We start from the raw sequence: 111,787 nt of genomic DNA, 5'->3' as shown, positions 1-111,787 counted from the left end.
TCGGTCTATGCGCTTAGCGCGTATGACAGCTCAGACTTCGACGGCTGGGACAGCGTGGAGGGCGCTACCATCTTCAACGGGCCGCCACGTGGCGCTGCTTTGACGAAGGGCCGAGGGCTGATAACTTTGGCAACTGGCTTTAATGAAGGTGAAGGTTACACTGGCGTTCAAACGAACTGGGGCCAAGCCGTAAGCACCATTGCTGGCGGCGGCTCAGATGCACAGGTTTTGCCGATGAGTACCCCAGACGCACGTGTGGGACAAATCTCAGCCTCTGGTGACGTTACCGTCTTCTCCTTCCCCAAGGACATATTCGAAGGCGAGTCGGGGCAGCGTTATGGATCAGCCCCGGGCGTTGTCGCACTTGAACTGCCGATTGAAGACGGTCTGTTTGGGCCAAATATTTCGGTCGCCTCAGAAGATGGTTTCTTCCGAGGTTATGGCGATGTCGGTGGAGATGCCGTGAACGTCGATATGGATGAAGAGTTGGCTTACCAATTGACCCGCGCCTTTATCGAGAACATCGACGTCTACCACTCCAAAGGCATCTTTATGGCCAACGCGTGGCTGGGTGAAACCGATCCCGAAAGATCTGGCATGTGTGGGCCAAGTCCAGTCCGCTATCACCCTGGTGCGGTTCGCGCGTGGGAAGAAGCCGGGTTCACGATCCCAGACTGCGCAAAACCCTAAATACGTGACACCACTTAAGGGTTCGGGCGGATACGACGCCCGAACCCGATTTTGTTCCTTTTACCGGAAAGACAGATCATGTCGGATAACGCCCCAACGCCCCCAAAAGCGAGCGCATTTCTTTATCCGCTGTCTGTTGTCATTGTCCTTCTTGGGTTAATGAACGCAGTCCCGAGCATTCCTGGTCTTGATGCCAGCATTCGATCTGTTACCGGTTTGGATTGGTTAACTATCCGTTTGTTCCCAACCGAATGGTTCTATCCGATTTTCTTTAGCTTGATGATGATTTGCGTTGCTCTGCGTCACTCGATTGGGCGCGCGTGGTATGATCAAGGCCCGCTCTGGCGCAACATTGGGCGCGCATTGGATTGGGCGCTGGTCATCGCAGCGCTGACAATCTCGCTTACGTACCTTGTCGAAATTGAATCCATTTGCCTTGTCGATCAAATAACAGGTGAAAGACAGCGATTGATCGGTCAAGCGCTTGAGATCGAGAGGGAGCTTGCCACCCTCTATGGGCTTCCGGAACCCAAGACTGTTGATGATCCGAAATGTATTGGGAATACCGGCGGCTGGCTTGTTTTAATCATTGGCGTCGCAGTGGCGATCTTCCTTGCTTACAACGTGAAAGTTTGGGGGTTTCCGCTGGTCGCCGTCGCGATGCTTGTGAGTCTCTATACGCTTGCGACGATATTGGTTTGGTACTTTCACGGCCCTGATGACATCAACAAATACCTCGTGACTATTCTTGGTGGCGAGCCGCGATCGCTCGCGGATGGCCGCGCTACAATGCACGACATTTTGGTCAATAACGCCTCTGGCATACTTGGTCGTTTCCTGGACATCATGCTCAACACGGTGTTTCCGTATCTCGTGCTAGGCTGCCTGTTTGGTGCCTCGGCGGGCGGGCACTCGATGATCAAACTCGCCTTCCGATGGACCCGTAAATTGCGGGCAGGTCCGGCCCATGCGGCCATCGTATCCTCAGCCCTTTTCGGTACGATTTCCGGCGGCCCGATTGTGAACGTCTTGTCGACGGGCGTTTTGACCATCCCGATGATGATAAAACGTGGCTTTTCGAAGGTCTTCGCTGGCGGTGTCGAGGCTGCGGCCTCCTCTGGTGGGTCGATCATGCCGCCTGTGATGGGTGTGGCTGCCTTCATTCTGGCGTCGCTCACGGTGGTACCTTACAGCGAAGTCATTGTGGCGGCGATCTTGCCAGCGTTTGCGTTTTTCTTGTGCTTGTTTTTGTCAGCAGTCTTTCAGGCCCGCAAACAGAACATTCAGGCCATCGGTGACCTCACTGACGACATGTTGCTTGATCGTCAGGACTTCTTGAACCTGCTCATGATCTTTGGTCCGATCCTTTTGATCCTTGCCCTACTTGTTACATCAAAGGAAACGGTCGGCTGTGGATTTGCTGGGGGGCTATTCGGCGCTGAAAGGGTCTTTGTCGATGGCCAATGTGAGGTTGTCAGCCTCAGTTGGTACCAGCAGTTGGTCTGGAACTCTGCGGGCGATGCAGGCAGCGCCGGCTGGTGGGCCGTAATACTGCTTTTAGGTCTCCTTTTTGTCGACCCAAAGGTACGCCAGAAACCACGTAAGATTTTGGACGCTCTCTCTGACGCCGGCCGTTTGATTTCTACGCTCTACCTCATGTTTCTTGCAGTATCGGTCATTGATTTCTGTCTCCAGTTCACTGGCCTGCCGACCTACATTTCGCTCGATGTTCTGGGCTGGCTACGATCAATGGAATTGGGACAAGGCGGATCAGTTTGGTTCCAATTGATTGCCCTACTAGTAACGATGCTCATCGCAATCCTGTTGGGGATGGGGATGCCAGCCGTTCCAGCCTATATCAACGTGGCGCTTCTCATGGGTCCAGTGTTGGCGGGACTCGGGATTTCCACGTTCACGGCGCATATGTTTATCTTCTATTTCGCCGTCGCGAGCGCGATAACGCCGCCCGTTGCTGTTGCCGCCTTCGCCGCGGCGTCGATTACAAAGGCTGAACCCATGGCGACCGGGTTTTCGGCTGTAAAATCAGGCGTCGTGATGTTCGCCATCCCCTTCGTCTTCGCCCTTCACCCAGAAATACTGCTTATCGAGGCAGCCTTTATTGACCCTACGGGAACGCAAGGCAGCGAGGTCCAGTATCTGCAGGGCTATGACGGAAAGGTCTATTTTCTGCCGCTCATGTACCTGCTGCTGAAAGTCGTGCTCGCCTTGTTCCTTTTGGCCAGTGCGTTGGCACGCTTTGATACTGAAAAACTGAAACGGGGGAACATCGTTCTCCGCCTTGTCCTCGCTGGCGCGTTGATTTCAACGGCCCAATGGATCAGCCTGGTGGCTCTGATCGTGGCAATCGGTTTGCTCGCGGTCACCTACCTAAAGAAGCCAAACCCGACTCATGCTGACGAACGTGATCTGCTTAATGAAGCCGGTTAAGTGGGAAACTGGACACCGCAAATGGTGATCGGCGAAATTCGTTGGAGTACATCAGAGTGATGGGCGTTGGCGAATGGGAGAGTTTGAAATGGCTGGGCTCTACGACCGGCGCATCTCTACGAGCTGATGCATTTGCGGGCCTGACAGGCGCGGCCATTGTTCTGCCTCAGGCTGTTGCGTTTGCGGCCATCGCGGGATTTCCTCCGGTCTACGGGCTCTATACGGCGATGATCCCGCCGATCATTGCAGCGGTCTTCGGATCTTCACTGGTGATGGTGTCCGGCCCGACGACCGCAATTTCGGCCGTTGTGTTTGGGGCGCTGGCTGGGCCGTATTCGCCCGGTTCACCGGAATTTATCCGCGCTGCGATTGCTCTTGCTTTGATGGTTGGTGTCATCCAGTTGGCTTTCGCCCTCGCACGTGTGGGCCGGCTCGCTGGCTTTGTTTCGCATTCCGTGATGATTGGCTTTACGGCGTCGGCGGCGCTGCTGATTGCAGTCAGCCAGTTCGGGCCAGCGTTGGGTCTTCCCGCCTCTGAGGGACATGGGATCATAAGCCGGGCGGGAACGCTGGTCACACAGATTTCGCAAACCAATCCGATTGCTTTGTTGTCATCCTTTGTCACGCTGGCAGTCGCGGTTTTGTTTCGTGCGTATTTGCCCCGTTGGCCCGGCTTTCTGATCGCCATCTTGTTGGGCACGCTGGTTGTGTTGCCGTTTGGCGAACAGGCATCCGATCTTGCCTTCGTCGGGGCGCTTCCATCGGCTTATCCTATCTTTGCACTTCCGTCGTTCGAGGGCGTCGGCCTGATCGACCTGACCGAAAGCGCCTTTGCGATTGCCTTGATCGGGCTGCTAGAGGCCATTGCGATCGGTCGGAGCTTGGCCCACCGCACCCGCACAGATTTCTCAGCGAACCAAGAGGTTGTGGGGCAGGGGCTGTCCAATGTCGTGGGCAGTGTCTTTCAGTGTTATCCGGCGTCAGGGTCATTTACCCGTAGCGGCGTCAACCAAGAGGCGGGGGCGACGAGCCCATTTGCCGCGATCTTTGCTGCGGTGTTTTTGGTCGTCATGGCGATGGTGTTCAGCCCCTACCTTGGCATGGTGCCCATTGCCTCGGTCGCGGGGCTCATCCTCTATGTGGCTTATCGGCTGATCAATTTCAAAGAGCTAAGGCACTTACTAGAGGCCAGCACACGAGAGACCGTCATCGCAGCACTTACTTTTCTTGTGGGCGTTTTCATAAACCTCGAAATGGCGATCTATATTGGCACGCTTTCATCCTTGGCGGTGTTCCTTGGCAAAAGTGCGAACCCTGTGCTCGCTATCGGCGCACCCGACGTAAATGAAGGGCGACGCACGCTGCGCAATGCGGAGATGTTCAACTTACCTGAATGCCCCGCAACGCTGATCTTGCGGTTGGACGGGCCGCTTTTCTTTGGCTCCGTCGACTCGATCAACGCGAATCTTCGAAAACTTCAACGAGAGCGACCTGAGCAGATCAATTTGATCCTAATCCTTCACGGAGTCGGCGATGTCGACCTGCCGGGCGTCGAGCTGCTGGAGCACGAAGAAGAAAGACGAAAAGCTTTAGGCGGTGGATTGTTTGTGGTCGTGCATTATCCGCCCTTGGCCAAGCAACTTGTGAAATTGGGGTTGCTGCAGATCCTACCAAAGAACCGCATGTTCGACAGCAAGGGCTCCGCAATCGCCGCGGCCGTGGCGTCGACCAGAAGTGAAACCTGCCAGGGCTGCGCAGCTCGCGTATTTATTGAGTGCGAAACCAGGCCGAGGGGGGCAACGCAAGAACGTGTTGCACCAAAAGAAACTTCGATTGGAGAATGACGCGTCAAGGTTAAAGGGGACGACCGCGATCACCACAGGTTGGCCCATGAAGTCTTGCAATAAAATGACCAAGGAACTGTCTTTACATTACCATCACACGAACGGACACGAACATTCACGGATCAAGTGCTTTCCTACGAGTAAGGGACTATAGCGTCAAATGCCTTACCGTCGATTTCGAGCACTGCAAAAGGCGGCTCAGCCGACAGTATTTATCCGCGAACATCAATGACCTCCCGTACGCCAGCGCGCCGCACGGTCAAACCGTCCAGATGAACCAATCGCTCTCAAGCCAGAACGCTAGCGATCGCCAGACCTCTGACGATCAGGCAGGACTGCAAACGGGCCTGCTTTTGTCCTACCTAATTATTTGATAATCTCTGCGTCGTTGACCAACCTCAATTTTCGGGAAGCGCACTGCAGCATTTGGTCTCGCGTCCAACTACGGCAATGGGTCGAAATTTCTAGAGCGGTTTCGTGACCTGCCCGATAGCGGAGCTTGCTGAACGGCGCAGCATCGGGGCGTTTGGGCTCATAGGAAACGTTCGCCGCGGTGCAACGAAGGTTAGGCTTACATCTAAAGTCGGCGCATCCAGACGGCTTAGTGTTGTTTACACTTCGCCGCGTGACAGTGCTGCGATGCCGGTACGGGCCATTTCGACAAGACCGATTGGGCGCATCAGGTCGGCGAAGGCGTCGATTTTCTCGGATGTGCCTGTGATCTCGAAGGTGAAGCTTTCCAGCGTGCTGTCGACAACGTTGGCGCGGAACACATCGGCAAGACGCAGCATTTCCATGCGATCGTCGCCTTTGCCTGCAACCTTGAATAGCGCCAATTCACGCTCAACCGCGCGGCCCTCAACGGTGAGGTCGTGGACTTCGTGGACTGTAACAATGCGACCAAGCTGGGCGCAGATCTGGTTGATGGTTTGCGGCGTGCCGATAGTGACAACCGTAATGCGCGACTGATGGCCTGTGTGGTCCACTTCAGCGACGGTCAGGCTTTCGATGTTGTAGCCGCGCCCTGCAAACAATCCGATGACACGCGCCAGAACACCTGGCTCGTTTTCAACCAGAACTGCCAGCGTGTGGCGCTCTTCAACGTCACTGAAGTTCGGGCGGAGGTTGTAGGCGGAGTGGCTTGTGGAGCCTTGTTTAATTTTGAGTGGGGACATGATGTGTCTGCCTTTTCTCTAACGATTAATGTGTCTGGCCTGCGATGAGGCGTTGAATTCTGTCGCTTTGCAGCGCGTCACTTAAAATTGTCGTCCATGTTGTGTTGTCACCGCGCCAATCGTCGGGGTGGTCGTCACTTTCGTAAGGGACATGCTCGGTGCTGCGCAGCGGGTCTGCGCTGTCGGTTCTGTCTTGTGCAACCACGTTCAACATTTCAGCACGCGGGCAATGCTTACGCAGTGCTTTCAAAAGCATATCCAGTTCACTTTGACGCGCGATGTAATCTAGGTCTCTGTCGACGAGGCTATCGGATAGATTGCGTTGGGAATTGCTCCAAACAGCCAGAGTAGGGCGCTTACCGATGCGTTTAAGGTTTGCCCCCATATGCGCAAACCTTTGTGACAAATCAGGAAAACGTTCTCTGGCGTTCGCATCGTGAAGATACCAAATGCCACGGTGTTCCCAGTGGTATCGTTTGCCGTCTAGATGACGCAGCACATTGGCATTGCGAGGGTAATAGATTTGCCGCCGAACAAGTGCCGCAGCGCCGACAGGGGGCGCAACGAGGAAATCGAGAGGGGTGCGACGTTTCGTAGAGACCTCCCCCATTATGTCGTCAAGCGCGTCCTTATTCAGTTCGATCTGGTGCGCGCCCTGGCAGCTCATCCCAAGAGAGACAATGGCGAAGTTCTTGTAAATAAGAGCCATGTTAACGGTTCCTAACGGTCTGCCGGACAGGTGATGGCGGCGTAATATGTGTTTACGATACCGTCTTTCGTTATTGATGTAACTGTGCAGCCTGTAACACGTTCCGCCGCAAGGCCCGCGTCGGCAATAAGCTCGGAAGGGGGCGTGCGGCCCGTTTCAAAGTTCTGAATCGTGACGCCGCGCGATGTTTCATTCACAGTAAACGCATTACCATTCACAACAACCGGCACACCGGGCATGACGTGGGTCATCGCACCGCCCGAACAGGCGGACAGTGCAAACGCTGCCGGTATGAAAGCTGCCTTTAACATTGCGTCAGACCAACACCGAACCCTTGGCGTCGATCACGCCTTGGGTGTCTGCATCGCCCAGCAGCATATCGTTGTGCGCTTTGCCTGATGGGATCATCGGGAAGCAGTTTTCGTGCTTTTCAACGAGGCAATCAAACAGAACAGGGCCATCGTGGTTGAGCATTTCCATAATCGCATCGTCCAGATCCGCAGGGTCAGAGCAAAGAATGCCCTTAGCACCGAAGGCTTCCGCCAGCTTTACAAAGTCAGGCAGGCTTTCTGACCAGCTCGAGCTGTAGCGCTCGCCGTGCAGCAATTCCTGCCACTGGCGCACCATGCCAAGACGTTCGTTGTTCAGGATGAACTGTTTGACGGGCAGGCGGTATTGAACGGCTGTTCCCATCTCCTGCATGTTCATCAGCCAGCTGGCTTCGCCCGCGATGTTGATAACCAGCGCTTCAGCATGCGCCATTTGCACACCGATGGACGCAGGGTGGCCGTAGCCCATTGTTCCCAGACCGCCGGATGTCATCCAGTGGTTCGGGTCTTCAAAGTTCAGGTACTGCGCAGCCCACATTTGGTGCTGACCAACTTCAGTGGTGATGTAGCGGTCCTTGCGGTCTTTTGTCAGTTCCTCAAGGCGGGCCAGCGCGTGCTGTGGTTTGATCGTCTTTTTGTCTTGGGTGTAGGCCAAGCAGTTGATCTTCTTCCACGTCGTGATCTCATCCCACCATTTGCCAACTTTATCGGCGTTGGTTTTGCGGCCGCGGGACTTCCAGACCTTCAGCAAGTCTTCAAGAACGTGCGCTACGTCACCGATGATCGCGATATCGGTGCGGATGACCTTGTTGATAGAGGAAGGGTCAATGTCGATATGGGCTTTGATGGAATTCGGGCTAAACTTATCTAGAACGCCAGTGATGCGGTCATCAAAGCGCGCGCCGATGTTGATCATCAGATCACAGTCGTGCATCGCCATGTTCGCTTCATATAGCCCGTGCATGCCAAGCATGCCGATCCATTTTTCACCCGACGCAGGGTAGGCGCCAAGCCCCATCAGCGTGGATGTAATCGGGAAACCCGTGGCCTCAACCAGCTCACGTAACAACTGGCTGGCCGCTGGGCCAGAGTTGATGACGCCGCCACCTGTATAGAACAACGGCTTCTCAGCTTTCTCAATGGCGGCAACCAGATCGGTGATGCCTTCGATGTCACCTTTAACCTGTGGCTGGTAGTGCGAACGCGAAGGCTGTGCCTTAACGTAGGTACCCGATGCGAACTGAACATCCTTTGGGATATCCACCAGAACAGGGCCGGGGCGACCGGACATGGCAACGTGGAAAGCCTCATGGATAACGCCAGCCAGCGCGTCTGTTTCTTTGACGAGCCAGTTGTGTTTGGTGCAAGGGCGGGTGATGCCAACGGTGTCGGCTTCCTGAAAGGCGTCAGAGCCGATCATGAATGTCGGAACCTGACCGGTCAGAACGATGATCGGAATGGAATCCAGCAGCGCGTCCGTCAAACCAGTCACCGCATTCGTCGCACCAGGACCGGATGTTACCAATGCAACACCGGGCTTGCCTGTTGAGCGCGCATAGCCTTCGGCGGCGTGCACCGCGCCTTGCTCGTGGCGCACCAGAATGTGTTTGATTGAATTCTGCTGAAAGATCTCATCATAGATCGGGAGGACAGCGCCACCGGGATAGCCAAAGACTGTGTCCACACCCTGATCTATCAGAGCTTGAACTACCATTTTTGCACCGGTCATCGTCTTAGCTGACATTGTCTTTGTTTCCTTGTTTCAGCGTTGTCGTCGTTATTTCTGTATCGCATAAAAAAGCCCCCGAAAATTCGGAGGCGCATGGGAACCAATATGGTCAACCGTTACCGGCCCATGCGCGTCTCATCCACCACTAGAAGAATGCTAAGCATTCGAAGTCTCCTTTTGCGTTTGGGTGTTTATGCCTTTGCTTTCATAAGGGGTCAACAGTCGGAATCGCAAAAATGTCGTTTGAGGGTGTTTTTTCGCAACTTTATTAAAGGGGCCATTTGGGTGAGCTGTATCTGTCCTCAGCGGGTCGTTCCGAATCGAAGTTTTGATGGGCGGGCGGTACGGCTAAAAGCAGGTATTTTCAGGGGCGAAGTGTCTGTAGTTGCTGGGTTTGGGGTGAATTGGTAAGAAAATTTTACAATTTTTAAAAAATAGACTGTGGAAAGCCTTTCCCAACTGAAGTTGAGTTGCTAACGTCTGCCCACTTAAACGATCCGTCGACCTTTCGAATGGAGGTTGGCGATAAATTCCATGGGAGGAAATACTATATGGATCGTCGTTCATTTCTAAAGAACTCTGCACTTGGCGGCACGGCCGCAGCTGCGACCACGCTAGCCGCACCGGCCTATGCGCAAGGCAACCGCACGCTCACTATGGTTACGTCCGTTCCTGACGGCTTTGCGGTCTTTGATGACGCTGCTGAAAAGATGATCGAACTGGTCAACAAAATGGGCGACGGATCTTTGACGATCGAAAAGAAATCAGCGGGCCAGCTCGTTGGCGCGTTCGAAGTGTTTGATGCTGTGTCTTCCGGTCAGGCTGACATGTACCACTCTGCAGACTACTACTTCGGTGGTCAGCACCCAGGTTACTACTTCTTCACAGCTGTTCCATTCGGTGCAACTGGTGGCGAAATGGCCAGCTGGTACTACCACGGTGGCGGTCGCGAACTGCACGACGAGCTTGGCGAAATCTTTGGCTTGAAATCTTTCCTTGCTGGTAACACAGGTCACCAGCCAGGTGGTTGGTTCAACAAAGAAATCAACTCCGCAGCTGACCTTCAGGGTCTGAAGTTCCGTATGCCAGGCCTTGGTGGTCTTGCGCTGGGCCGCACAGGTGCGTCCGTTCAGAACCTTCCAGGTGGCGAAGTCTATCAGGCGCTTGCGTCCGGTGCGATTGACGGTGCTGAGTGGATTGGTCCATTCGCTGATGAACGCCTCGGCTTCCAAGAAATCTGTGAGTTCTACTACACAGGTGGTATGCACGAGCCAGGTTCCGCACTTTGCTGTGCAACAAACCTTGACGTGTTCAACGAGCTGTCTGGCACACACCAGTCCATCATCGAAACAGCGGCAGCGGCGACACACCAGTGGTCCTTGTCCCAGTCCAACTACAACAACGGTGCAGCGCTTGAGCGTCTTAAAGCACAGGGTGTTAAGGTCTTGGAATTCTCTGACGAGATCTGGGATGCGTTCGGCGAAGCGGCTTCTGGTGCGCTTGACGAGTTCATGGACGACGAGCTGTTTGCGCGTATCCGTGCAAGCCAAGAAAAAGCGGTCAATGAAGTGTACTCTTGGACATCCGTGTCTGACGATGTGTTCACATCACAGCGTGGCCGTGTACGCGGCTAATTCGGCTTGATTGGGTTCGACCTGATCTAATTTGCATGGCCCCGTCGTTTTCGGCGGGGCCATGTGCAAACGGCCCTTTGTTTGGGCACAACATCACAACAAATGAATTTTGGGGGAAACCATGGAAGAAGACGCTGCAGAAGCAGGGAAATTCTGGTCATCCTATGAGAACGGGTTCACGGTTTGGTTTGAGCGGCTGCAGGGAAATGTTCCTGAGGATGCCGATCCCATTCTCCCCGCTGAGACATTTATCGGTGCGATTTGGAATAGCCTTCTCTGGGTATTCGCCAACATCATCGAAGCATTTTACAACATCGCCTATGCCGTCAGCCATCCAAACGTCTGGCTTGACTGGCTAAGCTGGGGCAACACGACCGAGGACAAAGTGTCCTTGATGAAGTTCATCTATTATGGGGGCTCGACCGAGCTCTTCTTTGCTTTCTTTACGATCTTCCTCGTCGTCACGGCGGTTGCGTTTTTCTACCGCCCCTTCATGTGGGGCTGTGTGATAGGGATGGAGTGGGTCGCCAATACGGTCGGGCGCACGTTTGCATGGGCAGGGCTGATGATGGTGCTGGTCCAGATCATCATCATCTTTATGCAGCGCGTTTTTGCCGTGTCTGAACTGTCTTTGGGGTTCGGCATGTCGATGACCCATGACGTCAGCTGGTGGGCTGAATCGCTGAAGTTTTACAACGCTTTGATCGTTTGTATGTGCGTGACCTACACGTTCGTGCAGGGCGGTCATGTGCGGGTCGATCTGGTGTATTCCGCAGTGGGCCACCGCACTAAGCGCATTATCGACATGATCGGTTCGATCATTTTCATGGTCCCTGCGGCCGTGCTGATTTGGATGTATGGCTGGTACTTCATGTGGCGCCATCTGGTCGTCCCCAATCCGTCTGCGTCCGACAGTCTGGATCGACTGGTCAACAAGGCGCGTGCGCTGCGTTGGAACGTAGAAACCATTGGGTTCAGCCCGAACGGGTTCAACGCCTATTTCTTGTTCAAGGTGCTGCTGGTGACGTTTACCGCATTGGTGATGTTGCAGGCCGTCGCGTTCTTCTACCGCTCCTATCTGGAACTGGTTGAGGGCGAGGAAAGCATTGGCAAACATATCGACAAAGACAGCCTCGGCGAAGGCGAAGAAGCATACGAGGGAACACACTGATGTTTTTTGGATTAGACGGCGTAGAAGTCGGCCTCATCATTGTATTCCTGTGTTTATTCGCAGGTATCTTGTCCGGCTTTCCGGTGGCGTTTGCCATTGGTGGGGCAGGGATCATTTCCTTCGGGATCATCGCGGCGCTGGATAGCGGCGGCTACCTGATCCACCAAGCGATCGACACCAGCTCGGCAGAATTTGCAGCGCTTGTGGCAGAAGGCATCAAGCAGGACACGATATCGGTCTTCCGATACCCTGACTTACCGCGCATCAGCGAGGCCGTGTTCAAAGGCGGTTGGGAAACCGCGATGGACCGCAACGTGTCTTTCGTTGTGAACCGCATGAACGAACGCGTTTTGGCGGGGCAATCCATTGAAACGCTGCTTGCTGTGGCGATGTTCGTGTTGATGGGCATCACGCTGGAACGCTCCAAAATTGCCGACGACCTTCTGACCACGATGAGCCGCATTTTTGGCGGTTTGCCAGGTGGTCTGGCTGTGTCCGTTGTTGTTGTGGGCGCGTTTCTCGCGGCCTCTACGGGCATCGTTGGCGCGACGGTTGTGACGATGGGCCTGTTGTCCTTGCCGACAATGTTGCGGGCTGGATACTCTAAAGAACTCGCAACGGGTGTGATCGCTGCGTCCGGTACGCTGGGACAGATTATCCCACCGTCGATCGTGATTGTTCTACTCGGCACTTTGGCGGGGGATCTTTATTCCGCGGCGCAAGAAGACCGCGCTGTTTTGGCGGGTTGTACGGATGCGTTGACCTACCTTGGTTCACCGGCGGTTCTATCCGTTGGGACATTGTTCCAAGCGGCGCTGTTACCTGGTGTCCTTTTGGCGATGCTCTATGCGGGCTACGCATTCTGCTACGCACTGCTGAACCCAAGCAAAGCACCTGCCGTAGAAATGGGCGCGTCCAACGGCGAGCCGATCACACGGGGTGAGGGCCTTACGTGGTTCCTTGCGATACCAGGTGGTTTGATCATCTTGCTGGTGTTCTTGATGAACCTTGGCGTTGTGGGCAGCCAGTCTGTGATCGTAGACAGCTTCTCGGATGCGACGAAATCTGCCAGCCTGCGGACCAATGTGTCACCAGAATGCGCAGCGTCCATGCAAGAACTGCACGGTGAAGAAGCATGGAACATCGCGGTGGCGGAACAAGCTGCCATCGAAGCGACCGGTGGTGCCGAACAAGCCCGCGCGCTTAGCGATGAAGAACGCGCCGCGCTTTTGGTCGAAAAAGTTGCGGATGCTCCTGTGATTGGCATGGGCATGGCGATCTTGGCCTTGGTGCTTGGACTGATCCTGACAACCGCGCGCGGTGTATCTCCGAGCGCTAATCCGGCGCCATTGTTGATCGGCGCCGTTGGGGTTTTGTTAATCCTGCTTGCCGATATCTTGATGATTAGCCCGCTCACCTCTCCGGGGGTGGCAGTCTTGATCATCATATTGCCGCTGTTGTTGGTTCTGTGGACCATGAAGCCTGCCTTCGCGCGTCTGGCCAAGAATGATCTGTTACGCGTTGTGTTCCCGCCATTGGTGTTGATCGTTGCTGTTCTTGGCTCGATCCTTGGCGGGATTACCAACCCGACACCGGCTGCGGCGCTTGGGGCAGGTGGTGCGATCATGCTTGCGGCCTATCGCAAGCTGGCGGATCAGGAAAAGTCGGGCAAGATAATCTTGCTGGCTACCGGCGCTGTGATGTTGATGCTGATCGTTGGCGTGAACTTTGACATGCGCATCGGACAAGAAGATGTGGCGTTTGAAAACTACATCGCCTTTATCTTTGCGTTCTCGATGTTCCTGTTCTCGATGTTTGGCCTGTTCTACGCCTGTGCCGTTCTGTGGCTTGGTGGCGTTCTAACGCCTGTCGTGCGCGAAACGGCCAAGGTAACGAGTATGGTGTTCACCATCCTCATCGGTTCGCAATTGCTGAACCTCGTGGTGATTTCCTTCGGGGGTGAGCATTACATCCAGCAGTTCCTGCGCAGCTTTGACGAAGAATGGACCGTGTTCCTGATCGTTATGCTGGTGCTGTTCATTCTGGGTTTCGTTCTCGACTTCCTTGAGATCATTTACATCGTGATCCCGATTGTTGGCCCCGTTATTTACGGCGGTACGTTCGATCCAAAGTGGGTCACGATCATGGTCGCAGTGAACTTGCAGACGTCCTTCCTGACGCCACCATTCGGGTTTGCGCTGTTCTATCTGCGTGGTGTCGCGCCGCCAGAAGTCACGACAGGGCATATCTACCGCGGCGTGCTGCCGTTTGTGGTGATCCAAGTTGTTGGGCTTCTCATTTTGGCGCTGTTCCCAGCGATCGTAACGATTGTGCCGAACCTGTTGAAATAACAGGCAAGCGATCACAGATTATTAAAGAGGGCGGCCCAATCGGGTCGCCCTTTTACGTTTCCGGATCCCTGTAAGGGTCGCCCATAACGGGCTAAAGGCTGATTAGCTTTCGCCGCCCGGTAAGGTTATCCGCGCCACTTGCTCTGCGATTGGCGGAACGGCAAGCGGGCCAGTGTCCGCGGAATAGTCATCCGGATCGGTCAACGTCTGCCAGTTGCCGTCGCGATAAATCTCAACGCCTTTGAAATTCGCCTTGTAGCCCATCTTGTCAGATCCAGGGACCCAGTAGCCCAAGTAAACATAAGGCAGCTCAAGTTCGCGGGCGATTTGGATGTGATCGAGGATTAGGTATGTGCCGACTGAGGACTTCATCAACTCGGGGTCAAAGAAGGAGTAGACCATCGACAACCCGTCATCCAAGACATCCGTCAGGCTGACAGCGCGCAACCCCTCGTATGGGTCGTTCACAATCGTCGCTTCCGCATGGGCCGAACGGTATTCGATCAGGCGGGTGCGGATCGGTGTTTCTTCAACCATCGCAGCAAATTCAAACAGGTCCATATCAGCCATGCCACCTGTTGCGTGGCGGCTATCAAGGTAGTCGCGAAACAGGGCATACTGCGCCTCAGTCGCCCAAGGCGAGGACGCACTGCGGGTTAGGTCCGTGTTTCGTTTCAACACGCGTTTTTGACTTTTGGACGGGGCGAAATCAGCCACCTTGATGCGGGCCGAAAGACAGGCAGCGCAATCTGCACAAGACGGGCGGTACAGCACGTTTTGCGAGCGACGAAAGCCTTGCTTGGAAAGTGAATTATTCAACTGTTCAGCTGCGTCGCCTTGCAGCGCTGTGAACAGCTTACGCTCCATCCGGTCTGCCAAATAGGGGCAGGGCTGGGGGGCTGTCACATAAAACTGTGGCGCAATGGGCAAACTATGACGCATCGGAACTCTGACGGTTTGTGTTGACGGTAGCGTAACAAACACGCGCCCCTCGCCACAACCCGCGATTTATGGGTGATTTAAACGTCATTGGTGGCGTTCAAAGTGGCCGGCCGCTGGTTGGGATAAGCGGCCGGCCTAAGGTTGGCGCAGACAGGGATGGGCCTGCGCCAAGGGGGACGTTTAGCTGTCTGCGTCTAGTCGCGCAGCGCGGTCATCCATGAAGTCGTCAAACTCTGATTGGTCCTTGGCCGTCCGCAGGCGCGTCAGGAAGCCTTCAAAGTTCTGCTGTTCGGTTTCCAAGCGATTGATCATATCGCTGCGATAGGCATCAAAGCTCGCGTTGCCGCTGCTTTTCTGTGCCGTTGTTGGCATGAGGGATTTCACAGCCTCGTCCAGATCGCGCGGGGCAGGGGACGGGCGGCCCGTCGGGGCAAACCCACCGCGCCACGCCAGCATCATCGCAATCACAATACCAGCAGGCCAAAAGACGTTCAGCGCAACGATTGTGACGGGAATGGCGAAGGCCGCGAATGTCAGCGTGGCAATGATTTGCACCGCAATGTGCATTTCCGGCTGCGCGGTGTCGGTATGTGTATCGTTCGTGAAATGGGTGTGGGCCGTCATCGTCATGGTTCTGTGTCCCCTATTATTTGATTGGTGAAAGCGCCCCGACTGAAACGGGACGCTTTGGTGTTACTTGGATGGTTTTGTGTCCGGCTCGTCTGCGGCGTCATCCGTGCTGCGTTCTGCACGGTCGTCCATGAACTGGTCGAACTCGGCCTTATCCTTTGCATCGCGCAGACGCTTGAGGAACTCCTCAAAGTTGGACTGCTCTTCTTCAAGGCGGCTCAGGGTGTCGGCCTTATACGCATCAAAGGCTGCGTTACCTGAGGAAGACATCGCCGAGCGCATCATTGAATGGCGGGCGTGGTGACGTTGACGCTTGTGGGCGCAATTTCCTGAAAACATGCGTTTGCTCCATATCATATAGGCGAGAAGGGCGAGACCGACAGGCCACACGAAGATGAACCCGAGGACCATCGCGGCGATCCATGCACCTTTGCCGCGCTCATCGAGCCACGCCTCGCTGCGTTTAAACCAGTTCCCCTCGCGGACAGGCCGCGCATAAGGGGCGTTGTAGTCAATGTTGGTGGACGAGGTGGTCATTTCGGGTGCTCCATTGGTTGGTTATGTTTGATGTGAATGCCTTTCACATTACCAAGATGGGGCGGAGCGGCGTACTTCGCAAGACTAAATGTAAATGTTTTTTACATTAACATGGTAGTGTATTGATTTTGAACTATACTTTTCCTCTTACTCGGCGCAGTTCCCATCAAGAATGGTAGAGGGGCCCTGCGCAATAAGGGCATCCGCAACGTCCTCGCTGAGTAGACCAGCGATTACGCCATTCTCAACCGCAAGGGCAAAATACTGTGCAAGGTGGGCACGATCTTGGTGCCCTCTGACGGGGGACTTGGCGAGTGCAGCAAGGGTAATGAAGTCAGACATCTGAGCGTTTTCGACGGTAACACCGAACAGCTGCTCTGAAGCGTTTTCCACACCATAACAACGTCGTCCAAAGTAGCGCGACTGTAACCACATTGTTAGGATCTCGTCTTGGGTGAATTCATCAGCAAGTTTCAGCGCGAGGCAAAGCTCAATTGCCCTAGACGCGACTGTTCGCTGTGTGGGGACGGAGAATTGTTTCGCCACTTGGAGGGTGATGGTCGAGGTACCAAAGAAGCTTGAGTAGTAGTTTCGATCCTCAGCCATCACGACGGACTGAAGCAATTCTTCTGGGTAGCTTTGTGAAAAGTCAAAAACGGGCGCGTCACGCAGTGATGTAACCTCAGGGCAGTCGACGTCTTGTGCGAATACTCCAATTGGAAATGCAAGCAGTGCAAGATTTAGAAATAGGCGGATCATGATGTGAACTCTGCGCTGTTGGCCCCTGACAGTGCTATTAGCGTCGTGGGTGCAATTGGAAAAATATGACGCGGTGTGCCGCCGGCTGCGAAGACTTCGTCGAATTCAGACAGCCGCGCATCCCAGAATGCGCGGATCGGGTTCAGGTGTCCGATGGGGGAGACCCCGCCAATAGCGAACCCCGTTTGTTTGCGGATCAGGGCAGCGTCGGCCTTGCCCAAAGGTTCGCCCGCGACGTCGCTGGCTTTGGCGGCGTCGACTTTGTTACCGCCCGCTGTGATGAACAAAATGGCCTCACCCGAGGTTTCGCCAAGAAAGATGATCGACTTGGCGATTTGGTCCAGATGACAGCCTGCTGCATCCGCCGCTTGCTGCGCGGTACGGGTTTCGCTGGGCATTTCCAGTGGTGTGATGTCGTGGCCTGCATCAGACAGCGCACGGGTGACTCGTTTCAAACTTTTACTCATGTTTTCAAGATGCCAAAGCGGGTTGCGATTGACCAGAACGAACCAGAGGCCCAATGTCAGGACATGACATTTTCTTCCCGTATCACCCGCTCGCCCACACCGTTTGATGCCGCCCTTGGCGCGGATGCGGCTAGTGCGTTTGGAGATTTCGATGCATCGGTACGTGAATTGGTGGCAGGGGCGGCGGGGTGCAGCCCCTATTTGAGCGGATTACTAACGCGCGACGGCGACTGGCTGCGCAATGCGTTTGACGACCCTGACGCCGCGCTTGAGGCGGAACTGGCAGAGATTGGTGGTCTGGCATTGCCTGAGTTGCAGTCCGGCCTACGCCAAGCCAAGCGGCGTATAGCCTTGTTAACGGGGCTAGCTGACTTGGGTGGTGTTTGGTCGCTAGAACAGGTTACGCGCGCATTGGCCCGTTTGGCGGACGGTGCCGTTGATGTGGCCCTTAAACGTCTTGTGGGGGCTGAAATCGCCCGTGGAAAAGTCCCAGGGCAGGTTGAGGCGGATGCCGAAACGGCGGCGGGCATGTGCAGTATTGCAATGGGCAAGGGTGGTGCGTTTGAGCTGAACTATTCCAGCGATATCGACCTAATCTGCCTGTTTGATGAAACCCGCTTTGACCCTGACGATTTCCATGATGCCCGCGCCGCGTTCGTGCGGGTAACGCGTAAGATGGCGGCATTGCTGAGCGATCTGACGGGCGATGGGTATGTGTTCCGCACCGACCTGCGCCTACGCCCTGACCCATCGGTGACCCCTGTCTGCCTAAGTATGGAGGCAGCAGAACGCTATTACGAAAGCGTCGGACGCACGTGGGAACGCGCGGCCTATATCAAAGCGCGGGCTTCGGCAGGGGATATCGAAGCGGGTGAGGGGTTCTTGAGAACGCTCACACCCTTCGTGTGGCGCAAACATTTGGACTTTGTCGCCATTCAAGACGCCCACGACATGCGCCTGCGCATCCGCGAGCACAAAGGGCTTGGCGGGCCGATTTCGCTGCCAGGGCATAACATGAAGCTGGGGCGCGGGGGCATTCGCGAGATCGAGTTCTTCACGCAGACACGTCAGTTGATCGCGGGTGGTCGTGATCCCGAATTGCGCTGTCGTGGCACGGTTGATGGTTTGGCGGCGCTGGCGAATGCGGGCTGGGTGCCGCAAGACGATGCAAATGTGCTGACGGATCATTATCGTTACCACCGTGAGGTCGAGCACCGTTTACAGATGCTCAATGATGCCCAGACCCACGACCTGCCAAACACTGACGAAGGGTTCGCGCGGTTGGCAGCGTTTGTGGGTATTGAAGACAAAGCCTTGCGCGTTGAGCTGAACGATCGCCTTGAGGCAGTGCATGCGCTGACAGAAGGGTTCTTTGCCCCGTCTGAGGCCGCGCCTGTTTCCGATTTCGGGGAAAGCATTACGCAGCGTTGGTTGACCTATCCCGCGTTAAGGTCTGATCGGGCCGTTGAGATTTTTGATCGCTTAAAACCTCGTCTATTGGATGCCTTGCAGGAGGCCGCCAAACCAGATGAAGCGTTGTTGGCGTTTGATGGGTTTTTGTCGGGGCTTCCGGCTGGCGTGCAGGTGTTTTCCCTGTTCGAAGCCAACCCACAATTGACGCAGATGATGGTCGACATTGCCGCCACCGCTCCCGCATTGGCGCAATACCTTGGACGCAACGCAGCCGTGTTTGATGCAGTGATTGGCGGGGATTTCTTCTCTGATTGGCCGCAGGTGGACGGGTTGTTGGACGCGTTGAACGCTGTCCTGAGTCAAGCGAATGACTATGAAACACAGCTGGATGCTGCGCGGCGCTGGCAAAAAGAATGGCACTTTCGCATTGGGGTGCATCACTTGCGTGGGCTTGTGGATGCCGAAACAGCAGGGCGCCAATACGCCGACCTTGCACAAACAGTTCTGAGTGCGTTGTTCCCCGTTGTCGTTGATCATTTTGCCACCAAACACGGCCAACCGCCTGGACGGGGTGCGGTTGTGGTTGGCATGGGCAGCCTTGGGGCGGGGCGCCTACACGCAGCGTCTGATCTGGATCTAATTGTTATCTATGACGGACAAGACGTGGACAGCTCTGACGGGAAACAACCGCTGGCAACACGGCCCTATTATGCACGTCTGACGCAGGCTTTGGTGACGGCGATGACGGTTCCCATGGCAGAGGGGCGATTGTACGAGGTGGACATGCGCCTGCGCCCGTCTGGCGGGCAGGGGCCTGTTGCAACGTCATTTTCGGGCTTTGAGAGCTACCAAATGAATGAGGCTTGGACGTGGGAACATCTTGCGCTGTCCCGTGCGCGGGTCGTGGCGGGTGGCGTTGATTTGGCCGCAGATGTAGAAGCCGTTCGCGCACGGGTTCTGGCGGCCAAAGCTAGCGGTGAAACGGTTGCAGGTGACGTTGGAGACATGCGCCGCCGGATCGCGGATGCAAAGGCACCTGATGGTGCGTGGGACGCCAAGATTGGCGCGGGGCGATTGCAAGATGTTGAACTTGCAGGGCAAATGGTTGCGTTACAGGCTGGCAAAACGGCGCGATCTACGACTGATCAGGTCGCCAGCGGTGGCCTAGATGCCGCAGACAGCACAGCGTTGTTGGATGCGGCGGGATTGTGTTGGTCAGTGCAAGCAGCTGCGCAATTGCTGCTCGGTTCTGGGCTCAACGCGGAAAAACTGGGCGAGGGTGGCAAACGGTTTGTTTTGCGCGAAACGGGTGCTGACAGCCTTGATGCCTTGGCTACGCAGCTAAATGATGTATCTGGCAAAGCGGCGGCTGTGATCGCGAAGTTGGTAGGAGATAACAATGGCAAAGGGTGATGATTTGGACCCTAAAGGGTTGATCGAAGAGTCCTACAAAATCGAAGGTATCAGCGCGCCCGAGTGCCGATCGATCTTCCTTGATTGGGCTCTAAGCTACCAAGGCGTGAGCGTTGTTGGCATTTCTGCCTTGCTGGCGCGACACGGGACGGGGACCGACGACCATCCGATGACGATAACGCTGCGCGAAGGGCTTACAGCGTCCCAAACACCCACGCGCCGCGGCGGGCGACGTGGGAGATTGGCGAAGTGAATTCGAATGAACGGGTAGGTAAGTCACTAGCAGCGGTTTTCGCTGTGATTGCCTTTGCCGGATTAATTGTTGCACTTTCATCCATGTCGACGCCGAGTGATCCTGGCGGCGTAAGCAGAGCAATTGCTGGCTTATTCATTATTGCGGGGCTGGCAACGATGATTGCGGCAACGTTCATTGCGGTTTGGTTCAGCACCAAAAGTTTCACTAAAGCAGGGTGGGTGAGTGCAGTTCTGATCGGATGCTGCGCCTTGGCGATAATGATCGTGCCAGCCGTCAAGCAAAGGCAGGCCCAAAAGATCGACGCGAGTTATTCACGCGACTATTCATTGTTTACTGCGCTGGTTGAACAAGCGCACTCTGAATTACGGGCCGCTGCTGATACCGAGACCGCTGCTGCGTTGGTTCCGCAAGAGCATGCAGCGCGTATTCGTGCGACTGACTTTGAACAAATCTACCCTTCTGCCGAGGACGGTTATTTTCTCGAACAGCATGCGATTTTCATGTTTGTGATGTTCAAACACGAAACACCAGCATATGCCGAAATCTTCGGTCACAGTTATGTCCACGCCTATTGCACGCGTTTTTACGAAAATTTCGGCGACTTGGTATTTGACGGTGCAAAGCAGGAACGCGCGGCGTCCCTATGTCCCAACCGGTTCTAGCGACGTTTAGCGTTCAAGCGCCGCAGCTTCGGATGCAAGGGCGGTAATGCCGGCCCAATCTTGCGCGTCCACGAGACCCTTTGGTGCAACCCATGAACCACCCACGCAAAGCGTGTTGGACAGGCCAAGGTACTGCGGCGCGTTGGCAAGGCTTACGCCACCCGTTGGACACCATTTCACCGCCAGCAACGGGCCACCGATGCCCTTCAACGCCGCAGCGCCACCGTTTGCTTCGGCTGGGAAGAACTTTTGCACCGTGTAGCCACGCTCAAGCAGGGCCATGGATTCTGAAGACGTCGCTGCACCTGGGAGGAGGGGTAGATCGTTGGCTTCGCACGCGTCGAGCAAGCGGTCCGTAGCGCCAGGTGAAACACCAAACGTCGCGCCAGCCGCCTTAGCGTTTTCTACGTCCTTGGACGTGAGCAATGTGCCCGCACCAACAACGCCGCCTTCGATCTTCGCCATTTCACGGATCACGTCGAGTGCTGCAGGTGTGCGCAATGTCACTTCGAGGGCAGGGAGGCCGCCGGCAACGAGCGCTGTCGCCAGATCGCCCGCAACAGAGGCATCGTCAACGACGAGAACGGGCACAACTGGGGCCAGTGCACAGACTTTTGCTGCGAGTTCAGAAGCGTGTACAGGTGTCATTTTCGTATCCTTTGGAAGTGTCAGCGGGGCCGAAGCCCTATTTATTAAGTGAATAGCTAGAGTGGTATACTAGACGACCACTCCGGCGCCATCTGTAGACGGTCCAACCTGATTACGGAAGACCTCAAACAATTCGCGGCCAACACCGTTGCCGTTGCCGGACAGATCCGCGACCGCTGGTTCGCGCCCAGATAGATCCGTAAGGCACTCAAGCGTGCCTTTGTCGGCATCCAAACGCACGATGTCACCGTCGCGTAGAAGCGAGATCGGACCACCGTCAGCGGCTTCTGGTGCAACGTGGATCGCAGCGGGAACCTTGCCAGATGCGCCAGACATGCGTCCGTCTGTTACCAAGGCCACCTTCAAACCGCGGTCTTGCAAGACAGACAGGGTCGGGGTCAGCGAGTGAAGTTCTGGCATGCCGTTGGACTTTGGCCCCTGAAAGCGCACGACGACGATTGTGTCTTCGGTTAACTCGCCCGCTTGGAAGGCCTTTTTGCAGTCATGCTGCTCGTGGAAGATGCGCACAGGGGCTTCGATCACGTGGCGGTCTTCGGCGACGGCAGAAATCTTGATCACGCCGCGTCCGATGTTGCCGCTAAGCTGAACCAAGCCACCTTGCGGTGCGAACGGGTCCGACGCAGGGCGCAGGATCTTGTCGTTGTGGGTTTCTTTTGGGCCGTCGCGGTAGCCAAAGCCTGTGTCATTCATCACGGGCTCTTTGGCGTAGTGAGACATGCCCGGGCCGGCAACGGTTTTAACGTCTTCGTGTAGAAGGCCGTTTTCTAACAGGTTGCCGATCATGAACTGTAAACCGCCCGCCGCGTGGAAGTGGTTCACGTCGGCCAGACCGTTTGGATAGACCTTGGCCATCAGCGGGGTAACGGCAGAAATGTCAGAGAAATCTTCAAGATCGAGGATCACGCCAGCAGCACGCGCCATTGCTGGGAGGTGCAAGACGAGGTTGGTAGAGCCACCCGTTGCCATCAGCCCGACAAGGCCGTTCACAAACGCCTTTTCATCAAGAATATCGGAAACGGGCGTGTATTCATTGCCAAGTGCTGTGATTTGCAACGCGCGCTTTGTGGCCTGAATTGTCAGTTCTTCGCGCAGGTCAGTGTGGGGGTTCACAAAGGACGCACCGGGCAGGTGAAGCCCCATGAATTCCATCAGCATCTGGTTGGTGTTCGCCGTGCCGTAGAATGTGCAGGTGCCCGGACCGTGATAAGACGCCATTTCAGCCTTCATCAATTCGGCGCGGTCAATGTTGCCCTTGGCGAATTCTTGGCGAACTTTTGCTTTCTCATCATTGGGCAGGCCGGACGTCATCGGACCAGCCGGCACAAACATGCCTGGAATGTAGCCGAAGGTCGCGGCGGCCATGATTAGGCCGGGAACGATCTTGTCGCAAACGCCAAGATAAAGAGCTGAGTCAAATACGTTGTGGGACAGGCCGATGCCCGCGGAGAGGGCGATCACATCACGCGAAAACAGAGACAGCTCCATACCCGTTTGGCCTTGGGTCACGCCGTCACACATGGACGGAACGCCGCCCGCGACCTGAGCCGTACCACCGGCTGCACGCGCCGCTGCGCGGATTTTCTCGGGATAGTTTTCAAAGGGCTGATGGGCGGACAGCATGTCGTTGTAGGCGGTGATGATGCCAATGTTCGGGGCTTTCTCAGCAACAAGCGCGGCTTTGTCATCACCCATCGGGGCGTAAGCATGGGCTTGGTTGCCGCAGGTCAGGTGCGCACGACGCGGGCCTTCGGCTGCGGCTGCCGCCATACGATCCAGATAGGTCCGACGCGGACCTTCAGAACGGGCGATAATGCGATCAGTTACGCGTGCGATGGTGGAATTAAGAGCCATGATGTCCTGCCAGATTCAGATTTCGACCTCCGTCTAACACAAATGGTTAGCGCTAACAATGCGCGTTCTGTCACGCCCCCAACACGCAACTTCCCAGCAATGACCTTTTGTTAACCACATTTCTGCCCCAACTCTTACGACATAACTAACGTGTCTCGTGGGGGGCAAACAACTGGGCAAAGCCCCGGAGGATACAATGAAACTACTACTGAAAACCGTTGCATTTGGCGCAGTCGCCGCCGCCCTTACAGCCTGTTCCAATGTGGATACAGTAACACGAAATGCCCCGCTTGAAGCACCGCGTATCGCGGCAGTTGAGCAAACGCAAATTGTACGGGACTATTCCCTCGAGGCGATCCGTTTCGCCGCGCCTTCTGACATGCGTGTGTCTGAAGCGAACTCATATTACCCGATCGCAGACGTTGTCTGGCGTGGTGACCCACTGGGCAACCGCCTTGAGCAGATTTCCGCGATCTTCCAAACATCCATTCAAGCCGCAGGCGAGAACCTAACAGGTGCGACTCCCGTGATCGTTGACGTGGAACTGGCCCGTTTTCATTCCCTGACAGAACGCACGCGCTATTCTGTTGGTGGTGTTCACTCGATCAAGTTTGACCTGACCGTTCGCGACGCCGCAACCGGCGAGATACTTGAAGCAACACGCCGTATCGATGGCGACCTTGCAGCGCTTGGTGGTTACGCCGCGCTTGCTGCTGACAACGAAGGTCAGGGCCAAAAGGTTCGCATCACTGCGCACCTGACCCAACTGTTCACACGAGAGCTCACAGGTCTGACCAACGTTGTGACAATTGAGCAAGCAGGTAGCTGATCCGCTTTCCAACCTAAGATGAACCGTTTAAGGGGGCTGTTATGACACAGCTCCCTTATTCAATTGTTCGCCTGCTTCCAAAAGCAAAACCGCAAGTTATTCGCCACGGGTTCCCGTGGGTCTTCGCCAATGAGTTGGTGATGGACCGCCGCACGAAAGGGGCCACACCAGGCAGCCTTGTGGTGCTGGAAGACGCGGACCGCCGCCCGCTTGGGCTTGGCACGATCAACCCGCTTTCAAAAATCGCCGTTCGCATGCTGGATTTCGATACCGATGCGGTGATTGATCAAGCATGGTTCAAAGCCAAGTTAGAACGCGCCTTGCAGCACCGTGATGCGTGCTACGATGAACCGTTCTATCGATTGGTTCACGCCGAAGCAGACGGACTGCCTGGCATTATCATCGACCGCTTTGGCGATGTGGCCGTGATCCAGCCCAATGCGGCCTACGCTGAGGCGATGATCGAGATGATTGTTGCGGCTTTGGTTGAAGTGACGGGCGTTTCAACCGTGATCAAGAACGGCACAGGCCGTGCACGCAGCCTTGAAGGGTTGGACGAAGAAATGGTGGTTGTGCATGGCACGGCCCCAGATGGCCCCGTTCCGGTGCAAATGAATGGTGCGACCTATATGGCGGATGTCATGGGCGGCCAGAAAACGGGCCTGTTCCTAGATCAACGCCCAAACCATGCCTTTGCGGCCGGATTGGCCAAGGGTGGCAAGGTACTGGATGTGTTCAGCCATGTCGGTGGTTTTTCACTGGCGGCGTTGGCGAATGGTGCGGCGTCTGCAGTGGCGGTTGACGGATCGGCACCTGCGTTGGAATTGGCAAAGGCAGGGGCAGAGGCTTCTGGCGTTGCGGATAAGTTTGAAACGCGTCACGGCGATGCATTTGACGTGCTTGAAGCCCTCGGCGCTGAGGGTGAAACCTTTGATGTGGTCGTTTGTGATCCGCCAGCCTTTGCACCGTCCAAGCAGACAGCGGAAAAAGGTCTTCGCGCTTATGAACGTGTTGCACGGCTGGCAGCGCCTTTGGTGAAAGAGGGCGGCTATTTGGTGCTGTGTTCTTGTTCGCACGCCGCCGATCTAAAACGTTTCCGCGACGCGTCCGCGCGTGGCATCGGCCGTGGCGGTCGCCGTAGCCAGTTGGTTTATACGGGCCAAGCTGGACCTGATCATCCGCTGCTGCCGCAACTGGCGGAAAGCGGATACCTAAAGGCGCTTGTCTTTAGACTATGAGAGTCCTGATCGACGCCTGCGTACTTTACCCGACCGTTATGCGGGAGGTTGTGCTGGGCGTCGCGGGGCAGGGGTTATTTGAGCCACGCTGGTCACCACGCATCTTGGAAGAATGGGCGCGGGCTGCGCGCAAGATCGGCCCTGAGGGGGAAACGATCGCACGCGGTGAGATCGCGAGCATTCAGGCGCGGTTTCCACGTGCCGAAGTGAAGATTCCGCAAGGGGTTGAAGCACGCCTCTGGCTGCCGGACCCGAATGATATTCATGTGCTTGCAGCCGCCGTTGGCTGTTCTGCGGATGCGATCATGACGGTGAACGCCAAGGATTTTCCGCGAAACGAATTGGCCGATGAAGGGCTGGAACGTGTTGATCCTGATGGTTTTTTGATTGGTTTGGCCATGAACGCCCCTGACGCAGTTCAATCTGTCGGTGAAGCTGTTCTGGCCGAAGCGCGGCGTTTGTCTGGTGAACCTTGGGAGATGCGCAAACTCATGCGCAAGGCCCGCCTACCACGGTTGGGAAAGCTGCTCGGGTCGTGATTTGAGTATTTAAGAGCCAAAGAAAATAGGGATTACGCGCCCCATTTGTCTTCGTTGGCTTCAATCGCAGCGATGCGCTCGGGCGTTTTGGGGTGGCTGAGGAGCCATGCTGGTTGGGACGCCCCACGCGCACCGGTGAGGTGCTCGAGTTTCGTGAACAGGTCTTTTTGCGGTTGAACGCCGATACCAGCCTTAATGAGGAGGGCAGAGGCGTAGGCGTCGGCCTCGTATTCATCCGAGCGGGATAGGCGCGCCATGAGCATGGACATCGCGGCATTCGCGATCATCGGGCCGAGGCCGGGTAAAAAGCGTGACAGCACCATTGCAAGTGCCGTGCGCAGGGCGTTTTGGCCGGAAAAGTCGATCATGCGGCGGCGCGAATGGCCCAAAGCCACATGGCCTAGTTCGTGCGCGATAACGGAGGCCATTTCATCGGCTGTGACTTCACCGTCTTTGTATTTGTTGAAGAAACCACGGGTAATGAAGATACGTCCGTCGGGGGCAGCGAGGCCGTTTACCGGTTCGATTTCGTAGATGTAGACTTTGATGCGTGGAAGCTCGACCACGTCAGCCATTTGCGCCGTGAGGTGGCGCAGTTTGGTGTCCGCAAGCTCGGTCGATTTCTCGTCCAGCTCCCGCGTCGTGCGCCACGCGGACAGACGGTACATGACGATGCCGTAACCAAGGGCGAGCAGGATGGGGAGAAACTTGAGCATGGATTAGATATGGGGCCAATGACGCTACGCGGCAAGGCGTTAGGCGACGCGTTTCTTTTTGCTTGCGCGAAACAACCAATACCCAAGTGCAATAACCGCAACGAGGGCCGTCACAAAACCAGATGCATTCCCAAGTAAACTGGCGATGCTAGTTATATTGTCGGCGAACGTGTAGCCAAGGCCGACGTAGATGGCGACCCAAACGACCTCGCCCCAAAAGGCCCAGAACGCAAAGCGTGGCCAATTGAACCTTGTGACGCCGCAGGTGTAGTTCATCCATGGCCCGAGCGGGGCGACAAGCCATGTTGAAAAGAACACCGAGCTGCTGCCGCGGCGATCAAGAAAATCCTGCGCCTTGGTCATCAAGGATTTACGCTTGGGCGTTTTGTGAAACCAATCATGGGCGCGTTGGCCAAACCCGCGCGCAATCCAATACCCAGAATTGTCACCGGCAACAGCGCCGCCAAAGGCAGCCCCCGCAACGACGGTCAGGCTAAGGTCGCCAGTTGCGGCGAACCCGCCTGAGGCCAACATCAACAGGGACGTCGGGATCGGAATTGCCAGACAGCTGAGGAACGTCGCGCAGAGCACGATCGTCGTGCCGTAGTTGGCGACAAGGGCCAGAAGGTATTCGCTCATTCTGTTTCGTCCTGCTCGTGGCCATCTGCGCCATGTGCGGCGCGGTCTGCCTGATGTTCGGCTGCAGCGGCGTCCACGCGGGTTTGTAAATCGGCCAGTGACACACCGTTTTGTTGCGCGATTGTATCAAGCGAAATGCGCCGCGGTGGGGCGTCCGGGTCAAGGAACAGGGCTTCAATCAAAAATTCGCGCGGCAATTTATAGGACTGGGCGACGTAACGCGGGGTCATCCAACCGGCGAGGGGCTGTTCTTGGTGGGCGGGGTCCATCCAATAGATCGCGGACGTGATTGTTTTACCGCCAAAGTAGACGAGGGCGCTAAGGGCGACGGCGAAGGCGATTACTGCCAATCGGTGTGTTTGCCAAAGGTGTTTAATCATGTGAGCAGCTTCATCCCGCGTGTAATGCCATCAAGCGTCATCGGAACCATACGGCCCGCGCCAAAGATTTGGTCGATCATCTGAATAGACTGTGTGTACTGCCAATAACGTTCATCCAGCGGGTTTAGCCAGAGGTGATTGGGCCATTGGTCGCGTGCACGTTCCAGCCACGTTTGGCCGGCTTCTTGATTGTAGTGTTCATTCGCGCCACCGACATAGGCGATTTCGTAGGGCGACATCGAGGCATCGCCGACAAATATACATTTATAATCAGACCCGTAGGTGCGCAGGATGTCCCATGTTGGGGTCTGCGCGTCCCAGCGACGGCGGTTGTCGCGCCAGACACCTTCATAGAGGCAATTGTGGAAATAGAAGTGCTCGAAATGTTTGAATTCGGACTTCGCAGCGCTGAAGAGTTCTTCGACCAGTTTGATATGCGGATCCATTGAACCGCCGATATCAAGGAACAGTAGAACCTTTACCGCATTGCGCCGTTCAGGGCGGGTTTTGACATCTAAGTAGCCGTGTTCGGCCGTGGCGCGGATTGTTCCGTTGAGATCGAGTTCTTCGGCGGAGCCATCACGCGCCCAGTTGCGCAGGCGTTTCAGGGCGATCTTGATGTTGCGGGTGCCGATTTCGACAGAGTCATCGAGATTGCGAAATTCGCGTTTGTCCCAAACTTTGACGGCGCGTTGGTGGCGGGATTCGTTCTGGCCGATGCGCACGCCTTCGGGGTTATACCCATATGCGCCAAAGGGGGAGGTGCCAGCGGTGCCGACCCATTTGCTGCCCCCTTGGTGACGGCCCTTTTGTTCCTCAAGCCGTTTCTTGAGGGTCTCCATCAGCTTATCAAAGCCGCCAAGCGCTTCGATCTCGGCCTTTTCTTCGGCGCTGAGGTGCTTTTCGGCCATTTTTTCAAGCCAGTCTTGCGGGATGTCGACGGCTTCCATCACGGCCTCAGCCGGAATCGCCTCAAGCCCCTCGAATGAGGCGGCGAAGGCGCGATCAAACTTGTCGATGTTGCGCTCGTCCTTAACCATGCAGGTACGGGCGAGGAAATAGAACGCTTCAATGTCGTAGGTCACAAGACCCGCGCGCATGCCTTCAAGGAACGTTAGATATTCGCGCAGGGAAACCGGCACGCCACCTCTTCGAAGTTGATCGAAGAAGGGCAGAAACATCAGGCGTACATGCGTGTGATGATGACCATGACAAACATGCCGATCACGCCAAAGATCATGGCGAAGACTGCTGCGTATTGCGCCATGTCAGCGGTGTTGCCACCACGGGATTTCGCACGATACGCCCCCAGCAATGCCCCTAAAACCAGACCGCCGAGTGGAAATATCATGTGTTAGATCCCTTTGAGTGGATTGAGCGATGCGATTTCCCGCAAGCGCGCGCGAACATTGGCATCCGCCCCAAATCCGTAGCGCGCCCAACCCAAAGAGTCCATGCGTACGGCACTGGCCTCAGAAGTTCGTCCCGTCATTTCCAACGCTTCGGCTTTGAACATCATCAAGGTCGCCAGAAGGGCTGCGTTTTCATGGGCGGCGGCGATTGGCATCGCGCTGTCCACAAGGTTCAGAACAGCAGCGCCATCACCCGCTGACAGCGCAAAGGCGGCCAGTTGAACGGATACATGTGCCGCGTGCAAGCGGGTTTCAGATGAACGATTGTAGATGCGCAGGGCTTCGTTGAACGAGGCAAGCGCGATATCGCTGTCATGGCCGACATTCAGGCGGCCAAAGGCGTAATGGGCAAATCCGTCGCGTGGACCGTTCCAGTTCATCGCACCAGCAAGGCTAACAGCCTGAAGCGCGGCACTGCGGCGGCGGTTGGCAGAGGACCCAGCAGTCAATGCGGTTTCGATGTTCTCGATCCAGTTGCGCGTTGTGTCGTTGCGTGGCCGTGCAGTCTGGCTGTCGCCAACTGGGTTAAGTCGGGACAAGATCGGATCAAGACGGGCAGCGACTTCGCCGCGAGACATGCCGTTGCGCAGGGCAGGGTCGTAGTAGGCGCGCAAGATGAGCATGTCGAACGATGTCAGCACTGCATGTATGTTGTCGTCGTTGAAAACAGAATCCGACAAGCGGTACAGGTCATTGAGCGGGCCGAGGGCCTGCGCCAGTTCTTCGTGCAAACAGTCGCGGATTTCTTGTGGTGCAACATCGGACGGCACGAAAACAGCAGCGCGGTCGCGGCGTTCAAGTGTGGTCCAATCGACCGTTGGTGTGCGGCGAACGGTTTTGAACTCTTCCCATGACGACACACGCGGCACCACGAAACAGGCGGCACGTGGCACGGCAGCGTTCAAAACGGAACGTGGGATGGCTTCGACGGTGATAGATGCGTTGGCCGCGCCGGTCATGAAGATATCGATGTCAGCTTCATTGCGAAGACGGCCAAGCAATGCGCGTAGATCTGGCGTTAAGCTTGGGGGAACATCACCAGTGACGCGCACAGAAATAGGGGCTTCAAAACGTGTAAGGCGGGCAACGGCGCGGCCACTTTCCATACGGAACGCAAGGTCCATGAAGTCCTTGCCGATTTCGCGGTTCGAACGTGTTGGCGTGTTCACACGGCTACCCGCGAAGGAGCGCATCGGCGGCAAGCTGTCTTGCAGGCCCATTGTTCGGGTCGGCAGGGTCGGGGATTGGGGCACAGGGGTACAGGCAGTCATAAACATGACCGACAAAGCCAAAAGGCGACGGAACATACGGTTCATGTGGTTCCCCACATTCTCGCACGGCCAGACGGGCCATAAGGATCGATACCAGAAGGATCAACGCAATCTGCGCTGGCCTTAATAAAGGTCAGTTCTTCGGTCCACATCTTTGCAACCCGGACATCTTCGGTCCGTGACTTGCGATGCTTTGAGACCGGCATTTTTGCCTTGGTCAACTCTGCTCTCCTTTTAACTCAGTCCTGAACCTGCCTGCGGACTGAGGCCCGAGTGCGTGCGAAATTGGGCAATTCCGCGACGTCACGCCGGACTTCTTATTTAAAGGCGAAAAAGAGGGAATTTAGCGTAAAAATCTTCGCGACACGTGCAAAAGCCAGCTCGGTGTGATTCAAAAGACTCAATAGGTTAGTGCCCATGGTGTTGGCCGCTACTAGATGTAGGGAAGTGCGAAATGTGGACGTGGTATTTGCTGTTGGCGCTGGTTCTTGGGGTGTGTTTTTGGATGTGGTCCAAACGTCAGCGGCGCCAGAAACTGTTGGCATCAAGATTGTCCGAGCAGGATTGGGCAGCAGTCGTTGACTGGGTTCCGATGGTTAAGAAGCTGCCACCTGAGTTGCAAGAGCGGTTGCAGGGCAAGATGAACCTGTTTCTAAGCCAAGTGCGGATTTACGGAAAGAACGGCGTGGTCGTCAATCGCGAGGTCGAATTGTCGCTGTCCGCGCAGGCCTGTTTGCTGATCGTAAATTCGGATGCGTGGTACAAAACCCTTCATACCGTTTTGCTATATCCAGGTGCTTTTCAATCGAAGCAGCAAAGGCAAGACGGCTACCTTGTTACGGAAAGAAAAGAAGTGCGCCTTGGCGAAAGTTGGCGACATGGGCCGGTCGTGTTGTCATGGCCCCATGCGGAAAAGGGAGGCGTGAACGACGAGGACGGACATAACCTTATTCTGCACGAATTCGCCCATCAACTGGACGCGCTGTCGGGGGAAACGAATGCCGTGCCGATTTTGGCGAAAGGGCAACGCCACCAAGACTGGGAGGCAGCGATCCTGCGTGGGTATGAGGCCCATGTTGCGAATGTGAACGGAAATCGAAAGACGGTCTTGGATGCATATGCGGCCACCAACTACGTCGAGTTCTTGGCCGTATCGATCGAGGTCTTCTTTGAAAAACCGGAACAGTTCCACGAAGAATACCCTGAGGTCTACGAACAGATTTCGATCTTGTTGAACCTCGACCCGCTGGGCTGGGAATAGGCGTTTATCGCCCGCCGCGTGCCATGAATGCCAAGCGTTCAAACAAATGCACATCTTGTTCGTTTTTCAGCAAGGCGCCGTGAAGCTTGGGCAGGGCGGACGCACCGTCGCGTTGCAGATCTTCCGCTGTTAGGTCTTCTGCCAAGAGTAGCTTGAGCCAATCCAACACCTCAGATGTGCTTGGCTTTTTCTTCAACCCTTGCTGATCACGGACTTCGTAGAATTGCGTTAGCGCGGCGGTCAGCAGGGCATCCTTGATCCCAGGGTGGTGGACTTCAACGATTTTGCGCATCGTTTCGATGTCGGGAAACCGGATGTAGTGAAAGAAACAACGGCGCAGGAACGCGTCTGGCAATTCTTTTTCGTTGTTGGATGTGATGATCATGATCGGGCGCTGTTTCGCCTTCACGGTTTGGCCCGTTTCGTAGACGTGAAACTCCATCCGATCGAGTTCTTGCAAAAGGTCATTGGGGAATTCGATGTCCGCTTTGTCGATCTCATCGATCAACAACACGACACGGCCCTCAGCCTCAAACGCCTGCCAAAGCTTGCCGCGTTTGATGTAGTTGACAACATCGTTGACCTTTTCATCGCCAAGCTGGCTGTCGCGCAGGCGGCTTACAGCGTCATATTCATACAGGCCCTGTTGGGCCTTAGTCGTGGACTTGATGTGCCATTCAATCATCGGCAGCCCCAGCGCCGCACTCACCTGTCGCGCGAGTTCGGTTTTGCCTGTGCCAGGTTCACCTTTTACCAGTAAAGGGCGCTCAAGCGTGACGGCGGCATTTACGGCAACTGTCAGATCGTCTGTCGCAACGTATGTTTCGGTTCCAGTAAAACGCATAAGTGGCCTGCTCGTCATGAATTTCTAAGATGTTAACGGTATCACTCCACTGTGCGGCTTCAACCCATGAATAGTTGATCAACAAGGGGGTGACAGCATGCCCGCGAGAGAGTAAAGGAAGCGGAAAGAGGGGGTATTATTAGTGTCAAAAGAGCAGAATTCATCAGCGTCGCCAACCTCTAAGGGAGCGAAAATGAAGTCCGAAACATTTTTGCCGGACGATTATGTTCCGGCCGATTCCGAACCATTTATGAATGACAAGCAGGTGGAATATTTCCGCCGTAAGTTGATGAGCTGGCGTGGCGAGATCCTTGAAGACAGCCGCGACACGATCGAAGCGATGAAAGACGGCACACGTAACATCCCTGATGTTGCTGACCGCGCGTCTGAAGAAACTGATCGTTCACTGGAACTGCGCACGCGTGACCGTGAGCGCAAGCTGGTCGCCAAAATCGATGGGGCCCTGCGCCGCATTGATGAGGGTGAATTTGGATACTGCAGCGTAACGGGCGACCCAATCAGCCTGAAACGCCTTGATGCACGTCCCATCGCAACCATGAGCCTTGAAGCGCAAGAGCGTCACGAACGTCGTGAGAAAATTCACCGCAACGACTGATCGGGGTAAAACCTTGCTAGACAGTACAAAGATTTTCAGCGGCGGCTCCAACAAGGGCCGCCGCGTTTGCGTTGTGGGGGGCGGTATTGGCGGGCTGACCGCGGCATTGGCTTTCGCGCGCAGTGGGGCGCAAGTGGATATCTATGAGCAGGCCCCAAAGATATCCGAGGTCGGCGCGGGTATTCAAATTACGCCGAACGGCAATCGCGCGCTTGCGGCTTTGGGCATCAATGCAGCTGTCATTCAGGCCAGCATCACCGCAGAGGCCGTTGAACCGATGGATGCCCTCTCGGGGCGACGTGTGACGCAGTTTGATCTGTCTGAATACGTTGACTACAGCTACCGGTTTTTCCACCGTGCCGAGCTGATTGATCTGTTGCTGGACTGTTGTCAGACTGCTGGCGCAAAACTTCATGTGAACAGACGCGTCGATACGGCTGATCTTGATGCTGATTTGGTCATCGGGGCAGAGGGTATTCACTCTGGCACACGTTCCGTATTGAACGGCGCACAGGATCCGTTTTTTACGGGGCAGGTGGCGTGGCGTGCGCTTATCCCAGCGCCTGATGCGGACTCCGTCGCGCGGATATGGATGGCGCCACGTCGCCATATGGTGACCTATCCTGTGTATCACCCCGAACGCGGCAAGCTGTTGAACATCGTCGCGGTTCAGGAGCGGCAACAATGGGCACCTGAGGGCTGGGCGCACCCTGACGAACCCGGGAACCTACGTCATGTGTTTCGGGATGCGGCCCCAGCGGTGAAAGAGATCTTAACGCAGGTCGAAGAGGTGAACCTTTGGGGGCTGTTCCGGCATCCCGTCGCAGAGGTTTGGTCGAAGGGGAATATCTGTATCCTTGGCGACGCCGCACACCCCACGCTGCCCTTCCTTGCGCAGGGCGCGAATTTGGGGATTGAGGATGCTTTTGTTCTGGCGCGGTGCTGTGCTGAAACGGATGATATTCAAGCCGCTTTGGCGCGGTACCAAAGGTTGCGCCTTCCGCGCGTCCGCGAAGCGATCAAAGCCGCAAATGAAAATGCCACCAAATATCACTTGCGCGGAATTGCACGAACTGTGGCGCATAGTGGTCTGAAAGTTATAGGAAAAATTGCGCCTAAGTTTTTTCTGAGCCAGATGGATTGGCTCTACAATTACGATGTGACCGGACAGCTCGACTAAGCGTCGAGTTCAATCCAGACAGGCACGTGATCTGACGGCTTTTCACGGCCACGAACCTCGGACTCAATCCAGCAGTCTTTCAACATGTCAGCACATTGATTTGACAGTAAAAAATGGTCGATGCGGATGCCATCGTTGCGGTCCCACGCACCCGCTTGGTAGTCCCAGAATGAATAGTGACCTGCACCTTGATGGCAGGCGCGAAACGCTTCTGTCAGGCCTAGGTTTAACAGGCGACGGAATGCGGCGCGGCTGTCTGGGCGGAAAAGGGCATCGTCGGTCCACGCTTCGGGGCGTTTGGCGTCTTCTGGCTGGGGAATTATGTTGTAATCTCCAGCCATTAGGAAGGGTTCTTCAAGTTCCATCAACGCCTCGGCGCGGGTCTTAAGGCGTTCCATCCAACGCAGTTTGTAATCGTATTTTGGACCCGGAGCAGGGTTGCCATTGGGCAAGTACAGCCCGCAGACGCGCACGGGTTTTTCGCCAATCACAGTGGCCTCGATATAGCGGGCTTCGATATCATCGACACCTTCGCGACCAGCCCCCTCAGCCCCCGGTAAGCCACGCGTGATATCTTCAAGCGGAAGCTTAGACAGGATCGCGACGCCGTTGAAGCCTTTTTGCCCGTGTGTCTCGACGGTGTAGCCTAGGTTTTCAAAGTGCTCGCGTGGGAAGCCTTCGTCGACGGATTTGATTTCTTGCAGCAGCGCGACATCGGGTTTTGAGGCTTCTAGCCAGTCTGTCAAAGCGCCGATGCGGGCCTTGACGCCGTTGATGTTGAATGTCGCGATTTTCATGTGCAATGCTCCTTGCCCACCGTTTTGACGCAGGGCTGGGGGAGGCACAAGCATTGGATGCAAAAAGGGCCAGCGCAGTTGCGCCAGCCCTCAATCGATCAGTTGTCTTTCGATGTTACTGGACAAGATCCAAAACTGTTTCAGCTGTCGCGTTGCCGTTCGCATCGTAAAGAACAGCAATTACGTCAGTAGAAGGTGTCGCGCCAACGTTTATAAATACGTCAGGGTTTGCACCCGCGTGAACGGCGGTTTCGCCGAGCAACGCGCCAACTTCACCTGCTTCATATGCGAAGATTTGTACTTCGCCAGCAGTTGCTGAGCGCACGAGGCCAACTTCAACGTGGGAAGAGGCGTCCTGCGTCTCAGTCAGGCCGAATGCGTTGTATTCAATTGCGGATGCTGCACCAGCTGCGGAAAGGGCGGCGATCAGTGCTAGGGATGTAACAGTGCGTTTCATAATAAACTCCAATTTGTTGCGGCTGCGTTCTTGCTGCCGATGAAGTTGATATAGGGGGGGTGATTACTAAACTGAACCGTTTAGTATGTGCGATATTGCGCACATCCCTGGGCCGAAACGCACAGAAGAATTTCGACGGAAGTGGAACGAAAGTTATTCATTAGATTAATGGGTTACGGCGTTGGCATGCCAGTAGCGCCACGCCCAATAGAACAGGCGCGGCGTTGCTGTGTTGGTCTGGTGTTTTGGAGAGTCAGGGTGGCCGATTACATCGAAAAACTAACGCCACAACCGCATGAGCTGCTAGCGTTCGGATTATCGATGACAAAACGCGCGCCGATCAGTTCTTCGGTGAAGTCGATCGTCGCGTCCGTCAGGAAGGGAAGCGAAACGGAATCGATGATCACCTTTTCACCGGACCCTTCCAGAACCAAGTCGTCGTCTTTGGCCTCGTCCAGATCGATTTCGTATTGAAAACCGGAACAGCCGCCACCGTCAACAGCAATACGCAGGGCTTTGCCGCTGGCGTTCGCGCCAATTTCGGCCAAACGCTCAAATGCGCGGGGGGTCACTTTAGGGGGTAGGGTCAACATGATTGCGGCCTTTAGGTTGGGCGTTGGTTTTAATATAGGGAGGGTAGGTAAAGGCGACAAGGCAGTGTCGCCGTGAATTGATTGGGGCAGAAATGACAGCAGCGTATGCGTGCAGTCCTACGGAAACCCGTGGGCGGTTGTATCCTGAAGAAGAAAGCGAATTTCGCTCTCCGTTTCAGCGGGATCGTGACCGGATCATTCATGCAAGCGCGTTTCGACGCCTCAAGCATAAAACCCAAGTGTTCGTTGAACATGAAGGCGACTACTTTCGCACCCGTTTGACCCATTCTATTGAGGTCGCCCAAGTTGCGCGTACGATTTCGGGTGTTTTAGGCCTGAACGCCGAGCTGACAGAGGCAGTCGCTTTGGCCCATGACCTTGGACACACGCCGTTTGGACACACGGGTGAGGATGCCTTGTCTGAATTGATGAAGCCCTATGGCGGGTTCGATCATAACGCCCAGGCGATCCGGATCGTAACCTCGCTTGAGCGTCATTACGCGGATTGGGACGGGCTGAACCTGACGTGGGAGACTTTGGAAGGGATCGCAAAGCACAACGGACCCGTTGATGCGCCGGTGCCTTATGCGCTTGAAGAATACAACGAACGTCATGATCTGGAACTCAGCACCCATGCGAGCGCTGAGGCGCAGGCGGCGGCGTTGTCAGATGATATTGCCTACAACCACCATGACATTCACGACGGGCTTCGTGCGAAATTGTTCGGCACCGATGATTTACTGCAGCTTCCCATCGTCGGGGACTGCTTTCGGGATGTGGACGCGAAGTACCCAAACCTAGATTCCGATCGCCGCCGCCACGAAGCATTGCGGCGCTTCTTTGGCGTGTTGGTCGAGGATGTGATTGCCGTGAGCCGTGCAAACCTTGAGGCGTTTGGTCCCAAGACCTGCGCTGACATTCGCGGAGCAGGGCGCATGATGGTGCAGTTTTCACCTGCACTTTGGGCGGACCTCAAGGTGGTGCGTAAATTCTTGTTCTCCCAGATGTATCGCGCCCCCAGCGTCGTAAAGATGCGCACCGAAGTAACCCAAGTGGTCGAGGACTTGTTCCCGCTGTTTATGGCGAACCCAAGCCATTTGCCGTCTGAATGGCGCAAAGACGTTGCCGACGCGAACGGCGAAACCGCCTTGGCGCGGATTGTATCAGATTACATTTCGGGCATGACGGACCGCTTTGCGCTGGAGACCCACGCAAGGTTGGTTCGGTAGGATGCTTTCGCAGCGAACGACGGCTTCGAGCCCAGATTACCGTTTTTCTGCATCGCAGCCAAAGTCTGCTTTCGGAAAAATCACTCAAAGTTACAACCCAGATCTACCTATGTCACTGCTGTCAAATTTCTCCAGCAATGATTTGAGCATAGATACTCGGATCCGTAATACCTTCAGAGCCGATGACAACGATGCGTGAATTGGCGTCCAGATGTAAATTCCGCCTTAAAGTAAGTTGATTGGCAGCCGCAACAACAGCAGATAGCCCTGCGACGCCGCTTTCACCTGCCTCTACAGATGCATCACCACCGACGCCATTGGCCAACAGTCGAACCATAGGCCCGACGATGCTATCGGGGATGGTGACGAAGTCGTGGGCGGCATCCGTAAGGACTGACCAAGCTAATTCGGAAGGCTCACCGCAAGATAGGCCCGCCATGATGGTTTCCTTGGAAATCTCCACATTTGTCGCCTTGTTAGCCTTTGCGCTTGCGAACAAACAAGGCGCGAGTTCGGGTTCGACAATCACGACGCGGGGCGCGTCGAGCCCCCATTTTTGATGGAAAACGGCCGTGACAGCGGCGGCCAACCCGCCAACGCCGCCTTGTAGAAAGACGTGGGTCGGAGGTGTGGCGTAGCTTTGCACAATCTCGCGCGCCATTACCCCATAGCCCGACATCACATCCAACGGGGGCTGCGTGTAGCCAGGCCAAGACGTGTCCGAAACAATCAACCATCCGTGCTTTTCCGCATCTGCACGGGTTTGGGCGACCGTCGCATCATAGTCACCGTCAACACTGATCACTTCGGCACCTAATTTTCTCATGGCATCGGCGCGGTGCTCACTGACTTCGGCGTGAATGTAGATCCGACAATGTGTGTGAAACTGTGCGGCGCCCCAGGCGACCGAGCGCCCATGGTTGCCATCGGTGGCGGAAATTACGGTTATCGCCTTCGTCTGCTCGGCATAAAGACCGTGGCGTATATCGGCCGGATCCGCCTGCTTGCCTATGGATTTGGACAACTCACGCTGAACCGTTCGCAAAACGGCGTAAGCCCCGCCAAGTGCCTTGAAGCTGCCAAGTCCAAAACGTGGACCTTCGTGTTTGTAGCGAAGATCACCGATGTCCAGCCTTCCGGCCAGCCCGGGAAGATCAAGCAAAGGCGTTTCGGCATAACCGTCCCAGTTCGAAATCTCCTTTTCCGCGTTATCGAAATCTGCGCGGTTTAGGGTTTGTGTCACGGAGCCATCGAATAATGGCGTGCTTGCGTGGTGATTGAGGGTGGCGGTTTTGAATGGCGTGAACATTAGATCTCTTTCTATCGGTTTATGAAAGTTTAGTTCACTGAACCGCAGTTATGTGCTCTAATTTACCGGAAAATATGTAGCATTCTTACAAAACAGGCGGGCATTGTAAGTGAAAAGTTCAAAAACTCTTGATCCGTTCGATTTGGCGATTCTTCGCATTCTACAAAAGGACAACACCGTGCCACAACGGGTGATCGGGGAGCGGGTCAATCTATCGGCGCCATCGGTGCAACGCCGGATCAAGCGGCTCGAGGCGTCGGGTATCATCGCGGCCCAAACGGCCACTGTAGACCCCGCAGGTTTCGGACCTGCCTTAACCATTGTCGTCCAAGTCGAATTGAACGTTGAGACGGGAGGGGCAATTGATGTGGTCAAGCAAAGCTTCATCGACGCCCCCGAAATCCAGCAATGCTATTATGTCACTGGTGAAGCCGATTTTGTGCTGATCATTCTCGTGCAAGATATGTCGGAATATGAAGCCCTGACGCAGCGACTTTTCTTTTCAAATGAGACGATCAAGAAGTTCAAAACCTTCGTCACAATGGACCGCACCAAAGTGAGTTTGGAAATCGACATCTGATCAAGACAAGGTCCGACCCTCATCCGGTTTCGTCGGCCCATCCATCCGAACTTGAAATCCGCTGAGCGGGTTATTGCGAATTTTACAAACCTGTTGCACCTCGCGCTGCAAAAGGCTCAATCTGGCCGTCGGTTTCGGGCCGTCGGGCAATCTTACGCTCAAAATTTGTGCGAGTCTTTCGATGGGTTGTCTCATGTGACGAGCTCTACTTAGTGTCCCAGTTATTGGATGAGCCGTCATGATCAGCGGTGATTCCATTTGGCTAACTATTTGAAATTCAAATAGTAAATCTCAATTTTCATAAATTGAGATGCGATAGGTTTCTGGCTGGGTGCTCCTGGCCAGACCAAGAAAGATGGGCTGCTTTTAAGCCAATGGCGCAGAGCAGATCTCATCAAATGAAAAAGGGTTTTGGGACAAGCCTGAGCCCGGAAAAATACCGAAAGGAGACTACCATGTCACAAGCAAGTGCTTTGGAACAAGAGATGCTCGCACTCGTGAATGCCGAACGTGCTAAGGTTGGCGTCGACCCGCTGACTTTTGATGATAATCTAAATTCAGCAGCAGAAAATCATAGCAGCTGGATGCTCGAAAATGACATCTTCAATCATACAGGTGTAGATGGGACTCAACCTGAAGACCGGGCCGTGAACGCAGGTTATGTTTTAGAAGGGAGGTCCGCTGTTGGTGAAAACATTGGTTGGCAGTCCACACGCGGCGAACCAGGCCTTTCGGATGACATCGTGCAGGTACATGAAGGCCTGATGAATAGCCCCTCCCACCGAGCTGCGATCCTGAACCCACTGTTTACAGAGATCGGAATTGGGGTCGAAGATGGTGATTTCTTCATCGATGGCGAGGAGTGGGCTTCAGTCATGGTGACCCAGAACTTTGGGACGACCGAGGCGGAAGATAGCACACCTCCGGAACCTGAATTGGAGGTAACGCCTGTTGCGTCTGACGAAATCGCAACTGTGGAAGAAACCGAAACGCCAGAAGAAGTGAACCCCGAGGACGGCGAAGAAACCGTTGCAGCAACAGAAACCAGTGACGAAGAACCGCCTCAAGACACGACAGGCGATGACGTTACTCAGCAAACGGTGGATGTTGCGGATACTCTCATCTTTACAGGCAATGATGAGGGGACGTTTGACTGGCGCGACTGGGTGAACTTAGATTTCCTTGATGATCTATCCACCGGAAGTGGCAACAATAACGGTAACGGAAACACCGGCGACGGTATCAACGGCCAAGGAAACGGCTTCGGTAACAGTGGTACGGGCGTGAATGGGTCCGGCAATAGCAACGGAAATTCTGATTGGTGGAACGACCAGTTTGAATTGTCTCAAGCCGTACTAGAGCAAAGTATGACCAGCACCACAGACAATGCTAACAACGATTGGTCTTGGGATGGCGTGGACTTTGCTAACTTGGGTGACATGCCAGAGCTCGCATTGTCATTTGATGACTGTTTCATGATGTAAGCTATGGTCGCTTAAAGCGTTCGGCGGAAAGACTGTCCGTCGAACGCTACGCTGCCTCTCGTTGCAGTCCTAAATTGGTTCTGTGTCCAGATTGCGCTTGCAGGACAGATAAGGACACCGGATTTAGAAATGCCAGCTGCGGATGGACATGAAAGCTACTTGCAACAAATCAAACTGGCCACCGACAGACTGTTTGCAGCTCGACGGCAACTTCTGTTTTTTTGGCAAAGCAGCCATTGGAACGGTTGTAATGAATGGCAGAAAAGTCCGCAAAGCAGACCGTGGTGCGATGCGCTGTGTCGGTGGTGTGCGGGCATCAATTGGAACGCTCGTTGACGTAGGATACGGAGGTGCTAAACGGACAGTTCGCATAAGGATAGAACCATGAACCTGTTTGCCGATATACGCGCGCTTGTAATCGACTGTTTGACTGACCTGACCGCAGAGGGCGTTTTGCCTGCTGGGTTGGCGTTTGACAATGTGGCCGTTGAACCTCCACGAGATGCAACACACGGCGACATGGCGACAAACGCGGCAATGGTTTTGGCCAAGCCTGCGGGTGCCAAGCCACGCGATATCGCGGATGCATTGGCGGCAAAGCTGGCAAATGATGACCGGATCGTAAGTGCAGACGTCGCAGGGCCGGGGTTCTTGAACCTGCGCTTGGCCGGTGATGTTTGGGCGGGCGTTGTGCGGTCTGCCCTGACGGACGCCGATTTCGGCAAGTCCGCATTGGGCGCAAATAAAAAGATTAACGTTGAGTACGTCAGCGCGAACCCGACTGGACCGCTGCATGTTGGCCACACCCGTGGCGCAGTTTTTGGCGACGCTTTGGCGTCCCTGTTGGATTACGCGGGCTATGACGTGACGCGGGAATACTACATCAACGACGGCGGTGCGCAGGTCGATGTTTTGGCGCGTTCGGTCTACTTGCGCTATCTTGAGGCCCACGGCCAAGAGGTCACGTTTGAGGATGGAACCTATCCGGGCGATTACCTGATTGCAGCGGGCGAGGCGCTTAAGGCGAAGGTGGGCGATGCCTACGTCGGCAAGGGCGAAGATGTCTGGCTGGCGGACGTGCGGGAATTCGGCACCGAGGCCATGATGGACATGATCCGCGATGATCTGGCGTCGATTGGCGTGAAGATGGACGTCTTCTATTCCGAAAAATCGCTTTATGGTACCGGCCGGATTGAAGCGGCAATTGATGATTTGAAGGGCAAGGGCCTGATCTATCGCGGCACGCTTGAGCCACCAAAAGGCAAGCTGCCAGAAGACTGGGAGGCGCGGGAACAGACGTTGTTCAAGTCTACTGAGTTTGGCGATGACGTTGATCGCCCGATCCAGAAGTCTGACGGCGCATGGACCTATTTCGCACCAGACATCGCCTATCATTTTGATAAAGTTTCCAGAGGCTTCGATGAGCTAATTGATGTATTTGGCGCAGACCATGGCGGCTACGTGAAACGGATGAAGGCGGCTGTTGCGGCTCTGTCCGGCAATTCTGTTCCGCTAGATATCAAGCTCACGCAACTCGTGAAGCTGTTCAAGAATGGTGAGCCATTCAAGATGTCCAAACGGGCGGGCACATTCATCATGTTGCGCGATCTGGTTGAGCAGGTCGGCTCTGACGTGACGCGGTTCCATATGCTGACCCGTAAGAACGACGCGCCTTTGGACTTTGATTTCGACAAGGTCACAGAACAGTCCAAGGACAACCCTGTGTTCTACGTCCAATACGCGTCTGCACGGATCCACTCGGTTATCCGTAAAGCGGGTGAGGCGGGGATTGATGTCTCTGACTTGGCGAATGCTGACCTGTCGCTTGCGTCCCATGAGGCTGAACTCGCGATGGCGGCCAAGCTGGCGGAATGGCCTCGTTTGGTTGAGATCGCAGCGAAAGGCCATGAGCCGCACCGCATTGCATTCTACCTCTATGATCTCGCGTCCGAACTGCACGGTCTGTGGAATCGGGGCAATGACGATACGTCTTTGCGCTTCCTTCAGCCGGACAACGTCCCAGCGACACAGGCGAAAATCGCCCTAATCAAGTCCGTAAGCGTTGTAATTTCTCACGGTTTGGGTATCTTGGGCGTAACTCCAGCGGAAGAGATGCGCTAAAGCGCACGTGTCTGGGGCCAAGAGGCGTTAAAACAGTGGCGGGGCTAACTCCGTCCAGTGAGGCAGACACATGGCAGATTTTGCGGCAGGCCCTAATGGGGGCAATGCAGGGATTCCCGCAGGTAAATACGTAAACGTAGCGGCGGCGGCCATTTCGGTAGCGCTGATCGGTGGCGTTGGCATCTGGGGTTACAAGCTTTTGATGCGCGACGTCACGGGTGTACCGGTTGTTCGCGCACTGAGCGGTGAAATGCGTGTCGCCCCTGAAAACCCCGGTGGTGAGATCGCCAATCATGTTGGACTGTCCGTCAATTCCGTTCCCGCCATTGGCGGCGCGGCTGAGCCAGAAGACCGTCTGGTCCTCGCGCCAAGCAATGTGTCCTTACAGGCAGAAGATATGGAAGTGACGCCAACGGCCGAAGCGGTTGAAGTTGTCGCTACTGAAGAAGCGCCGCAGGACCGTTTGGGTCAGGCGATCGAGGCGTCTTTGCCAATTGATGAAACACTTGAAGAAGAAACAGTGGCCGCGACTGAACAGGTGGCTGCCCTTGCAACGCCAGTTGACCCATCAACCCCGCTGACGGCGGCAGATGTGCTTGCGCTGGCGGACCAGATTGCAGCGGGTGCAGCCCCGATGACGGACCTTGCGGAGGGCGAAACTGCGCCTATCGAAGTCGCCGTAAACGGTGTGACTGTGAACCCAGATTTGATCCCTGATGCGGTGCCAGGCGTGCGCCGCTCACCACGCCCCGCGCATCGCCCCGCGAACCGTCCTGCGGTTGCAGCCGTGGTTCCTGCTGCGGCAACGACGACAAATGTCGCCACGCCTGTGACGGGTGAAGTGACGACAGCGGCCATTCCAGTTGGCACGAAGTTGGTGCAGCTTGGTGCGTTTGACAGCGCTGATATTGCAGCAACCGAATGGGTGCGCATGACAGCACGTTTCCCTGATTTCTTTGCAGGAAAAGAACAGGTTATCCAGCAGGCGAACTCTGGTGGGCGGACGTTCTTTAGACTTCGCGCGACTGGCTTTAGCGATTTGAGCGACGCACGTCGTTTCTGTGCCGCCATGTCTGCCGAAGGTGCGGCCTGTATTCCGGTAGTGGTGCGTTAAATGAAATACGGTGCTGCGATCTTTGGGCCGGAAGGCCCTGAGATTACAGATTGGGAACGCGCCTATTTTCGCGAGTATGCGCCGTTCGGGTTTATCCTGTTCGCACGCAATGTCGAAAACCCAGATCAGCTAAAGCGGTTGACGAATGACCTGCGTGAAGCTGCGGGTCATGACGCGGTTATTACGGTGGACCAAGAGGGCGGGCGTGTGCAGCGTTTGCGCTCCCCGCATTGGCGCCAATGGTTGCCACCGCTTGAACAGATGGAAATCGCCTCCGATCCGATGCGGGCCATGTGGATACGTTACCGATTGATTTCCCAAGAACTGCGTGAAGTCGGTATTGATAGCAACTGCGCGCCTTGTGCTGATATCACCGCACGCCTGACGCACCCGTTTTTGCGCAATCGCTGTTATGGCGGCGATGTTGAAACGGTGATGGATGCATCCCGCGCCGTTGCGGATGCGCATTTGCAGGGTGGCGTGTTGCCCGTTGTAAAACACATTCCCGGACATGGTCGCGCGACCGTTGATAGCCACAAAGACTTGCCGACCGTCACCGCGGCCCGCGCTGATTTGGAACGCGAGGATTTCGCGCCGTTCAAGGCCTTGGGCGACATGCCATTGGGCATGACGGCTCATATCGTGTTTGAGGATATTGACGACAAGGCACCAGCCACGACAAGCCGCATGATGATGGATGTCATTCGAAATGACATTGGTTTTAAGGGGTTGCTGATGACCGATGACATCGGAATGGAAGCCCTGTCGGGTGACGTTGCGCAACGCAGCCGTGCATCTATTGCCGCTGGTTGTGACGTGATCTTGCATTGCTGCGGTGACGCGGCCGAGATTGTGCAAGTGGCCGAGGCCGCAGGGCAGATGACCGACGCCGCACAAGCCCGTGCAGAAGCGGCCCTTGCGATGCGCAAAACGCCTGTGCCCGTTGACATTACCGCCTTGTCAGAGGAATTTGACGACCTACTGAATTAGACATCTAATGTGGATGTAGGGGTGCGTTATGCGTGCCTGATTTTAGGGGTTTCATGTCCGACGCGACCATCTTTTCAACCGACGTTAACGAACGCCTCGCTGCGGAAGCGTTGATTGTTGACGTGGACGGGTTCGAAGGGCCACTCGATCTTTTGTTGACCCTGTCGCGCACGCAAAAGGTTGATTTGCGTCAGATTTCTGTACTGGCGCTGGCGGAACAATACCTCGCGTTTATTCACAAAGCCCGCGATTTGCGTCTTGAACTGGCGGCGGACTATCTGGTGATGGCGGCTTGGTTGGCATTTCTAAAGTCCCGCTTGCTGTTGCCGCCTGATCCATCTGAAGAAGGGCCATCGGGTGAAGAACTCGCCGCGCACCTTGCGTTCCAGCTTGAGCGCTTGTCTGCGATGCGCGATGCGGCGGCTAAATTGATGGCGCGTGACCAATTGGGCCGCGATTTCTTTGCCCGTGGCATCACCGAGGACGTCACCCGTACACGGCGTGTGACCTACACGGCGACACTACTGGATTTGATGCAGGGCTATGCCCGTATTCGCACCAAGGATGAATTCCGCCCCTTCGTGATGGACCGCGAAAAGGTCTTCACCATGGAAGAGGCACTGGGCCGCATGCGTGGGTTGATTGGCTTTGCAGGTGAGTGGACGGATATCTTGTCCTATTTGCCCGAAGGCTGGGAATTGGACCCCGTTAAGCGGCGATCCGCCACTGCATCGACCTTTGCGGCGTCACTGGAATTGGCCAAAGAAGGCAAAATTGAAATACGTCAGGGCGATGTGTTTGCGCCTATTCAGATCAGGAACAAAGAACGATGAACGAGCAGACAACAGACGCGCCAGAAGCGAACCCAAACACCGAAGAAACTCTGTTTGAGGCCCCGCCAATGGGCGAGCAGGAACGCATGGTTGAGGCGATTTTGTTTGCGACCGCAGACCCGTGCACGGTTGCTGAACTCGCGGGTCGTATGCCCCATGGGTGTGACCCAGCCGAGGCGCTGGTGTACCTTCGCAAGCGCTATGAAGGGCGCGGTGTGTCGCTGGTGAAGGTCGGGGATGCATGGGCGCTGCGCACGGCACCAGACCTTGGATTCTTGATGCAAAAAGAAACGGTTGAGACACGCAAGCTGAGCCGCGCTGCCGTGGAAACATTGGCGATTGTGGCCTATCACCAGCCAGTCACCCGCGCCGAAATCGAAGAAATTCGTGGTGTGTCCGTTAGCCGTGGCACGATCGACCAGTTGATCGAACTGGAATGGATCCGCTTTGGCCGCCGCCGTATGACGCCGGGCCGTCCTGTGACGTTTGTGGTGACGCAAGACTTCCTTGATCACTTCGGGCTTGAGAACGCACGTGATCTGCCTGGCCTTAAAGAGCTGCGCTCAGCCGGTCTATTGGAAAGCCGTCCAGCACCGCTTTTGGGCGAGGGCAGCGATGACGACGACGATGAGGATGACACCAACCAGTCCGAGATGTTTGACGAAAGCTGATCACTTGCCCTCAATTTGCCGGATTTTCGCGGGATACCTTGGGAAACAGGCCCAAAGTACTATATAGTAGGGCAATCGAGCAAAGGACGATCCTATGGAACGCATCTTGAATATGATCTTGCGACGCCTTGTAAATAAGGGCGTTAACTCTGGTATCAAAGCCGCGAGCAACCTTGGAAACAAGAACCGTGAGCAAAGCCCAGAAGAGCGTCAAATGAATAAACAAGGTCAAAATAGCGGGCGCCAATTGCGCCAAGCAACCCGTATGGCACGTCGATTTACCAAGTTTTGATACTTGGATTTCTTATGATTTGAAGTGCTTAGACAGCTTTAAGCCTTGCCCTTGGTAGTTGGACTTAATGTCCTGACCATAAAGGGCCGCAGGGGTCTGTGACATGTGTTCATAGACCAATCGGCCCACCACTTGGCCATGTTCCAGAACAAACGGCGCTTCGTGGCAGCGAACCTCAAGCACCCCGCGTGAGCCTGCGCCACCCGCACTGTCCCAACCAAAGCCCGGATCGAAGAAACCCGCGTAATGGACGCGGAATTCACCGACCATCGCGATGTAGGGGGCCATTTCAGCGGCACAATCAGGCGGAATCGCAATCGCTTCGCGGCTGACGAGGATATAAAACGCACCAGGATCGAGGATGATGTGTCCGTCTTTGGTGCGCACTTCTTCCCAGTATTCGGCCGGATCATAGGCGGCGATTTGGGACAGGTCGATGACGCCTGTATGCGGCTTGGCGCGATACCCGACGAGGTCACCGCTGGTTGGTTTCAGATCAACCGAAAAGCCCAAACCATCGGAAATGACGGCCGTTCCGTCTACGATGGGGGTCTTGGCGTGCAGCGCCTTGAGGTCTTCATCATTGATAAAGGTCTTGCCGTTGCGGAATATGATTTGGTTCAGCATCAAACCCGGTTGCACAAGCACCGAGAAAGACCGCGGGCAGATTTCAACGTAAAGCGGACCGGAATAGCCTTCGGGGACCCGGTCAAATTCAACGCCGTTGTCGGTGATGATGCGCGTAAGCAAGTCTAGACGCCCTGTTGAGGATTTCGCACTCGCCGCGGCAGTCATGCCTGCTGGCAGGGCGAGAGCTTCCATAAGCGGAACAACATATACGCAGTTCTTTTCCAGCACCGCACCGTCAGTCAGGTCGATTTCATGCATGGTGAACTGTTCAAGGCGATCCGTTACCGTTTGCCCGTGACCCGTCAAAAACGAGGCGCGTACACGGTAGGCGCGGGACCCTAGGCGCAGATCAAGGGACGCGGGCTGCACTTGGCCGTTCTCAAACGGTGTCGTAGCCGTGATTGCTCCACCAGAAATGAGAGCGCTGATTTGATCGTCTGAAAGTACACCGTTGTTCATCACAAACCTTTGATCTTAGATGTAAAAACGCCCACCTGCGCAGAGCGCGGTGGGCGGTTTTTTATGGTCGGGCTAGCAGGACTCGAACCTGCGACCTTCCGTCCCCCAGACGGACGCGCTACCAGGCTGCGCCATAGCCCGACTTGTGGGATGTCATATCGCAAATGCGTCGCAGGGCAAGGCGAAAAACGCACGGATCCGCGTGCCGTTAACGCAGAGTGATGCGGTCGCGCAGAACCTGCATCCGGTCAAGCAGAGGCGCAATAGCCTGTGCTTGCGCTGCGATCTTGTCGTGCGGGGCCTTGTGCAACAGATGGAATAAACGTGCTGGGGCTTTGCTGTCAGAATCGGACGGGTCTGCTGGCACGTCTGGCATCTTGGATGTGGCTGCAGGTGTCACGGTTTCCGACACTGCTTCGGCAGGTTCGGCCACGGGTTCAACAGGGTCTGCTTTTGGCGCAAGGTTGAGCGTCAGGGCAGGGCCCGGTGCCTTGGTAAGTGGCACGACATTGGCGATTTCGACCTCGGCCTCGGGAACGGCGGCCGCTTCTACGGGTTTCACGTCGACTGGGGCCTGTTCCACAGCGGGCCCTGGGGCCGCTTTGGGTCCTTCAACGGTTTTGACCTCAACCGGTTCAATCGCCTCAACTGTGGCATCCGCCATTTCGGCTTCATTGTCCAGAACCGCAGCGCCAAGGGCTGCGACGTGCTTAACACCTTGTTCGCGAAGCAGCTTTTGCGCGCCTTTGATGGTCATGCCATCATCGTGCAGCAGCTTTTTAATCCCTGCGAGCAGGTCAACATCCGTCGGGCGATAGTAGCGGCGGCCACCAGCGCGTTTGACAGGCTTAACTTGGTTGAACTTGCTTTCCCAAAACCGAAGCACATGCGCGGGAGTGTCCAGCGCATCGGATACTTCTGAAATGGTGCGGAAGGCGTCGCGGGATTTGGACATCCCGAGGGCTCCTACTTGTTGCCCGCTGCGACGCGGTCTTTCATCAGGTGGCTTGGGCGAAAGCTTAATACGCGGCGGGGCGTGATTGGGACTTCTTCGCCAGTCTTAGGGTTGCGACCAATGCGGGCAGCTTTGTCGCGGATAGAGAATGTTCCGAATGAGGAAATCTTAACGCTGTCGCCGCCAGCAAGGGCATCAGACATTTGTGTGAGAACGCTTTCAACGAGGTCCGCGCTTTCGTTGCGCGACAGGCCTACTTCTTCGTGAACGGCGTCTGCTAAATCCATCCGAGTTAATGTCTTGTTTGTCATTATATCCCCCTAAGTTCCCGTGAGCTTAGGCCAAGCGTAAAAACAGAGTCAATAACAAGGGCTTGTCGGGTGACATTGAAGGCGTGTTATCGCTACCAGCGCAAAACGACTGCACCCCAGGCTAAGCCGCCGCCAATCGCTTCAGTGACGACAAGGTCACCTTGTTTAATCTGGCCACGCTCAACCCCGACAGACAGGGCAAGGGGGATAGAGGCCGCAGAGGTATTGCCATGATCCTGAACCGTCACGACAACCTTATCCATGCTCACGCCGAGCTTTTTAGCTGTGCCTTGGATGATGCGAATGTTGGCTTGATGCGGCACGATCCAATCAACGTCGTCGTGTTCCAAGCCAGCCTTAACAAGGGCAGTATCCGCAGTTGACGCAAGCTTTTCAACGGCTTGGCGGAAAAGGGCGTTGCCTTGCATTTTCACAAAGCCGGTCTGGTTGCTGATCATTCCGCCATCAACGTACAGCATATCGCGGTATCGGCCGTCAGAATTCAGATCGGTTCCCAGAATACCACGATCACTTGTCGAGCCTTCGGTTTCTTGGGCTTCTAGGATAAGCGCACCCGCTCCGTCGCCGAACAAAACGCAGGTTCCACGGTCGGTGAAATCCAAGATCCGCGAGAAAGTTTCAGCGCCAATAACAAGCACGCGTTTGGCCTGACCAGAAACAATCATTCCGTTGGCATTGGACAATGCGTACACAAATCCGGCGCAAACGGCTTGGATGTCAAAGGCGAATCCCTGCGTCATGCCGAGCTTTTGCTGAATCATCGTCGCCGCAGACGGGAAGGTAAGGTCAGGCGTCGACGTTGCGACGATCACAGCATCAATGTCATCCGCTTCAAGGCCCGCCATCTCAAGCGCCATTTGCGCGGCTTTCGTGCCCAAATCAGATGTAAATTCGTCTTCTGCTGCGAAATGGCGGCGCTCAATACCTGAGCGTGTCTTGATCCACTCGTCCGTCGTGTCGAGTGTTTCTTCGAAATAGGAATTCGGAACGACCCGTTCGGGGAGATAGTGGCCGACGCCACGAACGATTGCGCGAATGGTCATTTGGTTTTCTAGTCCTTTGTCGCGCTGTCGGTTTGGTCATCTTGGGCAAGCACGGCGGCTGATGCAACCCGCGCGGCAAGCTTGTCGGAGAAACCCGAACGCCCTAGCTGCGCGGCCAGTGAGACGGCTGCCGCAACACCTGTCGCATCCGCGCTGCCATGGCTTTTGATGACGGTTCCGTTGAGGCCGAGGAAGACCCCACCGTTCACACGGCGCGGGTCGATCTTTTTCTTGAGACGACTCAGGGATGTCATTGCGAGGAGGGCGGCAATGCGTGAGAACCACGTCGTCTTAAACGCGGCGCGCAGGGATTCGGACACGAAATTCGCGGTCCCTTCACCAGTTTTGAGCGCAATATTGCCGGTAAAGCCGTCTGTAACGACGACATCGACACGCGAACCAGGCAAATCACCGCCTTCAACGAATCCCACATATTCGAAATCACCACGCGGTGCAGCGGCCGCAATCATGTCATGGGCGACCTTCAGCTCGGCGCGGCCTTTGTGTTCTTCGGTGCCAACATTCAGCAGGCCAACACGAGGTTTGGTCAGGCCCAGCCCGTTGCGGGCGTAAGACGCGCCCATCAAGGCATAGGTCAAAAGGTCTTCTTCATCGGCACGGATGTCAGCGCCGGCGTCGAGCATGACATTAAAGCCAGCCTTATTTCGGGACGGCCACAGGCAGGCGATGGCAGGGCGGTTCACGCCTTCGGCCTTACGCAGGCGGATCATTGAAACAGCCATAAGCGCGCCGGTATTGCCGCAAGACACACAAACCGATGCTTCTTTGTTACGTACGGAATCAATTGCAGACCACATGGATGTGGACTTACCGTGGCGCATAACGTGGCTTGGTTTGTCCGTCATTGCGACAACGTCAGGCGCATCAACGATCGTAACAGAGTTTCCGATTTTGCGTTTGGTTACAAGCGGTTCAAGGTCTGCTTTGCGCCCGTGCAATAAGATATGCGTGTCAGGGTTTGCCGCCAAGAAACGCGTAAGACCCGCGACAATTGGCGCGGGTCCTTCGTCGCCGCCCATGGCGTCGACAGAAATAACAAGTGCAGCAGTGGATTGATCAGTCGCGGACATACGTTCCCCTTCTGAGCGACCCTAGTGCTTATGCTGCGTCGTCGTCCAGATCGATTTCATCAGCTTGCGCGATGACTTCACGGTCTGCGTAGCTGCCGCAAGATGGGCAGATGTGGTGTGGGCGCTTCAGTTCACCGCAGGACGTACATTCGTTTGGGTTCGCACCATCAAGAGCGTGGTGGGACCGACGGTTGTTCCGGCGGGACGTGGAGATTTTATTCTGTGGGACAGCCATTGTGACAACCTCGGATAGTGGGCCCTTGGATCGTAAGTGGGCCGCGTGAATTTCGTGCTTTCAGGAAAGCGTTTGTGGGGCTTTAGGACATTACCTAACGCCTGTCGAGACGTGATCTGAAAGAAGCCGCGAACATACGGCGAATTTGCCAATAAGCAACCTTTTTTAAAGGGTCGCTTTAGTCGTCGGTGTCTTCTTTGTTTTTGAGGCCATCACGCAGTGCAGCAAGGCCAGCAAAGGGACGTGCGTCTTCATCCGTCATAACGTCTTTGCCCGGTTCGGTGACGCCGATGGTTTCGGCCTCGACGCCGTCTTTGCGGGGGTAGGCGGGCATAGCCAGCACCAAAGCTTCCGCCAGAACGTCAATGAGATCGAGTGTTTCCGGCAACGGATCGGCTGAGTCGTCCTCTCCGATTTCGAATTCGTCTTCATCGGGAATATCCAGTTCGACCACATAAGAACGGGTAACGTCTTCGTCGATGCGGGTGGTCACAGGTTCCAGCGTTACGACACAGGCTTGGCTGACGGTCGCGCCCAAAGTCCCCTCAATACGCCAGTCGCGCTTGCCCGTGGGAATCAGTGAACCTTCAAACCGTAACTTGGGAATCTTCAGCACGTCGATTTCATTCGCGAGGGCTTTGCGGCCCTCTGCATCAGGCTCAATCTTGAAATGAGACCGCTTTCGCGCGGGCAGGTCAGCAAAGCGGATGGGATGTGTCGGCATATCGGACATGTGAAGGCACCCTTGAATAACGTCGCGTGTTGGCTGTAAATGCGTTAAAAGCCGATAGAAGCCAAGGCGAGATATAAGAGTTGAGGGTTACTATGAACATCACAGGTCGCAAGTCACGCGCCATACTAGCTGGATGCGTGCTGTTGATGTCAGTGGGTTGTACCACGTTATATCGCAATCATGGCTACGCCCCCACGGACGACCAACTGGCCGAAGTGCTGGTTGGCGTTGATACCCGCGACACGGTTTCCGATGTTGTCGGTCCCCCAACTGCGGGTGGCGTCACCAATGGCGGTGGCTTCTTTTATGTCCAATCGCGTTTCCGTTTCTTAGGCCCGCTTGAGCCAAAAGAGATTGAGCGCGAAGTTGTTGCGATCAGTTTTGATGAAGAAGGTGTCGTCAGCAATGTCGAACGCTTCGGCCTTGAGAACGGAAATGTTGTCGCCCTGTCGCGCCGTGTGACGCAGGACAACGTGCGTGATACGACGTTTATTCGCCAGTTGTTTGGTTCAATCGGTAACTTCAATGCTGGTGACTTCCTGGGTGACGGGTGAGGGCGCAAGCCGCACCGAAGTCGATTCCATTGGGGCCAATTTGAACATGGCCAAGGATTCCCATTCACTTGAGGGCACAGTTCTTGCACGCGGCGATTATGTTGCGCGTTTTGCTGTGACGGCCGATGATTTGGAACGCAGCCAGCGTTTGCGCCATCGCTGTTTTATTGAAGAGGCGGGCGGCGTCGCGCGTCGGGGCGGGATTGAAACCGATGGGTTCGATTCGTTATGTGATCATGTGTTGGTTGAAGACCCTGCGGGGAAACTCATTTGTAGTTTTCGCATACTTTATGCCGCATCTGGCGATGACGTCGCTGCTAGTTATTCAGCGCAGTTTTACGATCTGACCCGATTAGCAGAATACGCGGAGCCGATGCTTGAGCTTGGGCGATTTTGTGTTTCACCAGATGTGCAGGACCCTGATGTTCTACGGATTGCTTGGGGGATGCTTGCACAAGTCGTTGATGCACGGTCTGTGGGGCTGCTGTTTGGCTGTTCATCATTCGCGGGAACGGACGCTGTGACCTACGGGGACGCTTTTGCGCTTTTAGCCGCCAACCACCAAGCACCTAAGGTTTGGACCCCAGCCGTGAAGGCGACTGATGTTGTCCCTTTTGGTGATTTGGGCAGTGCGGTCACGCGAAAAGTGGCGATGGAACAGCTTCCTGCATTGTTGAAAACCTACCTCAGCATGGGCGGTTGGGTCAGTGACCATGCCGTGGTTGATACTCAGATGAACACCTTGCACGTTTTTACAGGCCTTGAGATCGCGGCCATTCCGCCCGCCCGTGCAAAAGCACTGCGCGCAATCTCGGGCGACTGATGGCCCTTGCGCCTAGGCGCGCACGAAGTTAGCAGACCCCATGGCACGCGCACCCCTTTTACAACTCACCGATATCGCCCTCACATTTGGCGGCGATCCTGTTTTCGAAGACCTATCATTGGTCGTGCAACCGGGGGACCGTGTTGCGCTTGTTGGGCGCAATGGCTCTGGTAAATCCACGCTCCTTAAAGTGATGGCCGGATTGGTCGAGGCTGACAAAGGCGGCGTTGTTGTCGCACCGGGCATGTCTGTGGGCTACATGGAGCAAGACCCAAGCATGGAAGGCTGCGCCACGTTGGGCGATTACGCCACCAGTGGCATGGACCCATCTGATGCATGGCGCGTTGATTCTGTGGCCGAAGGGCTGAAGTTTGATCCTGCGCGTGACGTGAATGTTGCATCCGGTGGCGAACGCCGCCGTGCCGCTTTGGCGAAACTCATGGCCGAAGCGCCGGGTTTGATGTTGCTGGACGAGCCGACAAACCACATGGACATCGAAGCGATCCGTTGGCTGGAACGCGAGCTGTCCCAGACCCGCACAGGCTTTGTTTTGATTTCCCACGACCGTGCATTCCTCAACGCGCTGACCCGCGCGACATTGTGGATTGATCGCGGTCAAGTCCGCCGCCAAGAGCAGGGCTTTGCGCATTTTGAAGAATGGCGCGACAAGACTTGGGAAGACGAGGACATGCAGCGCCACAAGCTGAACCGTAAGATCAAGAAAGAGGCGCGGTGGGCTGTTGAGGGAATTTCTGCGCGCCGTACGCGCAACCAAGGGCGGCTTCGGGCGCTTCAAGATTTACGTGCCGAGAAGTCCAGCCAGATCAAGCGCCAAGGTACGGCAGCAATGGCGCTGGATGCAGGTCAATCGTCCGGTAAACGGGTGATCGAAGCCTTCGGTTTGAACAAGTCATTTGATGATAAGACCATCGTCAGTGGGTTCGATTTGACCGTCAATCGCGGTGATCGAATTGCATTTGTCGGACCTAATGGTGTCGGAAAAACGACACTTATCAAGATGTTGCTAGGTGAAGTTGAACCAGATGAAGGGTCGATCAAGCTCGGCACCAATCTGGAAGTCGCTGTGTTCGACCAAGCCCGCGCACAGCTTAACCCGCAAACGACGTTGTGGGATAATCTCACCACCGATCCAAGTATGTCTGTCAGCGGTAAGGCCGACCAAATCATGGTGCGCGGACAACCAAAGCACGTTGTCGGATATCTAAAAGAATTTCTGTTTGATGAAGCGCAGGCCCGTGCGCCTGTGCATTCTTTGTCGGGTGGTGAAAAGGCGCGGCTGTTGTTGGCTCGTCTGATGGCGCGCGAATCCAATGTGTTGGTGATGGACGAACCGACCAACGATTTGGACATCGAAACGCTGGACCTGTTGCAAGATTTGCTGGGCGAATATCCGGGCACAGTACTGCTGGTCAGTCACGACCGTGATTTCATTGATCGCGTGGCAACAACGACCATCGCAATGGAAGGCAACGGCCGCGCCGTGACCTATGCAGGCGGTTGGACGGATTACCGCAATCAACGCGCCGAAGAAGAAGTCGCCACGCCAAAGGTTTCCAAAACCAAAGCAAATTCAGACGCACCAAAGGAAACGGCTGCGGCAGGGCTAAGCTTCACCGAAAAGCACCGTCTGGAAGAATTGCCGAACGTGATCGCCCGCCTTGAGGCAGAGATCGCCAAACTGGGTGAGCTGATGGCCGACCCTGCGTTGTTCACCGACCATCCGGTGAAATTCCAAAAGGCGACCGATGCCTTGCTGGAACGCCAATCAAAGCTGGATGACGCAGAAGAAGAGTGGATGATGCTTGAGGAAAAGGCGGGGTAGGGCTCTATGAAGGTCCGCGTTCCTACACCCAAAGCATCTGTCGCGATGGCTACAGACGAAAGCAACAAACTGTACGCGCCATCTGCCTCGCGAAACGCTGGTGTTTTGTGCGATGTTGTCGCTTTGGTAGCACCCAAGAATGGTGATGCATTGGAGATCGCAAGTGGCACAGGGCAACACATAGTTGCATTTGCCGCGGCGATACCCGCAGTTCAATGGCATCCTTCAGAGGTAGAGGCGACACGCCTTCGCAGTATCGAAGCTTACGTTCACGATAGCGAGCTTTCCAATATCTCGGCGCCAATCACACTGAACGCGACCCAAGTTGGGTGGGGCGAAACGATTGCGCCCAAAGGTTTGATTATATTGGCGAACCTGCTTCACCTGATCAGCGAGATCGAGGCTGCGACGGTGCTACAAGAAGGTGCACGGGCGCTTGCGCCATCGGGTCATTTTTGCATTTACGGGCCGTTCAAGCGGGACGGCGAATTCACGAGTGACGGCGACGAACGCTTTGATTCCGATATTCGCGCGGCGGACTCTGAGGTCGGATACAAAGACGATGCGTGGATTAAACGAACAGCGCAAAACGCGGGCTTGGACTTTATGGATGCCCATGAAATGCCAGCGAATAATTTGGCGCTGATCTTCCGAAAGTCTTAGGCGGGGCTTACTTTTTCCGCCACCTTCACAGCATCCCAGAGCGCGTCCATCTCGTCCAAGTTACTATCGGCGGGTGTCTTGCCCTGTGCCGCCAATAGGTCCTCAACCCCTTCAAAACGCCTCTGGAATTTCGCATTGGCCGCACGTAGGGCGACCTCGGGGTCGACCTTCAGGTGGCGGGCGAGGTTGGCCATGACGAACAAAAGGTCCCCGACTTCTTCGGTGACTTCTTCATGGCTGAGGGTATCGCGGGCCTCGACGACTTCGGCGGCTTCTTCAGCGATCTTGTCGATGACGAACTTCACATCCGGCCAGTCAAAGCCCACCCTTGCTGCACGTTTTTGCAGCTTTTCTGCTCGTAGCAGCGCGGGGAGGCCGATGGCGACACCATCGAGGGTGCGGCCCTGATCTTTGCCTGCGCGCTCAGCGGCCTTGATGACCTCCCAGTCGGCAGTTTGCTGGTCGGCTGATTTATCGCGGCTCTCATCGCCAAACACATGCGGGTGCCGCGCGACCATTTTATCGGACATCGTGCGGGCCACATCGTTGAAATTGAAATGCCCAGCATCATCCGCCATTTGCGCATGGAAGACGGATTGAAACAGTAAATCGCCCAACTCGCCACGCAAATCATCCATATCAGCGCGCTCGATGGCGTCGGCGACTTCATACGCTTCCTCAATCGTGTAGGGAGCGATGGTCTGAAACGTTTGCTCGATATCCCACGGGCAGCCCGTTTCAGGGTCACGCAGGGCGCGCATGATCGCCAAAAGGCGGTCCATTTGTTGTTTGGGATCAGTGGAGTGGATCAGTGTATCTTCGGCCATTGAGGGGCGGCTCCTTTGGTGTCACAGTCACGCTATTGCCCCCGTTAACTGAGGTCCAGCCATGCCCGTCATAAACCGAATTGCCGCCTTCGCAGATGAGATGACCGAATGGCGTCGTTATTTGCACCAACACCCCGAATTGGGTCAGCAGTGTCAGGAAACGGCAGCCTATGTGGTTGAGCGTTTGCGCGAGTTCGGGATTGAGGAAATCCACGAAGGCATCGCGATTTCTGGCGTGGTTGCGATTATTGAAGGGCAGGGTGATGGCCCGACGATTGGACTGCGTGCAGACATGGATGCGCTGCCGATTACGGAAAGCACGGGTGCTGAGTGGGCGTCTTTGAACGAAGGAAAAATGCACGCCTGTGGGCATGACGGGCATACGACCATGTTGCTGGGGGCTGCTAAATACCTCGCTGAGACTCGAAATTTTAAGGGGCGAATTGCGCTTATTTTCCAACCGGCTGAAGAAACGGGCGGCGGTGCCGAGCTGATGGTTGAAGAAGGCATGCTTGAGCGGTTCGACATCAAAGAAGTCTACGCGTTGCACAATATGCCCGGCACACCTGTTGGCCAGTTTTACACCACTCCCGGGCCAATCATGGCGTCCGTGGATACGTTTCACGTTGATATCAAAGGTGTTGGTGGGCATGGGGCTTATCCGCATGAAACCCGCGACCCGATTACGGCCGCGCTGTCGATCGGGCAGGCGATGGCGACGATTGTCAGCCGTAACCATTATGCATTGAACGATTTGGTGGTGTCTGTGACGATGATCCATTCAGGAACGGCGGATAATATCATCCCTGAAACCGCATACCTTGGCGGCACGGTGCGTACGTTTGATAAGGACGTGAAAGCGATGGTTAAGAAACGCATGGCCGAGATCGTTGCGGGCCAGGCGGCGTCATTCGGGGTTAAGGCCGAGTTGCGCTATGAAGAAGGTTTTCCAGCTACAGTGAACGCGCCCAAGCAAACAGAATTTGCGGTAGATGTCGCGCGTGAAGTCGCTGCAGAGGGAAAAGTCATTGATGATGCTATCCGCGAAATGGGGGCCGAAGATTTCGCCTATTTCCTAGAGAAAACACCAGGTGCCTATTTGTTTGTTGGAAACGGGGATACCGCTGGATTGCACCAGCCCGATTTTGACTTTGATGACGCGACCGCGCCTTATGGGGCATCGTTCTTTGCCCGTATCGCTGAGCGGGCTTTGCCACTGGGAGACGCGTAATGGCGCTGGAAGATGCGAAAGGCCAAATTGATCTGGCGTTCACACGTGACGACCTAAAGGGTTGCGCGTTCGAGAACACCTTTGGCGGGGCCACGTCCTTCCTGCGTCGTAAATATACCAAAGATTTGAAGGGTGTAGACCTAGCAGTGACGGGCGTTCCCTTTGATCAGGCAGTCACGAACCGCCCTGGAACCCGCTTTGGCCCGCGCGCCATTCGCGAGGCTAGCACGTTGCAACCCTATGATCCGCCTTATGGCTGGGGTTTTGACCCGTTGGGTGATTTCGCGATCGCGGATTACGGCGATCTGGCGTTTGATTATGCCAATGTTGCAGGCACGCCTGCCGCGATTGAAGCGCATATCGCGGGGATTTTGGCGGCGGATGTCGGGACGGTGACTCTGGGCGGGGATCACTTCATTACTCTGCCGATCCTCAAGGCCTATGCCGCGAAATTCGGCCCGCTGAGTGTCATTCAGTTTGATGCTCATTCCGACCTTTGGGCAGATGATGACATGGACCGTGTCGATCATGGCACGTTCATGTATAAGGCCGTGAAGCTTGGGCTGGTTGACCCGAAACGGTCCGTGCAGATCGGTATTCGCACGGAGTGTGACGACTACCTTGGCATGGATTATATTGATGCACGCACTGTGCATGAAAAAGGGGTGGCTTGGGCGGTTACGCGCGCTAAGGAGATCGTTGGCGATGCGCCGACCTATGTGACGTTTGATATTGATGCGCTTGATCCGGCCTTTGCACCAGGGACGGGGACGCCAGTTTGGGGTGGCCTTGCGAACTGGCAAGCCGCCGCAATGCTGCGCGATTTGGCTGGGATCAACATGGTCGGTGGTGACGTGGTAGAGGTGTCGCCACCATACGATGCAACAGGAATCACAGCTGTGGCAGGGGCGCATGTCGCGTTTGAGCTGTGCTGCCTGCATTTGTGGAACAAGCGATGACTGAATTTAACCAGCCCGTATCGGGCAATGATCTGGCCCGCTTTGCCGGCTTGCAAACGTTCATGCGCCTTCCTGACGCGCCGAGCGCTGAAGGCCTTGATGTGGGTTTCATCGGCATCCCGATGGACATCGGCACAAGCTGGCGGTCCGGTACGCGGTTTGGCCCGAAACAACTGCGCCAAGAAAGCGCGATGATCCGGCCTTATAATATCCAGACAGGGGCGGCGCCGTTTGACAGTTTGCAATGCGCGGATCTGGGCGACATTTCGATCAACACGTTCTCGCTGGCGGACTCGCTGAAGATCATTGAGGCGAAGTATGACGAGATATTAAAGCACCCCGTCATTCCGATGGGATTAGGCGGTGATCACTCGCTGACACTACCAATTTTGCGCGCGATGGCGAAGAAACATGGGCCCGTTGCACTGGTGCATGTGGACGCTCATGCAGACGTAAATGACGAAATGTTCGGAGAGCGTGAAACCCACGGTACGGTGTTCCGTCGCGCATATGAGGAAGGTTTGATAACACCCTCAAAAGTATGGCAAATTGGCTTACGTGGAACAGGTTATACCGCTGAAGACTTCACCGAGGCCGCTGATTGGGGGTTCAACCAGCGTTTAGCATCAAGTTTGTGGCACAAGTCATTGAATACGCTCGGAAAAGATATCGTTGCGTCCATCGGGGGGCAGCCTTGCTACATCACCTATGATATCGACAGCCTCGACCCCAGTTTTGCACCCGGAACCGGCACGCCAGAGATTGGCGGGCTGACCACGATGCAAGCAATGGAATTGATCCGCAACCTGCGCGGTTTGAACATTGTCGGTTGCGATCTGGTTGAGGTTTCGCCCCCCTATGATACGACGGGGAACACGGCGCTTACGGGGGCCAATATCATGTTTGAGATGTTGAGCATTTTGCCGGGCGTTAAGGTCCGCTAACACGCTTGGCGCTGAGGGGAATTGATGCTGAAGTATTTGGTTTTGGGGATGCTGGGTGCCGTTGTTGCGCTTGGGGTCTATGTGCGTTTAGCGCCGAGTAATTCGGCGCAATGGCACAAGACGTTCTACCCACAGCCACCGGGCCAACGCCAGTCGGCGGGCGGGTTTCAGATTGTGCTGAATGCGCCGGCACCTGAGGCTACGCTTTCGCAGTTGGATACGCTCATTATGGCGACGCCACGTACGACACGTTTGGCTGGATCGCCCGAGGAGGGCACGACGACCTACATCACGCGCTCGCGGGTTTTCGGGTTTCCGGATTACACAACCGTTTGGGCGGGGCCGGATGACACGGTTGATGGCGGGCACGGGCCGTTATTGAAAATCGAAGGACGGTTGCGGTTTGGCAGATCCGACATGGGCGTTAACCGCGCCCGCATTGAAGGATGGCTAACGCAATTGAGCGAGGCACAGACATGATACCAAGTGAACGCCTGATGCAGATCACCGAACGTTTCGAGTTTCTTGAGGCGCGTATGGGTGAGGGGATCGGCGGAGATGAATTCGTCACCGTCAGCCGCGAGTACGCAGAGCTGCGCCCCGTGGTCGAAGTCGTGCAAGTGTACCAAGCATTGGTAAGCGAGATTGAAGGGGCCGAAGCGATGCTTGGCGACCCTGAGATGAAAGAGCTGGCAGAGATGGAACTGCCCGATCTGAAGGAACGTCTTCCGGATGCGGAACAGGCCGTGAAGCTGGCACTGATCCCCAAGGATGCGGCGGACGGCAAGCCTGCGCTGGTTGAAATTCGCCCTGGAACGGGTGGCGACGAAGCAGCGCTGTTCGCAGCTGATTTGTTGAGAATGTACAATCGTTACGCTGAAAACATGGGCTGGAAGTTCGAAATCATTGAAGAAAGCCAATCCGAACTTGGCGGCATCAAAGAAGCAACCATCCGTGTGTCCGGTACAAACGTGTTTGCGCGGATGAAATATGAAAGCGGCGTGCACCGTGTTCAGCGTGTACCTGAGACCGAAAGTGGCGGGCGTGTTCACACGTCTGCGGCGACAGTAGCGGTGCTTCCAGAGGCCGAAGACGTGGACATCCAGATCAACGCCAATGACATCCGCATCGATACCATGCGCGCGTCTGGATCCGGCGGGCAGCACGTCAACACCACGGATTCTGCCGTGCGGATTACCCATATGCCATCGGGCATTGTTGTGACGTCATCCGAGAAATCCCAGCACCGCAACCGCGAAATCGCGATGCAGGTACTAAAGACGCGTCTCTATGATGCGGAACGCCAGAAGGTGCATGATGAACGCTCAGCCGATCGTGCAGCACAGGTGGGATCGGGGGACCGGAGCGAACGCATCAGGACCTATAATTACCCGCAAGGCCGCATGACAGATCATCGAATAAACCTGACTCTCTATAAGCTGGATCAGATTATGCAGGGTGATCTGGATGAAGTGATTGATGGATTGATCCAGGACGCACAGGCGACAGCGCTGGCGGAGATGGGTGAGTGAACGTTCAACAGGCGTTGGCGTACGGGACTGCGACCCTTAAAGAGGCTGGCGTTGAAGACCCAATTCGCGATGCGCGATTGTTGATGGCGGCATGTCTGGGCATTGATGTCGGGCGCATGACATTACATCTGCATGATGAATTCGAAGCAATGCCAGAGGCGATTTTCTTTGCCGATGTTTCACAAAGGGCGACGCGCATGCCGATGTCGCATTTGTTGGGATTTCGAGAGTTTTACGGGCGGCGATTTATGGTTAACCAAGACGTGTTGGACCCGCGTGGCGACACAGAAACCTTGATCGAGGCCGCATTGTCCGTGCCGTTTAAGGATGTTTTGGACCTCGGCACCGGATCGGGCTGCATTATAGCGATATTGCTTGATGAACGTTCTGACGCAACAGGGGTCGCAACAGACATCTCGAAGCAGGCGTTGGCGGTGGCCCAACGCAATGCAGTGAAGTTGGGTGTGGCGGATCGCTGTGAGTTCGAAGTGAGCGATTGGTTCGAGGTTGTTGGCGGCAACTACGATCTGATCGTGTCTAATCCTCCCTATATCGCGGCTGACGAAATGGCCGGGTTGGAACCGGAACTTAGCCACGAGCCACGCATGGCGTTGACGGACGAGAGGGACGGGCTGTCCTTTTATCGTATCATCGCGGCCGGTGCGCCAGAGCATTTGAACGCTGGGGGGTGGTTGATGGTTGAAATCGGGCCGACTCAAGGGGGGGCTGTGGTTGCGATGTTTGAGGCCGCTGGGTTGCTCAATGTTGGGATTCGCCACGATTTAGACGGGCGAGACCGTGTTATTGTGGGCCAAAAACCGCTTTAACCCGCGTAAATGCGCAAAATTGCGTAGAATCACTTGCGATTAACATCTTGTACGGCATAGTCATGCATGTCGGATGGAGTATGACCGTTTGGTCCCGTCTCCGACACACGCCAGAACATCACTGCTTTTACATTTGATAGGTCCCGCATGAGGTGGGATCGGGCAGCGACAGAAAAAAACAGGCTGGATATACCTTCATGAAGTCTTCTCGATCCCGTTCGCGGAATAAGAACCGCAACAACAACCGTCCATCAGGTGGCAATATCGTCAACCGCGTGTTTGACAGCTCGGGTCCTGAGGGAAAAGTGCGCGGCACGCCGCAGCAGATCGTTGAGAAATATACCCAACTGCACCGCGACGCGATCCTGTCTAATGACCGCGTGAACGCAGAGAATTTCGCGCAGCACGCTGAGCACTACACACGTATGCTTGCCGAAGCGCAAAAAGAGATCGACGCCAAGCGCGAAGAGCAAGAGAAGCAGCAGCGTGAGCGTCAGGCTGAACAGGACAAGCAAAACCGTGAGCGCCAAGCCGAACGTGACCGCGAACGCGCGGACCGTTTGAAGGCGCAAGAAGAAGCGGCTGCGGCTGGACCCGTTGAAGCGGAAGAGGGCGGATCCGGTCTGGTGGAAACACCAGAAGAAGCGCCAAAGAAACGCCGCACCCGTAAGCCCAAAACGCGGCCAGACAAACAGCCAGAGGGCGAGGCGACACCAGAGGGTGGCGCAGCACCAGAAGCCGCAGAGTAATTCAAAGGCCCTCGGAAACGGGGGCCTTTTTCGTTGGAGGACGGTGTTTCGAACTGGCTGCGCCAATTCGACCAAGAGGGGGCGTTGCCCCCGTCCTGCGGACTCCCCCAGAGTATTTTAGAGCCAAAGAAGGGTTAAGTGTTTTTCAGGCTGCGAGCGAGGGCGCAGAAGCCTTCGACGCTGATCTGTTCTGCGCGTTCTGTGGGCTTAATGCCTGCGGCGTGCAGATGGTCTTCGATGTCGGGGCTGAGGGATTTTAACGAGGAGCGCAGCATTTTGCGGCGTTGGTTGAAAGCGGTGGCCGTGACGTGTTGCAGCATTGCGGCGTCAGCGGGGAAGCGCGGTTCTGGAAGGGCCGTAAGGTGCACAACGGCGCTGGAGACTTTTGGAGGAGGTGAGAACGCCTCCGGTGGGAGGTTCATCACGATTTTTGCATCGGTACGCCATTGGGACAGGATCGCGAGGCGGCCGTAGGCCTTGGAGCCGGGTTCGGCTGTGATGCGCTGTGCGACTTCGCGTTGGAACATCAATGTCAGGCTGTCCCAGAACGGGGGCCATTCTGTGGGGGTTAGCCAGCGCACCAGCAATTCTGTGCCAATGTTGTAGGGCAGGTTGGCGGCAACACGGATCGGGCTCGTGAGGTGGTCGAGCGGGTTTATGTCGAGGGCGTCGCCGCTTATGACCGTAAGGCGGTCAGGATAGGCATCCGAGATTTCAGCCAAGGCGGAAAGGCAGCGTTCGTCTTTTTCGATGGCGAGGACGCGGCGGGCGCCTTCAGATAGGAGACCGCGCGTTAGGCCGCCAGGGCCAGGGCCTATCTCAAGGACGTCGTGATCTTCGTTACGCCCAGATAGGCGCGCAATTTTTGCCGTTAGATTCAGATCGAGCAGGAAGTTTTGGCCTAGCGATTTCTTGGCGGCCAATCCGTGTGTGTCGATGACGTGTTTGAGGGGCGGGAGGTTATCGATGCTCATGTGCGGGCCTGTGCCATGTCTGCGGCCATGCGAAGTGCTGCGATCATGGAGGTTGCGTCTGCGGTGCCGGTGCCCGCGATGTCAAATGCGGTGCCGTGATCCGGTGAGGTTCGCACGAACGGCAGTCCAAGGGTGACGTTTACGCCACCTGAGAAGTCCAACGTTTTGATGGGGATAAGGGCTTGGTCGTGATACATGCAGATTGCCGCATCATAGCGCGCACGTGCGGCAGGGTGGAACATGGTATCAGCGGACAACGGGCCTGCGATGTCAAAGCCTTCAGCGCGCAGGGCGTCCAGCGTTGGGGTGATCATTTCGATTTCCTCATGGCCCATTTTACCGCCTTCGCCGGCGTGCGGGTTTAGCCCTGCGACAGCGAGGCGGGGATTGGCGATGCCGAAGTCTCGTTTGAGGGCTGCGTGGGTAATTAGGATCGTATCTGTCAGCGTTGCAGCGGTGAGCTGTTCGGGGACGTCTGCCAGCGGGATGTGGATGGTCGCAGGAACAACACGCAGCATTTCACTGGCGAGCATCATGACAACCGATGAACGCCCTGCGAGAGCTGCGAGGTATTCCGTGTGGCCCGGGTAGGCGAATTGGGCGCCGTCAATAAGGGCTTGTTTGTGGATCGGGGCGGTGCAGATGGCTGAGGCTTCGCCGGATTGAACCAAAGCCACGGCATCCGCGATAGACGCGATTACGCCTTCAGCATGTACGGGGTTTGGGGTGCCAGCAACGTTGGGCGCACCGAAATCACGTGTAAGAACGGGAAAGGCGGTGGCAGTTGCCGCATCTGCGGCTGTTTCGACCGCTTGCCATTTTGTGTCTTTGGGCAAATGCGTTGGATCGCCGATCCAGACCATAGGAATGTCAGCACCCACGGCGTTCCATGCGGCAACGGCGATCTCAGGGCCGATACCAGCAGGTTCACCACAGCTCATTGCAATGGGTTGCATCAGGGGTAGGTGACAGTGGCAGCTGCGCGCAAGTCTGCGAGCAGTGCATCGGCATAGGTTGTCAGACGTTGAGACAACAGCTGGGCGCGGATGGTTTCGCGGTCAACGCCGTCACCGAGAGCAGGCGTGCGGCCACACATCATCAAGAACACTAATGTTTCGCCGTTTGCACGGGTGAGCGTGTAGTTGGTTTCGCCTGCATCAAGGGACGCAAGGACTAAGGCGACATCTGCAGGGATTTCCGCAGGCGGGAGAACGTCGCGCTGCAGTTGGTCTTCTGGCAGGCCACGCGCAACCCCGTAAAGGTCATCACAGGTGTCGACACGCGCATCAACGCGTGCTGCTTCGCGCAGGCCAGCGTCTGATAGGCCGCCAGCGATGTAAAAGGCCGCGTATTCAATGGCGGCTGGTTCGGGTGCCGCGCTTGGGACTTCGCGCACGCCGCGCATTTGGAATAGGGCAACGCCGTTTGTGATTGGGATTGGGGCCGTGACTTCACCTGGGGAGAGGTCGAGCAATACACCGCGCAGACCTGCAGGGTAGTTGGTGATGGGCAGCCAATCGAGGCGGCCGCCACGGGTTCGTGATGGCAAGGCTGAGACACGACGGGCTTCGGCTTCAAAGGCTGAGGTGGATGTCAGTTGAGCGATGCGATTGGCGGTTGCAATGGCGGCCTGCGCACGTGGGGGCGGGGCCGGAATGATGATTTCGCTAAGCAGGACTTCGATGCTGGATGAGCCACCAGATTGCCCGAGCGCTTGGTCAATGTCGGCCTCGGAAACCTGTGCGCGGTCGCTGAAGCGCGAACGGATATAGTCGCGCCAGCTGACGTTGACGCGCACAAAGTCGCGGAAGGTTTCTTCTGAAACACCGGCTTGCCCCAGAACTGTGATGAACTGATCCAAAGACATGTTCGCGCGTGTGGCGAATTCTGCCATTGCGCCACGAAGTCCTTCGTCGGTAATGCGCAAACCAGCGGAGTTAAGGGCTTCGAGTTTGAGGCGATCTTCGACCAGTTGTTCGCGGGCCAATTCTTCGAGATTGCCAGGTGTGCGGAAAATACGCAGCATGGCAACGCGTTGGTCGATTTCAAATTCACTTACGACACTGTCGTTCACGGTGATCGCGGGTGCGAATTGCGCCGTGGCGAATGTGGGTGTCATCAGGGCCAGCGATGTGGCGATGGCAGAGATCAGAACGCGCATCGAAATCCTCGTCTTTTTTGTCTACTCGGGTCGTTTCTTAGGTCTTGGTCTTTAGTTCGTACAGTGACGTGATGGGATACCTGTCGCGTTTCCGGCGCTAAAGCCGTTCAACCCGATCGAAAGCCCAAAGTCCGTGCTTGGCGTAAGTGTAGTGGAAGATGTGAAGCGGCGCGACACCGAAAAATCAACCGTTACACATTCGTTTTGCCAGCCAATTTCCAGACCGGATTGGGTCGGGGCGGTCGAGGCCACGTCATAGCGTGCATCTAGCCCCATCGACCATGTGTTGTTGAAGCGGTAGGTCGTATCGAAGGTCCATTCGGACACGTCCACGGTACGCGATTCGTCCAAATCCGTCGGCAGGAAGATGTAGCCCGCACTTAGGTCGAGTTTGCCACCAGTCCAGCCAGCAAGAGTTTCTGATCGTGTAACGGCGAGGGTGTCATCCACGAGAACACGGCTGTCTACAGTAAAGCCCGCAGGCGTTCGCAATTGTCCCGCGATAAGCCAGTCAGAAGATGTTCCGCGCAGACCCGACGTTTCCGAGAAACTGAGATCAGACGTTTCGCGAAAAACCCGCCCGACAGTTAGCGTGCTGTCCCATCCATTTGTGCCAACACGCGTCCACGACAAACCTGCTGCACCGCGCAGACCTGTTTCAACCGCGTCTTCGCCTGCAAAGCGCGACAGGGCGAGTAAGTTGGCTTGGTCAAATTCCGTCGCGGTGCTGTCTTCGTTGGTTACGGTGTCGCCCTGAACATCGGACCATGCCAGTTGGAACAGTGGTTCCAATACATGGGTCGCTTGGGCGGTTTGGCGGATTAGGGGATAGCGCAATGTGGTTTGCGCATAGATCGTGCTGCGTAAAGTGTCATCTACGAGACTGTCATCACTTACGTTGTAATAGTCGAAATCAAGCCCGAGGGTGCCATCCACCACAAGCCCGTATTGCGTAATATGGTCATCGCGCCACGCGGTTCCAAAGCTCACACGGGCGACGTCACGACCGACCACATCGGTCGCAGTTTCGCGGTAATGACTTTGCATATCAGACGTGAAGCTGAGGGTGCCGCCCCAACTGGGAGTGACGCGGCGTTCCCAGCTGATATCTGCAAGGAGAGGCGGGAGCGTGGCGGAGTTTTCGCCGGATCGCAGTGAACTGTAATAGGTCAGCGAGGCTTGCGTCAGGTCGCGGTCACGCACGCGTTCGAGGGATATCTCGCTGTCGAGACGGTCTTTGTCGGAATAGTCATATTCCAAAAGGTAGTCGTCGTCAGAGGTGTATTCGATGTCAAAATGCAGTTTGATGTCATCCCCAAGGTCAAAGATACCATCAGCAAAGATATATGCCCGTGTTTCCGGCGAAATGTCATCGCGGGTCACAGCAGCATCAACGGTAATGTCCCCGCGCAGAAATGCTTGCCGGTACGCCGCCTCTAGTGTCGTTGTTGAGGTCGACAAGTAGGGGGTTAGGGTCAGATCGCGATGGTCGCCGAGTTTGATAAAGTAGGGGAGCCGAATGCCCGTACCTAAACTGTCGGATGAAGAAATGCTCGGCGTTAACAAACCCGTTGCGCGGGAAAGCGTTGGGTCAGGCAGGCGCATGCGGGGCAGCCAAAAGATTGGAACACCAACAACGCGAAACGACGCATCGTCAAAGTAAAGCTGCTGCTCGTCTTGATCATGGATCACGCGGCGGGCGCGGATCTCCCATAGGGGCGTTTCGCCGCTTTCACAGATTTGACAGGACGTAGCAGCGACTTGGTATAGCTGGGTGTAGCGCCCTTCGACACGATCAACTTGAGACGCAGCCATTTGCAACTGTTCGTTTAGCACCAAACGCGCACCGCGCAGGATGCCGTTTCTAAGTTGCGGATCAAGGGAGGCGCTGTCGGCGGTGAAAATCATGCCGTCAGACCCTGTGACAAACAGCGGACCTTCGATTGTCAGCCTGTCTGTGGCTTGGTCAAATGTGATGCGCTGCGCGGACAGGCGCGTCCCGTCAAAGAAGACCTCAACATTGCCCTGCGCTATAAGCTGTTGCCCGCCAGCGGGGACAAAAACGCTATCGGCAACGAGAGTTGCCGCGCCTTGGGCAGAGGCCAGCATCGGCAACAGCGTAAACAACAAGGTGAGTAAGAAACGCATCAGCCGTCCTCAAGGTGTAACAAAAAGCCAAGGGAGGCTGCGATGGCCGCGATAGGCGGCGCCCAAGCGGCAAGAACCGCAGGAATCTGCCCGTTCTCGCCCAAGATTTGCGCGAAATTGCGTAAAAAGAAAAGCGCGAAACAGATTAGGATCGCAGCTAGGACCATGACGCCTGTTTTCCCGCCGCGTTGGTGTCGCATGGTGAACCCTGCACCAATCAAAACCATGGAAAGCAAGAATGCCGGAAGCGCGAGTTCCATTTGCAGCCACACCTGATGTCGGGTGGCAGAAAAGCCAGCAACTTCAAGGCGTGCAATGAAGGTGGGGAGGTCCCAGATTGGGATCGAGGACGGCACCCCAAAGCTATCGCGGATCTCATCCGCTGTAAGCGTTGAGGGGATGCGTAGGGTTTCGTGAATTGTCGCCCATTGTTCTGCAACGCGGTCGTCGCCCAAGGGCCAGACCTTGGCGTCCGTCAATTCCCATGCGCCAGCCAGCAAGGTTGCGGATGCCGCTTCGATACGCCGGGTTGGGCCGCTTTCAGGTGCGAAGGTGATGAAAGAGACGTTTTGCAATTCGGTCCCATCAAGATTGGACGCAGCAGCACGGATCACGGTTTGTGTGGTTTCATTGCCTTGGCGCAGCCAGAGCCCGTTCTCGGAGATCGACAAGATCGAGGATTCACCGGAACGCAAGGCGGTTTCACGTGCTTCGAACTCTTTTGAGGTTGCCGCAACGATGGGATTGAAGACACCAATTGTGATTGCGCCAATAACGAGCGTCACAAAGAGTGGCGAAAGCAATGCACGTAATGCTGAGCGTCCAGCGGCCCGGGTCACAACCAATTCTGAGGAGCGTGACAATCCAAGGAACATCGCAAGAGTCGCCAGCGCGGTGATCAAAGGCAAGATGCCATAGATACCACCGGGAAGGTTCAGCAAACTCAACTGGAGTAATTCCCAAAAACTTGCCTTGCCGCCAAAACGACGAAGTTGTTCCACGAGGTCAATCAAGACCATCAAAATAAAGAACGAACCAAACGTCGCAGCAAAGGTCCACGCAAACCGACGGGCAAAATAGCGATGAAGGATCATATCGCGACCTCGCTCGGCACTGCTTTGGGGCGGCGTTTGAAGAAATAGGGCCGCGTTGCGATATATAACAAGGCGACAGATATCGCAGCGCCGCTGATACCCGCGAGGTAAACGAACGGCCACAAGGCTTCACCGCCGCGTGCTATGTTGGTGCCAACGCTTTCAAGAACCTTCAATAGGATCACCAGTCCGACGGCAAAGACGATATAGCGCCATAAACCAAAGCGGCTGAATCCACCAACTATCAACGCTGAGAACCCAAGAAGGCTCGCGACAAATCCAAGTGTAGATTGCGCGATCCGGTCATGACCACGAAGCTTCAATGCTAGGGCGGATTGGTTGGTCGACTCCATAATCTCAGGCGTGGGGTTGAGTAGGGCCCAAGTGGACAGGCCGTTCACTGAAGTGGACTGTGGGGTCACGTCGCCAATCAATCCACCAATGTCATAGGCAAAGTCTTCAAACGACGTTGTAAGTAAGCGGTTGGTTTCAACGTTTAGCGTTTGCGTTAGCCCTTCAACCATAACCAACTGCGGACCATTGTCCGTGCGCACAAGGTATGCGCGTGACGCTGTATAGGTTGTGCGTTGGGTTTCAGACGAGGATTCCGAGATGAAGATATCCAGCATCTCGCCGTTCGGGGACACGTCACCAATGTAGAATGTCACGTCTGGGTTGGGTGTCAGAAATTCACCAGGTGTGAGAAGACGTGCGGTCATATTTTGGGAAATCTCAGCCTGACGCAGGATCAGGCGTTCTGTCGAAAGAGGCACAAGGATGTGCGTGAGGATGGACATCAAAATCGCGACGATCAGCCCAAAGTAGACAACGGGCCGCGCAAGGCGAAATGGGGAATATCCTGTTGCTTGAACGACCGTCAGCTCCGATTCCGAGGCCATGCGATTGGTGACGTAAACGGCGGCCACAAATGCAGACAGCGGCAAAACAATGCGAATGATACCGGGCAGGGACAGGGACGTAAGTTCCAAAAACACCCATGCGGACTGACCATCTGCAATGAGGCGGTCAAACAAACTCACTGCGCGGTTGATCCAATAGATCAGCACAAGAATGAGCGAAAAGAACCCAAACAGAACGAGGAGCTGCGACAGCAAATAGCGGTCAAATTTCCCCACAGTCTGTGCCCCCCTTAATTGACATACCAATAGTGGCAACTTGCTACCCCATTTGACGGGCGGACCCAAGTGCTGTCTGGCCTTTGGTGCGGGCGCAAGCTACCAATTGCCTAAAGCAGAAATCCACAACCCAACAGGTGTTCCATGACTGACCTTCCAAAGCTGCAAATTACCGAAACAAACCTGACCGAATTGGCAACGCGCGAAGGCGTGATTGCCGTGTTCGTAACGCCAGACAACGCGCTGGATCAAAGTGCGCGCAAAGTGAACGGTTTGTCGAAAAAGGGGATCATGCGGGCGGTGGATAACCCACAATTTGCCAAGGCTAAGGTGGGTGAGGGCGTTGTTATGTCTTACCCAGTCGGCCTTGCGGCACAGAAAGTCATCGTGGTGAAACTGCCGCGTCGCCCGTCTGTTGAGGAGGCGCGCAAGGCTGGCGCATCTATCGCAAAAGCGCGTGGTGACGGTGACGTTTTGATCATGGGTGGCAACATCGGACGTATGGAACAGGTCGCACTGGGCTGCGCGCTGCGTGGGTATACGTTCACGCCACATAAGACGGGTGAGCAAGACGCGCTTGGCAACATCGAACTGATGGTAAACGCGCCTGACAACATCCAAGCTGTCGCTGACGCTGAGATGGCCGTCGCTGAAGGTGTTGTTTTTACGCGTGATTTGACGAACGAACCTGCCAACGTCCTGACGACAACGGAATTCGCGGACCGCTTGGTTGAGCTTGAAAAGCTTGGCATGAAGGTCGAGGTTCTGGAAGAAGATGAACTTCAAAAGCTCGGCATGGGGTCACTCCTCAGCGTTGGGCATGGCTCTGCGAGCCCATCCAAAGTTGTTGTGATGCAGTGGAATGGTGGCGGAGACGAAGCACCGTTCGCACTGGTCGGGAAGGGCGTTGTGTTTGACACAGGCGGTATTTCACTCAAGCCAGCGGCGGGCATGGAAGACATGACCATGGACATGGGCGGTGCTGGCGTTGTGTCCGGTGTGATGAAAACGCTGGCTTTGCGCAAAGCGAAGGCCAATGTTGTCGGACTTGTCGGCTTGGTTGAAAATATGCCGTCTGACCGTGCAACGCGCCCCGGTGACGTGGTGACATCCATGAAGGGCGACACGATTGAGGTCATCAATACAGACGCCGAAGGGCGTTTGGTTCTGGCCGACGTGATCTGGTACGCACAAGAGCGGTTTGAGCCAACGGGCATCATCAACCTTGCCACGCTGACAGGGGCTGTGATTATCGCACTTGGGCATGAACATGCGGGCGTATTTTCTAACCACGATGAGTTCACCAAAGGCTTCATGAAAGCGGCTTATGCCGAAGGTGAGGGCGCATGGCGTTTGCCGATGTCAGCCGCTTATGACGCGAAACTGAAAAGCCGGATTGCTGATATGAAGAACGTCGGTGGTCGCGATGCAGGGTCCATCACAGCGGCGCAATTTATTCGCCGTTTCGTCAAAGAAGGCATGCCGTGGATCCATCTTGATATTGCCGGCGTAGCATCGGTTAAGGCTGAAACTGCACTGGCACCTGCTGGCGCGACTGGCTGGGGTGTTATGGCGATTAACCGCTTTATCGCAAACGCTTACGAGACGGAGTGAATGTAAGTGGGCGCTGCGTACTTCTACCATCTGACAAGTGCATCGTTGGAACAGACGTTACCGATGTTGCTTGAAAAATCTCGTGGTGCGGGATGGGTGGTTGAGGTGCGCGGTGTTGATCGGGGTGCGATGGAGCGCCTCGACCAAGCGCTCTGGGGCGGCCCGCCCGAGGCGTTTTTGGCGCATGGGCTGGCAGGTGGAGACAACGACCCCGACCAACCCATTTTGTTGACATCAGGTGAAGTTGCCGCGAACAAACCAAGCTGTGTAATGTCGGTGCATGGCGCTGACATCAGCGCCGACGAGGTGAATGCAGCTGAACGGGTTTGTGTGTTGTTTGATGGCTACGATGGGGATGCATTGGCCAAGGCGCGGACCCAGTGGAAAACCCTGACGGATGCGGGGTGTTCTGCACAGTATTGGTCGCAAGATTCGGGTCGCTGGGAAAAGAAAGCCGAGAAATAACCTTAGCGGTTCAAGATCAGCACATCGCGGCGGATCTCAATAGACTCAAACCTGCTGAGGTAAGACATACCCAACAGCGAGCTTTCCATTTCGCCAGAGTTCACGCTGGCACGCACACGGGTGTCACGCATATCGCCCAAATCAACGGTGTCCAAACGGACAGGGGCTGTTGCGACTTCACCATTGGCGGTGAATGCCGTTCCGATAAAGGCGAGGTTTTCGGGATCAAGGCCGACGCGTTTTGCATCTTCTCGCGTCAACACGACTTGGCTGGCGCCGGTATCAACCAGAAAATCAATCGGCACATCGTTGATCCGCAGGGTCAGCCTGAAATGATTGTCAGCGCCTTTGGGAACTTCAATTCGGCTATCGATGAAGGTCGGTTCTCTCTGGACGAAGTTGCTTGAGAGCGAATCCCATTGGCCGGAGAACATGAACATTCCGCCAAATATCGCAATCCAGATCAATGCGTTACGTAGCTGCGTGCTGTTACTAAGGATTGAACCAAAGAAGGACAGGCCAAGGATCGCGAGGAAGGCCAGCGCGATGAGTTGTCCTGCGTCCAGCCCAAACATCTGTTTTTAAGTTCCCAGTCCGAACGAGCTTAACCCGTCGAGGACAAACTGAACCGAAAGCGCTGCGAGAAGCATGCCGAGCAGGCGGGTCACGACAGAAATGCCGGTTTTCCCAAGTAAGCGTTCGATAGTAGTTGAGCCGAGGAACAGCACGAAAACGATGGCAAGCACGGCAAGAAGGACGCCCATAACGGCAAAGAAGCCGACTGTGTCACTTGTCTGGCCAACAAGCAGGATGATCGTCGCAATCGCCCCAGGACCCGCGATAAGAGGGATAGCGAGGGGGAAGACGGACGGGTCGTCGTCATGGTGTTCGTCATCATCTTCAGCCTGATCTTCGCGGCGTTTTTGACGGCGCTCAAACAACATATCGAGGGCAGTGATAAAGAGCAGGATACCACCCGCGATACGGAAGGCAGGCATAGAGATACCGGCAAATTCCAGAATGCCCGTGCCGAACAGCGCGAACAGTAAGAGAATGCCGATTGAAACAAGGCACGCACGCACCGCAATAGCACGACGTTTTTGCGCTGACATGCCCGCGGTCAGGGCGACAAACAAAGGCGCGAGACCGATGGGGTCTATGACCACAAAGAGCGCGACGAAGGCGGTGATGAGAAAATTGGGATCCATGTGAGCGATCCTTTACGGGCGAAGCGCCCGACGCAAGGGGGGACGCTCCGCGGGGGATATTTTTGAAACAAAAGCAGGGTTAAGAAAGAGTTACTGCTTTTCTGCGGCGTCAAGTTTTTCGAGTGCCATCATCCAAAGACTTTCGGCCTTTTTCAGCGCGTCACGGACCTCGGCATATTTGCGGTTCCATGTTTCAAGCTCACCCTTGCGGGCGTCTTCATAAAGCACAGGATCTGCCAGCTTCTTGGAAAGCTTGTCGGCCATGTCGTTGATTTTGTTGACACGTTCTTCGCATTTACGCACCTCGGCCTTCATCGCAAGAAGCTGATCGCGTGAGGCTTTCGGCTTAGCCGGTTTTTTCGGTTTTTCTTTGTCGGCTTTGCGCGTGTCTGGCGTTAGCAGCATTTTGCGGTACGCCTGAAGGTCGTCGTCATAGGTGGCGACGCGGCCGTCTTTGACCAGCCAGAGGCGGTCGGCGACCATTGATAGAAGGTGCATATCGTGGCTGACGAGGATCACAGCGCCCGTGTAGGCAGTGAGCGCTTCGACCAGCGCTTCGCGCGATTCGATGTCGAGGTGGTTTGTCGGCTCATCGAGGATGAGAAGGTGAGGGGCGTCGAGTGTCGCCAGCAGTAACGACAGGCGGGCCTTTTGGCCACCAGACAGGCGGCCAACTTCGGTTTCGGCTTGGTCAGCACCAAGGCCAAATCCGGCAAGGCGCGCGCGCAGTTTTGCACCGCCTTCTTTGCCGCGCTCGCGAAACAGGTGGTCGAGCGGGGTTTCGTCGACGTAAAGCTCATCCACTTGGTGCTGCGCAAAGAAGCCGATCCGCAGCTTGTTGGAAGATTCGAATTTGCCGCCCATCTTTTCAAGGCGACCAGAGAGCAATTTAGACAGCGTGGATTTGCCTTCACCGTTCCGACCCAGAAGCGCGATGCGGTCATCTTGGTCGATGCGCAGATCAAGTTTATCCAACACGATCGTTTCGCCGTACCCGACAGACACGCCTTCAGTGGCGATAATAGGAGGTGACAGTTCTTCGGGCTTGGGGAAGGTGAAAACCGTGCGAGCCGCGTCTTCGGGAGCGCGAATTGTTTCCATCTTTTCAAGAGCTTTTACGCGAGACTGGGCTTGCTTAGCTTTGGAGGCTTTGGCTTTGAAACGATCAACGAAGGCCTGCAAGTGCGCGCGTTTTGCGTCTTGTTTCTTGGCGGCTGCGGACAGCAATGCACGTTTCTCAGCGCGTTGTTTTACGAACATATCGTAGTTGCCGGTGTAGTAGATCAGGCCCTTGTCCTCGAGGTGCAGGATGCCGCCAACAGAGCGGTTCAGCAATTCGCGGTCGTGGGACACGATCAGCACGGTGTGCGGATATTTGACGAGATACGCCTCAAGCCAAAGCGCACCTTCAAGGTCGAGGTAGTTGGTCGGTTCATCGAGCAGCAGCAGATCAGGTTCGGAGAACAGCACAGCGGCGAGGGCCACGCGCATACGCCAACCGCCAGAGAAAGCGGAACAAGGCTGCAGCTGTTCGGACGCGGTAAATCCAAGACCTTTAAGGATCTGGGACGCGCGAGCTTCGGCAGACCATGCGTCAATATCGGTCAGGCGGTTTTGAATTTCTGCGATGCGGTTCGGCTCTGTGGCGGTTTCTGCTTCAGCCAGCAGGTCCACACGTTCAACATCTGCCGCCAAAACGGTGTTGATCAGGGAAACCTCATTGCCGGGCACTTCTTGAGACACACCACCGATTTTCCAGCCCTTAGGCAGGTCGATTTCACCCGTATCCAGAACCATTTCGCCGCGAATGATGCGAAACAGCGTGGTCTTACCCGTGCCGTTGCGTCCTACAAGGCCAACCTTATGGCCCGCAGGAATCGTGACGGATGTGTTTTCCAGCAATGTGCGGCCGGCAACGGAATATGTGATCTCGGAAATTTTTAACATGAAGGGGCAGTGCCACGGGTGGCGGGGGGCGTCAATCGGGGGTTTTGATCGCGGCGGATAAGTGTGGTCGAATTTGTTTGGTAGAATTGTTGCGTAACAAACGACGTTAAGAGGAAAAACCTCCTGTTCATATGGTTCTTTGAGAATGTTAGGTTAACGCCCAGGCCACTCAATTATTGCGAAGTCGTTCCAAGTTTAGACACATTTCACCTTTAGGTTGTTTTTTGAAGCTAGGGGGCAGGACGCGTCGTGCCGACTGTTAAACTGCAACTGAAATAGGTATTAGCTATGCCACAGTATTCCGCTACGGCATTTCAATGGTCCGGAACTGGTTATAACGCGCTGTATAACACATCATATACCGCGACGATTGATGATGACGATTCAACGCTGGATGGTGCTTCGGACACCAATGAAACCGTCAGTATCAATGGCGGTGCCTTCAATGCGTCCACTGGGCAACCTTACGATATCGATATTTCATTTACAGACGTTAACGGTGACCCGCACGTTGAGACCTTCTACTTTGTCTTCACGAACGGCAGTTGGTACTTCATCCCTGGTCCCGGATCTGAGTTTAGCGTCGGCGCGACTTTGGGATCATATCAAAGCCACACCACGACTGGCACGCCGTACAGCACGATCACGTGTTTTGTGCGCGGCACGCTTATAGACACAAAGCACGGATTGATGCCTGTCGAAGATATCCAAACGGGTACTGAAGTCCTTGTGGCTAATGGCTGTTATAAACCCTTACGCCGTGTCCTGAGCCGAAAAATTAGAGCAAAGGAACTTCAAGAGAACACAAAACTAGCGCCTGTCCGTATTATGGCGGGGGCGATCGCGCTGGGAGTGCCTTCGCGTGACCTCTTGGTTTCCCGCCAACACCGGATGCTGATTTCTTCCAACATTTGCGAACGTATGTTTGGCGAACCAGAAGCGCTGGTTGCCGCGATCAAGTTGACAGAGCTGCCTGGCATCCATTGTGAACCCGCGAACAAAGGGATGGAGTACTTCCATCTATTCTTTGACCAACACGAGGTTATCTTCGCGGAAGGGGCACCAACGGAAAGCTTCTACCCCGGCCCTGAAGCGTTAAAAGCCCTTAGCCCTGAGGCACGCACTGAAATCTCATGCATTTTCCCCGAGGTTGATGAGCATGGTTTTGAACCTAAGGCCGCCCGCTACATTCCTTCTGGAAAACGTCAAAAGGCGCTCATTGCGCGGCACTTAAAAAATCGCCAGCCAATGCTGCAAGCCGAAAAATTTCATGCAAAGCACTGATAAGTATTGCAGCGCACTGCATCTGTATTGGCAAGGCGATAAGACACCTTTCCAACGCATCCGCCCCATGCTAGCAGGCGCGCAATTCATTCAACCTACATGAGGTCCTCAAATGGCTATCCAGCGTACATTCTCCATCATCAAACCAGACGCAACTAAGCGTAACCTGACAGGCGCGATTGCTGCCAAGTTCGAAGAAGCTGGCCTGCGCATCGTAGCGTCCAAGCGTATTCAGCTGTCCCTTGCACAAGCACAAGAATTCTACGGCGTACACTCCGAGCGTCCATTCTTTGGCGAACTGACAGAATTCATGATCTCCGAACCAATCGTTGTTCAGGTTCTTGAAGGCGAAGACGCAATCGCGAAAAACCGCGAAGTTATGGGCGCAACGAACCCAGCGGACGCGGCAGACGGCACAATCCGTAAGGAATTCGCACTGTCCATCGGCGAAAACTCCGTACACGGTTCCGACGCTCCTGAGACTGCTGCAGAAGAAATCGCATTCTTCTTCTCCGGTCTTGAGCTGGTCGGCTAAGCCACCTAGCATTTGGTTTAAGGGCCCCGTTGGATTGATCCGGCGGGGCCTTTTTCATTTTAGGATACCCTATGCAACTATTCGCCTTGATCGCTGTGACAATGTGCGCCTTTGCTGCCAATTCTATTTTGGCGCGGGCAGGGGTCTTTACCTTTGAGATGGAGCCGTTGCTGTTTGCAGGGGTGCGACTGGCGAGCGGGGCCGCGATGTTGGCCGTGCTGGTTTTGATGCGTGGGGGATGGGCGCGGGTTAGTCGTGCGCGGGTCATCACTGCAAGCACGCTGTTATTGTATTTGGTTCCCTTTTCCATTGCTTACCTGACGCTTCCTTCGGGCGTAGGCGCGTTGATCCTGTTCGGGATTGTGCAGATCACCATGTTTGGCGGATCGTATTTGGCTGGCACACAGCCAAATGCGCGCCAATGGGTGGGCATGGCCGTCGCAATGGCGGGGCTGGGTTGGCTGTTGTGGCCAACGGAAAGCATGACGTTAGACGTAATGGGTGTCGTCTTTATGGTGGTGTCCGGCTTTGGTTGGGGCGTGTTTTCCATGCGTGGCCGCGGCAGTCAGGACCCGCTGGGCGACATGGCGCTTAGCTTTGCTTTATGCGCACCTGTGGCGCTGGTTTTGATGTTGATTGGCACGGGCTGGTCGCTGGGTGGCCTGATTTGTGCGGTGCTTAGTGGTGCGGTGATGTCTGGCTTGGGCTATGCGCTTTGGTATAGGGTTTTGCCGCAAGTGGCGGCCACGACCAGCGCCGTTGCACAGTTGAGCGTACCCGTCATCGCAATCGTCGCAGGTGCCATTTTGTTAAACGAAACCATTACGTTGGATGTGGTTGTGGCGTCAGCTGTGGTGCTGGGTGGGATCGCCGTTTCGGTCCTCAAACGCGCCTAACAGTCGCGGCGAACTTCGCTGGATCGCAGTCGGGTTTCCACCAACATGCAGCGATCTCGGGCCTCGTAGTAGTAGCCACGAGCGTACCACTGAACGGCAGTATCGATGTCTCCATTCGACAAAAGCCACGCACCGCGCAGGTAGCGTCCTGCGTACAAAAGGTTCGTTTCCGCATCGAGCAGTCCACTTGGTGCGCCTGTGAATCCCATCTGACCCGCAGTTTCTGGCAAGATTTGCATCAACCCGTAGTACGGCCCATTGCGCGCACTGGCGCGATAGTCGCTTTCGCGCTGTATCACGGCGTGAAGCAACGCCTCGGGGATGTTGTGAATGGCCGCGTATTTTACGATCAGGGATCGCATTTCTATCGTTTCACCAGGGTGTAACGCGGCTTGGGGCGCTGAAATCGGGGCTACGGGCGATGCCGTTTCAGGTGTGGAGCAAGCGGCCATACCAAGAAGGGGGATTAGGAAAAGGTGCTTCATGACCCAAGACGTAGCCGTAGATTGTGGGGCGTGAAAGCGACGGGCAGGTAAAGGCGCGGGTTACCGCCGATCAATCAGGCCGATTTGGTCCATGAAAGCGTCCAATTCCGACTTAGGCGCATTGAAGTGGGACGCCTTGATAGCATCAAACTTTACCCGCAACGCCTTCTTTTCTTCGCCTTTGCAATCATTCCAAGGCCGTCCCTGAAGCGCCATATGGAGGGCGTAGTAGCCAATAAAATGGGGGCGGTTACCTGTTTCCAGCAGCTTTGCATAGGCAGCATCCGCACCCATTTGGCGCAGGTCCTCTGCGGTCATGATGCCCGCCGCATTGTACATCGCTTCGGATGCGGGGCCGATGTTTCTGATGGAGGAAATGGCTGCCATTCACACAGCTTAAGCGTCAGACGAAAAAAGGGCCAGAGGGGGCGCGGCAGGATGCTGGAGTACATCTGCGCGGCGCACCGTCTGGCCTGAATGTTGTCACCTGAGGGGGAGAAAAGGCGACAGGGTCGTTCTGAAACTGAGGGGTTCGAGCTAGATGCTCGCGAAGTCCTTAAAGACTACGGGCTTTGGCGGACCTGGTCGGCGCTGCGTGCCGTTCGGGGAAGGTCGCTGCTGCGTTGCCGTTACGGGTGTTGGTGTTTGAGTCGGCATTGGGCCGCTCCTTCTTCTGCTACTTATTGCCTCGTGTCGGCGGGGGAGCCGCCGGTCGTTCAGCCTCTTGAAGGGCCATAATATGAGCAAAACGCGGCTTCGTGTTTAAGCGGTGGCGCAAATGTGGCGCGAATGTGGCGGCGGGTTCTTGTGATGCAAAAGACACGCGCATTCAATTGACCCTTGTTTCTGTGGGTAATTCAGGACCCGAACTGTGGATAAGCCACATTATGTTGATAAAAAGGCTAGCCAGAACACCAAATACCTTTAAAAGGTCAATATGTAGGAAATGTGTGCTGCCCGTTGAATTTAACGCATTTCGAGCGGAATAACTGTTCTGGGGGGAACGGATGACTAATAAAATCATAAAAAACTTGCCTTGGATTGCGCCGACGGTGGCGATTTTGGCCGTTGGGTCTGGGTTCATGGACCGTATCAACGTGTCATTTGATGGCGGCGCAGAAGAGGTGGCACAAACAACGCCACTCGAGACGGTTGAAGCCGCTGCAGCGGCACTTGCCGCCGTGCAGCCAGTTGACGACGTAGCGCCATTGACGCCCGCCGAGCCTGAAAACGTGTCTGAGCAGTTGGCGGTCTTGCTGACCGAGAGTAACGACGTCGAAGTGACCCGCAGCGCTGGGTTTTCAATCGACACGCTCGAACAGGCGCGCGACGTAGCCTTGGGCGAAGAGGCAGCAACAGCAGCACCTGAAGCAGGGCCCGTCGGAACAGACTTTTTCGCAGCGGCACAAGAAAGCCTTGCCCGCGACAACCAATGTGTCGACGAGTTGCGCATTCTGGCGTCTCAGGCGCGGGTGTATTTCCCAAGCGGTGGTTTGACAGGCTCACAAGAAGGTCTTGGCCAAGCTCGTATTTTGGGACTTTTGGCGCAGCAGTGCCCAGGTGTGACCATTCGTGTCGAAGGGCATTCTGACCCGTCTGGCGATCCGATCATCAATCAACGACTAAGCCTTGAACGCGCTGAAGCCGTGGTTGCACGTGTTGCGGCCTCTGGTGTTGATGCGCATTTGTACGAAGCAGTGGGCCTTGGTGATGCGATCCCATCTTTGGTCAGTGGGCCACAGCCATCCGCATTTTACGACCGTCGCGTCGAATTTTCGGTTGTTGAGACCGCACAGCAGGCCAGCTTCGTTGCGCCGTCCTTTGAAACATCTGGCACCCAGTTTCAGGTTGCTGCCTGTGTGTCACAGCTCGAAGCGGCCGTGCAGGGGGCTTCGATTGAATATGCACCACGCGGCATGATCGTCGAAGATGCTGATTTCGCGTTGGCAAGTGAACTGGCATCTATCGCCGCAAATTGCCCACAGGCGCGATTGCGTCTTATCGGACAGCATTCTGATGTGGCGTTTTCTGGTGAAGACAGTTCTACAGGCCGCCTTCGCGCAGCTGTGTTGATGACAAAACTGGTGAACGCCGGGTTCCCTTCGGAACAACTGATCCTTGGTGCTCCATCAGATTCGCGCCCGCTTGAAGGGTTCAGCGACAGCCGTGTTGATTTCGCAGTGATCCGCGAAGAGCTTTAAAACCAAATCAAAACATGTGAACGCGCCCGACTTTGTGTCGGGCGTTTTCGTTTGATCGAGGCGGGGCGGCCGATGCAAATGCGTTTACCTGACAATCTGTCAAAATCGCGCTTTTGCCGCTTATGGCAGGCTGTGCGGATCAACTCAGTTGTGTAGATTTCAAAGAAGATAAATCTACCCGCTCTTATTCCTTTCGGAGGGTGCCCATGTTGGACCTTGTAAACTTACGTTCAGAGCTTTCAGAGAACTATGACCTGAGGCCCTCTGCGGCGTTGGCCGAGTCCATGGGAGATATCTATCGGAAGATGGACCGTGTCGTAACGCCACTGGATTGGGTGAATTTTGCGCCCTATGTGAAGGCCATCAACGAGCTCAAGAAAAAGCGCAACGCCGTTATTCTTGGCCACAATTACATGACGCCAGAGATCTATCACGGTGTTTCGGACTTCGTCGGAGACAGTCTTCAGATCGCCATGAAAGCGCAGGAGGTCGATGCAGAGGTCATCGTTCAAGCCGGCGTTCACTTCATGGCGGAAACCACCAAGATCTTGTGCCCCGAAAAGACCGTGCTGATGCCTGATATGGAAGCCGGCTGTTCCTTGGCCGAAAGCATCACCGCGGATGGCATTGAAGAAATGCGCGCCAAATACCCCGGCGCGCCTGTTGTGACCTACGTGAATACCACGGCTGATGTGAAGGCAGCGTCCGATATTTGCTGTACCTCGTCGAATGCGCTTCAAATCGTGGATGCGTTGGACAGCGATACGGTCATCATGACGCCAGACCAATATCTGGCGCAGAACGTTGCCAATCAAAGCAAAAAGAACATCGTGTATTGGCCCGGTTCCTGCATCGTTCATGAACAATACACAGCCCAAGACCTTAAAGACTTCCGCGAATGGAACCCCGGCACACGTCTGATCGCGCATCCAGAATGCCCGCCTGATGTTGTAGCCGAAGCTGACTTTAGCGGCTCGACCAGCGGGATCATCAAATATGTGACTGATGAGAAGCCTGAAAAAGCCATGTTGATTACGGAATGTTCGATGGCGTCCAACATCGCTGACGAACTGCCAGAGGTCGACTTTGTCGGGCCCTGCAACATGTGCCCGTACATGAAAAAGATTTCGTTGGAGAAGATTCTTTATGTTCTGCACACCATGGAAAACAAAGTAGAAGTTGACGAAGCGGTCGCTGAAGGCGCGCGTTTAGCCGTGCAAAAGATGATCGATATGTCGCGGAAGTTGGGCCTGTAATTCAGATGAAAACCATCGACACAGATCGCATCGTGATTATCGGTGCGGGCCTTGGTGCGCTATATGCGGCGTTGAAGCTGGCGCCGCACCCCGTTGTTCTGATTTCGCCGGAAACACTTGGCGAAGGCGCGAGTTCGGCTTGGGCGCAAGGCGGTGTTGCTGCCGCGATGGATTCCGATGACAGCCCCGTAAACCATGCTGAAGATACGATTAGCGCAGGTGCGGGCACGGTTGATCCAAAGGTCGCGAAACTGGTTACGCAAGAGGCGCGCGATCACATCCTTGATCTTACCGCACTTGGTACGCCCTTTGATCGCACGGATCAGGGTGGCTACGTGTTATCTCGCGAAGCTGCGCATAGTTTCGCGCGGGTGGTACGGGTGAAAGGCGATCAGGCCGGCGCAGAAATCATGGCCGCATTGATCGAAACCGTACGTGAAACGCCAAGCATCCAAGCACTTGAGGGTGTAATGGCCGTCGATCTTGAGGTCGAGGATGACCGGATCATTGGTGTTGCTGTTCAAGCCGCCCATGATACGCCGTCTGCCTCGATCATGTTACGCGGCGCATCTATTCTTGTAGCGGGTGGGGGCTCGGGTGGGCTTTATGCGCAAACGACAAATCCGCATCGTATTCGCGGGCAGGTCATCGGCATGGCCGCACGCGCAGGGGCGGTTATTGCGGACCCTGAATTCGTGCAGTTTCACCCGACGGCGATGGACGTCGGCGAAGACCCCGCGCCACTTGCGACTGAGGCGTTGCGCGGCGAAGGCGCGATCTTGATCAACAAGGACGGCAAACGTTTCATGCTTGATGTGCATGAAGACGCCGAACTGGCACCGCGTGACATCGTTGCGCGCGCGATCTTTGAACAGACACAAGCTGGCAATCGACCGATGCTCGACACGACCACGGCAATTGGCGCTGAAATTTCTGAGATGTTTCCATCCGTCACCCAAGCCTGTCTGCGCAACGGCATTGATCCTGCAGTCGATCCTATCCCCGTTGCCGCAGCTGCGCATTACCACATGGGCGGCATTGCCACGGATATTAACGGCAAGGCGAGCTTGGACGGGCTTTGGGTGTGCGGAGAGGCCTCATCAACGGGGCTTCACGGTGCGAACCGGCTTGCCTCCAACGGGTTGCTTGAGGCCTTGGTTTACGCGCGTATTTGCGCTGAAGGGATCATAAGCACACTTGCGCCCGTCAAAGACGCCCCCTTGATCGCGCTTACATTTGGCGGCGGTGGGACCCCACCAGATGCCGAAGCGGTTCAGGAATTGCGCCAGACCATGACCAACTGTGTCGGTGTGGTTCGTGACGCCAAAGGACTTAAAACGGCGTTGCGCACAATCGAACGGCTTGAGCAGCACCACGGTGATAGCCTGTCGTTCCTGAACATGTGCGCCACTGCGACCTTGATCGCAGCGGGGGCCTTGCTGCGCGAAGAAAGCCGCGGCGCCCATGAGCGGATTGATTTCCCCGACACCCGCGCTGATCTTGCGCAATCCACGCAGCTTACTCTCGTTGATGCGATGGCATACCGAACCAAAATTTGCGGAGAACCAGCATGAGCTTTGCAACCGTTCCAGACCTGATCCTCGAACCGATGGTACGCAACGCCCTGCTCGAAGACCTTGGCAGCTACGGCGACATCACGACCCGCACGGTCGTCGCCCAAGACGTCACCTACACAGCCCAAATCAACGCGCGTGAAGACGCCATCGTTTCTGGCATGCAGATCGCGCAAATCGCATTCAAACTTGTCGATCCGACCCTTACGGTGACCACCCATAAAACCGACGGATCTTTATGCTCTGCTGGTGATGCGTTGATGACGATTGAAGGCAGCGCGCGGTCTATCCTGTCTGCAGAACGCGTCGCGTTGAACTTTGCGGGTCGTCTAACTGGTATCGCGACAATGACTGCGGGTTTTGTAGCCGAAACCAAAGGAACCAAAACAAAGGTTACCTGCACGCGCAAAACAACACCTGGATTGCGCATCGTTGAAAAGCTCGCCGTGCTTCATGGCGGTGGTTCAAACCATCGATTCAGCTTGAGCGACGCGATCATGATTAAGGACAATCACATCGCGGCCGCAGGCGGCGTAAGGGCTGCTTTGGAAGCCGTTAAAACCAACGCCAGCCACATGATGGCCGTTGAAATCGAAGTCGACAGGTTAGATCAATTGGAAGAAGTCTTGGAGGTTGGCGGTGCAAGTGTTGTCTTGTTTGACAACATGGATAACGACGCGCTGCGAAAGGCCGTCAGCATGGTTGATGGCCACATGACTACCGAAGCGAGTGGCAACGTTGTGCGAAACCGCATTGCCTCGATCTCTGCCACGGGTGTGGATTACATTTCCTCGGGCGCATTGACCCATTCTTCGCCAACTGTGGACCTTGGTCTCGATTTTTGACGCGCTCGTCTTCAGTGGCCGGCGCGTTGATGCTGGGACATTGGTACCTAAATATTGCCTGTAGCGGCCGTTAGTTTCGCTTGATTGAACACGACTTAGGTTCAACTCGTTACCGTGAACCCGTTTAAATCACCACGAAGTTCATCGTAGCTTATCATCACGCAGTTTTGGAACGCGGGGCGATCTCGTAGTCGGTGTAACCAGCGTTGGATTGCGGGTACATCTTTCCGGTCCCAATCGATGTCAAAGATGCGATGCATTACTGGTCCCATCGCAATTTCCGCTGTCGAAAACTCAGTCCCGTTTAGCCAATCAACGGTGGAAAGGCGTGACTCAATCACGGCTAGCGCGGCGTTCAAGATATCGGATTGTTGTTCCAAAATGTCCTTGTTGCGCGTTTCTTTGGGTAGCCGCACCGTCTGATAGAATACCGAAATGAACGGCGGTTGAAGTGTCGATGTAACGAACTCCATCCACTGGTCGGCGACGGCGTCATAGCCAACCGGACCGTTAGAGCGCGCTAAATGACGTAGGATCGCGTGGCTTTCCCAAAGCGAAAAGTCGCCGTCCTGCCAGACGGGAACACGGCGGTTTGGGTTCATTTGTGAAAACGTAGATGTACCCACTTGGCCGTAGGTAAAACCTGCGTCGATCCGCTCGTAGGCACGCCCGATTTCGGCCAGCATCCACATGACCTTTTGAACATTGACCGAAGACTTTCGGCCCCAAAGTACTGGCGTCATGTCATTACCTCAGTGGTCGCCGTGGGCGAATTTGGGTGCGAAGGGGCGGCCCGAAAGCCGCCCCTTCAGAGATGTTATGGAAGTATCAGTCGATTGCGTATTCCACGGGCATTTCAATCCCCGCATCACTGATCGCTGAGAGGTACGCATTGAGAACCTCGGTCCCAGGCATTCCGCGACCATCGGCTTCTTTGGCTTGTTGGTTTGGAAAACCAACGAGGCTTTGCGCCCAAGCGGTCCGCGTATCTGCCGACAACTCAGTGATGGTTGCGCCGGCCTCTGTTAAGCCATTCAATCCCCACGCTTGGCGCGCATTGAGGCTCTCACCAGCTTGCGCTTCATATGCTGCACCAACTTCCATCAGGATCGTCTGCAAGTCAGCTGGAAGGCTGTCAAATTTCCGCTGGTTCATCGTAAGGGCGTTAATCCCAACCGCGCCGAAGCCGACGAGTTTGTAATGCGGCGATGGCTCGTGGTATTTGAAGCCAAAGTACGCGGACGGCAAAATTAGCCAACCGTCGTATACGCCAGTTGAGAGCGACAAGTATCCCTCAGGGAATGTAGACTGAACGGGCACGCCGCCAGCGAACTCGATCCAGGGCAAGTTCGGACCTGCGCCTGCGATTTTAACGCCTTGAAGGTCTTCAATCGTGTCCCAAGGTTCGGTCGTTCCAAGGTGGTAATTGTCCCACCCGTGAAGCCCCAACAGGACTTGGCTGTATTCGTTTTCGAATTGTTCTGTCAGCCAAGGGACCGCGTCGTAGGTCGCGCGCGCCGCTGCAATCGCGTCATTGGAGTCCTGTGGGCCGAACGGCGCATAGTACGGAAAGTTGTGCAGGAACAGTTTTGCCGGCTCAAAGCACATGCAATATCCGCCAATATCCAGCACGCCGTTCTGGACGGATTCGAGTGTCTCGGCGACGCCGGCAATTGATCCGCCATAAGCCTGTACAAAGGTCACGGTATGACCGGCAGCTTCTGCGCGCTTAATAACTTCAGGCACGAAAAAGTTTTCCATATCAGAGACATAAGCAGCGGGCGCACTTGGGTGCCCGGCGCCGATACGGAATGTAAAGTCATCAGCTGAGACCATCCCTGCTGATACTATCAGTGTCATCGCTGTTGTCATCGTTTTCATCATAATTTCCTCCCAGAAATCTCAATCAAACCCTTTGGCTCATGTCGATAGCCGCCAAAAGACCCATAGATTTTAGACCAGGTTGCCCTTTGTTCGGTGTTCAAATTTGTTGATAAGCGCCATCCGATTATGTTGATTGTTCAGCCGGAGGTTGTTGTTAGCGTGGTTGGAATCGGGTCACTGCTTTGGGAGGGGTTATGACAGCCGCTGTAAAACTGGCGCGAGCAATTCACATATTTTCGTCTTTTTGGGTTTTGGCGCTCGCATTGTTGATCCTTGCGGATGTTTTTGGGCGTGAATTTCTGAACAACCCCATTCTTGGCACCAAGGAGCTGATCCAAAACTCGGTTGTGTCGATTACCTTCCTACAAATTCCTCTTGCGATTTATTCAGGCTCGATGCTGCGGACGTCCATCTTCTCGGATGCTTTACCACCGCTCGGTCGCCGTCTGTTGCGCACCGTAGGGTCGCTCCTTGGGCTCATCCTTTTCTTGGGGTTGGTTTGGAGCACATGGCCATCTTTTTGGGATGCCTACCGGATCGGGGAATATGAAGGAGAGGGGGCGTTGCGCGTCCCAACTTGGCCCGTGCGCGGAACGGTTTTGGTGGTCTCGCTATTTGCGATGTTTGCCTATGTTTCGATGATCTATTTCGATTGGACTGGGCAACTGGAATCCGAAGAATCCGCCCCGACCACCGGCAAAAAACAGATGGAGATATAACTCATGGGCGGTGACATTGTTCTTTTGATGCTCGGCCTTCTGGTTTTCCTCATTGTTTTGGGTACGCATATTGGCGTGGCCTTGGCGCTTTGCTCTGGGCTCGGCGTTTTCTTGATACTTGGATCATTTGAAGCCGCCGTTTCGGTCCTTGGCAACACCGCATATGAAGCGGTCCGAAAAGATGTTTTTGCCGTTATTCCGCTGTTTGTCTTGATGGGGGATCTAATATCGAGGTCGGGGGCGGCGTCAGATCTGTATCGGATTTGCGATCGTGGCCTGAAACGTTTGCCGGGACGTTTGGCGATTGCGACTATCGGGGGAAATACCGTCTTCGCAGCTGTGACGGGCGTTTCCATCGCTTCGGCGGCGGCATTTTCGCGTATCGCCTATCCCGAGATGATGCGAATTGGCTATAAGCAAACCTTTGCACTTGGTGCTGTGGCAGGGTCTGCATGTCTTGGAATGTTGATTCCACCGTCTGTTTTGCTGATCGTTTGGGCGATATTGATGGAAATGTCGGTTGGCGCGTTGTTCATCGCGGGCGTCATTCCGGGGATACTATTGGCTCTTTTGTTCATTGCCTATGTTATGATTGCAGCGATCCGACAGCCGGAGATCGCGCCGGCGTTCTCCGGTGAATTGGTCGAAATGACACCCGCGGAATCCCGTTCCGAATTGATCGGTGGCTTTGGCATCATTGGTCTGATCGTTCTTGTGATCGGCGGCATCTGGACAGGGTTTTTCACCCCAACCGAGGCCGCTGGATTTGGAGCGATTGGGGCGCTGCTTATTGGCATCATCAAGCGAATGAGCTTCAAGGACTTTGTTGAAGCGATCATTCAGGCTGGCCGCACGACCGCGCCGATCATGTTTTTGCTGATCACGGCGTCGATGTATTCACGGCTGCTTGCAATTGGCGGTGCTGTGAATTTCATCCAAGGGCTGTTCTTGGGTGCAGGACTTGAGCCATGGGCCATTATCGCATTGATGATGTTGGTCTGGCTGGTGCTTGGGATGTTGATCGACAGCGTTTCGATCATCCTTCTAACGGTTCCGATTTTCGCGCCGATGGGCGTTATTCTGGGCGTTGATCCGTTGGCTTTCGCGATATTCGGCATCTTGGTGATCGAGGCAGGGTTGTTGTCACCGCCGTTCGGATTGTTGGTTTACACCGTGCGGGGATCTGTCCCAGACGAAACCGCCACCCTAGGTAAAATCTTCAAGGGGTCATTCCCGTACTTTCTGTTGATCTTGGTTGCGGCCCTATTGGTTCTTTTCTTTCCATTTTTGTCTACGTGGCTACCTGCCGCAATTATGTAGAGAACATTGCTGTCACTTACCGTTCGCGACATATCAATAGTTCAATTCGGTGTGGCTACTTATCGCGCGGTCGGATTGAACCTCGGGCACGCGAGAACAACTTGCAAAATGGGCGAGGGGCTTAGCCTTGAAGAGGGTTTCGTAACAGTCGTCGGGGTTTAGACACTCCTTGCGCACAAGCGCAGTAATGCCGTGTGAACGCCCAAACCATCATGAAAATACCAACCAGCTAGTGCTTCCTGGAACGGAAATTACGCTGCATTCAAACGAACGAAGTTACGTAGCTCATTGATGTGTAGGGAAGATTTGGCTCCGGCGGTAGGGAACGGAGCCATCTACAATTAAACTGTAAGTCGTTGAAAATTATATATATGATCGCGACGTAGCCGTGGATGATGCCGCAGTTTGATGTATCACTTTGTAACGTACGGCGAATGGTGATGCAACTGGCCCAAACGCGTTTCGGAGTTGTTTCTTGCATCGAAAAAAGTGCTTGGATGGAGACTAAGTTCGCGCTCGAAATTATCGACGCAAGGGGGCAGGTGTTCCGTGATTGAGCTGTCGATAGATCGCTGACGGATCGCGAAAACTGAAAACCCATCTCAACGCATTGCAATAGTGGTTCAAGAATATTCAACGATGTGAGATTTTCCGGCGTAAAACGATAGCTGCAACGCAGAGTGAAAACTGAACTTAGCGGGAAACGCGATGGCGGCTCCTCGGGATTAAATGGCCATTGGCCGCATTCAACCCAAAATAACTCTCGAGTTGAATCCTTCCAAGAAGGGTCGTTTTTGGAACGCCGAACTTCCTAAAGCAGACGCTCGCTGCGCCGCGCATGGATGGCAGCTCTGCGGGACGGAGCGGACATTGACGCATGTCTATCCGATGGCTGCTTCTTGAATGGTACTGGCATGGGAAAAAACCATGAGGCAGGAAGCGGAGCGATGCTGTAATGGCCACGAAGGTTTGCTTTGTGGGTGTCGTCTATGTGCTCATAGTTCAGCCGATGACTATAAGTGTTGGTAAAGGTGCGCCACGAATGCCGCCCAATTTCAACGTTTTCTGGCATGCTCAACTCCGCCGTTCAAAACCAGTAAGGGAGGTTTTCTAGTGGGGCTTGATATTTCCGATAATAATAGTCAAGTATGAACTTTCTGCGATGAACAACCTAAACAGAGTGCCCCATGACCCAAGTCCAACAGATTGAAGTGGTTGAAGAAGTTTCTGCTCAGCTACGAGAAACAGGGGCGGGCGCGTTTTTGAATCATCTTCGCTTCACAGCCATGCAGTGTCGAACAAAACCCCAAACGGAGTTGTTTCAAGCCTGCGCTTTGCTTCAGGTGTCCCGAAGTGATTGCCAAGCGGCCCATTCAGAGGCGTTGATGCGCTGTCTGGGGCAGGCGCTCGGGCAACCGGCGCGGCTGTTGGCGCCTGGTACGGCGGAAATGACATTTGATGAACGATGGTTGGTTCAAGTGGGAACGGCCTGTGCTGATGGTGATGATCTAAGTCTCGCGTTTTTGTTGCGGTCCCGGGTGGCCCATGAAAACCGGAGATTGATCACTTTTTTGATCAGGCGAATAGCTGACTGTTTCTCTCTGAATTAGAACTATTCTAAAACTCTTGCAATCCGAAATGCGGGCGCTACTCTTAGTGTCAGCAAGCCAGTGACGTTGTCGCAAGCCAGCTTTTCATTCGCAGGAGTAAAAAGATGACACAGACCGCAACCGCGCTGTCTACGGACGCAAAAACCGCAATTGTCGAAGCCTTGAACCAGTCCGTTGCCGAGACGGCGGTCGCGACGATGTTGGCGCAGAATTTCCACTGGAACGTGACAGGCATGGGCTTTGGCCCGCTTCATGACCTGTTCCAGAAAATGTATGAAGATCACTTCATCGCACAGGATGATCTGGCAGAGCGGATCAAAGCACTTGATGCCCACGCTGAAGGCACGCTTGCAGGTATGTTGGCGCGTTCAAAGGTCAAGGAACATGACGGCCACGCCACGGATAAAGAAATGATCAAAGCGATGCAGATCGCCCAAGAAACATTGGCCGCGACGCTGGTTGGTGCTGGGGCCATCGCGGCTGATCACGGCGATACGTTGACCGAAGACCTTTGCATTGCACGTGGCCAAACCCACGAAAAATTCGCGTGGTTCTTGCGGGCCCACCTCAGCTAACAGCCGCGTCCCCGCGGCTTAAGTGCGAAGGAAGCCACCGAGCCAGCCAGCCACCTATCGGCAGCAAGCAAGCCCGGTCGCCACCCAAGCGGGGTCAAGCCAAGTCCTTTTCCACGGCGACTGGCTTGACCTTTTTCTTTGCGCATTTCTTGTTATATTTCGATGTCCAATGACTGTATTTCCCCAGCCTATCCTGTTGTTGGATCAACATTTCAACAAAGGCTTCTCGGCTTTTGTTCTTCTTTAGCTCTTTGAACAAAGATTTCTGTGCTTTGGTCATCGAACACCCGAGGCAATGGCCTTCTCGTTTGAACTTACACACATCAACACAAGGGCTAGGCGTTTTCGGCATTCGGTTTTCCTTGCTTGGCAAGCAGCCGTATTGCCGCTTGATGCTAGGTCTTTGATCGCGGGGTAAGTTACTTGGTGAGGATCAATTTTCCCGCACGCGTAATGCGCAGAAAATAGGATTGATCGCCCAATATGATGCAGGCGGGACGCCCATCGGGCATCAACTCTTGTGCGTCGTATGTTTTAGGGCGGCGGGGCTCATGGGTAACGGTAGGAACTGCGACATCTGTCATTGTATACGCCCTTCGTCTAAGAGCCTGTCCATAACAAGTTCGGCTACGCCCAATGACGCGGCCCCTTCGCCAAGCATGGTTTCAAGTAATTCATTCTTGTCCAACGAAAGCGGTTTCGCCGTTGGTGTTTTGGATGGTTTCTGTGTTCGCCAGACCATGACGTTTCTCCTGAGTGGTTCTGGTCTGGGCTCTCCAAATAGGTTGGCTAGGACCGGCTGTATATTACCTGATTAAATTAGTCGGAAATATAACGCAAGGGGGCTAATCCCTCTGGACATTAGAAAAATGCAGTTCTATCCACGGGGCAATCTGCAAAGCCAACCGTTTTGGTCAGCCATGCCTTCACACAAAAGGATGACTGATATGTTTCGTGCATTTGCACTTTCCCTAACCGTAATGACCATGCCTGCATTTGCAGAAACGGTTGAAATTGATACCTACATTGGTGCGGCAGAAGTCACCGTTCAGCCCGATCGGATTGCGGTGTTTGATATTGCTGCGTTGGACACATTGGATGCGCTTGGCATTGAAGTAGATGGCGTCGTGTCGCCGTTGTCAGTGGACTACGTTTCCGACACGGCCGAAGGCGCGGACCCCGTTGGCACATTGTTTGAACCCGACTATGAGGCGATTGCTGCGGGCGGATATGATTTGCTGATCGCAGGCGGTCGCTCGTCACGTGTTGTGCCAGAGCTTTCCGAAGTTGCATCAACCATTGATATGACTATCTGGGAAGACACCGTTGGGCAGGGCCTTGCGCGTTTGAACGCCTACGGTGAGATCTTTGGCAAGCAAGACGAAGCCGCAGCATTGCAGGTGACGTTTGAAGACGCTCTGGATGCGGCCAAGGCTGCTGTGGCTGATGAAGGCAGTGCATTGATCGTGATGACGAACGGCCCGACTGTTTCGGCATATGGCGCCAATGGCCGTTTTGGCTGGCTGCACACGGCGCTTGAAATTCCGGAAGCCGTCGAAGCAGTCGAACAGGCGACTCACGGCGAGGCGATCAGCTTTGAGTTCATCCGCGATGCCAACCCGGATGTGCTGATCGTGATCGACCGTGCAGCCGCAATTGGTCAAGAAGGTGATGCAGCTGCTATGACCTTGGACAACGTTTTGGTTCACGAAACAGCTGCTTGGTCAAACGACAAGGTGATCTATCTGAACAGCGCCAATGTTTACATCGCGAACGGTGGCATGCAGTCCATGACACAGATCGTGTCGCAGTTTGCGACCAAATTCGCGGACTAACTGGCGATGATCCGATGGTATTGGGCGGGCGTTCTTGCGCTCGCCCTCTTATCTTTTCTTTCGATCTTTGTGGGGGTGATTGATCTCTCCCTGCGTGGTCTTTGGCGCGACCCAGAGGCGTTGCGCTTGATCGGGATCAGCAGGTTTCCCCGGACCATCGCTGCCGTGATTGCGGGCGCTACATTGGCCATTGCGGGCTGCGTGATGCAGATGTTGGTGCGCAACAGGTTCGTTGAGCCGATGACCGCCGGAACAGGGCAGGGCGCGGCGTTGGGGATCTTGATTGTGACAATTTTTGCCCCGCAGGCTTCGATCTTTCTGAAAATGGTTCTGGCCTCAGGGACGGCGTTGGTGGCTAGCCTCGGGTTTCTGGAAATTGTGCGCCGCTTGCCGCCCACGCAGCCGCTCTTGGTGCCGCTGGTCGGGCTTGTCTATGGCGGGATCATCGGGGCGGGCGTCGTGTTTGTCGCTTATCAAGCCGATCTTCTGCAATTCATTTCCGTTTGGCTGAATGGTGAGTTTTCCGGCGTGTTGCGGGGCCGGTATGAGCTGCTTTGGTTGGCCGCGGCTGGAGCCGCGTTGACGTATTTTGCCGCTGATCAATTTGCCATCGTCGGCATGGGGCGGGCCGTCACGACGTCATTGGGGTTGAACTACAAACAGGTCGTGCTGGTTGGGTTGGTGGCAATTTCGCTCATCTCTTCGCTCACGGTTGTTACCGTGGGCATCATCCCGTTCGTTGGGCTTGTCGTGCCCAACATCATTTCGCGTCTGTTTGGTGATAACCTGCGCCAGACGCTGCCACTGGTGGCGATGATGGGGGCCGGGCTGACGCTGGCGTCTGATATCGCGGGGCGCTTGATCCGTTTCCCGTTTGAGGTTCCGGTGGGGACGGTGCTGGGCGTCGTGGGTGCGGTGATTTTCCTGCGGCTACTCTATCGGACGCCGCGATATGCGTAGGCGGCTGATCTGGTTGGCTGTGGCTTTGTGCCTGTGTTGCGTCGCTTATATGACCATCGGAGTGCGTGGCCCGCTCAGCTTTGTGATCCCGTTTCGCGGGACGAAACTTGCGGCGCTGATCCTTGTGGGCGTATCCATTTCAACATCCACGGTGCTGTTTCAAACGGTCTCCCAAAACCGGATTCTTACGCCATCGATCATGGGGTTTGATGCGCTTTATGTGATGATCCTGACGGGGGCTGTGTTTTTCCTCGGGGGGATGACTGTCGCGTTGGTGTCGGCCCATTTGGCCTTTGCCGTGACTGCCTGTGCCATGACACTGGCTGCTCTTTTGCTGTTTTCCACGCTATTGCAGTCAGTCCATAACAATCTGATGCGCATGATCCTGACGGGGATCGTTTTGGGGGCGTTGTTTCGCGCGCTCACGGATTTCATGCAGCGGCTGATCGACCCGAACGAATTTTCTGTGATCCAAGGCGCGTCCTTCGCGCGGTTCACCCAGATCGAGACCGACCTTTTGTTGCTTGCATCTGTCGTGTGCGGCGTCGCAGTGGTTCTTGCATGGCGCATGCGATTTGCGTTGGATGTGCTGACCCTAGGGCGCGAGGCGGCGGTAAACCTTGGGCTGGATTTGCAGCGGGTTCAGATGCAGGCGCTTATCCTGACGGCTGTACTGGTCGCCGTGTCAACAGCGCTGGTGGGGCCGGTGGCGTTCTTGGGGCTGCTGGTTGTGAGCCTCGCACGGCTGGCGACCCCGGTGGAACGCCACGGCGTCATATTCATCAGCGCGAGCCTAATTTCCGCAATCACATTGATCGGCGGGCAAACGGTTTTGGAGAGAGTGTTCCACCTGTCGACACCGCTGTCTGTGGTGATCGATTTGCTGGGTGGCGCGCTATTCTTGATCCTCCTTCTAAAAGGGCAACGCAGATGATTTCTATTCGCAACCTTTCCTATCAGATTGCCGGAACGTCCATCCTGACCGATATCTCGCTGGACTTACCAAAGGGCAAAATCTCGGCGTTGATCGGGCCGAACGGGGCAGGCAAATCAACGCTGTTGTCGCTGGTCGCGCGGTTGGAAAAGCTGCAAAGCGGGTCGGTGATGGTCGGGGATCTAGCTGTCGGGGCCTGTTCAAATCGGGAACTGGCCAAGCATCTTTCGATCCTGCCGCAGATGCCCGATCAGGTTCCCCGCCTGACTGTGCAGGACTTGGTATCCTTTGGACGCTACCCCTATCACCAAGGGCGCCCCACAGATGAGGATGACGCAGCGGTTGAGCACGCTTTGTCACTCTTCGGTTTGGCCGATTTGGCGCAGCGATCTGTCGATGAGCTTTCGGGCGGGCAGAGGCAACGTGCGCAGATTTCCATGACCTTTGCGCAAGATACCGAATACATGCTGCTGGATGAGCCGTTGAACAATCTTGATATCGCCGGCGCGCGGTCGTTGATGGCACTGCTGCGTGAATTGTCGGATATCCACGGCAAAACCATCGTCATCGTCTTGCATGACATCAATTACGCCAGCCGTTATGCCGATTGGTTAGTAGCCCTAAAAACCGGCCAGATCGCTGTAGAAGGCACACCTTCGCAAACGGTAACGCCCGCTTTGTTGCGTGACGTTTTTCAGACCGATGCGGACATACAGCACATTGATGGCGTGCCCATCGTGATGGTCTAAATCAGGTCTGCCATATGGGGCAGGACATAGGGCGCGTCTTGGGTGTGGAACGGAGTTGCATTCACGCGTACGCGACACCCGTATGCGCGCGATAGGTAGTCATCCGACAGAACGGCTTGCGCGTTTCCCTGAACGACATTGCGCCCGTCTTTCATCAGCAAGATGCTATCGGCGAACATGGACGTAAGGTTCAGGTCATGCATGACGGCGATCACCCCGCCACCGGCATCCGCAAAGCGCCGCGCGATTGTCATCACCTCAAGCTGGTGACCGATATCAAGCGCCGAAACCGGCTCATCCAAAAACAGCCAGGACGCTTGGCCATCTCGTGTTGGTTCCCAAACCTGCACCAAAACGCGCGCCAGTTGGCAGCGTTGTTGTTCACCGCCCGAAAGGCCGTGGTAAAGCCGCCCCTCGTAGCCCGCCAACCCCACATGGGCGAGGGCGCGTTGGGGTAGGGTGCCGTCTTGCGCACCAAGGCCCGCTGTCAGGCCAAGGCGCACGACCTCGAGAACCGTGAACGGAAACGCGAGGCCCGCGGCTTGTGGCAGAACGGCACGGCGCGCGGCAAGGGCAGGCGCGGGAATGGTTGTCACGTCCGTCCCGTCCAATGTCACTGAACCAAGATAGGGCAGGTCGCCCGTCATTGCCTTTAGAAGTGTCGTTTTGCCGGACCCGTTGGGGCCAACAATCGCGGTAAGCTGCCCAGCCTGCGCCTTAAAGTTGGCACCATGTAGGATCGGCGTTTTGCCAATCGAAAGGTCAATATTGGTCGCGTTGAGCATCAGTTACATATCCAGAATGCCGCGATTGCGCAGCAGTACATAAAGGAAGAACGGCCCGCCAATGGTGGCCGTGACAATTCCGATGGGCAGTTCGCTCGGTGCGACGATCGTGCGCGAGATCATGTCAGCGCCAAGCAAGAAGGCAGCGCCAAGGAGTGCGGAAGTGGGCAACAGGTAACGGTGGCTCGGCCCGATCGAGAGGCGCAGAAGATGCGGCACCACGATGCCGACAAACCCGATGCCACCCGATACAGCGACAGACGCGCCCGTCGCGCCCGCAACGGTCAGGATGGCGGTGTTTTTCATACGTTGAACAGGAATGCCAAGATGCCCAGCGGTGGCTTCCCCCAAGGTGAGGGCATCCAGCCCGCGAGCAAGGAATGGGGTCGTGACCAAGGCCAATATGATCAACGGCCCTGCAACCATCAGTTTTGTCCATGTGGCACCTGCTAGTGATCCCAAGCCCCAAAAGGTTAGGTCGCGCAGCTGATTGTCATCAGCAATGTAGACCATCACACCGGCAATCGCACCCGTCAGTGCGCCCAAGGCGATCCCCGCCAAAAGCATCACTGCGACAGATGTGCGTCCTTTTCGGGTTGCGACGCGGTACAGCAGGATCGTGGAGAGCCAGCCACCGAGGAACGCTGCGATTGGCACTGTATACATCCCCGTCAGTGCAGCGAATGCAGGGGGAAGAAGGCCGCCAAGGACAATCGCCATGATCGCGCCAAGGCCCGCGCCAGCGCTGACGCCCACCAGGCCCGGATCGGCGAGGGGGTTGCGGAACAACCCCTGCATGACCGCGCCAGACACCGCCAAAGACGCGCCAACCAAGGCCCCAAGAAGGGTGCGAGGTGCGCGAATATCAAACAGGATTACCTTTTCGCGCAGCCCGATTGGTTCGCCCGAGGCCCACGCAAAAAGAGCCTGAAGCAGGGACGTGCCCGATGCGCCGACCGTAAGGCTGGCGATAACCATCACCAGCAATAGAACGGCGCAGAAAACCAGCGCCATCATTGCGCGTGCGCTGCGATCCCCTGCTTGGGGCGGGACGGGAAGTATCCCTGCTTCAATCGCGGTCATGGCTTAACCCTCATCGTAAAGCGCTGAATGCAAAGCCTGTGCCGCTTCAGGCGTACGTGGCCCGAAGCCCAGTAGTAACAGACCGTTCATGCGAACGATGGACTGCGTTTGTGCTGCTGGTGTCGTCGAGATTGCGGGGTGAGCCCACAAATCTGCGTCTGCGGTGTTGTGGTCGCCTTCACGTGCCATCATCACGATCACGTCGGGGGCGGCCAGTGTAACGGCTTCATCGGTCAAAGGATTGTAGCCTTCAAACCCTGTGACCGCGTTTGTGCCTCCGGCCAGTGCGATTATACCGTCCGCTGCGGTGTTCGTGCCCGATGCCATGATCCGCCCTCCTTGGGTGGAGAGGATGAACATCACACGCGCAGGCGCGTCGACCGATGTTTCCAAGGCGGCAAGTTGTGCATCGATTTCTGCGGCCAGTTCTTCGCCTTTCTCGGGCACGCCAAGGGCCTGTGCAACGGCCTGAATTTTGGTTGCAACGGCTGGCCGATCAAATCCGTCCGGTATTGTGATGAAGGGGATGTTAGCGCCTTCCAAAACCTCGATCGTTTCAAGTGGGCCGCTGCCTGCTTCGGCGATGATCAGGGTCGGATCGACGGATAGGACCCCTTCAGGTGACAAGGCGCGCATGTAGCCCACATCGGGCAGCTCTTCGACCACGGCAGGGAAGCTGGAGGTTGTATCGCGCGCGATGAGGCGGTCTTCTTCGCCCAAGGCATAGACGATTTCGGTGATCGAACCGCCGATTGACAAGACACGTTCATCTGCGAAGGCAGTCGTCGAAAGAGCCGTGAACGCAAGGGCACTGGCAAGTATGCGAGCTTTCATGGCTTAAGCGTCCTCTAGGTGAAGTTGGGGGAGTTTTTTGATCAATTGTTTGAAAGCACCTGTGTGATCCACCACGTCCGTTTCCCGACGGCGACCGAACATTTGCAAGATCAACGCGCCGTCCTTGTCAAAACCTTCGATGGACACGGCCATGCCGCGTTTGGTCGGCTTTTCGACGGCCCAAACTTCGGCCACGTGATCTGTACGCAGGTGCAGGTTGAATTTAGGGTCCAGCACGTTTTGCCACGGACCCATCGGCTTAATGGTGTTGAGCGGGCCTGTGTGGATCTGGATGCAGCCGCGATTGCCGACGAACAACATGATTTCTGTGTCAGAGTCTCCCAAGGCCACAATCGCGTCATTCAACGCCCACGGGGCCAAGGGTTTGACGAAAGGCTTGCCCGCAATGCGATAGGCCCCCAAACGGTTCATCTTTAACTTAGACGTCAGCCCCATGAACTGGTGCGTGTCGGTCATGTTGGTCCATGCCGTGCGCAGTTCTTCTGCTTGTTTTGGGTCCGCCTTTGCGGCTTCTGCAGGCGCACGCTCTGCGAGGTCGAGCTTTTCGACCCGATCGCCTTTGGACAGCTGGTTCACCATAGTGTCCCATGCATCGATGTTTGTTTCATCACGCGCAAACACCTTGTGGACTGCATCACCGGCGGCATCGAAAAACTGAATCGAGCGCTGCGGACCCCGTTCGGTTTCTTTTGTTTGTGCAAACCCGTGTACCCAGTGCTTGCGGAAGATCCGCAAATCGATGTCTTCATTGATGACCATCGAAGCATGCGGCCCACCTCGGTAGTTTTCATAGACACCGTCTTTTTCGTGAACGGCGCTTTCATTTCGGGTCAATGCCATGACAGATCCTGCCGCATTCAATGCTGGCATAACGGCGTCCGGGTCGGGATTGATGGGGGTCGCACCTTGGGCTGCCAAAAGCGCGGCTTCGCCCGTCTTCAACGCGTCAGCCGCATCACGGGCGCGTTTTTTCGGATTGTCGATCAGGTATTCCCGAATCTCTTCGGGGGACGGGTAAGCCATCGTCATTTGTCAGTCCTCTAGGTTTTCTGTTTGGAACAAAGGGGGCTGGCACAGATGGCTGGCTGTAAGCGAAATTATTAACGCTTCGTTACTTGACTGTTTTAATCAGGTTATTTAGGAGCGGCAAGAGACTAAAATCAAAAACTCAGCAAGCCATCGAAAAACCTCGGCCAGCTAGGACGCAAAAGACGCCATTTCGGCCGAGGGAAAACGATGACAAATTTAAAGCGCGCCTTGCTGGGCGCAACGATGCTGAGCTCTGCAACATTGTTCACTGCGACATCTGCCACAGCGCAAGATTCCGTTGAAACACCACTGGGACGAATCGTGCTGGGCACGGGAACATCCGGTGTCGCGATTGATACGCCGCAAGCCGTGACCGTCGTAACGGAAGATGAAATCGACCGTGCGCAAGCCACCACAGTGGGTGAGCTGTTCGACCTTGTTCCTGGGGTCCAGCCCATCGGGTCTGGCCGTGTTGCGGGTGAATCCTTTAACATTCGTGGGGTCGGGGAACTGACTTCATCCGATGAATCGCGGATCATCATCACCGTTGATGGCGCGACGAAGTTCTACGAGCAGTATCGCCTCGGATCGTTCTTTTCTGATCCGGCGCTTTACCGTCAGGTCGAAGTGCTGCGCGGGCCTGCGTCTTCCACGCTATACGGTGCGGGGGCCTTGGGCGGCGTAATCAACTTTGAAACCAAAGATGCCTCCGACTTTTTAGGGGCAACCGATACGGCCGTCCGCACCCGCTTGAGCTACGGCAGCAATTCAGACGAGATCGCGACATCTGTGATCGTGGCGGAACGCGCGGGCGAGAACATGGAAAACCTGTTCGCGCTGAACTACCGCACCGCAGGCAATTACGTAGATGGTGACGGCAATGAGATTGCAGGCTCTGAGTTCGATGCCATCTCGGGCCTTGTGAAATCGCGGCTGACTTTTGGCGATGACAACGCCCAAGCCCTGACCGTTTCCTACACCCGTTGGAACAGCGATCTGGACGATACTGAATACTCACAAACCGGTACGCTTGGCTTTGGGACTGTAGACCGTGACATCACGGATCAGACACTCGCTATTCGTTACGAAAACTCTGTCCTCGGGAACAATCTTTATGACCTTGATGTGGTGCTGAGCTATTCGGACACAAACGTCATTCAGTCGGATTCCTCTCTGGGTATGTTTAGTCCGTCCAGCCTTTTCATGGACTCTGAATATGCCTACCAGACAACCAGCCTGAAGGTCGAAAACACCGCTGAATTCAGCGGTGGAAATTACGAAGCCTATGTGACAGCGGGCGTTCAATTGTCCCAACAGGAACGTGTTGCGGAAACCACCTCGGGCGTTATCGGGTTCCACCCCGAAGGCACCGACACGAAAGTCGGCGTTTACGCGCAGGGCGAGTTTATCTTTAACGACCGTTTGACTGTTGTTCCCGGTATCCGTGCTGACTTCATTTCGCTCGAGGCGGGGGACGGTCTGGCGTTCGCAGATTTCGAAGAGGTGGCCGTTTCCCCGAAACTCGCGGCGCATTATGAAATCAACGACACCTACGCGATCTTTGGTTCCGTCGCGCGCACGCAACGGGCCCCAACACTGGATGAGATTTTCTCATATGATGACAGTGATGGTGAAACATATAGCCCTGATCTGGTGTCCGAAACGGCAACCAGCGCAGAATTCGGAGCGAGTGCATCCTACTTCGGGGTATTCACAGCGGCGGATGCTTTGGACGTCAAAGCGACGCTCTTTTATTCCGAAGTCGATGACCTGATCGCCCGTGATAGCACGGCAGGCACGCCATACTATGAGAATGTTGATGCGGCGAAAATCTATGGTCTGGAAGTCGAAGCAGCCTATGAAGCGGACAATATGTTCGTGCGGGCGGCTTACTCTGACGTGCGCGGCGAAGATGAAGCCACAGGCGAGACATTGTCGTCGATCCCTGCCCGTAATCTTAGCCTGACTGTTGGTGGCCGTGACCAACAACGCGGCCTTGAATACGGTTGGCACGGTTCCTTCTATGACGACATCAGCTACGGCGTCGGGGATGATTATGACGGCTATGCGGTTCATGACCTATTCGTGGATTGGCAGCCGCAATCGGGCGCGCTCCAAGCGTACGAGGTTGGTTTCCGCGTCAATAATGTACTGGACACCCAGTATGAAAACCCGCTGGCGGGGGATGCAGGCGAAGGCCGGTCCTATGAAGTTAGCTTAACCCGAACATTCGAGTTTTAATGATGAAAACAAACCACACCGTTAAAGGTCTGGTGACGGCAACCGCATTCCTCGTGGTGCAGCCTTTACCGATCTTTGCTGAAGAGGGGGGCGCTGATGCGTCTCCCTCGATCAGCGTTGAGATGAACAGCACTTTGCAACTGGAGGGGGCCTGTCAGCTCACGTTTATGTTGACCAATGGCCTTGAGGCCGATGTCGACGCTTTGGTTTTTGAAACTGTGCTGCTGAACGCAGAAGGGGCCGTTGATCGGCTGACCCTGTTTGACATGCGCGATCTGCCAAGCGGCACGCCTCGTGTGCGGCAATTCAATGTGCCAGCTTTGGCATGTGACGATTTGGGACAGGTTCTGATCAATGGCGTCGCAGAGTGCGCGCCCGAAGGCTGTGCAGATGCGCTGACATATTCATCGCGGATTGATGTGGAGATTTTGGGGTGAACGTTTTTAATAAGATACAGGCGCAACTGCAATCCATTTACGACCTGGGTGGACCCGTTGTAATTTTGATGTTGGCACTGTCGGTGTTGTCCTTGGGCGTAATACTTTGGAAGGTCTGGCAGTTCTATCGACTGGGCGTAGGACGCAACGCCCAGATCACCAATGCCATCACCGAGTGGGATGCCGGCAATCAAGACATGGCCGAAACCGAATTGGCCAAAAGCCGGAATTCGCTGTCAAACGCGTTGCAAAGCCGACAGGTAAATGGCCCAAAGACGCGCATCGAAGCAAAAGCCAGCGCCCATATTGCAAAGCTCGAATCCGGTTTTCGCGTTTTGGATAGCATCGCGCAGATTGCTCCACTTCTGGGTCTGTTTGGGACCGTGTTGGGGATGATTGATGCCTTCCAAGCGTTGCAGCAGGCGGGCAATTCGGTTGATCCGTCGTTGTTGGCTGGTGGTATCTGGGTGGCGTTGCTGACCACTGCGGCAGGTCTGGCTGTTGCGATGCCGACATCGTTGGTACTGACGTTCTTTGACAGCCGCGTCGCCCGCGAACGGGTGCTGGCCGAAAGCGCGATCGAATCCAGATTTGCAGCGCGGGTGGCCTGATCCTGATGGCCCTTCGTATTACCTCCGTACGCCGTAAGTCGCTTTCGATGACATCGCTGATCGACGTTATCTTTCTACTTTTGTTGTTCTTTATGCTGAGTTCGACGTTCACGCGGTTCGCGGAGATCCCGCTGACGGGCGCATCGGCTGGGCGCGGTGGGACAACATCAGACACGCCGCCGCTGTTCTTGCGTTTGGATGAAAACAGCGTGGAGCTGAACGGGCAGGGCTATACCTTGGGCAGCGTGATCGAGCAGATCGACAGCCTCACGCCACCCGAAGGACAACAATTATTGATCGCGCCCCGTGATGCCGTCACGTCGCAGCGTTTGGTTGACCTGTTGGTGGTTCTTGCCGCGCGGCCTGATCTTTCAGTTGTGGTTTTGGAATAAGATATGGCCCTGACAAAACCCGCGCGTCGCGCTCAGTCAGAACCGACGATTGCACTGATCAATATCGTGTTTCTGATGCTCGTCTTTTTCATGATCGCAGGGGCTTTGGCGCCGACGTTAGATGATGAAACCAGCCTGATCGAAACCGCGGAACTGGAAGGCCGCGCACCACCTGATACCGTCGTTTTGCGCGCCGATGGCACGTTGTTTCTGCGCGGCGCGGAAGTGACGATTGATCAGGCTGTTGAGGCATCCTTGGATGGTCCGAACGGGGCAGATTTGCGTTTGGTCGCGGACCGCGCGGTGTCAGCCAGAACGCTCATGTCACGTGTTGCCGAACTGCGAGAGGCGGGCGCGGAATCGGTGTGGCTGGTGACAGAGCGAGGGTTGGAGCAATGAATGTTCGCGCGTCTGTTGTTGCGTTTTTGGCAGTCTCTGCCGTGGCTCACGGTGCGCTTGTTTGGGCGATGGCTTTGCCAGAAAATGCGCCCTCGGCGGCGGGGCCACCACCGGCTTTGACAGCGCAGGGCAACAGCTTTGCCGACATGGTTCAAGGTGTCGAGGCGTCAGAACCTGACACCTCGGCACCGTCTGAAATAACCGATCAGGCTGATGCGTCCCCCACGCCATTACCAACACCGACGGCCACCACGGCCGAAGTTGAGACTGCTGACGCGGGCCTGCAGTTGCAGCCCGAAGAATTGAGCGAAATGCTCGCCGATGTTGCCGCGGTCCCCGAAGCGGCGATAGCATCGGTTGCGCCAGCACCTGTAGTTGCTGTCCAACCTACCGAAATTGCGCGTGTTCAGCCGCAAGTCATCGAGGCCTTGCCTGATGTTGTGGTGAACGACGTCACATCCAATACCGTTCGACCTCCGCGCCGCCCCGCGAACTTGGGGCAAACGCCACCACCGCCGCCGCCACGTCAAACGCAACAGGCGCGCCAGACACCGGCGGCACCGCAGGGGAATTCGAACCAAGATACGCGGCGTGGCACACAGACGACGGCGCCACCCACCGCACAAGCCACGCCAAGCGGGCAGGGGCAACAGGTTGACCAGGCGGCAGTTGCAGCCGCAAGGCAGGCGGCGGCCAACTACGGGAACGTCGTTATGCGTCGCATTAGTCGCACCCGCCGAGAGAACACCAGATCGCGCGGCGTTGCGGTGGTCAGTTTTCGGGTTGGGGCATCTGGGCAGTTGGCATCAGTGGGGATTGGGCAAAGTTCAGGCGATGCGGAATTGGACAGAATTGCGGTCAATCACGTTCGACGGGCAGCCCCGTTTCCAGCCCCGCCCTCGGGCGCGCAAACGTCGTTTTCTATCCAGTTTCAGGGGCGCTGAAGGTGCTATTTGTAACGTGTTTGCAACAGTTTAGCATTCGTAGTTCAACTGCATTGCCCCTGCCCAAAACATCCACTTTAAGAGGGGCAATAGGCAGCAAGGTTCCCCCAGCCCCCTAGCAATTATTCTTGGGGGATATCCTATGAAATTTCTAAAACTATCGACCTGCATCGCACTGGGCATGGGCCCCGTGTCGGCATGGGCACAAGACCTGAACGCAAACGTTGACTTCGCCGACGAGCAAGTTTTCCTTGGCACGATCTTCGTTTCTGCGCCGCTGAACCCAGAAGCCGAAGACGGGGTTTCTATCACCAGTGAGGCGCTCGCGCTCAGTAATCCTGCTGACCTGTCCGAGTTGTTCGCAGCTGAACCAACTTTGTCTGTTGGTGGCGGCATTCCGATGGCGCAAAAACTGTATGTGAACGGGATCGAGGAAAACAACCTCGCGATCTCTATTGACGGTGCACGTCAAAACAACCGCATCTTCCACCACAATACGACGACACTGATCGATCCGTCCTTGCTGCAAGCCGTGCGCATCGATCCGGGTGTTGCGCCTGCAGACGCAGGCCCAGGTGCATTGGCCGGTGCGTTGGAATATGAAACCGTAGATGTCGAAGACCTTTTGGAAGACGGCGACAATTTCGGCGGGTCCTTCAAAACGGAATACGATTCCAATGGTGACGTGTTCACAAACAGTCTGACGACTTACGCTCGCGAAGGTCGTGTCGAAGCGCTTGCTTTTGCGCGTTAAGCAACCGGCAACGACCGGATCGATGGCGACGGTGAAACGATCCTAGGGTCCACAACAAACCTGACAAGCCTTCTGGGCAAAGTCGCCTATCAATCAGATGCGGGTGGCCGTTTCGAGTTCTCATTAGAGCAGGTGGCAGATGATGCTTTGCGCCCATATCGTTCGAATATTAGCGCGTTGGTTGGGGGGCGTCCTGTACCGGAAACGCGGTCCTACGATTTGACCCGCACCAACCTGAGCGTTGAGTACACCAGCGTTCAGCCAGCGGCGTCTTGGGACCCGACAGTCCGTCTTTCCTACAGTGGCACGACGTTGATCAACGATGAGTTGGATCTGAGCACCACAGCCTACAGCGAAGGCGAAACCACAAGCCTAAACGGTGAGATTTCAAACAAGTTCCAACTTGGGCTGGGTGAACTGAATGCCGGTCTCGATTTCTATTCGGACGAGACGCTCCTGAACTACGAAAACGCCACCACTCCGGCGTGGAATGACACAGCGGGCGAAGAGCTGACCAACGTCGGTGTCTTTGCGCAGCTGCGCATGGAGCCAACAACGAATACGCGTTTGTTTACCGGTTTGCGGGCGGATTTCCAAAACTTCACTGGCGTTGACGGCTCTGAGCAATCGACAAGCGGTCTGTCGTACAATGCCAGCGGTGAAGTGGATGTGTCCAATAGCCTAACACTGAGTGCAGGGTATTCCCATGTTTGGGGAGGTATCGAATTGGCAGAGAACTACATCCTGAACTCTGGATGGGATTACTCAACTGCCGATATCGAAGATGTCACCGCAGATAACGTCTATCTGGCGGCCAGCTTAGACACGGGTTGGGGGGTGATCGACGGAAAAGTGTTTTCAACGCAGATCGATAACTCCCGTGCCGCAACGTGGGGCGGCGGTCCTGCGCTGACTGCTGATGTCGAAGCGACAGGGTTCGAACTTGGTTTCTCGAGCGATTGGAACGGCGGGTTTGTCCGGATCGGATACGCAAACACGGACACCGAAGTGAACAGGTTGAATGCAGATTCATACACCGCAAACTACCTGACAATTCCACTGGGTGAACTTGTTACGTTGCAGGCGGCGCATCAGTTCAACAACGGTGTCATTGTAGGTGGCGATATCCAGCATGCGTTGGATTACACGTTGACCGACACGCTTTACAGCAGCTCGGTTGATATTGCCGGCTATACAGTCGTAAACACTTTCGTTGAGTACCGCCCTGACAATATCGACGGTCTAACGCTGCGTGCGGAGGTGAACAACCTGTTCGACAAATCCTACGTTGCGCGGGCGACCTACGGTCAGGATTTCGTAGGCGAAGTCGAACCCAATCAGGAAGAAGGCCGTTCATTTGGTCTGAGCGTCGAATACACGTTCTAAAACAAAGATCGGCGCCCACATGAATGTGGGCGCCGATACGCAACAGCAGAGCCGCTACTTTAGATAGTTTTAGGCACTAGCACGTGCCTCGACCTGTTTAACTTTTTGGTGTTCGTCTTCGATCAACCCGATTTTCCAATACCCAGAGATATACGCATCCCCTTTGGGCACGCCACGGCGGTTCACGATCTCATTGCGCAGGGCTTTGATCATGCCGCTTTCACCCGCGATGCAGGTTTGGACAGGTCCCGTAAATTCCGGCAATTGATTGATGCGGTCAATCGATTGCGAGACTGGCACATGCGGCTCTGGATGGATCAACCATTGCACATTTACGCCTTCAGGCGCGGAAATGTCCTGTTTGTCTTCGGGGGCTGTTATCTCCAGAAACGCGACGCCTTTGGCATCGCGCGGCATGGCTTCCAGCGTTGCCGCAGCAACGGGCAGGGCAGACATATCCGCAGCCACGATATAGGTATCGGCGTAAAAGTCTTTCAGCTTGATCGGGCCGGGGCCAGAAAACCCTGCGATGTCACTGGGGCCACAACGGCGGGCCCATGCGCTGGCGGGGCCACCGTCGCCGTGGTCAACGAAATCAATGTCGATTTCACCCACATGGTTGCGAATATGGCGGATGGTATAGGTGCGCATGTCCGGACGCGGGCCGTTTTCAAGCTCGGTGGTGAAGGTCGCATCCGTCTGGTCCGGCTTGGGCACATACAGCTTGAAATGTGCGCCCTCAATGCCTGTTTCTAAGGTCTTGATCCAATCCGCCGTGCAGGTGACGCGGATTATATTCTTTGTAATCCATGTCTTTGTAGTGACATGCATGATGCGTGGAACGCGCTTGGGTGGTGTCGCCATGAATTCTACCTTTGTTGTCGTGCTGGATTAACTTACGGCCCTTAGTTTCGGGGCTTGTGGGCGGCGGATCGATGTTGATGGCGACCCGAGTAAATGCGCGAGAGATAGCCCTGCCTTTACGGTTTCCGCGGTCACTCGATTTTTTGCCACCCGTGCGATCAGGTGTCGTGCTTGCGCAGTGTTATCGTCACACATTGCGGACAAGATGCTCATCAGTATTGCTTCGTCTTCCGTCAGGTTTTGACGCTCGTCTATGTCCAAAGGATCAAAGCCGTGTAAAGGCACGTTCCTGCAGGCAAGCAATGCCGACAAAAACACCTGACTGCGGTGCGCCATGGCAAGACCGAGGCCTTCGCCCCAACGTTGTTCAGCCAAACTAAATGCCATCCGCCAAGCCAGCGGGTTGTTGCCATGTAGGGCTGCCAAGTGATGGCGAAACACTGGAAGTAACGGTGCAATCTGGGGCGAGAGCTCTGATGTAGCCTTGGGGAAAGAAGACATCACATATATCTCCGTGCGATGTCGTCAGAGAACTTTGGGGCGCGGACTCCTGAAGACAAAAACGCGGCGATAAGTTCGTTCAACCGATCCATTGCATTGAGCGCCGGCACCACATCGTTACCTTCGCACAGCATGATCAATTCTATTTTTGCCTGACCCGTCGCGCCGGATCTGACACAGTCAAGCGCGGTCATGAACCTGCGTTCATGTTCAGTCACGAACTGGCAACACGATGGGCAAGTCGGGCTGTTAAAATTGAACAAAGAGCGGCGTGAAAGGCGGACCTTTTGCAAGGTTTCCAAAGTACGTGCCGCGACTTGAGGTCCGAAAATCTCGTCGAACGTTTCATCCGCACCGGACAGTGCAGCCATCCACGCCATTGATGGCGGATGCGCGACGCTTTGCATGTAGAGGCGCGCAATTTGTAAAATGGCGAGATAGCTAAATGGCATGTTCAGGTCAGATAAGTGACTGTCCTTTTCGCTCATCTTTCGCCCGCATTCGGCAACAGTTCGACTTTTCATAAGAAATCCCAATCGCTTACTGCAGGTTTTTTTAGCTGCAGGTGACACCAAAATTTGGGTCAAAGTTTTGATTGTTGCCGGGCGCAGAGTGCTAGGTGGCTTTTACCTGACAGATTTTATCAGGTAAGGGAAGGGGGAGTTGCTCCCGCGGATCGGAGTATTATTGAGCGCCTGACCGAAGGAGAATGAGGTATTTGGGCCATGACTGCCGGTGTCGACAAGGGCTTATATTGCCCGTTCAAGCGACAATGGATGGATCGGAGCAACTCACTTCGGTGATAGTGAACGCAAGCAGGAAGATTTGCAAAGCAACAAATCGGCAATCATTGACCATTCATTCACCGCGTAGCGAACGGCGGTTTAGGCCCAATTCACATTTGTCGCATCCAAAACAAACGGCAGCGCTGGGATGACCTTGAGGGCGAAGCAAGCTCCTTTGCATCAAAAGGGACTTTCGCTGCGGCCCAGAAATTGGTCACTTTGGGCTCGAAGCAGACCTTCGCTGCGTCCTGCACGAATGACCGGTTTACAGCTTTGGAACGAATTTCATGATATTTGCAACGAACACAGCCGATAATAAGAACAAGGCCCGAGGACTGGTGCGTAAATCCGGTGCAGAACTAACCTGACCCTCAACCGCCAAAACCTCGTGCTCGGCGGGGAGATCTGGAACTAGGTTTGTGTGATCGTTAGGGCAGGGAGGGAACTCCTCCATTGCAGTGCAGCATTCGTCACTTAGGGCGGAAAGCGGCCCTTCGCTGCGTATGCGAAACTTGGTTTCTTCGTATGAAGAAGCGGACGTTCGGTAGCACGCGACGTTTTCAACCGCAGCGAACGGCTGGTTTGAGTCCAATGTGACCGATGCTGCGATGCGTTCGAATGTCTGGTTTTCGCGCCGAACCTTTTTGCGACGTGATCATTTCTGAAAAGACAAATTGAATTCTTCATGTGCAAAACATACATTAAACACAAGCAAAACGTTGAGGAATTGTAGGTATGAACGAACATGACATCCCGAAGCGACGGATCGTTTCATCCCGCCACTTGGCGGACGGCACGAATTGGGAGTCGTCCGAAATCGAGTATGGAATGATTATCGCCTACAATGCCTTTTCACGTTGGATGACACGATGCATGTCAGCGGCAGGCAATACTGATCTGACACCGCTAGAAATCCTTGTCCTGCACAACACAAATCATCGCGGTCGCGATAAGCGGCTGACTGACATTTGTTTTCTGCTGAACATCGAGGACACGCATACAGTGAATTATGCGTTGCGTAAGTTGATGAAGATGGAACTACTCGTGTCGGAAAAGCGTGGGAAAGAAGTTTTTTACAGCGCCTCGCCTGCGGGGGAAAAATTGTGCGAAGCCTATCGAGAGGTGCGGGATCGTTGTTTCTTGGACGGGCTGTCACGGTTGGATATGACGGGCGAAGAAATGCGCGAGATCGCAGCGAGCATGCGCGCCCTGTCCGGCCAGTATGATCAGGCCAGCAGGGCGGCAGCATCGCTTTAACTTGCCATGTAAGTCGGCAGGAACGTCACGATCTGCGGAAACAAGCAGATCAGTAGAACGCCCAACAACAGCAACAGGAAGAACGGGAACGCAGCTTTGGCGATCCTGAGAATGTCGATACCCGTCAGCCCTTGGATGACGAACAGGTTGAACCCGACGGGCGGAGTGATTTGGCTCATTTCGACGACAATCACAAGATAGATTCCGAACCAGATCGGATCGATCCCCACGGCGCTGACCATGGGCATGATGATCGACGTTGTCAGTACGATGACCGAAATCCCATCCAGAAAACATCCAAGGATGATGAAGAAAATTGTCAAAGCAATGAGCAAAGCAGTGATCGACAGGTTCATGTCAGATATCCAGGCTGCAAGGTTTCGTGGCAGACCCGTGAACCCCATAGAAACTGACAAGAACGCCGCACCAAGTAAGATCAGGGCAATCATACAGGATGTGCGGGTGGCCGACATTACCGCCTCGCCAAACAGTTTCCAACTAAACCCGCCAGAGGTCCACGCAAGGACTGTTGCTAGCACGACTCCCAATGCCGCCGCATCCGTCGGCGAGGCAAGGCCCCCGTAGATTGACCCAATAACCCCTCCAATCAACAGCGCGACAGGGATCAACCTGCGCGAGGAACGGAACTTTTCGCGCAGAGAAAACGTCTCGTCAATTGCCGGGATCAAATCGGGGTTCATCCAAGCACGCACTGCAACATAGCTTGCGAACAGCGTCATGAGCATGATGCCTGGAATGATGGCGGCGATGAACAGGCGGGCGATAGATTGCTCGGTCGCGACGCCGTAGACGATCAAGATAATCGAGGGCGGAATGAGAAGGCCAAGCGTGGCTGATCCGGCAAGCGTGCCCAAAATCAGGCTTTCGGGGTATCCGCGTTTGGTCAGTTCTGGCACCGACATTCGGCCAATGGTCGCCGCCGTCGCCGCGGATGAGCCCGACACCGCCGCAAAGATCGCGCAGCCAAAGACGTTGACGTGCAGCAAACGGCCCGGTGCGCGGCTAAGCCACGGAACAAGGCCAGTAAACATATCGTCGCTCATGCGGGACCTGAGCAGGATTTCCCCCATCAAGATAAACAGCGGCAAAGCCGTCAATGCCCATGAGTGCGAATGCCCCCAAAATGTAGAGGCCAAGACCAACCCCGACGGGGCGTTCGAGAAAAACACGAGGCCCGTAAGACCAACGAGCGAAAGTGAAATGGCAACCCATACACCACTGGCCAACAGGGCCATTAGAAGCCCAAGAAGGACAAGGCCAATCATTGGATCTGACATGACTACACCTCCCCTGGGCTAGAAAGGATCGGTGCGCGGGCCGAAAGTAGGTCAAACAATGTATGAACAATGGCCACGAGCAGTAGCCCGATCCCAAATGCAGCAACACCTTGCGGTATCCAAAGCGGCACAGGGATAATCCCGTTTGACACATCCCCATAGTGAACGCTTTCCGCTACAAGTGCGCCCATGAAATAGGTTGCGTATCCGATCAAGGCGGTGGCGGTGATCAGAACGAAACACTCGGCGACGA

At 55.3% G+C, this 111,787-nt stretch carries 116 protein-coding genes and 1 tRNA gene (2 of these 117 only partly in view); 60 read left to right on the top strand and 57 right to left on the bottom strand.

Translation table 11 applies throughout. The features are described from left to right. The 3 genes from OSB_RS09420 to OSB_RS09410 all read left to right on the top strand — a co-directional run. Positions 1–690, top strand: the 3' portion of a protein-coding gene (locus OSB_RS09420; RefSeq protein ID WP_074202215.1) for a TAXI family TRAP transporter solute-binding subunit. The gene continues 360 nt to the left of window position 1, outside the view; only the last 690 of its 1,050 coding nucleotides appear in the window; its start codon lies off the left edge, out of view; it ends in the stop codon at positions 688–690. 78 nt (positions 691–768) lie between these two features. Continuing rightward, positions 769–3,138 (top strand): TRAP transporter permease, encoded by a 2,370-nt coding sequence (locus OSB_RS09415; RefSeq protein ID WP_049834754.1) that lies wholly within the window; start codon positions 769–771, stop codon positions 3,136–3,138. A gap of 41 nt (positions 3,139–3,179) precedes the next feature. Beyond that, the gene (locus tag OSB_RS09410) at positions 3,180–4,982 is read left to right on the top strand and encodes a SulP family inorganic anion transporter (protein WP_143831237.1); all 1,803 of its coding nucleotides are present in this window, start codon (positions 3,180–3,182) and stop codon (positions 4,980–4,982) included. A 611-nt stretch (positions 4,983–5,593) separates the two neighbouring features. Here OSB_RS09410 and ilvN read toward each other — a convergent pair. From ilvN to OSB_RS09390, 4 genes are read right to left on the bottom strand one after another with little or no spacing between them, the layout of a single operon-like run. After that, the gene (gene ilvN / locus OSB_RS09405) at positions 5,594–6,157 is read right to left on the bottom strand and encodes an acetolactate synthase small subunit (RefSeq protein WP_049834752.1); all 564 of its coding nucleotides are present in this window, start codon (positions 6,155–6,157) and stop codon (positions 5,594–5,596) included. 25 nt (positions 6,158–6,182) lie between these two features. Beyond that, complete coding sequence (locus OSB_RS09400) at positions 6,183–6,866, bottom strand: hypothetical protein (RefSeq protein ID WP_049834751.1); 684 nt, start codon at positions 6,864–6,866, stop codon at positions 6,183–6,185. Positions 6,867–6,877: 11 nt separating this feature from the next. Further along, on the bottom strand, positions 6,878–7,177 hold the full coding sequence (locus OSB_RS09395; RefSeq protein WP_049834750.1) for a hypothetical protein: 300 nt from the start codon (positions 7,175–7,177) through the stop codon (positions 6,878–6,880). Between the two features lie 4 nt (positions 7,178–7,181). Continuing rightward, complete coding sequence (locus OSB_RS09390) at positions 7,182–8,939, bottom strand: acetolactate synthase 3 large subunit (RefSeq protein WP_074202214.1); 1,758 nt, start codon at positions 8,937–8,939, stop codon at positions 7,182–7,184. 536 nt (positions 8,940–9,475) lie between these two features. On the opposite strand from OSB_RS09390, the gene OSB_RS09385 reads away from it, so the two are divergent. From OSB_RS09385 to OSB_RS09375, 3 genes are all read left to right on the top strand, one after another. Further along, entirely contained in the window at positions 9,476–10,558 is a 1,083-nt protein-coding gene (locus OSB_RS09385; RefSeq protein ID WP_049834749.1) for a TRAP transporter substrate-binding protein, read from the top strand. Positions 10,559–10,679: 121 nt separating this feature from the next. Continuing rightward, a complete protein-coding gene (locus OSB_RS09380; protein ID WP_049834748.1) occupies positions 10,680–11,729 on the top strand; it encodes a TRAP transporter small permease subunit in 1,050 nt (349 codons plus the stop codon). Continuing rightward, the gene (locus tag OSB_RS09375) at positions 11,729–14,080 is read left to right on the top strand and encodes a TRAP transporter large permease (RefSeq protein WP_049834747.1); all 2,352 of its coding nucleotides are present in this window, start codon (positions 11,729–11,731) and stop codon (positions 14,078–14,080) included. The genes OSB_RS09380 and OSB_RS09375 overlap by 1 nt, the downstream gene beginning before the upstream one ends. 102 nt (positions 14,081–14,182) lie before the next feature. Here OSB_RS09375 and OSB_RS09370 read toward each other — a convergent pair whose 3' ends face one another. The 5 genes from OSB_RS09370 to OSB_RS09350 all read right to left on the bottom strand — a co-directional run bounded on the left by OSB_RS09370 (position 14,183) and on the right by OSB_RS09350 (position 17,415). After that, entirely contained in the window at positions 14,183–15,022 is an 840-nt protein-coding gene (locus OSB_RS09370; protein WP_049834746.1) for an arginyltransferase, read from the bottom strand. Between the two features lie 180 nt (positions 15,023–15,202). Further along, on the bottom strand, positions 15,203–15,652 hold the full coding sequence (locus OSB_RS09365) for a DUF2852 domain-containing protein (RefSeq protein ID WP_049834745.1): 450 nt from the start codon (positions 15,650–15,652) through the stop codon (positions 15,203–15,205). A gap of 63 nt (positions 15,653–15,715) precedes the next feature. Continuing rightward, entirely contained in the window at positions 15,716–16,189 is a 474-nt protein-coding gene (locus OSB_RS09360) for a DUF2852 domain-containing protein (RefSeq protein WP_049834744.1), read from the bottom strand. 147 nt (positions 16,190–16,336) lie between these two features. After that, positions 16,337–16,948 carry a transglycosylase domain-containing protein gene (locus tag OSB_RS09355; RefSeq protein WP_049834743.1) on the bottom strand — a complete coding sequence of 204 codons (612 nt, stop codon included), beginning with the start codon at positions 16,946–16,948 and terminating at the stop codon, positions 16,337–16,339. Beyond that, positions 16,945–17,415: a YbaK/EbsC family protein gene (locus tag OSB_RS09350; protein ID WP_049836110.1), complete on the bottom strand. Its 471-nt coding sequence runs from the start codon at positions 17,413–17,415 to the stop codon at positions 16,945–16,947. The genes OSB_RS09355 and OSB_RS09350 overlap by 4 nt, the downstream gene beginning before the upstream one ends. Before the next feature lie 63 nt (positions 17,416–17,478). On the opposite strand from OSB_RS09350, the gene OSB_RS09345 reads away from it, so the two are divergent. Genes OSB_RS09345 through OSB_RS09335 form a run of 3 tightly spaced genes read left to right on the top strand, consistent with a single transcriptional unit; the run spans position 17,479 to position 21,159 of the window. Further along, entirely contained in the window at positions 17,479–20,241 is a 2,763-nt protein-coding gene (locus tag OSB_RS09345) for a bifunctional [glutamate--ammonia ligase]-adenylyl-L-tyrosine phosphorylase/[glutamate--ammonia-ligase] adenylyltransferase (RefSeq protein WP_049834742.1), read from the top strand. Further along, positions 20,228–20,494, top strand: coding sequence for a hypothetical protein (locus OSB_RS09340; protein WP_049834741.1), 267 nt, complete (start codon positions 20,228–20,230; stop codon positions 20,492–20,494). Before OSB_RS09345 ends, OSB_RS09340 begins: the two co-directional genes overlap by 14 nt. Further along, the gene (locus tag OSB_RS09335) at positions 20,491–21,159 is read left to right on the top strand and encodes a hypothetical protein (RefSeq protein WP_049834740.1); all 669 of its coding nucleotides are present in this window, start codon (positions 20,491–20,493) and stop codon (positions 21,157–21,159) included. Before OSB_RS09340 ends, OSB_RS09335 begins: the two co-directional genes overlap by 4 nt. Before the next feature lie 6 nt (positions 21,160–21,165). Here OSB_RS09335 and eda read toward each other — a convergent pair whose 3' ends face one another. Both eda and edd read right to left on the bottom strand, forming a co-directional pair. Further along, positions 21,166–21,807 carry a bifunctional 4-hydroxy-2-oxoglutarate aldolase/2-dehydro-3-deoxy-phosphogluconate aldolase gene (eda, locus tag OSB_RS09330; protein WP_049834739.1) on the bottom strand — a complete coding sequence of 214 codons (642 nt, stop codon included), beginning with the start codon at positions 21,805–21,807 and terminating at the stop codon, positions 21,166–21,168. Positions 21,808–21,876: 69 nt separating this feature from the next. Then, on the bottom strand, positions 21,877–23,679 hold the full coding sequence (edd, locus tag OSB_RS09325) for a phosphogluconate dehydratase (protein ID WP_049834738.1): 1,803 nt from the start codon (positions 23,677–23,679) through the stop codon (positions 21,877–21,879). Between the two features lie 196 nt (positions 23,680–23,875). Here edd and OSB_RS09320 point away from each other — a divergent pair, with 196 nt between their 5' ends. Genes OSB_RS09320 through OSB_RS09310 form a run of 3 tightly spaced genes read left to right on the top strand, consistent with a single transcriptional unit; the run spans position 23,876 to position 26,285 of the window. After that, complete coding sequence (locus OSB_RS09320; RefSeq protein ID WP_049834737.1) at positions 23,876–24,508, top strand: DUF6778 family protein; 633 nt, start codon at positions 23,876–23,878, stop codon at positions 24,506–24,508. Between the two features lie 41 nt (positions 24,509–24,549). Next, complete coding sequence (locus tag OSB_RS09315) at positions 24,550–25,746, top strand: RSP_2647 family RNA methyltransferase (protein ID WP_049834736.1); 1,197 nt, start codon at positions 24,550–24,552, stop codon at positions 25,744–25,746. After that, on the top strand, positions 25,743–26,285 hold the full coding sequence (locus OSB_RS09310; RefSeq protein WP_049834735.1) for an RSP_2648 family PIN domain-containing protein: 543 nt from the start codon (positions 25,743–25,745) through the stop codon (positions 26,283–26,285). The genes OSB_RS09315 and OSB_RS09310 overlap by 4 nt, the downstream gene beginning before the upstream one ends. Positions 26,286–26,317: 32 nt before the next feature. On the opposite strand, the gene OSB_RS09305 is transcribed toward OSB_RS09310, so the two are convergent. The 7 genes from OSB_RS09305 to OSB_RS09280 are packed head-to-tail and all read right to left on the bottom strand — an operon-like array spanning position 26,318 to position 30,924. Beyond that, the gene (locus OSB_RS09305; RefSeq protein WP_049834734.1) at positions 26,318–27,001 is read right to left on the bottom strand and encodes a M48 family metallopeptidase; all 684 of its coding nucleotides are present in this window, start codon (positions 26,999–27,001) and stop codon (positions 26,318–26,320) included. 39 nt (positions 27,002–27,040) lie between these two features. Continuing rightward, positions 27,041–27,640, bottom strand: coding sequence for a DedA family protein (locus OSB_RS09300; RefSeq protein ID WP_049834733.1), 600 nt, complete (start codon positions 27,638–27,640; stop codon positions 27,041–27,043). After that, positions 27,637–28,020 carry a hypothetical protein gene (locus OSB_RS09295; protein ID WP_049834732.1) on the bottom strand — a complete coding sequence of 128 codons (384 nt, stop codon included), beginning with the start codon at positions 28,018–28,020 and terminating at the stop codon, positions 27,637–27,639. Before OSB_RS09295 ends, OSB_RS09300 begins: the two co-directional genes overlap by 4 nt. Then, on the bottom strand, positions 28,017–29,201 hold the full coding sequence (locus OSB_RS09290; RefSeq protein WP_049834731.1) for a vWA domain-containing protein: 1,185 nt from the start codon (positions 29,199–29,201) through the stop codon (positions 28,017–28,019). The genes OSB_RS09295 and OSB_RS09290 overlap by 4 nt, the downstream gene beginning before the upstream one ends. Then, positions 29,201–29,371, bottom strand: coding sequence for a hypothetical protein (locus OSB_RS16695; RefSeq protein ID WP_158454112.1), 171 nt, complete (start codon positions 29,369–29,371; stop codon positions 29,201–29,203). The genes OSB_RS09290 and OSB_RS16695 overlap by 1 nt, the downstream gene beginning before the upstream one ends. Before the next feature lie 3 nt (positions 29,372–29,374). Beyond that, positions 29,375–30,748: a DUF2927 domain-containing protein gene (locus OSB_RS09285; protein ID WP_049834730.1), complete on the bottom strand. Its 1,374-nt coding sequence runs from the start codon at positions 30,746–30,748 to the stop codon at positions 29,375–29,377. Then, on the bottom strand, positions 30,745–30,924 hold the full coding sequence (locus OSB_RS09280) for a hypothetical protein (RefSeq protein ID WP_049834729.1): 180 nt from the start codon (positions 30,922–30,924) through the stop codon (positions 30,745–30,747). The genes OSB_RS09285 and OSB_RS09280 overlap by 4 nt, the downstream gene beginning before the upstream one ends. A 233-nt stretch (positions 30,925–31,157) precedes the next feature. Here OSB_RS09280 and OSB_RS09275 point away from each other — a divergent pair, with 233 nt between their 5' ends. Next, positions 31,158–31,964: a M90 family metallopeptidase gene (locus tag OSB_RS09275; protein ID WP_049834728.1), complete on the top strand. Its 807-nt coding sequence runs from the start codon at positions 31,158–31,160 to the stop codon at positions 31,962–31,964. Between the two features lie 4 nt (positions 31,965–31,968). Here OSB_RS09275 and OSB_RS09270 read toward each other — a convergent pair whose 3' ends face one another. Beyond that, complete coding sequence (locus tag OSB_RS09270) at positions 31,969–32,808, bottom strand: AAA family ATPase (RefSeq protein ID WP_049834727.1); 840 nt, start codon at positions 32,806–32,808, stop codon at positions 31,969–31,971. Between the two features lie 193 nt (positions 32,809–33,001). On the opposite strand from OSB_RS09270, the gene dksA reads away from it, so the two are divergent. Beyond that, entirely contained in the window at positions 33,002–33,424 is a 423-nt protein-coding gene (gene dksA, locus OSB_RS09265; protein WP_049834726.1) for an RNA polymerase-binding protein DksA, read from the top strand. Between the two features lie 13 nt (positions 33,425–33,437). Then, positions 33,438–34,604, top strand: a complete 1,167-nt coding sequence (locus OSB_RS09260; RefSeq protein WP_234967369.1) for an FAD-dependent monooxygenase — start codon at positions 33,438–33,440, stop codon at positions 34,602–34,604. On the opposite strand, the gene xth is transcribed toward OSB_RS09260, so the two are convergent. From xth to OSB_RS09245, 3 genes are all read right to left on the bottom strand, one after another. Beyond that, positions 34,601–35,401, bottom strand: a complete 801-nt coding sequence (gene xth, locus OSB_RS09255; RefSeq protein ID WP_049834725.1) for an exodeoxyribonuclease III — start codon at positions 35,399–35,401, stop codon at positions 34,601–34,603. The two genes, OSB_RS09260 and xth, sit on opposite strands and share 4 nt — an antisense overlap. A 115-nt stretch (positions 35,402–35,516) precedes the next feature. After that, entirely contained in the window at positions 35,517–35,858 is a 342-nt protein-coding gene (locus OSB_RS09250) for a hypothetical protein (protein WP_049834724.1), read from the bottom strand. A gap of 266 nt (positions 35,859–36,124) precedes the next feature. After that, positions 36,125–36,448, bottom strand: a complete 324-nt coding sequence (locus OSB_RS09245; protein WP_049836108.1) for a HesB/IscA family protein — start codon at positions 36,446–36,448, stop codon at positions 36,125–36,127. Between the two features lie 95 nt (positions 36,449–36,543). On the opposite strand from OSB_RS09245, the gene OSB_RS09240 reads away from it, so the two are divergent. Then, positions 36,544–37,680 carry a deoxyguanosinetriphosphate triphosphohydrolase gene (locus OSB_RS09240; RefSeq protein WP_049834723.1) on the top strand — a complete coding sequence of 379 codons (1,137 nt, stop codon included), beginning with the start codon at positions 36,544–36,546 and terminating at the stop codon, positions 37,678–37,680. Positions 37,681–37,801: 121 nt separating this feature from the next. Here OSB_RS09240 and OSB_RS09235 read toward each other — a convergent pair whose 3' ends face one another. Beyond that, the gene (locus OSB_RS09235; protein WP_049834722.1) at positions 37,802–38,989 is read right to left on the bottom strand and encodes a diaminopropionate ammonia-lyase; all 1,188 of its coding nucleotides are present in this window, start codon (positions 38,987–38,989) and stop codon (positions 37,802–37,804) included. Positions 38,990–39,098: 109 nt separating this feature from the next. On the opposite strand from OSB_RS09235, the gene OSB_RS09230 reads away from it, so the two are divergent. The 8 genes from OSB_RS09230 (at position 39,099) to OSB_RS09190 (ending at position 47,074) form a co-directional block, all read left to right on the top strand. After that, a complete protein-coding gene (locus tag OSB_RS09230) occupies positions 39,099–39,569 on the top strand; it encodes an Lrp/AsnC family transcriptional regulator (RefSeq protein WP_049834721.1) in 471 nt (156 codons plus the stop codon). A 455-nt stretch (positions 39,570–40,024) separates the two neighbouring features. Beyond that, a complete protein-coding gene (locus OSB_RS09225) occupies positions 40,025–41,053 on the top strand; it encodes a CAP domain-containing protein (protein WP_049834720.1) in 1,029 nt (342 codons plus the stop codon). 384 nt (positions 41,054–41,437) lie between these two features. Next, the gene (gene argS / locus OSB_RS09215) at positions 41,438–43,174 is read left to right on the top strand and encodes an arginine--tRNA ligase (protein ID WP_049834718.1); all 1,737 of its coding nucleotides are present in this window, start codon (positions 41,438–41,440) and stop codon (positions 43,172–43,174) included. 70 nt (positions 43,175–43,244) lie between these two features. Beyond that, positions 43,245–44,288: an SPOR domain-containing protein gene (locus tag OSB_RS09210; protein ID WP_049834717.1), complete on the top strand. Its 1,044-nt coding sequence runs from the start codon at positions 43,245–43,247 to the stop codon at positions 44,286–44,288. After that, positions 44,289–45,278: a glycoside hydrolase family 3 N-terminal domain-containing protein gene (locus OSB_RS09205; protein WP_049834716.1), complete on the top strand. Its 990-nt coding sequence runs from the start codon at positions 44,289–44,291 to the stop codon at positions 45,276–45,278. Positions 45,279–45,331: 53 nt separating this feature from the next. Continuing rightward, the gene (locus tag OSB_RS09200; RefSeq protein ID WP_049834715.1) at positions 45,332–46,111 is read left to right on the top strand and encodes a segregation and condensation protein A; all 780 of its coding nucleotides are present in this window, start codon (positions 45,332–45,334) and stop codon (positions 46,109–46,111) included. Next, the gene (scpB, locus tag OSB_RS09195; protein ID WP_049834714.1) at positions 46,108–46,782 is read left to right on the top strand and encodes an SMC-Scp complex subunit ScpB; all 675 of its coding nucleotides are present in this window, start codon (positions 46,108–46,110) and stop codon (positions 46,780–46,782) included. Before OSB_RS09200 ends, scpB begins: the two co-directional genes overlap by 4 nt. 94 nt (positions 46,783–46,876) lie before the next feature. Next, positions 46,877–47,074, top strand: coding sequence for a hypothetical protein (locus OSB_RS09190; protein WP_049834713.1), 198 nt, complete (start codon positions 46,877–46,879; stop codon positions 47,072–47,074). 12 nt (positions 47,075–47,086) lie between these two features. Here OSB_RS09190 and OSB_RS09185 read toward each other — a convergent pair whose 3' ends face one another. From OSB_RS09185 to OSB_RS09150, 8 genes are all read right to left on the bottom strand, one after another. After that, positions 47,087–48,163, bottom strand: a complete 1,077-nt coding sequence (locus OSB_RS09185; RefSeq protein ID WP_049834712.1) for a 2'-deoxycytidine 5'-triphosphate deaminase — start codon at positions 48,161–48,163, stop codon at positions 47,087–47,089. Between the two features lie 64 nt (positions 48,164–48,227). Beyond that, positions 48,228–48,304, bottom strand: a tRNA-Pro gene (locus OSB_RS09180). A 67-nt stretch (positions 48,305–48,371) separates the two neighbouring features. Next, positions 48,372–49,118 carry a MerR family transcriptional regulator gene (locus OSB_RS09175; RefSeq protein ID WP_049834711.1) on the bottom strand — a complete coding sequence of 249 codons (747 nt, stop codon included), beginning with the start codon at positions 49,116–49,118 and terminating at the stop codon, positions 48,372–48,374. 11 nt (positions 49,119–49,129) lie between these two features. Continuing rightward, a complete protein-coding gene (gene ihfA / locus OSB_RS09170; RefSeq protein ID WP_049834710.1) occupies positions 49,130–49,429 on the bottom strand; it encodes an integration host factor subunit alpha in 300 nt (99 codons plus the stop codon). 92 nt (positions 49,430–49,521) lie between these two features. Beyond that, positions 49,522–50,493, bottom strand: a complete 972-nt coding sequence (locus tag OSB_RS09165; protein ID WP_049834709.1) for a beta-ketoacyl-ACP synthase III — start codon at positions 50,491–50,493, stop codon at positions 49,522–49,524. Between the two features lie 8 nt (positions 50,494–50,501). Beyond that, the gene (gene plsX, locus OSB_RS09160; RefSeq protein WP_049834708.1) at positions 50,502–51,584 is read right to left on the bottom strand and encodes a phosphate acyltransferase PlsX; all 1,083 of its coding nucleotides are present in this window, start codon (positions 51,582–51,584) and stop codon (positions 50,502–50,504) included. Between the two features lie 28 nt (positions 51,585–51,612). Further along, a complete protein-coding gene (gene rpmF, locus OSB_RS09155; RefSeq protein ID WP_049834707.1) occupies positions 51,613–51,819 on the bottom strand; it encodes a 50S ribosomal protein L32 in 207 nt (68 codons plus the stop codon). 178 nt (positions 51,820–51,997) lie between these two features. Beyond that, complete coding sequence (locus OSB_RS09150; RefSeq protein ID WP_049834706.1) at positions 51,998–52,552, bottom strand: YceD family protein; 555 nt, start codon at positions 52,550–52,552, stop codon at positions 51,998–52,000. Positions 52,553–52,644: 92 nt separating this feature from the next. Here OSB_RS09150 and OSB_RS09145 point away from each other — a divergent pair, with 92 nt between their 5' ends. The 4 genes from OSB_RS09145 to OSB_RS09130 are packed head-to-tail and all read left to right on the top strand — an operon-like array spanning position 52,645 to position 56,435. Next, positions 52,645–53,106, top strand: coding sequence for an outer membrane protein assembly factor BamE (locus OSB_RS09145; RefSeq protein ID WP_049834705.1), 462 nt, complete (start codon positions 52,645–52,647; stop codon positions 53,104–53,106). Next, complete coding sequence (locus OSB_RS09140; RefSeq protein ID WP_143831235.1) at positions 53,078–53,929, top strand: GNAT family N-acetyltransferase; 852 nt, start codon at positions 53,078–53,080, stop codon at positions 53,927–53,929. The genes OSB_RS09145 and OSB_RS09140 overlap by 29 nt, the downstream gene beginning before the upstream one ends. A 40-nt stretch (positions 53,930–53,969) precedes the next feature. Then, positions 53,970–55,772: an ABC-F family ATP-binding cassette domain-containing protein gene (locus OSB_RS09135; protein WP_049834704.1), complete on the top strand. Its 1,803-nt coding sequence runs from the start codon at positions 53,970–53,972 to the stop codon at positions 55,770–55,772. Positions 55,773–55,817: 45 nt separating this feature from the next. Beyond that, entirely contained in the window at positions 55,818–56,435 is a 618-nt protein-coding gene (locus OSB_RS09130) for a DUF938 domain-containing protein (protein WP_234967368.1), read from the top strand. Here OSB_RS09130 and mazG read toward each other — a convergent pair. Further along, positions 56,432–57,262, bottom strand: a complete 831-nt coding sequence (mazG, locus tag OSB_RS09125) for a nucleoside triphosphate pyrophosphohydrolase (protein ID WP_049834702.1) — start codon at positions 57,260–57,262, stop codon at positions 56,432–56,434. The genes OSB_RS09130 and mazG overlap by 4 nt on opposite strands. Positions 57,263–57,323: 61 nt before the next feature. Here mazG and OSB_RS09120 point away from each other — a divergent pair, with 61 nt between their 5' ends. The 7 genes from OSB_RS09120 to OSB_RS09090 all read left to right on the top strand — a co-directional run bounded on the left by OSB_RS09120 (position 57,324) and on the right by OSB_RS09090 (position 63,504). Beyond that, a complete protein-coding gene (locus OSB_RS09120) occupies positions 57,324–58,493 on the top strand; it encodes a M20 aminoacylase family protein (protein ID WP_049834701.1) in 1,170 nt (389 codons plus the stop codon). After that, positions 58,493–59,452 (top strand): agmatinase, encoded by a 960-nt coding sequence (speB, locus tag OSB_RS09115; RefSeq protein WP_049834700.1) that lies wholly within the window; start codon positions 58,493–58,495, stop codon positions 59,450–59,452. The genes OSB_RS09120 and speB (OSB_RS09115) overlap by 1 nt, the downstream gene beginning before the upstream one ends. Next, complete coding sequence (gene speB, locus OSB_RS09110; protein ID WP_049834699.1) at positions 59,449–60,396, top strand: agmatinase; 948 nt, start codon at positions 59,449–59,451, stop codon at positions 60,394–60,396. The genes speB (OSB_RS09115) and speB (OSB_RS09110) overlap by 4 nt, the downstream gene beginning before the upstream one ends. 24 nt (positions 60,397–60,420) lie before the next feature. After that, positions 60,421–60,876, top strand: coding sequence for a DUF1499 domain-containing protein (locus OSB_RS09105; RefSeq protein WP_049834698.1), 456 nt, complete (start codon positions 60,421–60,423; stop codon positions 60,874–60,876). Continuing rightward, positions 60,873–61,928 carry a peptide chain release factor 1 gene (gene prfA / locus OSB_RS09100; RefSeq protein WP_049834697.1) on the top strand — a complete coding sequence of 352 codons (1,056 nt, stop codon included), beginning with the start codon at positions 60,873–60,875 and terminating at the stop codon, positions 61,926–61,928. Before OSB_RS09105 ends, prfA begins: the two co-directional genes overlap by 4 nt. Beyond that, entirely contained in the window at positions 61,925–62,755 is an 831-nt protein-coding gene (gene prmC, locus OSB_RS09095) for a peptide chain release factor N(5)-glutamine methyltransferase (protein WP_049834696.1), read from the top strand. The genes prfA and prmC overlap by 4 nt, the downstream gene beginning before the upstream one ends. Positions 62,756–62,952: 197 nt before the next feature. After that, positions 62,953–63,504 (top strand): DUF4167 domain-containing protein, encoded by a 552-nt coding sequence (locus tag OSB_RS09090; RefSeq protein ID WP_049834695.1) that lies wholly within the window; start codon positions 62,953–62,955, stop codon positions 63,502–63,504. A 134-nt stretch (positions 63,505–63,638) separates the two neighbouring features. Here OSB_RS09090 and rsmA read toward each other — a convergent pair whose 3' ends face one another. From rsmA to lptF, 6 genes are read right to left on the bottom strand one after another with little or no spacing between them, the layout of a single operon-like run. Then, positions 63,639–64,478, bottom strand: a complete 840-nt coding sequence (gene rsmA / locus OSB_RS09085; protein WP_049834694.1) for a 16S rRNA (adenine(1518)-N(6)/adenine(1519)-N(6))-dimethyltransferase RsmA — start codon at positions 64,476–64,478, stop codon at positions 63,639–63,641. Continuing rightward, the gene (gene pdxA, locus OSB_RS09080; RefSeq protein ID WP_049834693.1) at positions 64,475–65,434 is read right to left on the bottom strand and encodes a 4-hydroxythreonine-4-phosphate dehydrogenase PdxA; all 960 of its coding nucleotides are present in this window, start codon (positions 65,432–65,434) and stop codon (positions 64,475–64,477) included. The genes rsmA and pdxA overlap by 4 nt, the downstream gene beginning before the upstream one ends. Next, the gene (locus OSB_RS09075; RefSeq protein ID WP_049834692.1) at positions 65,434–66,639 is read right to left on the bottom strand and encodes a peptidylprolyl isomerase; all 1,206 of its coding nucleotides are present in this window, start codon (positions 66,637–66,639) and stop codon (positions 65,434–65,436) included. The genes pdxA and OSB_RS09075 overlap by 1 nt, the downstream gene beginning before the upstream one ends. A gap of 51 nt (positions 66,640–66,690) precedes the next feature. Then, positions 66,691–68,787 carry an LPS-assembly protein LptD gene (locus OSB_RS09070; protein WP_049834691.1) on the bottom strand — a complete coding sequence of 699 codons (2,097 nt, stop codon included), beginning with the start codon at positions 68,785–68,787 and terminating at the stop codon, positions 66,691–66,693. Next, a complete protein-coding gene (gene lptG, locus OSB_RS09065; RefSeq protein WP_049834690.1) occupies positions 68,787–69,881 on the bottom strand; it encodes an LPS export ABC transporter permease LptG in 1,095 nt (364 codons plus the stop codon). Before lptG ends, OSB_RS09070 begins: the two co-directional genes overlap by 1 nt. After that, positions 69,878–71,017, bottom strand: coding sequence for an LPS export ABC transporter permease LptF (gene lptF / locus OSB_RS09060; RefSeq protein ID WP_049834689.1), 1,140 nt, complete (start codon positions 71,015–71,017; stop codon positions 69,878–69,880). The genes lptG and lptF overlap by 4 nt, the downstream gene beginning before the upstream one ends. 144 nt (positions 71,018–71,161) lie before the next feature. Here lptF and OSB_RS09055 point away from each other — a divergent pair, with 144 nt between their 5' ends. Together OSB_RS09055 and OSB_RS09050 are read left to right on the top strand one after the other, a co-directional pair. Further along, positions 71,162–72,631, top strand: coding sequence for a leucyl aminopeptidase (locus OSB_RS09055; protein ID WP_049834688.1), 1,470 nt, complete (start codon positions 71,162–71,164; stop codon positions 72,629–72,631). Positions 72,632–72,637: 6 nt separating this feature from the next. After that, positions 72,638–73,096, top strand: coding sequence for a DNA polymerase III subunit chi (locus OSB_RS09050; RefSeq protein WP_049834687.1), 459 nt, complete (start codon positions 72,638–72,640; stop codon positions 73,094–73,096). Positions 73,097–73,098: 2 nt separating this feature from the next. Here the strand turns inward: OSB_RS09050 and OSB_RS09045 are convergent, their stop codons facing one another. The 3 genes from OSB_RS09045 to OSB_RS09035 form a co-directional block, all read right to left on the bottom strand. Continuing rightward, positions 73,099–73,671 (bottom strand): retropepsin-like aspartic protease family protein, encoded by a 573-nt coding sequence (locus tag OSB_RS09045; RefSeq protein ID WP_049834686.1) that lies wholly within the window; start codon positions 73,669–73,671, stop codon positions 73,099–73,101. A gap of 6 nt (positions 73,672–73,677) precedes the next feature. Continuing rightward, on the bottom strand, positions 73,678–74,304 hold the full coding sequence (locus OSB_RS09040; RefSeq protein WP_049834685.1) for a MarC family protein: 627 nt from the start codon (positions 74,302–74,304) through the stop codon (positions 73,678–73,680). Positions 74,305–74,394: 90 nt separating this feature from the next. Further along, positions 74,395–76,251, bottom strand: a complete 1,857-nt coding sequence (locus tag OSB_RS09035) for an ABC-F family ATP-binding cassette domain-containing protein (protein ID WP_049834684.1) — start codon at positions 76,249–76,251, stop codon at positions 74,395–74,397. A 288-nt stretch (positions 76,252–76,539) separates the two neighbouring features. Between OSB_RS09035 and OSB_RS09030 the strand changes: the two genes are divergently transcribed. The 3 genes from OSB_RS09030 (at position 76,540) to OSB_RS09020 (ending at position 78,966) form a co-directional block, all read left to right on the top strand. After that, entirely contained in the window at positions 76,540–77,535 is a 996-nt protein-coding gene (locus tag OSB_RS09030) for a Hint domain-containing protein (RefSeq protein ID WP_049834683.1), read from the top strand. A 112-nt stretch (positions 77,536–77,647) separates the two neighbouring features. After that, positions 77,648–78,070 carry a nucleoside-diphosphate kinase gene (gene ndk / locus OSB_RS09025; RefSeq protein WP_049834682.1) on the top strand — a complete coding sequence of 141 codons (423 nt, stop codon included), beginning with the start codon at positions 77,648–77,650 and terminating at the stop codon, positions 78,068–78,070. A gap of 71 nt (positions 78,071–78,141) precedes the next feature. Beyond that, positions 78,142–78,966: a DMT family transporter gene (locus tag OSB_RS09020; protein WP_049834681.1), complete on the top strand. Its 825-nt coding sequence runs from the start codon at positions 78,142–78,144 to the stop codon at positions 78,964–78,966. On the opposite strand, the gene OSB_RS09015 is transcribed toward OSB_RS09020, so the two are convergent. Both OSB_RS09015 and OSB_RS09010 read right to left on the bottom strand, forming a co-directional pair. Next, positions 78,963–79,451, bottom strand: coding sequence for a transglycosylase SLT domain-containing protein (locus OSB_RS09015; protein WP_049834680.1), 489 nt, complete (start codon positions 79,449–79,451; stop codon positions 78,963–78,965). The two genes, OSB_RS09020 and OSB_RS09015, sit on opposite strands and share 4 nt — an antisense overlap. Before the next feature lie 60 nt (positions 79,452–79,511). Further along, positions 79,512–79,838: a TfoX/Sxy family protein gene (locus tag OSB_RS09010; RefSeq protein ID WP_049834679.1), complete on the bottom strand. Its 327-nt coding sequence runs from the start codon at positions 79,836–79,838 to the stop codon at positions 79,512–79,514. A gap of 620 nt (positions 79,839–80,458) precedes the next feature. Here OSB_RS09010 and OSB_RS09005 point away from each other — a divergent pair. The 4 genes from OSB_RS09005 (at position 80,459) to nadC (ending at position 85,327) form a co-directional block, all read left to right on the top strand. Further along, complete coding sequence (locus OSB_RS09005; RefSeq protein WP_049834678.1) at positions 80,459–81,652, top strand: OmpA family protein; 1,194 nt, start codon at positions 80,459–80,461, stop codon at positions 81,650–81,652. Between the two features lie 206 nt (positions 81,653–81,858). After that, positions 81,859–82,908, top strand: coding sequence for a quinolinate synthase NadA (nadA, locus tag OSB_RS09000; protein WP_049834677.1), 1,050 nt, complete (start codon positions 81,859–81,861; stop codon positions 82,906–82,908). A 5-nt stretch (positions 82,909–82,913) separates the two neighbouring features. Beyond that, positions 82,914–84,482: an L-aspartate oxidase gene (locus tag OSB_RS08995; protein ID WP_049834676.1), complete on the top strand. Its 1,569-nt coding sequence runs from the start codon at positions 82,914–82,916 to the stop codon at positions 84,480–84,482. Next, positions 84,479–85,327, top strand: coding sequence for a carboxylating nicotinate-nucleotide diphosphorylase (gene nadC / locus OSB_RS08990; RefSeq protein WP_049834675.1), 849 nt, complete (start codon positions 84,479–84,481; stop codon positions 85,325–85,327). The genes OSB_RS08995 and nadC overlap by 4 nt, the downstream gene beginning before the upstream one ends. Positions 85,328–85,428: 101 nt before the next feature. Here nadC and OSB_RS08985 read toward each other — a convergent pair whose 3' ends face one another. Beyond that, positions 85,429–86,070, bottom strand: a complete 642-nt coding sequence (locus tag OSB_RS08985; protein WP_074202213.1) for a glutathione S-transferase family protein — start codon at positions 86,068–86,070, stop codon at positions 85,429–85,431. An 85-nt stretch (positions 86,071–86,155) separates the two neighbouring features. Continuing rightward, positions 86,156–87,208: a C4-dicarboxylate TRAP transporter substrate-binding protein gene (locus tag OSB_RS08980; RefSeq protein WP_158454111.1), complete on the bottom strand. Its 1,053-nt coding sequence runs from the start codon at positions 87,206–87,208 to the stop codon at positions 86,156–86,158. Between the two features lie 197 nt (positions 87,209–87,405). Here OSB_RS08980 and OSB_RS08975 point away from each other — a divergent pair, with 197 nt between their 5' ends. The 3 genes from OSB_RS08975 (at position 87,406) to OSB_RS08960 (ending at position 91,435) form a co-directional block, all read left to right on the top strand. Then, positions 87,406–87,930, top strand: a complete 525-nt coding sequence (locus tag OSB_RS08975) for a TRAP transporter small permease (protein ID WP_049834672.1) — start codon at positions 87,406–87,408, stop codon at positions 87,928–87,930. 3 nt (positions 87,931–87,933) lie between these two features. Continuing rightward, positions 87,934–89,250: a TRAP transporter large permease gene (locus tag OSB_RS08970; protein WP_049834671.1), complete on the top strand. Its 1,317-nt coding sequence runs from the start codon at positions 87,934–87,936 to the stop codon at positions 89,248–89,250. Between the two features lie 1,714 nt (positions 89,251–90,964). Next, positions 90,965–91,435 carry a Dps family protein gene (locus tag OSB_RS08960; protein WP_049834669.1) on the top strand — a complete coding sequence of 157 codons (471 nt, stop codon included), beginning with the start codon at positions 90,965–90,967 and terminating at the stop codon, positions 91,433–91,435. 94 nt (positions 91,436–91,529) lie between these two features. Here OSB_RS08960 and OSB_RS08955 read toward each other — a convergent pair whose 3' ends face one another. The 3 genes from OSB_RS08955 to OSB_RS16690 all read right to left on the bottom strand — a co-directional run bounded on the left by OSB_RS08955 (position 91,530) and on the right by OSB_RS16690 (position 92,177). Beyond that, entirely contained in the window at positions 91,530–91,787 is a 258-nt protein-coding gene (locus tag OSB_RS08955; RefSeq protein WP_049834668.1) for a DUF1289 domain-containing protein, read from the bottom strand. A 67-nt stretch (positions 91,788–91,854) separates the two neighbouring features. Then, positions 91,855–92,019, bottom strand: a complete 165-nt coding sequence (locus OSB_RS08950; RefSeq protein WP_049834667.1) for a hemin uptake protein HemP — start codon at positions 92,017–92,019, stop codon at positions 91,855–91,857. After that, entirely contained in the window at positions 92,016–92,177 is a 162-nt protein-coding gene (locus tag OSB_RS16690) for a hypothetical protein (protein WP_158454110.1), read from the bottom strand. The genes OSB_RS08950 and OSB_RS16690 overlap by 4 nt, the downstream gene beginning before the upstream one ends. Before the next feature lie 205 nt (positions 92,178–92,382). On the opposite strand from OSB_RS16690, the gene OSB_RS08945 reads away from it, so the two are divergent. From OSB_RS08945 to OSB_RS08930, 4 genes are read left to right on the top strand one after another with little or no spacing between them, the layout of a single operon-like run. After that, positions 92,383–93,270 (top strand): siderophore ABC transporter substrate-binding protein, encoded by an 888-nt coding sequence (locus tag OSB_RS08945; protein ID WP_049834666.1) that lies wholly within the window; start codon positions 92,383–92,385, stop codon positions 93,268–93,270. Positions 93,271–93,276: 6 nt separating this feature from the next. Further along, on the top strand, positions 93,277–94,230 hold the full coding sequence (locus tag OSB_RS08940) for an ABC transporter permease (RefSeq protein WP_049834665.1): 954 nt from the start codon (positions 93,277–93,279) through the stop codon (positions 94,228–94,230). Further along, positions 94,223–95,164 carry an iron chelate uptake ABC transporter family permease subunit gene (locus OSB_RS08935; RefSeq protein WP_049834664.1) on the top strand — a complete coding sequence of 314 codons (942 nt, stop codon included), beginning with the start codon at positions 94,223–94,225 and terminating at the stop codon, positions 95,162–95,164. Before OSB_RS08940 ends, OSB_RS08935 begins: the two co-directional genes overlap by 8 nt. After that, positions 95,161–95,913, top strand: coding sequence for an iron ABC transporter ATP-binding protein (locus OSB_RS08930; protein ID WP_049834663.1), 753 nt, complete (start codon positions 95,161–95,163; stop codon positions 95,911–95,913). The genes OSB_RS08935 and OSB_RS08930 overlap by 4 nt, the downstream gene beginning before the upstream one ends. On the opposite strand, the gene OSB_RS08925 is transcribed toward OSB_RS08930, so the two are convergent. The 4 genes from OSB_RS08925 to OSB_RS08910 are packed head-to-tail and all read right to left on the bottom strand — an operon-like array spanning position 95,910 to position 99,665. Continuing rightward, a complete protein-coding gene (locus OSB_RS08925) occupies positions 95,910–96,698 on the bottom strand; it encodes a heme ABC transporter ATP-binding protein (RefSeq protein WP_049834662.1) in 789 nt (262 codons plus the stop codon). The genes OSB_RS08930 and OSB_RS08925 overlap by 4 nt on opposite strands. A 3-nt stretch (positions 96,699–96,701) precedes the next feature. Beyond that, entirely contained in the window at positions 96,702–97,781 is a 1,080-nt protein-coding gene (locus OSB_RS08920; RefSeq protein ID WP_049834661.1) for a FecCD family ABC transporter permease, read from the bottom strand. A 3-nt stretch (positions 97,782–97,784) separates the two neighbouring features. Next, the gene (locus OSB_RS08915; RefSeq protein ID WP_049834660.1) at positions 97,785–98,615 is read right to left on the bottom strand and encodes a heme/hemin ABC transporter substrate-binding protein; all 831 of its coding nucleotides are present in this window, start codon (positions 98,613–98,615) and stop codon (positions 97,785–97,787) included. 3 nt (positions 98,616–98,618) lie between these two features. Continuing rightward, the gene (locus OSB_RS08910) at positions 98,619–99,665 is read right to left on the bottom strand and encodes a hemin-degrading factor (protein ID WP_049834659.1); all 1,047 of its coding nucleotides are present in this window, start codon (positions 99,663–99,665) and stop codon (positions 98,619–98,621) included. Positions 99,666–99,872: 207 nt separating this feature from the next. On the opposite strand from OSB_RS08910, the gene OSB_RS08905 reads away from it, so the two are divergent. The 8 genes from OSB_RS08905 (at position 99,873) to OSB_RS08870 (ending at position 106,829) form a co-directional block, all read left to right on the top strand. Further along, complete coding sequence (locus tag OSB_RS08905) at positions 99,873–101,906, top strand: TonB-dependent receptor domain-containing protein (protein ID WP_049834658.1); 2,034 nt, start codon at positions 99,873–99,875, stop codon at positions 101,904–101,906. Then, the gene (locus OSB_RS08900) at positions 101,906–102,343 is read left to right on the top strand and encodes a hypothetical protein (RefSeq protein ID WP_049834657.1); all 438 of its coding nucleotides are present in this window, start codon (positions 101,906–101,908) and stop codon (positions 102,341–102,343) included. Before OSB_RS08905 ends, OSB_RS08900 begins: the two co-directional genes overlap by 1 nt. Continuing rightward, a complete protein-coding gene (locus tag OSB_RS08895; RefSeq protein WP_049834656.1) occupies positions 102,340–102,954 on the top strand; it encodes a MotA/TolQ/ExbB proton channel family protein in 615 nt (204 codons plus the stop codon). The genes OSB_RS08900 and OSB_RS08895 overlap by 4 nt, the downstream gene beginning before the upstream one ends. Positions 102,955–102,959: 5 nt before the next feature. Then, positions 102,960–103,346, top strand: coding sequence for a biopolymer transporter ExbD (locus OSB_RS08890; protein WP_049834655.1), 387 nt, complete (start codon positions 102,960–102,962; stop codon positions 103,344–103,346). 3 nt (positions 103,347–103,349) lie between these two features. After that, on the top strand, positions 103,350–103,745 hold the full coding sequence (locus OSB_RS08885) for an ExbD/TolR family protein (protein WP_049834654.1): 396 nt from the start codon (positions 103,350–103,352) through the stop codon (positions 103,743–103,745). Beyond that, complete coding sequence (locus tag OSB_RS08880; protein ID WP_049834653.1) at positions 103,742–104,689, top strand: energy transducer TonB family protein; 948 nt, start codon at positions 103,742–103,744, stop codon at positions 104,687–104,689. Before OSB_RS08885 ends, OSB_RS08880 begins: the two co-directional genes overlap by 4 nt. 142 nt (positions 104,690–104,831) lie before the next feature. After that, positions 104,832–105,443 (top strand): TonB-dependent receptor plug domain-containing protein, encoded by a 612-nt coding sequence (locus OSB_RS08875; protein WP_049834652.1) that lies wholly within the window; start codon positions 104,832–104,834, stop codon positions 105,441–105,443. 132 nt (positions 105,444–105,575) lie between these two features. Continuing rightward, positions 105,576–106,829, top strand: a complete 1,254-nt coding sequence (locus OSB_RS08870) for a porin family protein (protein ID WP_049834651.1) — start codon at positions 105,576–105,578, stop codon at positions 106,827–106,829. 69 nt (positions 106,830–106,898) lie between these two features. Here OSB_RS08870 and OSB_RS08865 read toward each other — a convergent pair whose 3' ends face one another. The 3 genes from OSB_RS08865 to OSB_RS08855 are packed head-to-tail and all read right to left on the bottom strand — an operon-like array spanning position 106,899 to position 108,718. After that, the gene (locus OSB_RS08865) at positions 106,899–107,693 is read right to left on the bottom strand and encodes a siderophore-interacting protein (protein WP_049834650.1); all 795 of its coding nucleotides are present in this window, start codon (positions 107,691–107,693) and stop codon (positions 106,899–106,901) included. 27 nt (positions 107,694–107,720) lie between these two features. Continuing rightward, positions 107,721–108,194 (bottom strand): hypothetical protein, encoded by a 474-nt coding sequence (locus OSB_RS08860; protein ID WP_143831233.1) that lies wholly within the window; start codon positions 108,192–108,194, stop codon positions 107,721–107,723. Further along, positions 108,194–108,718 carry a hypothetical protein gene (locus OSB_RS08855; protein ID WP_143831230.1) on the bottom strand — a complete coding sequence of 175 codons (525 nt, stop codon included), beginning with the start codon at positions 108,716–108,718 and terminating at the stop codon, positions 108,194–108,196. The genes OSB_RS08860 and OSB_RS08855 overlap by 1 nt, the downstream gene beginning before the upstream one ends. 996 nt (positions 108,719–109,714) lie before the next feature. Between OSB_RS08855 and OSB_RS08850 the strand changes: the two genes are divergently transcribed. After that, a complete protein-coding gene (locus tag OSB_RS08850) occupies positions 109,715–110,236 on the top strand; it encodes a winged helix DNA-binding protein (protein ID WP_049834647.1) in 522 nt (173 codons plus the stop codon). Here OSB_RS08850 and OSB_RS08845 read toward each other — a convergent pair. Both OSB_RS08845 and OSB_RS08840 read right to left on the bottom strand, forming a co-directional pair. Then, entirely contained in the window at positions 110,233–111,534 is a 1,302-nt protein-coding gene (locus tag OSB_RS08845) for a TRAP transporter large permease (RefSeq protein WP_049834646.1), read from the bottom strand. The two genes, OSB_RS08850 and OSB_RS08845, sit on opposite strands and share 4 nt — an antisense overlap. Positions 111,535–111,536: 2 nt before the next feature. Continuing rightward, positions 111,537–111,787, bottom strand: partial view of a TRAP transporter small permease gene (locus tag OSB_RS08840; protein WP_049834645.1) — the end only. It continues 274 nt past the right edge of the window; the window shows 251 of its 525 coding nt (coding positions 275–525); the start codon falls outside the window, past its right edge; its stop codon occupies positions 111,537–111,539.

Origin of the sequence: Octadecabacter temperatus (assembly GCF_001187845.1) — a bacterium.
Classification (GTDB): domain Bacteria; phylum Pseudomonadota; class Alphaproteobacteria; order Rhodobacterales; family Rhodobacteraceae; genus Octadecabacter; species Octadecabacter temperatus.
This window is presented reverse-complemented; position numbering and strand designations above follow the sequence as displayed.

Coding starts and splice junctions, on each gene's coding strand:
- OSB_RS09415 (WP_049834754.1), top strand. CDS start 769: ATGTCGGATAACGCCCCAACGCCCCCAAAAGCGAGCGCATTTCTTTAT.
- ilvN (WP_049834752.1), bottom strand. CDS start 6,157: ATGTCCCCACTCAAAATTAAACAAGGCTCCACAAGCCACTCCGCCTAC.
- OSB_RS09400 (WP_049834751.1), bottom strand. CDS start 6,866: ATGGCTCTTATTTACAAGAACTTCGCCATTGTCTCTCTTGGGATGAGC.
- OSB_RS09395 (WP_049834750.1), bottom strand. CDS start 7,177: ATGTTAAAGGCAGCTTTCATACCGGCAGCGTTTGCACTGTCCGCCTGT.
- OSB_RS09390 (WP_074202214.1), bottom strand. CDS start 8,939: ATGTCAGCTAAGACGATGACCGGTGCAAAAATGGTAGTTCAAGCTCTG.
- OSB_RS09385 (WP_049834749.1), top strand. CDS start 9,476: ATGGATCGTCGTTCATTTCTAAAGAACTCTGCACTTGGCGGCACGGCC.
- OSB_RS09380 (WP_049834748.1), top strand. CDS start 10,680: ATGGAAGAAGACGCTGCAGAAGCAGGGAAATTCTGGTCATCCTATGAG.
- OSB_RS09375 (WP_049834747.1), top strand. CDS start 11,729: ATGTTTTTTGGATTAGACGGCGTAGAAGTCGGCCTCATCATTGTATTC.
- OSB_RS09370 (WP_049834746.1), bottom strand. CDS start 15,022: ATGCGTCATAGTTTGCCCATTGCGCCACAGTTTTATGTGACAGCCCCC.
- OSB_RS09365 (WP_049834745.1), bottom strand. CDS start 15,652: ATGACGATGACGGCCCACACCCATTTCACGAACGATACACATACCGAC.
- OSB_RS09360 (WP_049834744.1), bottom strand. CDS start 16,189: ATGACCACCTCGTCCACCAACATTGACTACAACGCCCCTTATGCGCGG.
- OSB_RS09355 (WP_049834743.1), bottom strand. CDS start 16,948: ATGATCCGCCTATTTCTAAATCTTGCACTGCTTGCATTTCCAATTGGA.
- OSB_RS09350 (WP_049836110.1), bottom strand. CDS start 17,415: ATGAGTAAAAGTTTGAAACGAGTCACCCGTGCGCTGTCTGATGCAGGC.
- OSB_RS09345 (WP_049834742.1), top strand. CDS start 17,479: ATGACATTTTCTTCCCGTATCACCCGCTCGCCCACACCGTTTGATGCC.
- OSB_RS09340 (WP_049834741.1), top strand. CDS start 20,228: ATGGCAAAGGGTGATGATTTGGACCCTAAAGGGTTGATCGAAGAGTCC.
- eda (WP_049834739.1), bottom strand. CDS start 21,807: ATGACACCTGTACACGCTTCTGAACTCGCAGCAAAAGTCTGTGCACTG.
- edd (WP_049834738.1), bottom strand. CDS start 23,679: ATGGCTCTTAATTCCACCATCGCACGCGTAACTGATCGCATTATCGCC.
- OSB_RS09320 (WP_049834737.1), top strand. CDS start 23,876: ATGAAACTACTACTGAAAACCGTTGCATTTGGCGCAGTCGCCGCCGCC.
- OSB_RS09315 (WP_049834736.1), top strand. CDS start 24,550: ATGACACAGCTCCCTTATTCAATTGTTCGCCTGCTTCCAAAAGCAAAA.
- OSB_RS09310 (WP_049834735.1), top strand. CDS start 25,743: ATGAGAGTCCTGATCGACGCCTGCGTACTTTACCCGACCGTTATGCGG.
- OSB_RS09305 (WP_049834734.1), bottom strand. CDS start 27,001: ATGCTCAAGTTTCTCCCCATCCTGCTCGCCCTTGGTTACGGCATCGTC.
- OSB_RS09300 (WP_049834733.1), bottom strand. CDS start 27,640: ATGAGCGAATACCTTCTGGCCCTTGTCGCCAACTACGGCACGACGATC.
- OSB_RS09295 (WP_049834732.1), bottom strand. CDS start 28,020: ATGATTAAACACCTTTGGCAAACACACCGATTGGCAGTAATCGCCTTC.
- OSB_RS09290 (WP_049834731.1), bottom strand. CDS start 29,201: ATGTTTCTGCCCTTCTTCGATCAACTTCGAAGAGGTGGCGTGCCGGTT.
- OSB_RS16695 (WP_158454112.1), bottom strand. CDS start 29,371: ATGATATTTCCACTCGGCGGTCTGGTTTTAGGGGCATTGCTGGGGGCG.
- OSB_RS09285 (WP_049834730.1), bottom strand. CDS start 30,748: ATGAACCGTATGTTCCGTCGCCTTTTGGCTTTGTCGGTCATGTTTATG.
- OSB_RS09275 (WP_049834728.1), top strand. CDS start 31,158: ATGTGGACGTGGTATTTGCTGTTGGCGCTGGTTCTTGGGGTGTGTTTT.
- OSB_RS09270 (WP_049834727.1), bottom strand. CDS start 32,808: ATGCGTTTTACTGGAACCGAAACATACGTTGCGACAGACGATCTGACA.
- dksA (WP_049834726.1), top strand. CDS start 33,002: ATGAAGTCCGAAACATTTTTGCCGGACGATTATGTTCCGGCCGATTCC.
- xth (WP_049834725.1), bottom strand. CDS start 35,401: ATGAAAATCGCGACATTCAACATCAACGGCGTCAAGGCCCGCATCGGC.
- OSB_RS09250 (WP_049834724.1), bottom strand. CDS start 35,858: ATGAAACGCACTGTTACATCCCTAGCACTGATCGCCGCCCTTTCCGCA.
- OSB_RS09240 (WP_049834723.1), top strand. CDS start 36,544: ATGACAGCAGCGTATGCGTGCAGTCCTACGGAAACCCGTGGGCGGTTG.
- OSB_RS09235 (WP_049834722.1), bottom strand. CDS start 38,989: ATGTTCACGCCATTCAAAACCGCCACCCTCAATCACCACGCAAGCACG.
- OSB_RS09225 (WP_049834720.1), top strand. CDS start 40,025: ATGTCACAAGCAAGTGCTTTGGAACAAGAGATGCTCGCACTCGTGAAT.
- argS (WP_049834718.1), top strand. CDS start 41,438: ATGAACCTGTTTGCCGATATACGCGCGCTTGTAATCGACTGTTTGACT.
- OSB_RS09210 (WP_049834717.1), top strand. CDS start 43,245: ATGGCAGATTTTGCGGCAGGCCCTAATGGGGGCAATGCAGGGATTCCC.
- OSB_RS09205 (WP_049834716.1), top strand. CDS start 44,289: ATGAAATACGGTGCTGCGATCTTTGGGCCGGAAGGCCCTGAGATTACA.
- OSB_RS09200 (WP_049834715.1), top strand. CDS start 45,332: ATGTCCGACGCGACCATCTTTTCAACCGACGTTAACGAACGCCTCGCT.
- scpB (WP_049834714.1), top strand. CDS start 46,108: ATGAACGAGCAGACAACAGACGCGCCAGAAGCGAACCCAAACACCGAA.
- OSB_RS09190 (WP_049834713.1), top strand. CDS start 46,877: ATGGAACGCATCTTGAATATGATCTTGCGACGCCTTGTAAATAAGGGC.
- OSB_RS09185 (WP_049834712.1), bottom strand. CDS start 48,163: ATGAACAACGGTGTACTTTCAGACGATCAAATCAGCGCTCTCATTTCT.
- OSB_RS09175 (WP_049834711.1), bottom strand. CDS start 49,118: ATGTCCAAATCCCGCGACGCCTTCCGCACCATTTCAGAAGTATCCGAT.
- ihfA (WP_049834710.1), bottom strand. CDS start 49,429: ATGACAAACAAGACATTAACTCGGATGGATTTAGCAGACGCCGTTCAC.
- OSB_RS09165 (WP_049834709.1), bottom strand. CDS start 50,493: ATGACCATTCGCGCAATCGTTCGTGGCGTCGGCCACTATCTCCCCGAA.
- plsX (WP_049834708.1), bottom strand. CDS start 51,584: ATGTCCGCGACTGATCAATCCACTGCTGCACTTGTTATTTCTGTCGAC.
- rpmF (WP_049834707.1), bottom strand. CDS start 51,819: ATGGCTGTCCCACAGAATAAAATCTCCACGTCCCGCCGGAACAACCGT.
- OSB_RS09150 (WP_049834706.1), bottom strand. CDS start 52,552: ATGTCCGATATGCCGACACATCCCATCCGCTTTGCTGACCTGCCCGCG.
- OSB_RS09145 (WP_049834705.1), top strand. CDS start 52,645: ATGAACATCACAGGTCGCAAGTCACGCGCCATACTAGCTGGATGCGTG.
- OSB_RS09140 (WP_143831235.1), top strand. CDS start 53,078: ATGCTGGTGACTTCCTGGGTGACGGGTGAGGGCGCAAGCCGCACCGAA.
- OSB_RS09135 (WP_049834704.1), top strand. CDS start 53,970: ATGGCACGCGCACCCCTTTTACAACTCACCGATATCGCCCTCACATTT.
- OSB_RS09130 (WP_234967368.1), top strand. CDS start 55,818: ATGGCTACAGACGAAAGCAACAAACTGTACGCGCCATCTGCCTCGCGA.
- mazG (WP_049834702.1), bottom strand. CDS start 57,262: ATGGCCGAAGATACACTGATCCACTCCACTGATCCCAAACAACAAATG.
- OSB_RS09120 (WP_049834701.1), top strand. CDS start 57,324: ATGCCCGTCATAAACCGAATTGCCGCCTTCGCAGATGAGATGACCGAA.
- speB (WP_049834700.1), top strand. CDS start 58,493: ATGGCGCTGGAAGATGCGAAAGGCCAAATTGATCTGGCGTTCACACGT.
- speB (WP_049834699.1), top strand. CDS start 59,449: ATGACTGAATTTAACCAGCCCGTATCGGGCAATGATCTGGCCCGCTTT.
- OSB_RS09105 (WP_049834698.1), top strand. CDS start 60,421: ATGCTGAAGTATTTGGTTTTGGGGATGCTGGGTGCCGTTGTTGCGCTT.
- prfA (WP_049834697.1), top strand. CDS start 60,873: ATGATACCAAGTGAACGCCTGATGCAGATCACCGAACGTTTCGAGTTT.
- OSB_RS09090 (WP_049834695.1), top strand. CDS start 62,953: ATGAAGTCTTCTCGATCCCGTTCGCGGAATAAGAACCGCAACAACAAC.
- rsmA (WP_049834694.1), bottom strand. CDS start 64,478: ATGAGCATCGATAACCTCCCGCCCCTCAAACACGTCATCGACACACAC.
- pdxA (WP_049834693.1), bottom strand. CDS start 65,434: ATGCAACCCATTGCAATGAGCTGTGGTGAACCTGCTGGTATCGGCCCT.
- OSB_RS09075 (WP_049834692.1), bottom strand. CDS start 66,639: ATGCGCGTTCTGATCTCTGCCATCGCCACATCGCTGGCCCTGATGACA.
- OSB_RS09070 (WP_049834691.1), bottom strand. CDS start 68,787: ATGCGTTTCTTACTCACCTTGTTGTTTACGCTGTTGCCGATGCTGGCC.
- lptG (WP_049834690.1), bottom strand. CDS start 69,881: ATGATCCTTCATCGCTATTTTGCCCGTCGGTTTGCGTGGACCTTTGCT.
- OSB_RS09055 (WP_049834688.1), top strand. CDS start 71,162: ATGACTGACCTTCCAAAGCTGCAAATTACCGAAACAAACCTGACCGAA.
- OSB_RS09045 (WP_049834686.1), bottom strand. CDS start 73,671: ATGTTTGGGCTGGACGCAGGACAACTCATCGCGCTGGCCTTCCTCGCG.
- OSB_RS09040 (WP_049834685.1), bottom strand. CDS start 74,304: ATGGATCCCAATTTTCTCATCACCGCCTTCGTCGCGCTCTTTGTGGTC.
- OSB_RS09035 (WP_049834684.1), bottom strand. CDS start 76,251: ATGTTAAAAATTTCCGAGATCACATATTCCGTTGCCGGCCGCACATTG.
- OSB_RS09030 (WP_049834683.1), top strand. CDS start 76,540: ATGCCACAGTATTCCGCTACGGCATTTCAATGGTCCGGAACTGGTTAT.
- ndk (WP_049834682.1), top strand. CDS start 77,648: ATGGCTATCCAGCGTACATTCTCCATCATCAAACCAGACGCAACTAAG.
- OSB_RS09020 (WP_049834681.1), top strand. CDS start 78,142: ATGCAACTATTCGCCTTGATCGCTGTGACAATGTGCGCCTTTGCTGCC.
- OSB_RS09015 (WP_049834680.1), bottom strand. CDS start 79,451: ATGAAGCACCTTTTCCTAATCCCCCTTCTTGGTATGGCCGCTTGCTCC.
- OSB_RS09010 (WP_049834679.1), bottom strand. CDS start 79,838: ATGGCAGCCATTTCCTCCATCAGAAACATCGGCCCCGCATCCGAAGCG.
- OSB_RS09005 (WP_049834678.1), top strand. CDS start 80,459: ATGACTAATAAAATCATAAAAAACTTGCCTTGGATTGCGCCGACGGTG.
- nadA (WP_049834677.1), top strand. CDS start 81,859: ATGTTGGACCTTGTAAACTTACGTTCAGAGCTTTCAGAGAACTATGAC.
- OSB_RS08995 (WP_049834676.1), top strand. CDS start 82,914: ATGAAAACCATCGACACAGATCGCATCGTGATTATCGGTGCGGGCCTT.
- nadC (WP_049834675.1), top strand. CDS start 84,479: ATGAGCTTTGCAACCGTTCCAGACCTGATCCTCGAACCGATGGTACGC.
- OSB_RS08985 (WP_074202213.1), bottom strand. CDS start 86,070: ATGACGCCAGTACTTTGGGGCCGAAAGTCTTCGGTCAATGTTCAAAAG.
- OSB_RS08980 (WP_158454111.1), bottom strand. CDS start 87,208: ATGAAAACGATGACAACAGCGATGACACTGATAGTATCAGCAGGGATG.
- OSB_RS08975 (WP_049834672.1), top strand. CDS start 87,406: ATGACAGCCGCTGTAAAACTGGCGCGAGCAATTCACATATTTTCGTCT.
- OSB_RS08970 (WP_049834671.1), top strand. CDS start 87,934: ATGGGCGGTGACATTGTTCTTTTGATGCTCGGCCTTCTGGTTTTCCTC.
- OSB_RS08960 (WP_049834669.1), top strand. CDS start 90,965: ATGACACAGACCGCAACCGCGCTGTCTACGGACGCAAAAACCGCAATT.
- OSB_RS08955 (WP_049834668.1), bottom strand. CDS start 91,787: ATGCCGAAAACGCCTAGCCCTTGTGTTGATGTGTGTAAGTTCAAACGA.
- OSB_RS08950 (WP_049834667.1), bottom strand. CDS start 92,019: ATGACAGATGTCGCAGTTCCTACCGTTACCCATGAGCCCCGCCGCCCT.
- OSB_RS16690 (WP_158454110.1), bottom strand. CDS start 92,177: ATGGTCTGGCGAACACAGAAACCATCCAAAACACCAACGGCGAAACCG.
- OSB_RS08945 (WP_049834666.1), top strand. CDS start 92,383: ATGTTTCGTGCATTTGCACTTTCCCTAACCGTAATGACCATGCCTGCA.
- OSB_RS08940 (WP_049834665.1), top strand. CDS start 93,277: ATGATCCGATGGTATTGGGCGGGCGTTCTTGCGCTCGCCCTCTTATCT.
- OSB_RS08935 (WP_049834664.1), top strand. CDS start 94,223: ATGCGTAGGCGGCTGATCTGGTTGGCTGTGGCTTTGTGCCTGTGTTGC.
- OSB_RS08930 (WP_049834663.1), top strand. CDS start 95,161: ATGATTTCTATTCGCAACCTTTCCTATCAGATTGCCGGAACGTCCATC.
- OSB_RS08925 (WP_049834662.1), bottom strand. CDS start 96,698: ATGCTCAACGCGACCAATATTGACCTTTCGATTGGCAAAACGCCGATC.
- OSB_RS08920 (WP_049834661.1), bottom strand. CDS start 97,781: ATGACCGCGATTGAAGCAGGGATACTTCCCGTCCCGCCCCAAGCAGGG.
- OSB_RS08915 (WP_049834660.1), bottom strand. CDS start 98,615: ATGAAAGCTCGCATACTTGCCAGTGCCCTTGCGTTCACGGCTCTTTCG.
- OSB_RS08910 (WP_049834659.1), bottom strand. CDS start 99,665: ATGACGATGGCTTACCCGTCCCCCGAAGAGATTCGGGAATACCTGATC.
- OSB_RS08905 (WP_049834658.1), top strand. CDS start 99,873: ATGACAAATTTAAAGCGCGCCTTGCTGGGCGCAACGATGCTGAGCTCT.
- OSB_RS08900 (WP_049834657.1), top strand. CDS start 101,906: ATGATGAAAACAAACCACACCGTTAAAGGTCTGGTGACGGCAACCGCA.
- OSB_RS08890 (WP_049834655.1), top strand. CDS start 102,960: ATGGCCCTTCGTATTACCTCCGTACGCCGTAAGTCGCTTTCGATGACA.
- OSB_RS08885 (WP_049834654.1), top strand. CDS start 103,350: ATGGCCCTGACAAAACCCGCGCGTCGCGCTCAGTCAGAACCGACGATT.
- OSB_RS08880 (WP_049834653.1), top strand. CDS start 103,742: ATGAATGTTCGCGCGTCTGTTGTTGCGTTTTTGGCAGTCTCTGCCGTG.
- OSB_RS08875 (WP_049834652.1), top strand. CDS start 104,832: ATGAAATTTCTAAAACTATCGACCTGCATCGCACTGGGCATGGGCCCC.
- OSB_RS08865 (WP_049834650.1), bottom strand. CDS start 107,693: ATGGCGACACCACCCAAGCGCGTTCCACGCATCATGCATGTCACTACA.
- OSB_RS08860 (WP_143831233.1), bottom strand. CDS start 108,194: ATGTCTTCTTTCCCCAAGGCTACATCAGAGCTCTCGCCCCAGATTGCA.
- OSB_RS08855 (WP_143831230.1), bottom strand. CDS start 108,718: ATGAAAAGTCGAACTGTTGCCGAATGCGGGCGAAAGATGAGCGAAAAG.
- OSB_RS08850 (WP_049834647.1), top strand. CDS start 109,715: ATGAACGAACATGACATCCCGAAGCGACGGATCGTTTCATCCCGCCAC.
- OSB_RS08845 (WP_049834646.1), bottom strand. CDS start 111,534: ATGTCAGATCCAATGATTGGCCTTGTCCTTCTTGGGCTTCTAATGGCC.